The 115,343-nt window shown below is 46.4% G+C and carries 98 protein-coding genes and 1 pseudogene (2 of these 99 cut by a window edge); 86 read left to right on the top strand and 13 right to left on the bottom strand.

Translation table 11 applies throughout. The features are described from left to right. Positions 1–151 carry the start of a YdeI/OmpD-associated family protein gene (locus tag RQP52_RS12810; protein WP_315951924.1) on the bottom strand. 419 nt of this gene lie to the left of the window's left edge, so 151 of the gene's 570 nt are visible here — the first part of the coding sequence; it begins with the start codon at positions 149–151; the stop codon falls past the left edge of the window. Further along, positions 141–620, bottom strand: coding sequence for a VOC family protein (locus RQP52_RS12805; protein ID WP_315951923.1), 480 nt, complete (start codon positions 618–620; stop codon positions 141–143). Before RQP52_RS12805 ends, RQP52_RS12810 begins: the two co-directional genes overlap by 11 nt. Positions 621–720: 100 nt before the next feature. Here RQP52_RS12805 and RQP52_RS12800 point away from each other — a divergent pair, with 100 nt between their 5' ends. From RQP52_RS12800 to RQP52_RS12610, 39 genes are all read left to right on the top strand, one after another. Further along, complete coding sequence (locus RQP52_RS12800) at positions 721–1,653, top strand: helix-turn-helix transcriptional regulator (RefSeq protein WP_315951922.1); 933 nt, start codon at positions 721–723, stop codon at positions 1,651–1,653. 1 nt (position 1,654) lies between these two features. After that, positions 1,655–2,260 carry a pentapeptide repeat-containing protein gene (locus RQP52_RS12795; protein ID WP_315951921.1) on the top strand — a complete coding sequence of 202 codons (606 nt, stop codon included), beginning with the start codon at positions 1,655–1,657 and terminating at the stop codon, positions 2,258–2,260. A gap of 141 nt (positions 2,261–2,401) precedes the next feature. Continuing rightward, entirely contained in the window at positions 2,402–3,499 is a 1,098-nt protein-coding gene (locus tag RQP52_RS12790; RefSeq protein WP_315951920.1) for a sugar ABC transporter substrate-binding protein, read from the top strand. 103 nt (positions 3,500–3,602) lie between these two features. After that, complete coding sequence (locus tag RQP52_RS12785) at positions 3,603–5,081, top strand: sugar ABC transporter ATP-binding protein (RefSeq protein WP_315951919.1); 1,479 nt, start codon at positions 3,603–3,605, stop codon at positions 5,079–5,081. Between the two features lies 1 nt (position 5,082). Next, positions 5,083–6,069 carry an ABC transporter permease gene (locus tag RQP52_RS12780; protein WP_315951918.1) on the top strand — a complete coding sequence of 329 codons (987 nt, stop codon included), beginning with the start codon at positions 5,083–5,085 and terminating at the stop codon, positions 6,067–6,069. Between the two features lie 404 nt (positions 6,070–6,473). Then, complete coding sequence (locus RQP52_RS12775) at positions 6,474–7,079, top strand: TetR/AcrR family transcriptional regulator (protein ID WP_315951917.1); 606 nt, start codon at positions 6,474–6,476, stop codon at positions 7,077–7,079. Between the two features lie 187 nt (positions 7,080–7,266). Beyond that, positions 7,267–8,724, top strand: coding sequence for a 4-hydroxyphenylacetate 3-hydroxylase family protein (locus RQP52_RS12770; RefSeq protein WP_315951916.1), 1,458 nt, complete (start codon positions 7,267–7,269; stop codon positions 8,722–8,724). A gap of 97 nt (positions 8,725–8,821) precedes the next feature. Then, positions 8,822–9,979 (top strand): FMNH2-dependent alkanesulfonate monooxygenase, encoded by a 1,158-nt coding sequence (gene ssuD, locus RQP52_RS12765; RefSeq protein ID WP_315951915.1) that lies wholly within the window; start codon positions 8,822–8,824, stop codon positions 9,977–9,979. Between the two features lie 43 nt (positions 9,980–10,022). After that, the gene (locus RQP52_RS12760; RefSeq protein ID WP_315951914.1) at positions 10,023–11,306 is read left to right on the top strand and encodes an acyl-CoA dehydrogenase family protein; all 1,284 of its coding nucleotides are present in this window, start codon (positions 10,023–10,025) and stop codon (positions 11,304–11,306) included. Positions 11,307–11,353: 47 nt separating this feature from the next. After that, positions 11,354–12,247, top strand: coding sequence for a MetQ/NlpA family ABC transporter substrate-binding protein (locus RQP52_RS12755; RefSeq protein WP_315951913.1), 894 nt, complete (start codon positions 11,354–11,356; stop codon positions 12,245–12,247). 18 nt (positions 12,248–12,265) lie between these two features. Further along, positions 12,266–13,036, top strand: a complete 771-nt coding sequence (locus RQP52_RS12750) for a methionine ABC transporter ATP-binding protein (RefSeq protein WP_315951912.1) — start codon at positions 12,266–12,268, stop codon at positions 13,034–13,036. Further along, positions 13,029–13,694: a methionine ABC transporter permease gene (locus tag RQP52_RS12745; protein WP_315951911.1), complete on the top strand. Its 666-nt coding sequence runs from the start codon at positions 13,029–13,031 to the stop codon at positions 13,692–13,694. Before RQP52_RS12750 ends, RQP52_RS12745 begins: the two co-directional genes overlap by 8 nt. Positions 13,695–13,712: 18 nt before the next feature. Continuing rightward, positions 13,713–15,092: an LLM class flavin-dependent oxidoreductase gene (locus RQP52_RS12740; protein WP_315951910.1), complete on the top strand. Its 1,380-nt coding sequence runs from the start codon at positions 13,713–13,715 to the stop codon at positions 15,090–15,092. A gap of 13 nt (positions 15,093–15,105) precedes the next feature. Further along, complete coding sequence (locus RQP52_RS12735) at positions 15,106–17,337, top strand: SfnB family sulfur acquisition oxidoreductase (RefSeq protein ID WP_315951909.1); 2,232 nt, start codon at positions 15,106–15,108, stop codon at positions 17,335–17,337. Between the two features lie 31 nt (positions 17,338–17,368). Then, positions 17,369–18,754 carry an LLM class flavin-dependent oxidoreductase gene (locus RQP52_RS12730; RefSeq protein WP_315951908.1) on the top strand — a complete coding sequence of 462 codons (1,386 nt, stop codon included), beginning with the start codon at positions 17,369–17,371 and terminating at the stop codon, positions 18,752–18,754. A 24-nt stretch (positions 18,755–18,778) separates the two neighbouring features. Continuing rightward, positions 18,779–19,756: an aldo/keto reductase gene (locus tag RQP52_RS12725; protein WP_315951907.1), complete on the top strand. Its 978-nt coding sequence runs from the start codon at positions 18,779–18,781 to the stop codon at positions 19,754–19,756. A 153-nt stretch (positions 19,757–19,909) separates the two neighbouring features. Beyond that, on the top strand, positions 19,910–20,203 hold the full coding sequence (locus tag RQP52_RS12720; protein WP_127454868.1) for a DUF2325 domain-containing protein: 294 nt from the start codon (positions 19,910–19,912) through the stop codon (positions 20,201–20,203). Positions 20,204–20,307: 104 nt separating this feature from the next. After that, positions 20,308–20,493: a hypothetical protein gene (locus tag RQP52_RS12715; protein WP_315951906.1), complete on the top strand. Its 186-nt coding sequence runs from the start codon at positions 20,308–20,310 to the stop codon at positions 20,491–20,493. 121 nt (positions 20,494–20,614) lie between these two features. Continuing rightward, the gene (locus RQP52_RS12710; RefSeq protein ID WP_315951904.1) at positions 20,615–21,532 is read left to right on the top strand and encodes an ArsR/SmtB family transcription factor; all 918 of its coding nucleotides are present in this window, start codon (positions 20,615–20,617) and stop codon (positions 21,530–21,532) included. Positions 21,533–21,728: 196 nt separating this feature from the next. Then, positions 21,729–23,468: an ABC transporter substrate-binding protein gene (locus RQP52_RS12705; protein WP_315951902.1), complete on the top strand. Its 1,740-nt coding sequence runs from the start codon at positions 21,729–21,731 to the stop codon at positions 23,466–23,468. Then, a complete protein-coding gene (locus RQP52_RS12700) occupies positions 23,465–24,418 on the top strand; it encodes an ABC transporter permease (protein WP_315951901.1) in 954 nt (317 codons plus the stop codon). Before RQP52_RS12705 ends, RQP52_RS12700 begins: the two co-directional genes overlap by 4 nt. Before the next feature lie 15 nt (positions 24,419–24,433). Beyond that, complete coding sequence (gene opp4C, locus RQP52_RS12695; RefSeq protein ID WP_315951899.1) at positions 24,434–25,306, top strand: oligopeptide ABC transporter permease; 873 nt, start codon at positions 24,434–24,436, stop codon at positions 25,304–25,306. A 14-nt stretch (positions 25,307–25,320) separates the two neighbouring features. Beyond that, positions 25,321–26,304: an ABC transporter ATP-binding protein gene (locus RQP52_RS12690; RefSeq protein WP_315951897.1), complete on the top strand. Its 984-nt coding sequence runs from the start codon at positions 25,321–25,323 to the stop codon at positions 26,302–26,304. Beyond that, positions 26,297–27,262 carry an ABC transporter ATP-binding protein gene (locus tag RQP52_RS12685; protein ID WP_315951895.1) on the top strand — a complete coding sequence of 322 codons (966 nt, stop codon included), beginning with the start codon at positions 26,297–26,299 and terminating at the stop codon, positions 27,260–27,262. Before RQP52_RS12690 ends, RQP52_RS12685 begins: the two co-directional genes overlap by 8 nt. 36 nt (positions 27,263–27,298) lie before the next feature. Then, the gene (locus RQP52_RS12680) at positions 27,299–27,751 is read left to right on the top strand and encodes a hypothetical protein (RefSeq protein ID WP_315951893.1); all 453 of its coding nucleotides are present in this window, start codon (positions 27,299–27,301) and stop codon (positions 27,749–27,751) included. 178 nt (positions 27,752–27,929) lie between these two features. After that, complete coding sequence (locus RQP52_RS12675; protein ID WP_315951891.1) at positions 27,930–28,487, top strand: helix-turn-helix domain-containing protein; 558 nt, start codon at positions 27,930–27,932, stop codon at positions 28,485–28,487. 316 nt (positions 28,488–28,803) lie between these two features. Then, positions 28,804–29,784 carry a Gfo/Idh/MocA family protein gene (locus RQP52_RS12670; RefSeq protein WP_315951890.1) on the top strand — a complete coding sequence of 327 codons (981 nt, stop codon included), beginning with the start codon at positions 28,804–28,806 and terminating at the stop codon, positions 29,782–29,784. Continuing rightward, positions 29,781–30,743 (top strand): ABC transporter permease, encoded by a 963-nt coding sequence (locus RQP52_RS12665; RefSeq protein WP_315951889.1) that lies wholly within the window; start codon positions 29,781–29,783, stop codon positions 30,741–30,743. Before RQP52_RS12670 ends, RQP52_RS12665 begins: the two co-directional genes overlap by 4 nt. After that, positions 30,743–31,624: a carbohydrate ABC transporter permease gene (locus RQP52_RS12660; protein ID WP_315951888.1), complete on the top strand. Its 882-nt coding sequence runs from the start codon at positions 30,743–30,745 to the stop codon at positions 31,622–31,624. The genes RQP52_RS12665 and RQP52_RS12660 overlap by 1 nt, the downstream gene beginning before the upstream one ends. Before the next feature lie 34 nt (positions 31,625–31,658). Continuing rightward, positions 31,659–33,173 (top strand): extracellular solute-binding protein, encoded by a 1,515-nt coding sequence (locus tag RQP52_RS12655; protein ID WP_315951887.1) that lies wholly within the window; start codon positions 31,659–31,661, stop codon positions 33,171–33,173. Between the two features lie 23 nt (positions 33,174–33,196). After that, positions 33,197–33,559 (top strand): cupin domain-containing protein, encoded by a 363-nt coding sequence (locus tag RQP52_RS12650; RefSeq protein WP_161410719.1) that lies wholly within the window; start codon positions 33,197–33,199, stop codon positions 33,557–33,559. A gap of 22 nt (positions 33,560–33,581) precedes the next feature. Continuing rightward, complete coding sequence (locus RQP52_RS12645) at positions 33,582–34,343, top strand: sulfite exporter TauE/SafE family protein (RefSeq protein WP_315951886.1); 762 nt, start codon at positions 33,582–33,584, stop codon at positions 34,341–34,343. 32 nt (positions 34,344–34,375) lie between these two features. Next, positions 34,376–35,128, top strand: coding sequence for a sugar phosphate isomerase/epimerase family protein (locus RQP52_RS12640; RefSeq protein ID WP_315951884.1), 753 nt, complete (start codon positions 34,376–34,378; stop codon positions 35,126–35,128). A 27-nt stretch (positions 35,129–35,155) separates the two neighbouring features. Then, entirely contained in the window at positions 35,156–36,385 is a 1,230-nt protein-coding gene (locus RQP52_RS12635) for a Tm-1-like ATP-binding domain-containing protein (RefSeq protein WP_315951882.1), read from the top strand. 7 nt (positions 36,386–36,392) lie between these two features. After that, complete coding sequence (locus RQP52_RS12630) at positions 36,393–37,220, top strand: phosphoenolpyruvate hydrolase family protein (protein WP_315951881.1); 828 nt, start codon at positions 36,393–36,395, stop codon at positions 37,218–37,220. A 241-nt stretch (positions 37,221–37,461) separates the two neighbouring features. Further along, positions 37,462–38,112 (top strand): GntR family transcriptional regulator, encoded by a 651-nt coding sequence (locus tag RQP52_RS12625; RefSeq protein ID WP_315951880.1) that lies wholly within the window; start codon positions 37,462–37,464, stop codon positions 38,110–38,112. 93 nt (positions 38,113–38,205) lie between these two features. After that, positions 38,206–39,486 (top strand): cytosine permease, encoded by a 1,281-nt coding sequence (locus RQP52_RS12620; RefSeq protein WP_315951878.1) that lies wholly within the window; start codon positions 38,206–38,208, stop codon positions 39,484–39,486. Positions 39,487–39,600: 114 nt separating this feature from the next. After that, positions 39,601–41,082 carry an amidase gene (locus RQP52_RS12615; protein ID WP_315951876.1) on the top strand — a complete coding sequence of 494 codons (1,482 nt, stop codon included), beginning with the start codon at positions 39,601–39,603 and terminating at the stop codon, positions 41,080–41,082. Continuing rightward, positions 41,079–41,801, top strand: a complete 723-nt coding sequence (locus RQP52_RS12610) for a 5-oxoprolinase subunit PxpA (RefSeq protein ID WP_315951874.1) — start codon at positions 41,079–41,081, stop codon at positions 41,799–41,801. Before RQP52_RS12615 ends, RQP52_RS12610 begins: the two co-directional genes overlap by 4 nt. A gap of 86 nt (positions 41,802–41,887) precedes the next feature. Here the strand turns inward: RQP52_RS12610 and RQP52_RS12605 are convergent, their stop codons facing one another. Continuing rightward, on the bottom strand, positions 41,888–43,798 hold the full coding sequence (locus tag RQP52_RS12605) for an endonuclease MutS2 (protein ID WP_315951872.1): 1,911 nt from the start codon (positions 43,796–43,798) through the stop codon (positions 41,888–41,890). 435 nt (positions 43,799–44,233) lie between these two features. Between RQP52_RS12605 and RQP52_RS12600 the strand changes: the two genes are divergently transcribed. From RQP52_RS12600 to RQP52_RS12540, 13 genes are all read left to right on the top strand, one after another. Then, positions 44,234–46,549 (top strand): AraC family transcriptional regulator, encoded by a 2,316-nt coding sequence (locus tag RQP52_RS12600; RefSeq protein ID WP_315951871.1) that lies wholly within the window; start codon positions 44,234–44,236, stop codon positions 46,547–46,549. 187 nt (positions 46,550–46,736) lie between these two features. Further along, on the top strand, positions 46,737–47,696 hold the full coding sequence (locus tag RQP52_RS12595) for an ABC transporter permease (RefSeq protein WP_315951869.1): 960 nt from the start codon (positions 46,737–46,739) through the stop codon (positions 47,694–47,696). A gap of 25 nt (positions 47,697–47,721) precedes the next feature. Beyond that, complete coding sequence (locus tag RQP52_RS12590) at positions 47,722–48,603, top strand: carbohydrate ABC transporter permease (RefSeq protein ID WP_315951867.1); 882 nt, start codon at positions 47,722–47,724, stop codon at positions 48,601–48,603. 64 nt (positions 48,604–48,667) lie between these two features. Further along, the gene (locus RQP52_RS12585; RefSeq protein ID WP_315951865.1) at positions 48,668–49,810 is read left to right on the top strand and encodes an enolase C-terminal domain-like protein; all 1,143 of its coding nucleotides are present in this window, start codon (positions 48,668–48,670) and stop codon (positions 49,808–49,810) included. A 53-nt stretch (positions 49,811–49,863) separates the two neighbouring features. Continuing rightward, a complete protein-coding gene (locus tag RQP52_RS12580; protein WP_315951864.1) occupies positions 49,864–51,387 on the top strand; it encodes an extracellular solute-binding protein in 1,524 nt (507 codons plus the stop codon). Positions 51,388–51,487: 100 nt separating this feature from the next. Next, complete coding sequence (locus tag RQP52_RS12575; protein ID WP_315951863.1) at positions 51,488–52,339, top strand: aldo/keto reductase; 852 nt, start codon at positions 51,488–51,490, stop codon at positions 52,337–52,339. Positions 52,340–52,463: 124 nt separating this feature from the next. Beyond that, entirely contained in the window at positions 52,464–53,708 is a 1,245-nt protein-coding gene (locus tag RQP52_RS12570; RefSeq protein ID WP_315951862.1) for an MFS transporter, read from the top strand. A 641-nt stretch (positions 53,709–54,349) separates the two neighbouring features. Further along, a complete protein-coding gene (locus tag RQP52_RS12565; RefSeq protein ID WP_315951861.1) occupies positions 54,350–55,663 on the top strand; it encodes an ABC transporter substrate-binding protein in 1,314 nt (437 codons plus the stop codon). A gap of 95 nt (positions 55,664–55,758) precedes the next feature. Then, complete coding sequence (locus tag RQP52_RS12560) at positions 55,759–56,679, top strand: carbohydrate ABC transporter permease (protein ID WP_315951860.1); 921 nt, start codon at positions 55,759–55,761, stop codon at positions 56,677–56,679. An 11-nt stretch (positions 56,680–56,690) separates the two neighbouring features. Next, positions 56,691–57,509, top strand: a complete 819-nt coding sequence (locus RQP52_RS12555; protein WP_315951859.1) for a carbohydrate ABC transporter permease — start codon at positions 56,691–56,693, stop codon at positions 57,507–57,509. 18 nt (positions 57,510–57,527) lie between these two features. Next, positions 57,528–59,351, top strand: a complete 1,824-nt coding sequence (locus tag RQP52_RS12550; protein ID WP_315951858.1) for a sensor histidine kinase — start codon at positions 57,528–57,530, stop codon at positions 59,349–59,351. Positions 59,352–59,361: 10 nt separating this feature from the next. Beyond that, positions 59,362–60,927, top strand: coding sequence for a response regulator (locus RQP52_RS12545; protein WP_315951856.1), 1,566 nt, complete (start codon positions 59,362–59,364; stop codon positions 60,925–60,927). A 26-nt stretch (positions 60,928–60,953) separates the two neighbouring features. Beyond that, on the top strand, positions 60,954–62,249 hold the full coding sequence (locus tag RQP52_RS12540) for an ABC transporter substrate-binding protein (protein WP_315951854.1): 1,296 nt from the start codon (positions 60,954–60,956) through the stop codon (positions 62,247–62,249). 38 nt (positions 62,250–62,287) lie between these two features. Here RQP52_RS12540 and RQP52_RS12535 read toward each other — a convergent pair whose 3' ends face one another. Further along, complete coding sequence (locus tag RQP52_RS12535; RefSeq protein ID WP_127454815.1) at positions 62,288–62,953, bottom strand: MgtC/SapB family protein; 666 nt, start codon at positions 62,951–62,953, stop codon at positions 62,288–62,290. Between the two features lie 179 nt (positions 62,954–63,132). Here RQP52_RS12535 and RQP52_RS12530 point away from each other — a divergent pair, with 179 nt between their 5' ends. Together RQP52_RS12530 and RQP52_RS12525 are read left to right on the top strand one after the other, a co-directional pair. Further along, positions 63,133–63,798 carry an isoprenylcysteine carboxylmethyltransferase family protein gene (locus RQP52_RS12530; RefSeq protein ID WP_315951852.1) on the top strand — a complete coding sequence of 222 codons (666 nt, stop codon included), beginning with the start codon at positions 63,133–63,135 and terminating at the stop codon, positions 63,796–63,798. Positions 63,799–64,043: 245 nt separating this feature from the next. Next, entirely contained in the window at positions 64,044–64,613 is a 570-nt protein-coding gene (locus RQP52_RS12525) for a YdcF family protein (RefSeq protein ID WP_315951851.1), read from the top strand. Between the two features lie 273 nt (positions 64,614–64,886). Here RQP52_RS12525 and RQP52_RS12520 read toward each other — a convergent pair whose 3' ends face one another. After that, complete coding sequence (locus tag RQP52_RS12520; protein ID WP_315951850.1) at positions 64,887–65,756, bottom strand: AraC family transcriptional regulator; 870 nt, start codon at positions 65,754–65,756, stop codon at positions 64,887–64,889. Between the two features lie 114 nt (positions 65,757–65,870). On the opposite strand from RQP52_RS12520, the gene RQP52_RS12515 reads away from it, so the two are divergent. Then, positions 65,871–67,394 carry a glycoside hydrolase family 31 protein gene (locus tag RQP52_RS12515; protein WP_315951848.1) on the top strand — a complete coding sequence of 508 codons (1,524 nt, stop codon included), beginning with the start codon at positions 65,871–65,873 and terminating at the stop codon, positions 67,392–67,394. Positions 67,395–67,446: 52 nt separating this feature from the next. On the opposite strand, the gene RQP52_RS12510 is transcribed toward RQP52_RS12515, so the two are convergent. From RQP52_RS12510 to RQP52_RS12500, 3 genes are all read right to left on the bottom strand, one after another. Further along, complete coding sequence (locus tag RQP52_RS12510) at positions 67,447–67,890, bottom strand: SGNH/GDSL hydrolase family protein (RefSeq protein ID WP_315951847.1); 444 nt, start codon at positions 67,888–67,890, stop codon at positions 67,447–67,449. Positions 67,891–67,974: 84 nt separating this feature from the next. Continuing rightward, complete coding sequence (locus RQP52_RS12505; protein ID WP_315951845.1) at positions 67,975–69,534, bottom strand: acyltransferase family protein; 1,560 nt, start codon at positions 69,532–69,534, stop codon at positions 67,975–67,977. A 358-nt stretch (positions 69,535–69,892) separates the two neighbouring features. Beyond that, the gene (locus RQP52_RS12500) at positions 69,893–70,369 is read right to left on the bottom strand and encodes a glutathione peroxidase (protein WP_315951843.1); all 477 of its coding nucleotides are present in this window, start codon (positions 70,367–70,369) and stop codon (positions 69,893–69,895) included. 201 nt (positions 70,370–70,570) lie between these two features. On the opposite strand from RQP52_RS12500, the gene RQP52_RS12495 reads away from it, so the two are divergent. Beyond that, complete coding sequence (locus RQP52_RS12495; protein ID WP_315951841.1) at positions 70,571–71,056, top strand: MarR family winged helix-turn-helix transcriptional regulator; 486 nt, start codon at positions 70,571–70,573, stop codon at positions 71,054–71,056. 116 nt (positions 71,057–71,172) lie between these two features. On the opposite strand, the gene cyoE is transcribed toward RQP52_RS12495, so the two are convergent. Beyond that, on the bottom strand, positions 71,173–72,093 hold the full coding sequence (gene cyoE / locus RQP52_RS12490; RefSeq protein WP_315951839.1) for a heme o synthase: 921 nt from the start codon (positions 72,091–72,093) through the stop codon (positions 71,173–71,175). Between the two features lie 87 nt (positions 72,094–72,180). Between cyoE and RQP52_RS12485 the strand changes: the two genes are divergently transcribed. From RQP52_RS12485 to RQP52_RS12370, 24 genes and pseudogenes are all read left to right on the top strand, one after another. Further along, the gene (locus tag RQP52_RS12485; protein WP_315951838.1) at positions 72,181–72,318 is read left to right on the top strand and encodes a hypothetical protein; all 138 of its coding nucleotides are present in this window, start codon (positions 72,181–72,183) and stop codon (positions 72,316–72,318) included. 144 nt (positions 72,319–72,462) lie between these two features. Further along, on the top strand, positions 72,463–73,998 hold the full coding sequence (locus tag RQP52_RS12480) for an extracellular solute-binding protein (RefSeq protein WP_315951837.1): 1,536 nt from the start codon (positions 72,463–72,465) through the stop codon (positions 73,996–73,998). Between the two features lie 125 nt (positions 73,999–74,123). Beyond that, on the top strand, positions 74,124–76,442 hold the full coding sequence (locus RQP52_RS12475) for a helix-turn-helix domain-containing protein (protein WP_315951835.1): 2,319 nt from the start codon (positions 74,124–74,126) through the stop codon (positions 76,440–76,442). A gap of 33 nt (positions 76,443–76,475) precedes the next feature. After that, positions 76,476–77,561 carry a mandelate racemase/muconate lactonizing enzyme family protein gene (locus RQP52_RS12470; RefSeq protein WP_315951833.1) on the top strand — a complete coding sequence of 362 codons (1,086 nt, stop codon included), beginning with the start codon at positions 76,476–76,478 and terminating at the stop codon, positions 77,559–77,561. Between the two features lie 18 nt (positions 77,562–77,579). After that, positions 77,580–78,533 carry an ABC transporter permease gene (locus RQP52_RS12465; protein ID WP_315951831.1) on the top strand — a complete coding sequence of 318 codons (954 nt, stop codon included), beginning with the start codon at positions 77,580–77,582 and terminating at the stop codon, positions 78,531–78,533. A gap of 12 nt (positions 78,534–78,545) precedes the next feature. Continuing rightward, positions 78,546–79,421, top strand: a complete 876-nt coding sequence (locus tag RQP52_RS12460) for a carbohydrate ABC transporter permease (protein ID WP_315951830.1) — start codon at positions 78,546–78,548, stop codon at positions 79,419–79,421. A 164-nt stretch (positions 79,422–79,585) separates the two neighbouring features. After that, the gene (locus tag RQP52_RS12455; protein WP_315951829.1) at positions 79,586–80,332 is read left to right on the top strand and encodes an IclR family transcriptional regulator; all 747 of its coding nucleotides are present in this window, start codon (positions 79,586–79,588) and stop codon (positions 80,330–80,332) included. Positions 80,333–80,502: 170 nt separating this feature from the next. Continuing rightward, positions 80,503–81,270, top strand: a complete 768-nt coding sequence (locus tag RQP52_RS12450; RefSeq protein ID WP_315951827.1) for a fumarylacetoacetate hydrolase family protein — start codon at positions 80,503–80,505, stop codon at positions 81,268–81,270. Between the two features lie 26 nt (positions 81,271–81,296). After that, positions 81,297–83,480: a malate synthase G gene (locus tag RQP52_RS12445; RefSeq protein WP_315951825.1), complete on the top strand. Its 2,184-nt coding sequence runs from the start codon at positions 81,297–81,299 to the stop codon at positions 83,478–83,480. Positions 83,481–83,773: 293 nt separating this feature from the next. Next, positions 83,774–84,985 (top strand): annotated as a pseudogene (locus RQP52_RS12440) (NAD(P)-dependent malic enzyme); the annotation flags it as partial. A gap of 460 nt (positions 84,986–85,445) precedes the next feature. Further along, positions 85,446–87,557 carry a hypothetical protein gene (locus tag RQP52_RS12435; RefSeq protein ID WP_315951822.1) on the top strand — a complete coding sequence of 704 codons (2,112 nt, stop codon included), beginning with the start codon at positions 85,446–85,448 and terminating at the stop codon, positions 87,555–87,557. 156 nt (positions 87,558–87,713) lie between these two features. Beyond that, a complete protein-coding gene (locus RQP52_RS12430) occupies positions 87,714–89,858 on the top strand; it encodes a beta-galactosidase trimerization domain-containing protein (RefSeq protein ID WP_315951820.1) in 2,145 nt (714 codons plus the stop codon). 16 nt (positions 89,859–89,874) lie between these two features. Beyond that, positions 89,875–91,065: an iron-containing alcohol dehydrogenase gene (locus RQP52_RS12425; RefSeq protein WP_315952237.1), complete on the top strand. Its 1,191-nt coding sequence runs from the start codon at positions 89,875–89,877 to the stop codon at positions 91,063–91,065. Then, positions 91,062–92,513 carry a CoA-acylating methylmalonate-semialdehyde dehydrogenase gene (locus RQP52_RS12420; RefSeq protein ID WP_315951818.1) on the top strand — a complete coding sequence of 484 codons (1,452 nt, stop codon included), beginning with the start codon at positions 91,062–91,064 and terminating at the stop codon, positions 92,511–92,513. The genes RQP52_RS12425 and RQP52_RS12420 overlap by 4 nt, the downstream gene beginning before the upstream one ends. 208 nt (positions 92,514–92,721) lie before the next feature. Then, a complete protein-coding gene (locus RQP52_RS12415; RefSeq protein ID WP_315951817.1) occupies positions 92,722–94,284 on the top strand; it encodes a type 2 periplasmic-binding domain-containing protein in 1,563 nt (520 codons plus the stop codon). 153 nt (positions 94,285–94,437) lie between these two features. Continuing rightward, the gene (locus RQP52_RS12410) at positions 94,438–96,339 is read left to right on the top strand and encodes a hypothetical protein (protein WP_315951815.1); all 1,902 of its coding nucleotides are present in this window, start codon (positions 94,438–94,440) and stop codon (positions 96,337–96,339) included. 69 nt (positions 96,340–96,408) lie between these two features. After that, positions 96,409–96,765: a helix-turn-helix domain-containing protein gene (locus tag RQP52_RS12405; protein WP_315951813.1), complete on the top strand. Its 357-nt coding sequence runs from the start codon at positions 96,409–96,411 to the stop codon at positions 96,763–96,765. A 566-nt stretch (positions 96,766–97,331) separates the two neighbouring features. Beyond that, complete coding sequence (locus RQP52_RS12400; RefSeq protein ID WP_379172534.1) at positions 97,332–98,249, top strand: ABC transporter permease; 918 nt, start codon at positions 97,332–97,334, stop codon at positions 98,247–98,249. Between the two features lie 34 nt (positions 98,250–98,283). Next, the gene (locus RQP52_RS12395) at positions 98,284–99,165 is read left to right on the top strand and encodes a carbohydrate ABC transporter permease (RefSeq protein ID WP_315951811.1); all 882 of its coding nucleotides are present in this window, start codon (positions 98,284–98,286) and stop codon (positions 99,163–99,165) included. A gap of 50 nt (positions 99,166–99,215) precedes the next feature. Continuing rightward, positions 99,216–100,100: an NAD(P)-dependent oxidoreductase gene (locus tag RQP52_RS12390; protein WP_315951809.1), complete on the top strand. Its 885-nt coding sequence runs from the start codon at positions 99,216–99,218 to the stop codon at positions 100,098–100,100. Between the two features lie 36 nt (positions 100,101–100,136). Further along, positions 100,137–102,221, top strand: a complete 2,085-nt coding sequence (locus tag RQP52_RS12385) for a hypothetical protein (RefSeq protein WP_315951808.1) — start codon at positions 100,137–100,139, stop codon at positions 102,219–102,221. Positions 102,222–102,235: 14 nt separating this feature from the next. Continuing rightward, a complete protein-coding gene (locus RQP52_RS12380; RefSeq protein ID WP_315951807.1) occupies positions 102,236–102,589 on the top strand; it encodes a CidA/LrgA family protein in 354 nt (117 codons plus the stop codon). Beyond that, positions 102,582–103,271: an LrgB family protein gene (locus RQP52_RS12375; RefSeq protein WP_315951805.1), complete on the top strand. Its 690-nt coding sequence runs from the start codon at positions 102,582–102,584 to the stop codon at positions 103,269–103,271. Before RQP52_RS12380 ends, RQP52_RS12375 begins: the two co-directional genes overlap by 8 nt. Before the next feature lie 57 nt (positions 103,272–103,328). Beyond that, positions 103,329–104,132, top strand: coding sequence for a sulfatase-like hydrolase/transferase (locus RQP52_RS12370; RefSeq protein WP_315951803.1), 804 nt, complete (start codon positions 103,329–103,331; stop codon positions 104,130–104,132). Positions 104,133–104,201: 69 nt separating this feature from the next. Here RQP52_RS12370 and RQP52_RS12365 read toward each other — a convergent pair whose 3' ends face one another. The 3 genes from RQP52_RS12365 to RQP52_RS12355 all read right to left on the bottom strand — a co-directional run bounded on the left by RQP52_RS12365 (position 104,202) and on the right by RQP52_RS12355 (position 106,825). Beyond that, positions 104,202–105,101, bottom strand: a complete 900-nt coding sequence (locus RQP52_RS12365; RefSeq protein WP_315951802.1) for a glycosyltransferase — start codon at positions 105,099–105,101, stop codon at positions 104,202–104,204. Then, on the bottom strand, positions 105,088–106,182 hold the full coding sequence (locus RQP52_RS12360) for a polysaccharide pyruvyl transferase family protein (RefSeq protein WP_315951800.1): 1,095 nt from the start codon (positions 106,180–106,182) through the stop codon (positions 105,088–105,090). The genes RQP52_RS12365 and RQP52_RS12360 overlap by 14 nt, the downstream gene beginning before the upstream one ends. Positions 106,183–106,312: 130 nt before the next feature. Next, entirely contained in the window at positions 106,313–106,825 is a 513-nt protein-coding gene (locus RQP52_RS12355; protein WP_315951798.1) for a hypothetical protein, read from the bottom strand. A 220-nt stretch (positions 106,826–107,045) separates the two neighbouring features. On the opposite strand from RQP52_RS12355, the gene RQP52_RS12350 reads away from it, so the two are divergent. The 3 genes from RQP52_RS12350 to RQP52_RS12340 all read left to right on the top strand — a co-directional run bounded on the left by RQP52_RS12350 (position 107,046) and on the right by RQP52_RS12340 (position 110,362). Continuing rightward, complete coding sequence (locus tag RQP52_RS12350; protein WP_315951796.1) at positions 107,046–107,753, top strand: glycosyltransferase family 2 protein; 708 nt, start codon at positions 107,046–107,048, stop codon at positions 107,751–107,753. 38 nt (positions 107,754–107,791) lie between these two features. Next, complete coding sequence (locus RQP52_RS12345) at positions 107,792–108,868, top strand: polysaccharide pyruvyl transferase family protein (protein WP_315951795.1); 1,077 nt, start codon at positions 107,792–107,794, stop codon at positions 108,866–108,868. A 207-nt stretch (positions 108,869–109,075) separates the two neighbouring features. Next, on the top strand, positions 109,076–110,362 hold the full coding sequence (locus RQP52_RS12340; protein WP_315951794.1) for a glycosyltransferase: 1,287 nt from the start codon (positions 109,076–109,078) through the stop codon (positions 110,360–110,362). 78 nt (positions 110,363–110,440) lie between these two features. Here the strand turns inward: RQP52_RS12340 and RQP52_RS12335 are convergent, their stop codons facing one another. Then, positions 110,441–110,758: a hypothetical protein gene (locus RQP52_RS12335; RefSeq protein ID WP_315951793.1), complete on the bottom strand. Its 318-nt coding sequence runs from the start codon at positions 110,756–110,758 to the stop codon at positions 110,441–110,443. Positions 110,759–110,862: 104 nt separating this feature from the next. On the opposite strand from RQP52_RS12335, the gene RQP52_RS12330 reads away from it, so the two are divergent. The 3 genes from RQP52_RS12330 to RQP52_RS12320 form a co-directional block, all read left to right on the top strand. After that, on the top strand, positions 110,863–111,165 hold the full coding sequence (locus RQP52_RS12330; RefSeq protein WP_315951791.1) for a hypothetical protein: 303 nt from the start codon (positions 110,863–110,865) through the stop codon (positions 111,163–111,165). Positions 111,166–111,355: 190 nt separating this feature from the next. Continuing rightward, positions 111,356–112,720 carry a (R)-1-hydroxy-2-aminoethylphosphonate ammonia-lyase gene (gene pbfA / locus RQP52_RS12325; protein ID WP_315951789.1) on the top strand — a complete coding sequence of 455 codons (1,365 nt, stop codon included), beginning with the start codon at positions 111,356–111,358 and terminating at the stop codon, positions 112,718–112,720. Between the two features lie 135 nt (positions 112,721–112,855). Continuing rightward, positions 112,856–115,343, top strand: partial view of an AAA family ATPase gene (locus tag RQP52_RS12320; RefSeq protein WP_315952236.1) — the 5' portion only. 1,985 nt of this gene lie beyond the right edge of the window; 2,488 of the gene's 4,473 nt are visible here — the first part of the coding sequence; its start codon is at positions 112,856–112,858; the stop codon falls past the right edge of the window.

Raw genomic sequence — 115,343 nt, 5'->3', positions numbered from 1 at the left:
CTTCCTCGACCGCGTCCAAATATAACAACACATCGGTGGTGGGCGTCATACTAACCAAGACCCAGCAACACTTTTCCGTCTTGCAATTGTTCTGCAGCCATATTCTGAAATCTGCTCTCGATTTTACTGGAATAAAATTTTCAATTTCCACTGAATGACCGTTTGTTGGAAATAACTTTATCGAGGAACTTATCTGCGTCACTATTAAATTTCCAACCAACACCAAACTTATCAACCAGCATTCCGAAGCAGGAAGACCAAGGCATTTCTGATAACGGCATGATAACATAACCACCTACAGACAAATTAGCAAAGTAATTTTCTAGTAGCTGCGTGTCATCGATAACGATACTAATCAGTAAATTATTGCCTTTAACCAACTCGCCCGTTACACGCTTCATCGAAGGCAGAATATCCGACATCATGATTTTCCCGCCTGCAAATTCGATGGAAGACTCCATAATCATAGTTAATTCATTTTCTGGCAATGGATAGTTTGGGTCTTGCGGGAAATCGCTAAATCTTACTTTTTTTACCTCCTTTGCGTGTAAAGCCTTTGAATAAAATTCAATGGCTTGTTCTGCGATCCCATCAAAGTTTAAATATGTAATAGCTGCCATAAAACCATACCTCCTTCTTGTGATAAATGAAGTATACTGGATAAGAGGTGACATACGTATGTCACCATTTAAAATAAAGTACAAAAATAGAGGGGGATATATGGAGAAGGTTGAAAGACTATTATCTATCATCATGATATTGCTGAAAAAAGATATCGTTTCAACTAAAATATTTGCACAATTATTTAACGTTTCCAAAAGAACGATTCTTCGAGATATGGAAACACTGAGTTTATCAAACATTCCGATCTATTCGGTCAATGGAATTCATGGCGGATATGGCATTATGGATGAATACAAGGTTGATAAACGTCTTCTAAGCAACTCAGACTTGGAGAATATATTGACTGCTCTCGGTGGATTGGGACAAATCCTAGTGAGCGAAGATGTTGAAGTGACCATAAAAAAAATAGAAGCCATGGTTAGTCCATCGTCTACGAAAGGTTCAATCCAACTGTCCTTTTATGAATGGGAGGGGCGGTCTGAGATTCTTCAAACCTTGAAGATATGCCAAGAATCGATATGGAAGAGAAGGTTGGTATCCTTTGATTATATAGATAAAAATGGCACCACTACGAATAGAGTTGTCGAGCCGTATCAGCTTCATTTTAGTGAATCGAGTTGGTATCTGAAAGGTTTCTGTTTGCATCGTCAGAGTTATAGAACTTTTAAATTATCGAGGATCGATCATCTTCTTATGGATGAAAACACCTTTACCCCTAGAGATTATGTATTGGAACAAGAACATGAAGCAAGTTATCAGCCGGCACTAGTCGCTATTAAGGCGTTGATTTCGCCGAGCATAAAAGATAAACTTCTTGAAAGGTACGGTCGAAAGAGCATTGAAACCTGTAGTTCTGAATACTTCTTGGCCACCATCTATGTTCCTCAAAATAGTATTGGCTTTCAATTTTTAGCGAGCTTCGGGACAAATCTGGAAATCGTAGAGCCGAAATCCTACGTTAAAGAGTTTCGAGATTATTTGAATACAATGGTAGAGAAGTATACGTTAAAAGATTCAAAGGAGGAGTAACATGTTTGAGCATATCAATCAAACTTATGAAGGAATAAACTTTAGCAATCAAGATTTGAGGTATGGGGAGCTAATCAGCTGCACTTTTCATCGTTGCATATTTGCTAACGGATCGTTAGAAGAGATTACAACGAGGAACTGCCGTTTCGTTGAATGTAATTTTCGGGGTGCTTCCTTAAATAGCTCCATTCATAAGGAATCCGCGTTTGAGAATTGTAACTTTACCGAAGCCAATTTATTTGTCTCGAAGTTTGAAACATGCAAAATGACAGGTTCAGATTTCTCCAGTGCCCAATTAGATGGAATCACCATCTTCCAAGGAGATTGGTCTTATACGAATTTAAGAAGTGCCAGATTGGTTAAGCAAGATTTACGTGGAATTAAATTTTTAGAATCAGATTTAACGGAAGCTAATTTAGAAAAAGCCGACTTAAGAAATTGTGATCTTACGAGAACATTGTTAGCTAGAGCAAAATTACAGGGAGCTGACGTAAGGGGAGCTAAAATGGATGGAGTGGATTTCAAAAGCATCACGCTCAAGGGATTACGAATGGATACAGAGCAAGCCGTGTTGTTCACAATCTCGCATGGAGCCAAAGTGAATTGAATTGGACAAAATTTCAATCAAAACTATTGACGAGATAACCTACCGATGCTAATATAAATTAATTCCTACTGGATAACTTGGTATATTTTATCCGACAAATGATAGGGGAAATAGAGAACAGCAAGGATCGGGAGGGTAATCATGAAAAAAACAAGATTGATCAGTTTATTTGTTATTTTAGCTGTGTTCGGAAGTTTGCTTGCAGCCTGCGGACAAAAAGAGAGCAGCGGTGCGGCAGCAAGCCCGGCGGCAAGCGCGAAAGCAACGGAAGCGGCGAAAGGTGCTGCCGATTTAAGCGGAAAGAAAATTGCACTTATTATGCAATTCAATACAGGCACGTTCTCATCTCAATATGTTGAAGGTGTGAAAGAGCAAGTGGAAAAACTAGGCGGGAAAGTTACGGTATTTGTTGCCGATACGGATCTTGCCAAAATGGCTTCGAATCTGGATGCAGCCATTAACCAGAAATTCGATGGTATTTTGATCGACCACGGAACAGCTGAAGCACTTGAGGCTGGTGTGAAAAAAGCTGTCGAGAAGAAAATTCCGGTTGTTAGCTTCGACTCTATTCTCACTGTGCCAGGTGTTACTTCCCTAGAGCAAGGCGACCAAAAAATGGCCGAAGCAACTTTGGAGCAGTTGGCTAAAGATGCAGGCGGCAAAGGAAATATCGTGAAAGTATGGGTTGCCGGTTTCGCCCCAATGGAGCGCAGACAAGAAGCTTACCAAGCTTTCCAGAAGAAATACCCGGATATTAAAGAAGTAGCGGCATTCGGAACGGCCAAGGATCCTGCTTTGGATACCCAAACACAAATGGAAGCGATTCTTAAAAAGTACCCGAACAAAGGCGATATTACAGCGGTATGGGCAGCTTGGGATGAGTTTGCCAAAGGTGCTACCCGTGCGATTCAACAAGCAGGCCGTACGGAAATTAAAGTATACGGTATCGACCTTAGCGATGAAGATTTGCAGCTTCTGCAAGATCCGAAAAGCCCTTGGGTAGCGTCTGCTGCTGTAGATCCAAAAGATATCGGACGCGTTCAAGTCCGTTACTTGTACCAAAAGCTGCATGGCGATCAAACGCCTGAGAAAGTTGTTTTGGATCCTGTGTATGTCTCCAGAGAGCAATTGCCAAAAGATAAACAAGTGAATACAACGCAGCTTAGCGAATTTGTAAAAGGCTGGGGCGGAAGCCAACAAGGCTACACGGATTGGTTGAAAGCAGCAGAAAAAAAATAATCGGAACAACGAGGGTCCCATCGCCAAATCTGCGATGGGACTTTCAGATTGCTAAGAGAGGTGAAGGCGGATGTCGAGGAAGGATAGCGCAGCTTTATTGCAAATGAGTGGCATCTCCAAATCGTTTGCCGGCGTAAAGGCGCTGCAGGAGGTTGATTTTGACCTGCATGCTGGTGAAATTCATGCCTTGTTAGGTGCGAATGGAGCTGGGAAGAGCACATTGATGAAAGTTTTGTCCGGTGCATACACGTACGACATCGGTCAAATTGCCATAGGCGGTCAAACGCAATCGATTCAAACGCCCAAGGAAGCGATGGCTCAAGGCATCTATTGCGTCTATCAAGAAGTGGATACAGCGCTGGTTCCTGAGCTTACTGTCACCGAGAACGTGATGATGGATCGAATGGTTCATGGCGGCGCTTGGGTTAGTTGGCGCAAGCTGCATAGCGAAGCTGAAGCGATTCTTGCCAAGATCGGCGCAACGTTCTCGGTACGGCGCAAAGTGGATGAGCTGAGTATTTCGCAGAAGCAGCTTGTTTTGATTGCCAGAGCGATGGCGCACAAAGCGAAGATCATGATCTTCGATGAGCCGACAGCCCCTCTCAGTCTGGAGGAATCAGAGCGGCTATTTCAGATTATGGATAGCCTGAAGCAGGAGGGGGTGGGGATTATCTTCATCTCCCACCGTTTGCAGGAAGTGTTCCGGGTGTCCGACCGGATCACGATCATGCGCGACGGCCGCCAGGTGCTCACGCAGGCGGCCGCTGCCATGGACATCGCCGGCGTGATCGAGGCGATGCTGGGCAAGACCTTCACCGAGGAGTTTCCCAAAGCCAATGTGCCCATTGGCGAAACGCTCCTCGAGGTGAAGGGACTGCGCCGCGGCACGAAGGTGCGCGGCGTCAGCTTTGCCCTCCGCCGAGGTGAAATCCTCGGCGTCGTGGGGTTGGTCGGCGCCGGCAAGACGGAGCTGAGCCGGCTGATCTTCGGCGCCGATGCCGCGGACGGCGGCGAGGTGTGGCTTAGCGGCCGCAAGCTCTCGCTGCGCCAGCCAGGGGATGCCGTGCGCGCCGGCATCGCGCTTGTGCCCGAGGAGCGCCGCAAGCAGGGCGTCCTCGTAGAGGAGACCGTGAAGCGTAATCTGTCGCTGCCGATCTTGCGCAAGCTGAGCTCGCTGGGCTTCGTGCGGCAGCGCGAGGAAAGAGAACACGCCACGAAGATGGTGGCGCAGCTCGGCGTGCAGCCGAACGATCCGAACCGCGTCGTCAAACATTTGAGCGGAGGCAACCAGCAGAAGGTTGCCGTAGGCAAATGGCTGCCGACGAATGCCGACGTCTATATGTTTGACGAGCCGACCAAAGGTGTTGACGTTGGCGCAAAAAGCGATATTTTCCGCCTCATCGGGCAGTTGGCGGCAGAAGGCAAAGGCATTATTTATTTATCTTGCGAGCTAAATGAAATTATAGGAATTGCTGATCGCATTATAGTGATGAGTTATGGTTCTGTTGTGAAGGAGCTCACCCGAGAGGAAGCGACGCAGGATCTCATTTTAACGTATGCGAGTGCGGGGGAGGCCGAATAACATGAAAGAAAAAAGCTTGGATTTTTCCTTTAAATATGGCGCGTTATTCATTATTGCTTTGGTCATCGTCGTCTTTTCGATTATTAATGAAAATTTCATGACCTACGATAATATTGCCGATATTTTGCGTTCCATTTCCATTGTCATGTTCGTTGCTATTGGGGTGACGTTATCGCAAATTGTAGACGGCTTTGATTTGTCCGTAGGCTCGACGGTTTCGTTGGCGACGGTAGGTTCAGCGGCGTTGATGGTGTGGTACCAACAGCCTTTGATTATTGTCATTATTGTTCCGCTTATCATTGGAGCCGTTATCGGACTTTTGAATGCACTCTTGATTGTAAAGATTCGGATTCCGGATCTACTCGCAACTTTGGCTGTGATGTACATCATCGGCGGCGTTCAAAAGACCTATACGAAAGGCTTCTCCATCTATAACAATATGCGTTTCCAAGATGGGACCGTAGCTAAAGGGAAGTTCACGCCTGAGTTTCTATGGATTGGTCAAGGCAAGCTGCTCGGTGTTCCTGTGCCGGTTATTCTCATGCTGGTGGCTGTAATCGCCGTTCATATATTTTTGACGTATACACGTTGGGGCCGGCAATTGTACATGACAGGCGGAAATCGTGAAGCTGCCCGTTTATCAGGTATTTCCGTGAATAAAATTCGTTTGGCCGCGTACGTGCTATCGGGTATCTTTGCCGCGTTCGGAGGTATCCTCTATGCTTCTCGTGTAGGTTCCGGTCAAATTGACGCGGGTGCTCCTTTGCTGATGGAAGCCGTTGCTTCCGTATTTGTGGGTTATTCCGTGCTTGGTGCCGGAAAGCCGAATGTGATCGGAACGTTTTTCGGAGCTGTTTTGATCGGGATTTTGCTGAATGGTTTGACGATGCTGAATGTTCCTTATTTTGGCTTCGACATTGTCAAAGGCGGCGTACTCGTGCTTGCTTTAGCGATTACGTTTGTTCATTTAAATCGCAAGAAAGCTTAAGAATGCTTTGGGGGGGGGGGAGCTTCGTCTACCAACGATTCCTCCCCAGTGGGAACTACAGGGTGCTATTTCTACGAAATAGCGCCTTTTTCGCGCGGAGGGGAACTGTGGGCCGTTATTTGTCCGTTTTCTTGAAGAAATCGGGTTTAGGCGGGCAAATAAGGTCCTATAGTTCCGCTGAACGCGGAAACGGACTTATTTTGCTAGAATAGCTGCCTGTAGTTCCTCAAAGGTGGACGACGAAGTCGTTTATCCCTGTTAAATTATATAATTCCAATTGATTAACTATGAATTATATTCTATGATAACATATAACAAATTCAGGAAAGGAACATAAATCCAGGAAATGTCCATTATCGGACAAAATTCGCTAAAGTGTCAACTATTTAGTTGTAAAGGGGGAGATGAGCATAACTACTCTAAGATCAGATCGCCGAGTTCATAAAACGAGACAACATATTACCCATGCATTCTTGACGCTTTGTGATAAGAGAGATTTTGAGGACATTGTCGTGAGGGATATTACAGATGCTGCGGATATTAGTCGATCCACCTTTTATACCCACTTTCAAGACAAGTACGATCTGCTTGAACAAATCATGAAAGATAAGCTTGCTGAGTTATTCCGTTTATACGAAAACAATAAAACGCAAATATTGAGATATGTACCGCATCATGAAGTCCCTGATCCCTACTTCCTGTTGCTTTTCATGCACTTGTCCGAGCAAGCACCCATTTATCGTGTGCTGCTTTTCCGTTTGCCACATTTACGGTTTGAAGATCGTATGAGTGAAACGATCCAGCACACGATAGGTCAAAGGGTTGACAATAATCGAATGGATCAGAAGCAGCCGATTCCATTGGATATTTTGCTGGTAAGCATGGCATCTTGGATTGTTGGTATGATCTTAAACTGGTTAAAACAAGGGATGATTTATTCACCCAACTATATGGCAATTCAATTAAGCAGAATAGCATCAATTGGCTTCTATCAGGCTATGAGTTTATAGGTACACAATTGAACGGATTGTGTTTGGTTTGATAAAATAAACGAGTCAAAATCATTCAATATGTCCGAAAAGCTTCATTTTATTCCTTTTTGTTTGTTGACCGGGCTGCGTAGGATGGATATGATGAAGTCAATACCTGAGTTAATTCATCGGAATTATGGAATTTCGAAAAGGTAGGAGTGAGAGCTTGAGAGGCGAAAGGTTTATAAAAAGTTTGAATGATGGCCGAACGGTATGGCTGGGTGGCAATAAAGTCACTCATCTCGACACGCATCCTGCCTTTCGCGGAACATTATCAACAATACGAAGTTTGTTTGATTCGCTTGACGACCCTGAGCTTCGAGATCAGGTAGGTTATCGAATCAAGGGCAGGGAGGCTTATGCCCACAGTTCGTTCCTTGTTCCCTATACGCCGGAGCAGCTTGCAAAGAGAAGCCAATCCTTCGCCTTTTGGTCCAAACAATGCAATGGCATGATGAGCCGGCTCTCTGACTATGCCCGTTCTTTCATAACGGGATGGTACGCTGCACGCCACGAGCTCGATCGATTAGAACCGGGTTTTGCGCAAAAAATTACAGCTTACTATGAAACGGCCAGAGACAACGATCTTTTTTTGACGACAGCCATCATTGATCCCCAAATTGACAGATCGAGCGGATTGGACGATAACAGAATCGCATCCCGTTTTCTGCATGTGGTTAGGGAGACAAGCGAAGGAATTGTAGTCAGAGGAGCTAAAATGATTGCGACTGGTGCGCCGTATACGCATGACTTTGTTATTTTCTCTTTTCTCAAATTGGAACAAGCCCATCGAGAGCATGCTCATGTCCTAATAGTGCCAGCGAATTCTGCAGGCCTTCATATCGTTTGCCGGCAATCCTATGCGAGCGATAAAGCGCATGATGCACCTCTTAGCGCAAGATATGACGAAATGGATGCCGTCTTGTTCTTCGATGATGTCTTGATTCCTTGGGAACGCGTACTCATGTATGGTGATGCTGATAAGGTCATGGCGCTTAGGGCGAATACGACGGCAAATGCACTAGCGTTTCATCAGAATGTCGTGCGCTATGTTGCGAAGCTCGAATTTATTACCGGCGTTACATTTGCTGTTGCGGAAGCGATTGGTGTAGTCGGGTTTCTCCACATTCAAGAGAAGCTTGGCGAGTTGTTGACGCAAATCGATACCATGAAGGCGCTTGTCATTGCTTCTGAAGCACAAGCCAAATATGATGAGAACGGCGTTTTGGTTCCGGAGTTGTCCTATATAAACACGGCCAGAAATATAGGAACAAAATTTTATCCACGTGCTGTTGAGATTTTACAGCAGATTGGCGGTGGCGGGTTTGTTCAAGTCCCCTCTAGTATTGAAGATTTCTATGGCACTATATCTGAGTTAATGAGCGAGTACTTCGAGGGAGCCACGGTTAGTGCTGAGAAAAAGGTGCAGTTGTTCAAGCTCGCCTGGGATTTGGTGGGAAGCCCGCTTGGTTCCAGACATGAACTGTATGAGAGATTTTACGCCGGGGATCCTGTACGAGGTTTTGCGAATCAATATTTGACTCACGATAAAGAAAGTTTAACCGCTCCGATTTGGAAACTCATTAAAGAGTCGGCAAAGCGGGGAGCTGCGAATGGAAGTTAATTGATTATACGAATTGTCAACCGGACAACCGGAGACCTTCTGCCTTATAGGGCGGATTAGGTCTCCTTTTTAATTTGATGAAAGGATGGATTGTATAATGGAAATTTTCTGGTTTATACCGACACATGGAGACGGACGATACTTGGGCACGGGAGAAGGAGCAAGAGAGGTAGATTTGGATTATGCTACCCAGATTGCCAAGGCGGCTGACACGCTTGGCTTCAGCGGCGTATTGCTGCCAACCGGAAGATCATGCGAGGATGCTTGGGTAACAGCCTCTGCGCTAATTCCGGCTACAAAGCGGTTAAAGTTTCTTATCGCCCTGAGGCCAGGTCTGATGTCACCGACTTTATCGGCAAGGATGGCGGCCACTTTTGACAGGTTGTCTCAAGGGAGATTGCTCATCAATATCGTAACTGGCGGAGATACCTCCGAAGCAAGAGGCGACGGACTGCTGCTTGATCATGATACTCGCTATGAGCTTACCGATGAGTATTTGACGATCTGGAGACAGCTTATGCAGGGGAAGCAGATCGACTTCGATGGATCTCATATCACGGTGGAAAAAGCGAAAATTATGTATCCGCCGGTTCAAACGCCTTACCCGCCACTTTATTTCGGAGGTTCATCGCCTATCGCTCAGCAAATCGCTGCGGATCATGTGGATGTATATTTAACGTGGGGTGAAACGCCTAAACAAGTCAAAGAAAAAATCGAGACGGTTCGGGAGCTAGCTGCAAAAAGCGGAAGGAAAGTTCGCTTCGGAATAAGGCTGCATGTCATTGTCCGAGAAACGGAAGAGGAGGCTTGGGCGGCTGCAGACCGTTTAATTTCGAACTTGGATGACGCGACTATTGCTAAAGCACAAGCATCCTTCGCCAAAATGGACTCCGTCGGACAAAGGCGGATGTCAGAGCTGCACGGAGGAGATCGCAGCAAGCTCGAGATCAGCCCTAATCTCTGGGCAGGTGTCGGCCTCGTCAGAGGCGGGGCAGGGACGGCATTGGTCGGCGATCCGGACACGGTGGCGGAGCGAATGTTGGAGTACCGTGAGCTGGGTATTGAAACGTTCATTATGTCCGGTTACCCTCACTTGGAAGAAGCTTACCGAGTGGAAGAGCTGCTTTTTCCCAAACTTCCACTTAGCAACAGGGAGGCGCCTAAAGAGAAATATGCGTTCGTCAGTCCATTCGGTGAAATGGTGGCAAACGATATTTTACCAAATGTGGATAATAGGTCGCTAGCATCTTCTTGAAAGCTTGAGGCTACCGAATAGATTGGGAACAAGGAGGAGTAAAATGGGAATAACCGAAGGTGTTTGGGGCAGCAGCCCGTCGGACAACTACGAGAGACTGGCAGAGCGTTTCCGACCAACCTTTCAACGAATTCGCGAAGGGGCTGTTAATCGGGAAATGAGCCGTAAACTTCTTCATGAAGAGATGGAATGGCTAAAGGAGTGCGGCTTCGGGACCGTTCGCATTTCGCAGGAGGATGGTGGGTTCGGTGTTACGCTTCCCGAATTATTTGGACTGCTGATTGAGTTGTCAGAAGCGGATTCCAACGTCACGCAAGCGCTGCGGATCCACTTCGGCTTTGTCGAGAGAATATTAAACTTGCCGGATGGAGAACGCAAGCAACGATGGTTAAAGCGGATTGCAGACGGTGCGATCGTCGGGAATGCTTTGACGGAGATCGGAGAAAACAAGGTGGGAAGCTATGCAACCACGTTGTCCGAGACGGAGGATAGACTTCGCTTAAATGGGGTTAAATATTACTCCACGGGCACGATTTATGCAGACTGGATCGTAGTTAGTGCTACGGCTGGAGAAGACGACATCGTCTCAGCTATGGTTCCAGCTGCGGCGGATGGCGTTGATATTGTCGATGATTGGGCAGGCTTCGGGCAAACGCTGACAGGCAGCGGCACGACGAAGTTCGTCAATACACCGGTCGAGAGAGAGGATGTATTCGACCGAGAAACCTACACCAAGTATGGCACCGCGTTTGCCCAAATGGTTCATCTTGCAACGCTCTCAGGCATATCCAGAGCGGCTGCGAGGGACGTTGCAAGTGCGGTTGCTGAACGGCGGAGAACGTACTCGCATGCATCAGCCGCCCGGGCAGGCGAAGATCCTCAAGTGCTACAAGTTGTGGGACGTACGCACAGTCAGGCTTATGCTGCAGGAACAATCGTGCTGAAAGCGGCCGAAGCTGTACAGCGCGCGTACGAAGCCCAGTCGTCGGAAGACGCCGGATACGCGGATAGGGCGAATCTCGAAGCAGAGGTGGAAGTAGCTCAAGCGCAGACGATTGTCGCGAGACTGACACTCGAGGCCACTGCCGCAATTTTCGATGCACTGGGTGCTTCTGCGACAGCCAGATCGAAGGCGCTTGATCGCTATTGGCGGAACGCTCGGACGATCGCTTCACATAACCCCTTAATCTATAAAGAACGTATTATAGGTGATTACGTTGTTAACGGCATGCGGCCACCATTCGCTTGGCAAACAGGAATAGGTGAAGCATCTAATACCGACCAGACAACTGGGGACAACGACGTTCGGCTGAAGCCGCCGTCCTAGTCTCTTTTTTTATATAAAATATCAGATCAAAGGAGTGGTAAAAAAAGATGAAAAAACCAGCCATACTCACCACCATGTTCGTTATCCTCGCCCTCACGTTCCTTCTTGCAGCTTGCTCGAAAACGGATAAGGCAAGCACGAACGCTGCTGCTCAGCCAGCTGCCAGCTCGAAAGCTGCAGCGACCGCTAATCCCGAAGATAAGGTGATTCATCATGTGATGAGTGATGCGGGGTTCAACGGAGAGATTGTCAAAATATTAAAAGCGGAATTAGCCAAGGACGGTTATACGCTTGACTATGTCATTGTAAACGACATTATCCAACCCAATAAAATCGTCAACGACGGCCAGGCGGATACGAATTCGTTTCAGCACGAGGCGTATTTTGATCAATTCGTGAAGGATCAGGGTCTCAAGAATATCTCGAGAGCTTTTTACACAACGTTCACCCCTTCAGGCTTGTACTCTAAAAAATATAAGTCTTTCAAAGACGTTCCCGACGGCGCAATCATCGGTATTCCTGTCGATCCCGCAAACAATGGACGCGCGCTATTCATGCTTCGTGATCTGGGACTGCTGAAATTGAAGGATGGCGTGGATGTCATCCATGCGACGCTGAAAGACATTACGGATAATCCGCATAAGTACAAATTTAAAGAAGTCGACCAATTGATGCTGCAGCGGACGCTTGACGACGTTGACGTAGGTTTCTTGTTTGCCGGAACTGCGGTTCAGATTGGTTATAAACCAAAACAGGACGCTTTGGCGTTGGAGACAGGAAAAGACTTGCCGTATAAAGGAATCGTGGCAGTGAATAACAAGCTGTTAGGCACTCCCAAAGTCAAAGCGCTGCAAAAAGCTTATGAGAGCCAGGCAATAAAAGATTTCTATAAGGAAAAATACGGAGATGCCATTGAAACATTGGAAGGTTTGAATAAATGACGAAGGGGAGGGTTTTCCATGATCACCCTGCAAAATATAAGCAAAACGTTCACCACTGCCGGGGGACCGCTGCATGCGGTATCCTCCGCTTCGCTGCAAATTGAAGAAGGCGATATTTATGGATTGATCGGGTTTAGTGGAGCGGGAAAGTCCACTCTGCTGCGTACGATCAATCTGTTGGAGCGGCCTGACGAAGGCAAGGTCATTGTTGACGGCGAGGAATTGACGAAGCTTCATCTGCGCGAGCTGCGGAAGAAAAGACTTTCGATCGGAATGATCTTTCAGCATTTCAACTTGCTTAACAATTTAAATGTGTATGACAATGTGAGCTTCCCGCTTGAAATTGCCAAGGTACCCAAAGCCGAACGGCATAAACGCATTGAGAGTTGCCTCGAAATGGTCGGTTTATCCGACAAGGCAAAGGCGTACCCAGCTAAGCTGAGCGGTGGACAGAAGCAGAGGGTCGCAATTGCCCGGGCGCTAGCCAACAACCCCAAAATTCTACTGTGTGATGAGCCGACTTCTTCGGTTGACCCGCAGACGACAGGCAGTATTTTGGCTGCATTGAAGGAAATTAACCGCAATCTGGGCATCACAATTGTCATTGTTACTCATGAGATGAACGTCGTGAAAGCAATCTGCAATAAAGTGGCGGTCATGGAGCATGGGAAAATTGTGGAGATATTTGATTTAAGTGAAAAAAATATTGTACCTCAATCCAACATCGCACAGTATTTGTTCAACAACGAGATCTCGTTGGAGAGAGAACTGGAGGCCAACTATGTTTGATAACATAGCAACTGCTTGGCCTGAACTTATTGAGGCGCTTCTGGAAACACTCTACATGCTTATTTTGACGATTCCAATTGCCGTTGCCATCGGTACACCGTTAGGGACGATCTTATTCCTGACTCGGCCCGATTCTTTTCTCAAATGGCCTAAGTTTTATCTCATTTTGAATGGATTCGTCAACCTGATTCGTTCGTTTCCTTTTTTAATCCTGATGATTGCGATTATTCCATTCACCCGGCTTGTCGTCGGTACAGCGCTTGGTACAACAGCAGCTACCGTGCCGATGATCATCAATGCGGTACCTTATTTTGCAAGATTTATCGAGCAAATTTTGCTGGAAGTCAATCGCGGTGTGGTAGAAGCAGCTGAGTCGATGGGGGCAAGCAAATTCCAGATCGTTTGGAAAGTGTTATATACGGAAGCCCGTTCCGGTATTGCAAATGCGATTACGATTGTTACCGTCAGTTTCCTCTCCTATTCTACGGTTGCGGGACTAGTCGGCGGCGGCGGCATCGGTGACTTTGCCATCCGGTATGGTTACTACCGTTATCAAACGGATGTGATGTTCGTTACAATCGTCATTATGGTGTTGTTCGTGCAGGTTTTTCAATTCACTGGCAACTATATTGTACGCAAACTGGATAAACGGTTGTAAAGAAGGGGGGAAATCAACATGCCCAAAAAAATCCACCTTAATGCCTTTGAAATGAACTGCGTCGGCCATATCGCACACGGCTTATGGCGGCATCCCGACAGCAACCGGCATCGCTACACAGATATCCGTTATTGGACGGAGTTGGCGCAATTGCTGGAACGTGGGAAGTTTGACGCCTTATTTTTAGCTGACGTAGTCGGGGTATATGATGTTTACAAGCAAGGACCGGAGACGGCAATTCGTGAAGCCGTACAAATTCCTTGCAACGATCCCTTTCTTGTTGTGCCGCCGATGGCGCTCGTTACCAAACATCTGGCCTTCGCCGTCACCTTCTCCACGACATACGAGAAGCCTTTCAGCCATGCGAGGCGGATGTCGACACTCGATCATTTAACGAAGGGCAGAATCGCTTGGAACGTAGTGACCTCGTACTTGCCGAGCGCTGCGCGTAACTTCGGGATGGATCAAATGATCAAGCATGACGACCGCTATGAAATTGCCGAAGAATATTTAGACGTTTCCTATAAACTCTGGGAAAGCAGCTGGGAAGACGATGCCGTAATTCGCGATGTCGAAAATGGCGTGTACACGGACCCGAATAAAGTGCATCATATTCATCATGAGGGGAAATATTTCAAAGTTCCCGGACCGCACTTAAGCGAACCGTCCATACAACGGACGCCGGTTATTTATCAGGCCGGCAGTTCAGCACGTGGTCGCGCATTTGCAGCGAAGCATGCGGAAGCCGTCTTTCTTGGCGGTGGGAACGTTCAAACGCTGAAACGATATGCAGCGGATATTCGTGCACAGGCCATCGCCTTCGGCCGTGATCCGAGTCATATCAAACTGATGACCGGTTTGTTGGCCATTGTAGGGCGAACGCAAGAGGAAGCGTGGAGCAAGTTTGAGAGCTTTCAAAAACTGTACAGTTTAGAAGGTGTATTGGCTCATTATGGGGGAGGAAGCGGCTATGATTTGTCCGCATACGAACCGGGAGACGTGTTAGCCTACACAGAAACGGACCATGGGCAGACTGCAGCAGCACAATTTACGAAGGACAGCCCGCGTCCGAAGACCGTCCGGGAAGTCATGGAAACCTTAGGGACGCTTGGGGGACGGGGACTGTTCGTCGTCGGGACGCCGGAAGAGGTAGCCGACAAAATGCAATTTTGGGTAGAGGAGACGGGGATCGACGGGTTTAATGTCACGCAGATTATCTCCCCGGATACATTACGCGATTTTGTGGAGCTCGTCATTCCTGAACTGCAGCGTAGAGGTTTGTTTCGGGAAGAGTATGAGGAATCGACATTAAGGGAACGTTTGTTTGGTTTTGGCGTAAACAGATTGCCGGAAGATCATCCCGGCGCCGCTTACCGTAAGCAGCCTACTTTGACCTGATAGGAGGATAAGTATGTCAATAAAAATAGATGCTCTACCGCAGCCAGCGACTGACATTCCGAATGCCATTGATCTCGCCTATGAGTTGGGAGAACTGCCATTCGATTTGCGGCGAAGAGGCATTCCGGTCTTGCGGGATGCTGGATCCGGCAGACTACGAATTAAGGCAGGGACAGCCGATGAATTGGAGCTCCGAATGGAAGTGGCATCGGTTGTTCTTCAGCGGTTAGCCATGAAAGAGGAGCTCCAGATTATCGGACTTCAGCAGCAGGATCGGCGAAGTGTCATTCTCGTGCATTCGGATTCACCGTTAAGAACGGCCGCCGATTTAAAGGGTGCGAAGCTTGGGATCGCTGCGAAAATCAACCCGGATGACAGTCTTCGAAAACGTAATGCGGCAAAGCTCGTGGATGCTGCACTGCAAAAAGTGGGAATTGCGGCAGCACGGCCGAAATGGATTGAACTTCAAAGCGAACAGGCTGCGGACGGAGTCCATCCTGGGAGGGAGCTCCGCGCTCTGCTGAGCAAGGAAGTCGATGCCGTGTATGCCGACTGGGCACTCTCCGAAGAGTCCCGACGGCTTCTGGGCATTCGTGAACTGGAAGGCTTCAGCATTCATACTCCCGTACTGACAATACTGACTGCCTCGGCGGGGGCGAATCTGATTCTAGAGCATTCCGTTGAGGTTGAACGTTTGCTCGCCCATATATCCCTAGCTTCCGATTGGGCTATCGATCATCGTACGGAAGCGCATCGGCTTGCATCCAAACAGCTCGGAATATCCGAGAATGCCATCCCTTTCATTTTTTCCGAAGACCTGCATAAGCAATTCGGAGTTAACGTTTCGGATGATAAATGGAGCAGACTTGTCAATCTCAAAAAGGAGATGCAAGATGACGGAAGTCTGCAAGGTGATTTTCCTCTAGAAGAATCGCTTGATCGGGCTATCCTTCAAAACGCACAATTGCTTGTTGATAGCGGGGAACTTGAGCGCCCACAAAGGGAATCGCTCTCGCAATTGGCTGAGCGCGATCTGCCGATTTCTTTTTTCAATGAGCGCCCAAGGGCACATTTGCTCCAAGGCGACGAGGAAGCGCTGGCGGCAGCGCGATTGTTTGCAGAGGAAATTCGCCCCGGCGCTTCGGACCGGGACCGCGGACGAAAGCTGCCTTTACGCGAAATACGGCGTTTGGCAGAATTAGGCTTGCTTGGACTTGTCGTACCGAAAGAATACGGAGGTCCGGATGTATCCACTCGAACGCTTGTGGACATCTTTAAGATCATCTCGCACGCTGACGGGTCCATCGGGCAAATTCCACAAAATCATCACTTTTTCGTAAAAACGATAGAGTTAATTGGCAGTAAGGAGCAGAAAAACTTCTTTTTCCGGGAAGTATTAAATGGTGCCCAGTTTGGTAACGGTTTAGCGGAACGCAGCAGCAGCAAAGGTGCAAGAAAGATCACGACAACAGTTCGTAAACTGGATGGCGAGGATGGCTTCGTACTAAACGGAAGTAAATATTATACGACGGGTGCACTCTATTCGCACTGGATTCCGGTTACGGCACTGAACGAAGATGAACAAAGAATGACTGCTTTCGTTCCTAGACACGCGCCTGGGGTAACGGTGCTCGATGACTGGTCGGGTATCGGCCAGCGGACAACTGCGAGCGGCAGCGTTGTGCTCAGAAATGTGAAAGTGCCGGAGAACTGCTTGCTGCCCCATTTCCAAATATTTGAAGGTCCCCAATACTTTTCTGCGTTCGGGCAAATCATGCACGCCGCCATTGATATCGGCATTGGGCGAGCAGCCTTAGAGGACGCAGCGGCGTTCGTTCGCGATTACACGCGTCCGGCGTTCGGCAGCGGCGTAACGCGAGCGAGCGAAGAGCCCGATCTGATTCGCCGCTTCGGTGAGCTAGGCATTCGTCTGCAAGCGGCGGAAGCTTTGCTGGATCGAGCTGCCGATGCGATTGACCACGCGCGCAAGGAGTTGAATGCGGAAACCGCCGGCAAGGCTGCACTGACGGTTGATTCGGCCAAATGGCTCGTTACGGAAACAGCGATCGAGATCACGAACGCGCTTTTCGAGGTTGCAGGTACTTCGTCCATGGATCGCAAACATAATTACGACCGCCATTGGCGGAATGTTCGCATTCATACTTTGCATGATCCGGCTCGATTGAAGCTGCATCATGTCGGCAAGTGGTTTCTAAACGGGGTTTATCATGAATACAAGATGTAATGGTATAATGGAAGGAGGGAAACACGGGACTATGCCCAAGCGAATCATCATGAACGCATTCGATATGAACAGTGCGATGCACAATTCACACGGTTTATGGAAACATCCGGATAGTGAAAGGCATCGCTATACGGATTTGGAATACTGGGCAGAGATGGCCAGGCTGCTTGAACGCGGCAAATTTGATGCGCTGTTTCTTGCAGATGTCGTCGGTATCTATGACGTTTATAAGGCGAGCGGGGATCCGGCTATTAGAGATGCCGTTCAAGTGCCCCTAAACGATCCGGCACTCATCGTTCCTGCGATGGCGAGTGTCACGGAGAATCTGAGTTTTGCCGTTACGGTGACGACCACTTATGAACATCCCTATGCGCATGCCAGGCGGTTCACTACACTCGATCATCTGACTAACGGGCGAATCGCGTGGAATGTCGTGACCTCCTATTTGCCCAATGCGGCTTTGAATCATGGTCTGGATAAAATGATCAAGCACGACGACCGGTATGAGGTTGCGGATGAATTCTTGGAAGTTGCCTATAAGCTTTGGGAAGGCAGTTGGGAAGACGAAGCCGTGGTGCGTGACACTGCCCGTGGTGTATACGCAGAGCCGGCAAAGGTTCACCGCATTGATCACGAAGGCCGGTTTTTTCGCGTGCCTGGACCGCATCTTAGCGAGCCTTCTTTGCAGCGTACGCCTGTTCTGTACCAGGCGGGGAGTTCTGAGAAAGGACGGGCATTCGCCGCTAAGCATGCGGAGTGCGTCTTCGTTGGCGGCAACTCGAAGGAATCGCTTAAAGCAAACATTCAAGACATACGGAACAAAGCAGAGCAATTAGGCAGGGATCCGCAAAGTATCAAAATGTTTACGGGCTTGAACGTCATCGTTGGAACGACGCGGGAAGAGGCGGAAGCAAAGCTGCGAGAATACGCCGCTTTATGGAGCCAAGAAGCGGCACTTGCGCAATTCGGCGGCTCTAGCGGCTATGATTTATCAGCCTACGATCCAGATTCCTATCTAGAGTATCGGGCAACCGATCATGGTCAGAGCCGTGCGGCTCAGTATACCAAACATGTCCAGAACCGCCTCACCGTTAAGGAGATAATGGAACGTATAGGTACTTTAGACAAGGGACAGGGCCGCTTACTCGTGGGTACACCAGAGCAAATCGCCGACGATATGCAGGAGCAAGTGGAGGAGAACGGCCTGGACGGGTTTAATCTTGCGCATTTGATTACTCCAGGGAGCCTGCGTGAGTTTGTTGATCAGGTCGTACCAGAACTACAGCGTCGTGGCGTATACCAACTGGACTACGAAGCGGGGACGCTGAGGGAGAAATTGTTTGGAGCGGGGAAACGGCTGCTCCCGGCTAGCCATCCTGCGGCGCAATACAGGAGAAACCTTGAATACACGAGATAGAACGAAGGAGGGCAAGGATATCGCATGAAGTACAAGACAGTTGGAAAAACGGGTATTCAAGTTTCGGAGCTCTGCTTCGGAACGATGTCTTTTGGCGGCAACGCCGACAAGGAAACATCCAAACAGTTGTTCTATCGCTGTTTGGACAAAGGCATTAATTTCTTTGATACCGCTGACGTATACAGCAGCGGAGTGGCTGAAGAAATATTAGGGGAACTGATCGTGGGCAAACGAGATGAACTGGTCCTTACGTCAAAGGCTGGCTTCCCGTTTGGCTCCGATCCTAACGCACGCGGAGCCTCGCGCAGACATTTGTTCTTATCTGTAGAACAAAGCTTGAAACGGCTTCAAACAGACCGCATTGAATTTTATTTCATTCATCGCTTTGATTCACTGACCTCCATTGAGGAAACCGTGCGTGCTTTGGATGACTTGCGGAAGCAAGGGAAAATCTTGTATCCTGCCGTCAGTAACTGGGCTGCTTGGCAAATTGCGAAGGCGCTTGGCATTTCGGCCAAAGAAGGCTTGGCAAGTTTTGAGCTGATTCAGCCGATGTACAATCTCGTTAAACGACAAGCAGAAGTCGAGATCCTGCCGCTGGCTGAATCCGAGAAACTTGGCGTCATCAGTTATAGCCCACTTGGCGGGGGACTGCTGACAGGGAAGTATGGTAATGGCAAGAAGCCCGCAGCCGGCAGGCTGGTGGATCAGGGCAACTATACGAAGCGTTATGGTGACGAGGCTTATTACGATATTGCAGATAGATTCGCAGCGCATTCGCGTGAGAAGGGGATTCATCCAGCTACATTAGCGGTTGCTTGGGTGCTTAGCAACCCGGCAATTACGTCGCCGATTATCGGTGCGCGCAGTGTGGAACAGTTAGAGCCCTCTCTAGCTGCGGTGGATGTGGATTTCACGAATGAATGGCGTAAAGAAGTTACCGCGTTGTCGATTGATCCTCCGATCGCAACAGATCGCAGCGAAGAGGCTTCTATCAATTAGTTTATAAGTCCTGACTTCTTAAGGAGTCAGGTTTTCTCTTTTTTGAAATAATTCCGACTAAACCCATTGACATTATTGTATAATCGGTTAGGATATTTATAACAGATAGTGGAAGCGTGGAACGAAGATTCGAATTGAATGGAGGAGTCGAACATGAAGACGGTTGCGATTATTGGCGGAAGTCAAACGAATACTTTCAAAAAAATGGGTGAGAAGCGAGGTCTAATTGTTGAGCACCATACGGGTAAAACGGGTGGAGGCTCCGTTGAAAATCATTTTAAACGAATCATTCATCAGGCGGATGTCATTATTATTTTAAAAGGCGCAATCAAACATACTTCGATGTGGGCGGTGAGAGAGCTCGCAGAAAAAATGGGCAAAAAGATTGATTACCATGATGGTTTTGGTGCAACGGGAGCGATCGAGAAGGCTTTACAGTTAAGTTGAGTTAATGATTCTTGGTATATCTTTATATCTGATTCTGACCGGAAAACCGGAAGCATGGATGCTGAATCCATGCTTTTTTTCATTCGAACGAAAGGAGCATAACAATGGGAATATTACTGGATTCCGTTAAATTTCTCAAAAAGCAAAAATCCGACTTGAAGACAAAACCAGTACATGTATACCATGTTGAGGAGTTATTTGACGAGGATCGTGGTCCGTCGATTCAATCTATTATCAATTCTGAATTTTGGTATGTGAATCATCCGAAAGGATTCATTATGGAGGAGTGAATATCTCGGAATCGCTATGAATGTACCTTTTTTGCGTCCAAACGCTATTAAGATTTTAAGTTTTGTTTTCAACTATTCGCACTTGTAGCTATAATAGGATTTAAAAAGAAATTAGGGGTGTATGACAGTGGATTACATAATTCATACAACATTTGAACCATTACATGAGCTTATCAACAGTCTACATACCTATATTTGTCGTAAATCATATAAGAAGATTGATTTAACTTCAGCCTGGGCAAAGGAAACTCGCAAGCGCTTAACACCCGAATTCGCTTCGCTGCTGGATCAAACGGAGGTCGATTCGAATTGGAAATTGACGTATCTTCTTGTTCACTTATGCCCGGATAAACAGCAGGTCAATCAATTTCTTTCCTGGTTGGAGGGTTTGAGCCCTGGTGATTTATATGAGTTGATGTCGGAGTACAGCAGTCAATTTCCGGATAATATGGCTGCTTTCAGATCAAAGACGTTATCCCTCTTCTCCCAGTGGAATGAGCTATATTTTCAGCATATGGACCCCTTAATCATCCAAAGGCTTCAAGGCGAGGCCGAAGATCGCAAAGCCTTACAGCCAACAATGGAGCCTAGTGCTTTTGTCGATAAAACGACGAATGGGTTATGCTTTAAGCCAATGAAAGGATTGGAAAAATTACTATTAATTCCACAATATCATTTTCAGCCTATTAATGTCATTTCTTCGTTTCGTCAATTAACGATCTGCAATTATGCGGCAAGAATATATTTCAATGACGAGGAGGATTTACCCCCTCATGAATACCGGATTATTCGAAGCCTAGCGGAGATGAGCCGTTTGAAAATTTTAAGATATCTGCATCAGGGGCCGCGAAGTTTTATTGAAATTGTCCGTCATCTTCAATTATCCAAAGGCATTACACACGATCACATCTCGAAGTTGCGAAGTGCAGGGCTCATTTACGCACATTTCGAAGGCGAGACATTAACGGAGTACAGTTTAAGAGAGGATGCCCTGCTGCACTTACAGAACAAACTAACTTCTTATATCAAAAACGAATAATAGAATAGAAAACATAAAGAAATCATTTTCACTTCGGCTTTCGAAGAGGAAATGATTTTTTGTAGTTTCATAAGTTTCTTCTTTGTAAGAAATATTTATTAGTTCTCTCTTTACAGAACTGCATTTCGTTTTTATAATATGATTATTAACTTATTCATATCGTTTTAGTCGGGATTAATTTGAGGAGGGTTTAATTATGAAAAAAAGCTTTATTGTCTTATCTACCTTATTAACCGCAGGTTCACTTCTTTTATCCGCTTGCTCGGCCAATCAGGGGACTACTACGCCAACTCAGGGCGGCAGCACACCTGCAGCGACAGGCGCGAACCAAACCGCTGCACCGGCAAGTTTGCTGGCTGATGAGGTCAAAGCATCGGATTTGTCCAAATTGCCAAGCAGCGCCAAACAACGTACGGATACGATTATCGTCGGCCTGACAGATCCAAGCGGTGCATTTACGCCATATTTCCATCAAAGCGGATATGACGGGAATGTTTCATCTTTGCTATACACGCCACTGGTCACAGTAGACAACAAAGGTGTTCCTACGCCTGGACTAGCGGAAAAATGGGATGTTTCCCCCGATAACTTGACTTACACGTTTCATCTTCGTAAAGACTTGAAATTCAGCGATGGTACACCGCTAACGGCAGAAGATGTTGCATTTACTTGGACTATTTTGCACGACAAAGCCTATGATGGTGATATGCAAGTTGATGTCTTACACGTGAAAGGCGGCAAAGAATATAAAGAAGGAAAAGCCAATAACATAGAGGGAATTAAAGTCATCGATCCCCAAACGATCTCTGTGACTTTAGAACAACCGAATGCAACAGCGCTTCTGACCCTCGGCTCCGATGTCCTATCTAAGGCCTACTATGGCAAGGATTATCACTTCGGTCAGCTGGATTACATTAAGAAGCTTCACGAAAAGCCAGTAGGCAATGGTCCGTACAAGCTAGAGAAATTCATGCCAGGGCAGGAAGTGCGCTTCGTGGCGAACGAGAATTATTATGGCGGCAAGCCGAAGACGGAACATTTTATTTATAAAACATCGCAAGGCGACGCTTGGCAGTTCCTTGAAACCGGCGAAGTGGACTATGCGTCTTTCAGCGCAACGAAGGAAAACGTGGATAAGCTGAAAAAAATGGGCTTTGTCAACATTATTCCCTACACGCCGAGCACATATGGCTACATACAAGTGAATTTGGAGCATGACCAGCTCAAAGACAAAAAGGTTAGACAAGCGTTTGCCTACGGGATCGATCGCCAAAGTATTTATGTCGACGCCAATCAGGGCGCAGGCCAAATTGCCAATATACCATCATCGCCGATTTCATGGTCCTATACAGAAGAGGGCATCAACCCTTATAAATTCGATATTGAAAAAGCGAAGCAACTGCTCGACGAAGCGGGCTGGAAGCCTGGCGCAGACGGAATTCGCGAGAAGGACGGCAAACAACTGTCCATTCATTTCCTCGGTTCCAAAAGTGCACAGACTGACAACTTTATTGCTGTAACGACGGAATCCTTTAAAGCGCTTGGCGTCAAGTTCCAGCCGGAGGTATTTGCCGATTTCAACGCACTTGTTTCCAAAGTGGAAGGCGGGGATTACGATATGGTTAGTTTCTCTACTTCGTTGATTACCGATCCATCCGATGGTTTACAGCCATTCGTAGATGGCGAGATTAAAGGTTATAACAATCCAAAATTCAAAGAATTATATGATAAAGGCTTGGCAACTATCGATATCGAAGCGCGCAAGAAAGTGTACAAAGAAATTTATCAATTGATGAATGACGAGTTGCCGGTCATCTTTACGAACTACAAGAAAACTGTCTATGGCTATAACGGAAGAATCGAGAATCTGTCTGTAAGTCCATTTAATGGACTCTCCACGAGCTTGCCGAACTGGTCATTAAGTAAACAACCATGAGCACTTATTTAACGAAAAGAATTGTCTACATGCTCGTCATTCTGCTAGCTGCATCCTTCCTGATTTTTAGCTTGTATGCCCTGACCCCGGGGGATTTCATTAGCGGTAATATCAAATTATCGCCAGAGCGGAAAGCGGAGCTGCGGGAAATTTATGGATTGAACAAACCTCTGCTGGAGCGTTACGGCTTATGGATGAAGAATGCGTTCCATGGCGACTTTGGATTCTCATTGGCGCAGCAGAAGCCAGTTCTCAAACTTTTTAATGAGTATATATGGAATTCGTTCTTACTAGCTATCGTCTCTACTTTCCTGACATGGTTTATTGCTGTCATTATCGGTGTTGTTGCCGCCTATAAGCAGTACTCCTGGTTTGATACGCTAGTGATGATTGTGATCTTTGCAGCTATGTCGATTCCGTCGTTTTTTATCGGACTTTATTTAATTAAAATATTGGCAGTAGACCTGAAATGGCTGCCACCGGGAGGCATGTTAACGACGGGGAGCAATGCAACCGGTTTGGCTTACCTCACTGAAGTCCTTCATCATATGCTATTGCCGGTAGCTGTCTTGACGCTGCTAGGTCTCGGCTCACTGACCCGTTATTTCCGCAGCAATATGATTGAAGTTATTAAGCAAGACTATATCCGCACGGCTCGGGCAAAAGGTTTGAAAGAAGGGAAGGTCCTGTTTACCCATGCACTTCGCAACGCGCTGCTTCCGGCCATCACACTCGTTGGCTTTGAACTGCCGGCTTTGTTCGGGGGCTCGCTAATTACGGAGAAAATATTCAATTGGCCTGGCATCGGTCAGCTTTATATTCAATCCTTTTCGTTGCGAGACTATCCGCTACTTGTGGGCTTCACGATGTTCATCGCTGTTCTCACCGTCATCGGGACGCTGATATCGGATATTCTATACCACATCGCAGATCCGCGAGTCCGGTTGTAGAGGAGGAACATCGTTATGCCAACATCATTATGGAAACAGTCTTTCAGGCGTCTATTAAGAAATAAATTAGCTGTATTCGGATTGATCGTAGTTGTCATTATGTTCTTAGCTTGTTTTGCAGGGCCTCTATTCTCTCCCTATACGAATGGCAAGATTAATATGGCGATGATGAATAAAGCCCCGAGCATGAAGCATTGGCTCGGAACCGATGGACTAGGTCGGGATGTTTTGACTCGAGTGCTGCAAGCCGGACGCATCTCGCTAACGGTGGGACTAGCATCTATGGTCCTGTCCGTAGCGATCGGTACACTGCTCGGAACAATTGCAGGTTACTACAGAGGGATAGCAGATCAAATCATTATGCGCATTTCCGATTTGCTGTTAACCATTCCCCATTTGCCTTTGTTATTCATTTTTGGAGCGCTGCTTTCGGAGTGGAAGGTGCCTACAGGCAGCCGCATGTATATTGTTATGCTAATGCTTAGTATTGTTGGCTGGCCGAGCCTTGCTCGCATGATTCGTGGCCAAATGCTTAGTCTTCGGGAAAGAGAATTCATGCAGGCGACGGTTGTTCTTGGTTTGCGTGATCGCCGCAAATTGTTTCATCACTTGCTGCCTAATTTAATTCCACTGCTCATTGTTATCGCAACACTGAACATCGGAGGAGCGATACTAAGCGAATCGGTGCTTAGTTTCTTCGGACTCGGGGTCATGCCCCCAACGCCAACCTGGGGCAATATGATTGACGCAGCGAACAACTTGATCGATTTTCAAGAGCGGCCATGGTTATGGATTCCGCCAGGTTTCTCGATTTTTATTACAGTTATAGCAATTAACATATTCGGTGATGGGTTGCGTGATGTGCTGGATCCGAAACAGAAAAGGTAGGTGACTGACATCCGATGAGAAATCTGCTTGAGATTGAACACCTACGGACTTATTTTCAGACAGAGGGCGGTGTTGTCAAAGCTGTTGACGATGTGAGCCTGTATGTAAGGCAAGGAGAAACCGTTTGTATTGTAGGAGAATCCGGAAGTGGAAAAAGTATTACCGCGTTGTCCGTTATGGGGTTAATTGAAGGACCGGCGGGCAAGATAGCGGATGGTAGGATATGTTTCCAAGGCGAGAATATCCTGAGTTATAACAAAAGTCAGCTTCGCGCGATTCGCGGCAAAGAAATTGCCATGATTTTTCAAGAACCAATGACCTCACTCAATCCAGTTTTGACCATAGGTCAACAACTGATGGAGCCACTTATCGAACATCAGAAGTTAAGCAAGAAGCAAGCCAAACAGAGAACAATAGAGTTGATCGACAAGGTCGGGATCTCACGGGCTGAGCAAATATTTGGCAGCTATCCGCACGAGTTAAGCGGCGGGATGCTGCAACGCATCATGATTGCAATTGCGATTTCCTGCGGTCCCAAATTGCTTATCGCTGATGAGCCAACAACTGCCCTTGATGTAACCATCCAAGCGCAAATTCTGGATCTGCTCAGGCTTTTCAAAGAAGAGACTCAAATGTCTATTCTACTCATTACGCATGATCTGGGTGTAGTTGCGGAGATGGCGGATTATGTCGTTGTGATGTACGCAGGCAAAGTCGTGGAAGAAGGCCAGGTTGTCCAGCTATTTGAAAATCCGCAGCATCCTTACACGCGAGGGCTATTAAAGTCGAAGCCAATTATTAATCAACGGCTGGAAGAACTATACTCAATTCCTGGTCAGGTGCCAAATCCGCTGGAGTTGAGAGAGTCGTGTTATTTTCACGACCGTTGTGAGCACTGCATGGACATCTGCCGAACCCAATCTCCTCCTTTAAAAGAAGTGGCAAAAGGGCAAAAAGCTGCCTGCTGGCTGTATGAGGAGGCGATGGAAGTTGTCTGAGCCACTATTAAGTGTACATGATTTGAAAAAATACTTTCCAATCAAATCTGGATTATTGAACCGAACTGTCGGACATGTGAAAGCAGTTGATGGCATCAGTTTAAATATTCAACCGGGGGAAACGTTCGGTCTAGTCGGCGAGTCGGGCAGTGGGAAAAGCACGGTTGGACGTACCATTCTTCGGCTGACAGAGAAGACGGCCGGGGAAGTGAAGTTCAAGGGCATTGATCTGCATAAACTGCCAAGCGATGAACTGCGACAACTGCGCCCCAAGATGCAACTCATCTTTCAAGACCCGTACAGCTCACTGAATCCTCGTGTCAGGGTTGGCGATGCAATTGGAGAAGCACTGCTTGATCATGGTCTCGTCCCGAAGGAAGAGATCAGGGATCGCGTGCTCGAAGTGCTGGAATCCTGCGGTCTTTCGAGCTATCATGTTGATCGCTTTCCGCATGAGTTCTCCGGAGGGCAGCGTCAGCGGATCGGCATTGCTCGTGCGCTTGTGCTGAAACCGGAGTTGATCATAGCCGATGAACCTGTTTCAGCCTTAGACGTATCGATTCAAGCGCAGATTATTAATTTGTTTCGTAAGCTTCAGGAGGAACGGGAGTTATCTTACCTATTCATTTCTCATGATTTAAGTGTAGTCGAGCATCTTTGCAACCGAATCGGCGTTATGTATCTTGGCTCCTTGGTGGAGACAGCTTCACGCGACGAACTGTTCCGTAATCCGCTGCATCCTTATACCAAAGCGCTGCTGTCCGCTGTTCCCATCCCGATTCCAAAACTGAAGCGGGAGAGAATCCTATTAAAGGGGGATATGCCAAACCCGGCCAATCCGCCTTCAGGTTGCAAATTCCATACAAGATGCCCTTTTGCAACTGCTGTATGTAAGGAACAAGTGCCTGCTTTCAGAGATGTGGGGGGAAAACATTTCGTTGCTTGCCATCTCGTTTAAATGATCTAATTTCAGCATGAGAAATGAGGAGGGTACATGTCCGTAGTTAAACTTCCGCAACCTTATGCGCTGCGACTGGAAATGTTACGCGCAAAGGGCTATTCGAAAACGGAAATGACAGAGATTATAGTTAGGTACAAGGAAGCGGAGCTGAAGGAGTTAGTCCATTCAGAGGTCGATTGGAAAGGATTCGTTACTTACCGCGACGAGTATATGGAAACCTTATTGTCGGCAATAAACGATGGATACCAATTCAGCTTTATAACGTTCGGAGGTATCAAAAATTTACTCGCCATCAAGTTTAATAAACTAGAGGGGGCAGACTACGATATTGTAGAGTCTTCCTTTCTAAATTTGACCCTTAGCCCTGAGCAATTCCAACTGTTTAGATTTCTTGTCCCGAACCATTGGAAAATGAGTCTTACTCCATTTGTCAGTGAAACGGGTGAAGAAATAGTTAGGGCTCACATTGAGCTTCAGCATCGTTGAAAAAGGCGAGGAAGATGTATCCTTGCATGATCCATATAAACCGGTAACTTGCCTACGAGCAGGTTGCCGGTTTTTCAGTTCGCGATGCTAAGCAGGTGAAAGACCCTAGGCTTGACTGAATAGATAAGTTTCGTTAGAATAAACTTAGTTGAATGACATTAAATTAGGGGACAACCATATGATGGATCTAGGGAATAAAATTAAAAAGCTCAGGACCGAACAAAACCGAAACTTGATGGATATTGCCAATGTTTGTGGGTTCTCCAAAAGTTTATTATCGAAAATAGAGAACGGGAAAACCATCCCGCCCATCTCAACATTAGTGAAAATTGCTGATGCCTTAGGTACAAAAGTGTCCATTCTGTTGGATGATCAGGAACAAGCGGGAACGATTTATACGAAAAAAGAAACATGTGAAGCAAGAATGACCAAAACGGATAAAGGGTACTCTTTCTTTACTTTTGCCGTTGAACGCGGAGAAAAGCTTATGCAGCCTTTTCTGTTCATATCCCGGAAGGAAGATAATGATAGCAAGAATGAATACAGCCATAATGGTGAAGAGTTTATATACATTCTGGAAGGCGAAATGAAGTACAAAGTGGGCAGCGTAGAGTATACATTGAAGCCGGGGGATAGTCTTTACTTCGATTCTATTGAGAAACATTCCTTAATGGCAATCACAGATGAAGTGAAATATGTGGCTGTGTTTACGCAATCGAAGGTAAGCGATATTTAGAAATTTTTCAGAATGTCAGGTTGATGAATTGCCAGGTTCTCCAATAAGTTGAAAGATAACAGACTATGTATTCTAAATTAGAGTATATGGTCTTTTTTTATGTCCTAAATTTTAGAAAAAATATAAAGAAAGCGATTGCAATAATTGGTATCGTGAGGTATACTGAGCTTATTCAACTAAGTTGAATTTAATACAATTTAGGTGATTTTAAGTAAATGGTGTTTAACTTAAAGGTTGTGTTGTTTCTTCACATGGAGTGGTTAGAAGGGTTAGTCATTGATTGCTGTTCAAAACCAAATCAGGAGGTTGGAACGTAATGAAAAAGTACAAAGTTGGTATTGTTGGTGCTGGTGGAGTGACCGAATTGCATTTCGTGGGGTATAAGGATCATCCGGAACGAATCGAGGTAACAGCCCTTTGTGATCCAAATCCCGAGACGTTACATGCCAAAGCGGATAAATATGGTGTGGCTCAGCGATTTACGGAGTTGAACGATTTTATCCAGCATAGTGGTGTTGATGCCGTTGTCGTGTGTACGCCTACTTCCATCCGCAAAGAAATCCTTTTCCCAATCATTGAAGCAGGAATCCCTATTTTCTGTGAAAAACCTTTTTCTGATACATTGGCTGAAGCAAAAGAGATTACAGAGAAAGCGAAGCAGCATGGCGTACCCATTTCGATTAACCAAAATTTCCGACGCCATTTTCCTTTTGAGCTGGTTAAGGGGATTGTTGCAGAGGAACGGATTGGTAAAGTAACGTCCATCTTGTTTACAAATCTCATGTTTAGACAGGACGCAGGTTGGAGGTTAGAAGAAAGCCGCCACGCATTATCCGTTATGGGAATTCACTGGTTTGACGGGTTCCGGCTAATTCTTGGATCTGAAGCCAAGTCCGTTGTTGCTCAGAACCGTTCCTCCTCCGCAATCCATTGTGCCGGGGAAACCGATAGCACGGTTCAAGTTGTATTCGAGAACGACGCGGTTGTGACTTACATTCAAAGTTTCTCTAGTGCAATAGGCAGAACGGAAATGATTGTTATTGGCGAGAAAGGGACGATCCTTGCAGCTGATGGAAAAATTCATTTGTATCGCCCTCGTGAGAAAACACCTGAGCAAACATGGGAAAACAATGTATCCAGAGAAACGGCCACGTTCGAAGGCATTAACCATTTGTTTACCTCCATTGAAACAGGCGTCGAAGCACCGAACAGTTCTCAAGATAATTTGAAAACGGTTTCTCTCCTTGATGCTGCCTATGTATCCGCTGAAGAGCAGCGCATTGTCCATTTAATATGACTACACAGTCCTCATCTTTGAAAACATCCGTTCGTGTGGATACCAATAAGAAATCTCGGCCTTTTCTTTTAGATATTAAACGAGATCGATACCTTTATTTGTTGGTTTTACCGGGTGTGCTTTTCTTTATTATTTTCAAATATCTTCCCATGTGGGGCATCGTTATTGCTTTTCAGGAATACTCGCCTTATGCGGGTGTATGGAAGAGTGAGTGGGTAGGATTGGAGCATTTTATACGCTTTTTCTCCAATCCTGATTTCTATCTTCTTTTTCGAAATACAATGGTCATTAGTTTATTAAATCTAGTATTTTTCTTTCCGCTTCCTATTGTGCTGTCCTTGCTGCTGAACGAGGTGAACAATCAATTTTTCAAAAGAATCATTCAATCGATTGTCTACCTCCCGCATTTCCTTTCATGGGTCATTATTGTAGGAATCTCATTTTTACTCCTGTCTCAGTCGAACGGCATCATAAATCTGATGATAGAATCCTTGGGCTTTCACAAATATGATTTCCTGACAAATACAGATACATTCTGGGGAATGCTCGTTGCACAAAATATTTGGAAAGAAACCGGCTGGGGAACCATTATCATTTTGGCTGCGATTACGGGAGTAGACACGCAGCTGTACGAAGCTGCCAAAATAGACGGTGCCAATAGATGGCTGCAAGCGTGGCATGTAACACTCCCGGGAATTCGAAGTGTCATCCTGGTTCTGCTTATCTTAAGACTCGGACATATTATGGACGTAGGCTTCGAGCAAGTCTTCCTGATGAATAATGGAGCTGTCGCCAAGTATGCGGATGTTTTTGAAACGTATGTATACCGGAATGGCATCCAGAGTGGGCAATTCAGTTACAGCACGGCCGTTGGTTTGTTCAAATCAGTGGTAGGTCTTGTGCTCGTTGTCTTGGCAAACAAAATGGCCAAACGGATTGGTGAGGAAGGTGTGTATTAATGAAAATAAGCCTCGCAGGGCGGCTGTTTAACGGCTTTAATACGATCTTACTAGTTGTCATTGGACTCGTCACATTGTTTCCGCTGTATTATGTTTTCGTCATTTCTTTCACCGAACCCCATGAATATTTAATGAAAAATGGGTTTGTCTTGTTTCCCCAGAACTGGTCGCTTGTATCCTACAGATATTTGTTGAATACCGATGCATTTAAAGTCGCGATGTTGAACAGCACCTTTCTTGCCACTGTCGGCACCGGATTAAGTTTAATATTCACAGCAGCAATGGCGTTCGGGATGTCTCGGAAAAGACTCAGAGGCAGAAAAATAATGATGATGATGGTTTTATTGACGATCTTGTTCAATCCGGGCATTATTCCGAACTATATTGTGGTCCGTGATTTTGGACTAATCAACAGCATTTGGTCACTTATTATTCCGGTGTTGGTTAGCGCATGGAATGTCATTCTAATGAAAAGCTTTTTTGACAGCATTCCGGTAGAGCTGGAGGATGCAGCCATGATTGATGGCTGTACGGATCTGGGTACATTTTTCCGTGTTGTGCTTCCTCTATCGGCTCCAGCTTTAGCTGCTTTCGGCTTGTTCTACGCAGTAGCTTATTGGAACACGTTCTTCAATGCTATTTTGTATATCAATGATTTCACGAAAGTGCCTTTACAGGTTGTACTGAGGAACATGTTAATTGAATCGGACACAACGACAGGCGGAGCAGCAGCGGTTGAAATGATGTCCGAGAATCAACTGCCGACCCAGACGCTTAAGATGGCGGCGGTGGTTATTGCGACGGTTCCTATTTTGGCGGTATATCCGTTTCTACAGAAGCATTTCGCCAAAGGCGTCATGCTCGGTTCAGTCAAAGGCTAACCCAAGTTTATATTATTAAGGGGGTTTAGGCGGCATGAAGATGGTTCAAAAAAAGAGCGTGCTTATCGCTATGCTATCCGCTTTAGCGGTATTGACTACAGCATGTACCGGCAATAGTTCAGAAGTTGCGGCACCGAAGCCGGGTGAAGCCGGTAAGGAGTCGGCGCCTGTAGCTCTCAATATTTTCGCTAATTTCTCGATTACTCAGCCTCCAGGGCCGGATAATCCGGTTATAAAAGAATTCGAAAAAAAGACGAATACGAAGCTTAATATTACATGGGTTTCAGATCCTGTATTTGATGACAAGTTAAATGTGCTGTTGGCTTCAGGCGACCTTCCAGACGCGATCCGACTTCCAGATTCGACCGTTCCCCAGTTTCAAACGATGGTTAAACAAGGTGCATTTTGGGACTTAACGCCCTATCTGAAAGATTACAAGAACTTGATGGATTCTCCAAAAGCTATTTGGGACAATACGAAAATTGGCGGCAAAAATTATGTCGTGCCGATTGTGCGTCCTCTGGAGGGCGGGACTACCTTTTATATACGCCGGGATTGGCTGGATAAGCTCGGTTTGAAGATGCCTACAACCTTAGATGAGTTGTACAACGTAATGAAGATCTTTAAAGAGAAGGATCCTGATGGCACGAATAACCCTGTTGGCTACACCATGCGCACAAACGATCAAATTGAATTTATTTATGCTGGAGCCAGCAGTAAGTGGAAACCTGTGAATGGTAACCTTATTGACATTACATTAGAGCCTGAAATGAGAGAAGCGCTGCTTTATAAGAAAAAACTGTATGACGAAAAGCTTATTCCAGCGGATTTCGCTGTAATGAAAAGTAATGATATTACGGATCTGGCGACAAGCGGGAAATCCGGCATAACGACGGAAACGATCGAGGCCATGTGGCGCTGGCAATTCGATCAATGGAAGAGAAATCCGAAGGTGAATTGGGAACCTATCGTTTCGTTAGAAGCGAATAAAGGACCTTTCCAGCAGCAAAATAGCGGATTCATTGGCGTTTATGCGATCCCTAAGAGTGTTCCGGAAGCAAAAATGCGTAAAATTTTATCGCTTCTCGATTTCGGCGCTTCCGAAGAAGGCCACATTCTATCCAATTATGGGATTGAAGGTACTCATTATAAAAAAGAAGACGGATTTTATGTTACCAATGAGCAAGCGGTTAAAGATAGCCTGGGGCCTGGGGCAATGGGCAAGCTGTTTATGAAGCATGACCCTTATATGTATGCCTATGCACCTGGCATGCCGAAGGAAATATTTGAAAGAAACAAAAAAATTATTGATGCCAAAGCGAAAATCAGCACACCAAGAGTGGATATTGGGCTGTACTCGGAAACGAATACAAAGCTCGGAGCCGATTATACCAAGAAGATTAATGACATGAAGACACAGGTTGTTATGGGCAAGGTAAGTATAGAGGAATGGGATAAATTTGTTGCAGGGCTAAAAACAGATGCCAACTATCAGAAGATTATCCAGGAAATGAATGCTTCCTATAAAGAGCGTCTGGCAGCTAAGTAAACCAACAAAAGGAGAATGAGCGAATGGCTACTATAACAGATTTGAGAAAACAGGATGAATCACGTGTATTGAACCAAAGTTGGGGGAAAATTCAATGGCTTTGCGGCCAGGAGATCGATCCAGCAAGTGAAATGACCTTTGGCATGGTCTATATTCATGCGGGGGATTCCAATCCAAGACACGTACACCCTAATTGTGAAGAAGTCATTTTCATTCTTTCCGGTGAGTGTGATCATACACTTGGCGATGAAACCTTCCATCTAGAGCCTGGCATGATGCTGCGTATCCCACGGAATGTACCTCATAATGCAACAACCACTAGCTGGGAGCCATGCCGCATGATTATCGCCTACTCGGCTCCTGACCGCCAGACGATAGGGGAATAATTCCTTTTAATGGAGTAAATCTATGTTTGCACTCAGCTATTTGCAAATCATGATCCTTATTTTGGCCGGTATATTTGTCGGATTCGCTAAAACCGGTATTTCGACCATGGGCATCTTCAATGCGATGTTAGTGACCATTGTTTTTCCGGCAAAAATGTCTGTAGGCATCTTGCTGCCGATGCTGATTATAGGTGATTTCATAGCGGTTGCGTATTACCGCAAAAATGTGATAAAAAAGCATCTGATCAGCCTGATGCCTTGGGCACTTATTGGAGTAATAGGTGGTTATGTCGTACTACTAAAGGTCGATAACAATCAATTGAAGCTTCTCTTGGGTACGCTTATATGCGGATTGATCGTTCTTCAAGTCCTTAGGGATTTCATGGGAGCAAGATTTGACTCCAAGTTTCCATCTTCCATGTGGTTTATTGCAGCGATGGGTATACTTGCTGGTTTTGCAACGACAATTGGTAATGTTTCCGGCGCTATCATTGCCATCTACCTATTTGCCAAGCAAGTACCCAAACAAGAATTTATAGGCACGGGTGCATGGTTCTTTTTACTTGTGAACCTCGTGAAAGTACCCTTTTTCATCCATCTGGGAATGATAACGTCCGATTCTCTCCTTATTGGTATTTGGACCGTTCCTTTAATAGCAATTGGAGCCTATGCAGGTATTAAGCTGCTGCCTTTAATTCCTCAAGTTTACTTTCAGCGGCTTGTTCTTTTACTTGGCGCCTTTGGAGCAGTGAAGTTGCTGGTTGAAGGTATCATGATCAATTGAATCGATGAGATCTAGCTAGAAGGAGAATAGATATGACGATCAAATTAGCGTTTTCAAGACCTACCTCCTCGATGGAGGAGCAAACTTTGCTTTTTGAACAGTACAGAGCCGTTGGTTATGACGGACTTCAATTAAAGGAAGCGCAATATGCCCCTTTCTTGCTAAAACCGGAAAGTTTCATAGAAGCTTGGGGTGGTTTACCAGGCAGTAGTTCAGCTTTAATTACAGGCGGAATTTTGGATGATGCCAATATTGAGAAGCTGCGTAATGTGTTTCGTTTCGCTTCGACGGTCGGCACGGAACTTATTGTATACTGCCATGGGATTCCTAGAGCCAATGTGACCCCGGCAGACATTCGCAGATATGCGGCCGTTCTATCCGATTTGGGACTTGAGGCGCAACAGCAGGGTCTGAAGCTATCACTTCACCATCATTTTAATAATCCCGTTATGCATCGCGATGATTTTGATATCTTTTTCAATCAAATCAAAGACGACTCCGTTGGACTTACTGTGGATACGGCACATTTGGTGAAATCCGGTATCCACGATGCAGCAGAAATTATACGAAGCTTTGGACACGTCATCGATAATTTTCATCTTAAGGACTTTGATCAAGGGGAATGGAGAGTGCTAGGTCAAGGCTCTATTGACTTTGGTCCTATTTTCGAAGCGATTCATGAGATCGGCTATCAAGGATGGATTTCAGCGGATGAGGAAAGCGGTGGCAGCGTAACCGGGGGGATGAAGGATTGCTATGCATTTATGAAAACCGGATTGAACTGAAAATCAGAGCCGGAGGTGCTGGTAACGATGGGTAAAAAGGCAGTTCTTATCGGAGCCTTGGATACGAAAGGTCAAGAGTTTCTATATGTAAAAGAAAAACTGGAAGCTCACGGGGTGGAAACGTTCACGGTAGATACCGGTGTACTTGGCAATCCGTTGTTTCAACCCGATGTATCCGCCGATGAGGTTGCAAGAGCTGGCGGTTCGAGCATTGAGGAGCTAAGAAGTGGTAATGATCGGGGAACAGCTATAGCAGTTATGACCCGAGGTGCTGCTGATATCCTTATCGGTCTTGAACAACAAGGAATTGTAGGCGCAGCCTTTGGAATGGGGGGGACGGCGGGTACGACAGTGGCGGCAACTGCTCTGCAGGGATTACCCATCGGGGTTCCTAAGCTGATGGTTTCCACGGTGGCCTCCGGCAATACGAAACCCTATATAGGCGTCAAAGATGTAACCATGATGTACTCCGTCGTAGATATAGCCGGAATAAATCAGTTATCCCGTCGAATACTGAGCAATGCAGCACACGCGTTGGCAGGAATGATCAATTACATGGAGACGGAACAGGGTGTTGTAGAAGATAAGGTTACACTCGGCATGACGATGTTTGGCGTGACTACCCCCTGCGCGACACGTGTACGAGAAATTCTGGAGGAACGTGGTTACGATCTGCTTGTCTTCCATGCCACGGGAACAGGTGGATTGGCGATGGAGGAGCTAATTAAAGCGGGGTATATCAAGGGCGTTGCGGATATAACGACTACCGAGCTGGCGGATCATTTGGTTGGCGGTATATTCGATGCCGGACCAAACCGTCTGGAAGCAGCGGGAATAACGGGGATTCCGCAGGTTGTTTCGGTTGGGGCTCTGGATATGGTCAATTTCGGTCCACCGGAGACAGTACCAGCGCAATTCAAGGAGCGCATCTTTTACCAGCATAATCCAACGACAACATTGATGAGAACTACCGTAGCGGAGAACAGAGAATTGGGCCGGTTATTCGCCACTAAACTGAATGCGGGCACAGCACCGACCATTGTCGTGTTTCCTAAAGCAGGCGTTTCTCTGCTGGATATGGATTCCAAGCCTTTTGAAGGTAAGGAAGAACGTCAGGCGTTGTATGAAGGAATAAAAGAGCATCTCAGATCAAACATTCCGATGATTGATATGGAACAAGATATTAACGATCCAGCAGTAGCTGATGTAATTGCGGATAATTTACTTACATTGTTAGAACGAAATAAGAGAGGGTAAGAAAACAATGGCGATGCAAAGACAGGAAATAGTAAACAGATTGCGGTGGCAAATTGAACAGGGCCGTTTCATTGTAGGAGCAGGAGCGGGAACGGGGTTGTCGGCGAAATGTGCGGAAGAGGGCGGCGTCGATCTGATTATTATTTATAATTCCGGGCGTTATCGGATGGCAGGCCGAGGATCATTAGCAGGATTAATGCCATATGGGGATGCCAATCAAATTGTTATGGAGATGGGTGGCGAGGTTCTGCCTATTGTCAAGAATACTCCTGTATTGGCCGGGGTATGTGGGACAGATCCCTTCCGTTTGATGGATGTATATCTGAAGCAGTTGAAAGAAATGGGTTTCTCGGGTGTGCAAAACTTTCCTACCGTAGGTTTAATCGACGGCACCTTCAGGCAAAACCTGGAGGAAACGGGGATGGGCTATGATCTGGAGGTCGAGATGATCCGTAAAGCTCATGCCTTGGATTTATTGACTACCCCTTATGTCTTTGGTGAGGATGATGCGATTCAAATGGCGAAGGCTGGTGCTGACGTGCTTGTCGCTCATGTCGGGCTAACGACGAAGGGCAGCATCGGAGCCAAGACGGCGCTTTCGCTTGATGAATCAGCGGATCTCATTCAACGTATTTATGAGGCCGGTAAGTCTATTAATCCGGATATATTGGTCATTTGTCACGGTGGTCCGATTTCTGAACCGGCGGATGTTGAGTATGTGCTAGGTAAAACAAACGGGATCGCGGGTTTCTTCGGAGCCTCCAGCGTGGAGCGGTTGCCTACCGAGATTGCTATTACCGAGCAGGTTAAAAGATTTAAGAGCTTGAGTAAGTGATAAATGGAGGGCCGCCCCTGCTTGGGGGTGGCCCTTAATCCATTTTAAAAGAACATATTATAGATTCGGTTTTAATAAATTCCTCACTTGTACTGCCGCAAGTTTAGGCGATTCAGGTTATTTAATGAGAGATTTTACCGAATAGCCATCTTAATTAGTATTGACGTTTTGTCTTTGCCTTGTCATAATAATCTTAATTAAATAAGTGTGATCACATATCACAAATCACGGAGGTAAGGGAATGAGTGATATAATCAAAGTGCCATCAGTGAATAACGAAGTGTACGACCGGTTAAAACAACGCATTACTCTTGGGGTGATCCCGCCTGGGAAGAAAATATCGATTCGCACGATAGCGGAATTGTTTGGCGTCAGCACCATGCCTGTGCGAGAAGCGCTGCGTATGCTGCAGGCGGAAGGTTTTATTACATTCGAAAGGCGCAGCGTGACCGTCAACAAACTGTCGGTAGAGGAAGTGAAGCAAATGTTCACCATTCGCAAACACCTTGAAATGCTCGCCGCGGAGTGGTCCATTGAACACGTAACCAATACTGATTTGGGGGTCTTGGAAGACATCCTGGAATCGATGGCCAATCCAAACATGGACGTGACGGAATGGAGGAAGTTGAATAAGCTCTTTCACTTACGATTTTATGAATGTTCGAAGTCCTCGCATGTGCTCGAGCTGATTAAGAATGTTTGGGATAAAGTGGAACCTTACATGACAATTTATTCTTCTTCCGTAGACGATTTTCAAGAAGCGCATATTCAGCACCGCGAGATTTTGGATTTGATTCAGCAGCGCAATCTCCCTTTGCTTCTCGAGAAGATCGCCGATCATCTGATTTATACTTGCGATGTGGTTTTAAAAGCTCTCTCCAATAAAAAGTAAATTCATTAAGGAGGTGAATGCCATGACATGAGGTGTAGGGCGATTAGGCTCGAAGAAAAGAGTACAGTTGAAAAATAGTGGAGGTGTATTCAAATGAGTCATGCATCAATTGATAATGAGCTTTTTGAGAGCGAGTACGAACATACACCCGTCCCAGAGGATAAACGAAAGTCTTTGATATCCGTTATGTCCGTATGGGTTGGATTTCCAATGATTATTACCGGTGCTGTCACCGGCGCCACGCTCGTACACGGGTTGGGCTTCATGCGTGGCATACTAGCAATGGTTCTTGGTAATGCCTTGCTATTTGCGTATGTTGGACTCCTCAGCATGCTTGGGGCGAAGGACGGGTATAATTTCTCCTTACAAGCTTCAAAGACCTTCGGGCGAAAAGGGTACATGGTTTCTTCCGCGCTCTTGTCTACGCTCGTCATAGGGTGGTTTGCTGTGCAGACGGGCTTAACCGGCGTTAGTATGGGGAGTGCTTTTGGCGTGAATCAAGTGCTCATCGTGGTGATTGCGGGTGTACTGTACTTGTTGTTGACTCTGTTAGGTATCAAGGCATTGTCTATGATAGGAATTATATCCGTACCTCTGTTTCTCGTATTAGGGTTGTACTCTGCAGTGGAGGCTGTCGGGAACGGGCATGCCGTTATGGCTTATACCGGTAATCCTGATTCCCCGTTGGCGTTCTGGGTCGGTGTCACACTTGTATTCGCCTTATTCGCGGACTCGGGCACGATGACGTCGGATTTTACCCGCTGGGCAAAAAATCGTAATCACGCTTTAATCGCGACATTTGCTGCTTTCCCTATTTCAAATTTGATTGCAATGATCGTGGGAGGTGTTATTGCTGCAGCGACACTAAGCGGCTCAGGTGACGTATTCAGTGTCATCGTTGCGAAGGGCGGCTTTTTAACTTGGATTGCGGTGCTGTTTCTTTTCGTTAATCTAGGTACGGTCTGCTCACACTGCTTGTACAATGGAGCCGTCGGTTGGTCGCACATTACGGGGACCAAGATGCGCACGATGACAATCTTACTCGGTATTATTGGAATTCTGGTTGCAGCGCTTGGTATTTGGGGCTATTTCATCAACTGGCTGAATCTCCTAGGTGTGATCGTGCCGCCGATCGGTACGATTATCATTATGGACCAGTTGGTAACGCGTAAAGCGTCGACTGCCATCGACGGCAATATTCGGTACCAGCCTTTCCTTGCTTGGGGAATCGGTTCAGCTGCCGCTCTTTTCGCCAATTATCAGTTTCCTAGTGTATCCACAGCGATCTGTGGAATCATCATATCCGCTATTGCTTATTGGATGATTTCTAAGAAGTCATCCGTCGTTGCTCCCAAGACGGTAGCAGCAAAATAGTAACGGAATCAGCAGCGAGAGAAGCGTCTGCCAACGCGTCTCTCCGACCAAGCCAGGGAGATTCATTGCTGACATTGTAGCATATTTGCATAGACAGAAAAAGGAGTTGATCGTATGCGTACTTTTACATATATGGAAGCTACCGTGGAGTCGTTCCACGAAGCTTTGAAGGCAAAGATCGTTACCGGAGCAGATTTGGTACGATGGTATCTAGATAGAATTGATTCTTATAATAATCAGGGCCCTAGTATACAAGCGATCGTAACTGTCAATCCCTCCGCGATGGAGGAAGCGAAGGCGCTGGATACTTATTTCGTCGAAACGGGCGAGTTCAAAGGCCCGCTGCACGGGGTGCCAGTGCTTGTGAAAGACCAAGCCGAGACGGCTGGCATCCGCACAACATTCGGTTCCATAGCATTCGCGGATTACGTACCGGAACAAGACGCATCGCTGATCAAGCGGCTCCGCCAAGCAGGGGCGATCATTCTTGCGAAGACGAGTATGTGTGATTTCGCAGCAGGGTGGTTCTCCTTTTCCTCAATGACAGATCACACGAAAAATCCGTACGATCTTGATCGTGAATCCGGCGGTTCAAGCGCGGGTACGAGCGCCGGTATCTCTTCGAATTTTGGACTGATTGGTGTCGGTGAAGATACAGGTGGATCAATTCGATTACCGTCTTCTTTTAATAATTTATTCGGCCTTCGCGTCACGACTGGTTTGATCAGCCGTAACGGTTTTTCTCCGCTTGTACATTTTCAAGACACGGCAGGTCCGATTACACGTACAGTTAAAGACGCTGCAAAGCTAATGGACGTGCTCGTCGGCTTTGATCGGAACGATGTTTTTACAGCCGCTACCTCTCAAACCGCGCATGCGGGGCAGTACGAGTCCATGCTCGAAGGAGCCAGCATGAAGAAGTACCGAATAGGCGTACTCTCCAGTGCATTCGGTCCGGAAAGTGATATGGATTGTGCTCCTGTGAATGACCGGATTCTCTCGACTGTTAGCTGGCTGAAGGAGCAAGGCGTCGAGGTCGTGGAAGAGATCGAACTTCCTGATATTGATCAATGGATTGCTGAAACATCGTTATACACCTTGCAGTCGAAGAAAGACATCAACAATTTCTTGCAGAAGCGTCCAAGCGTTCCACTCAAGAGCTTCAAGGAAATATACGAAACTAATGCATTTCACCCAATGAACGACTTGTTCCACGACATTAACGCCGGACCAGAGGAGCCGGAGAGTGACGAGAACTATTACCGCTCGCGGGTACGCCAAGAGGAATTTCGGCGCGCCATCGTTCACCTGATGCTGGACAATGAAGTGGACTTCCTGCTTTATCCGACCGTTCAAGTACTGCCGCCGAAGCGCGAGGAGTTGTACGCTCAGAAGTGGAGTTGTCTAACATTCCCGACTAATACGGTCATCGCTTCACAATCTGGCCTTCCGGCTATGTCGGTTCCCTCAGGATTCGCCGGTCATCTCCCCGTAGGCTTTGAATTAGTCGGAAAGCCTTACGCAGAAGCCGATCTCTTGCGGTTCGCTTACGATTACGAACAGCAGGCATCCCCAAGGAGAGAACCAGGGCTGTGAGGACTGCAATAGATTTAAATTGTGATATGGGGGAAAGCTTTGGCGTCTACAGGTATGGGGCTGATGAAGAGATGATGCCGCTCATCACTTCTGCCAATATTGCCTGCGGTTTTCATGGCGGGGACCCTCGCATCATGCGGGAGACTGTGGCCCTCGCCAAAAAGTACGGTGTGCGTGTAGGCGCCCACATCGGACTGCCAGATCGTGGAGGTTTTGGTCGCAGGTATATTCAAATGTCACCGAATGAAGTGTATGATCTCTCGTTGTATCAGCTTGGGGCGCTCGACGCATTCCTTCGTGCGGAAAAAATGACGATGGCACATGTGAAGCTTCACGGAGCTCTTTATATGATGGCATCCGACGATCTAGCGCTTTCCGACGCATTCACTGAAGCCGTTTACGCCTTTGACCCTTCGCTTAGTATATTTACCCTGCCTGGCTGCAATACTTCGAGGAGTGCGGCGCGCCTCGGTATTCGATTCATTCATGAATACTTCGCCGATCGTCCATATTCGGATGGCAAGGTGAAGATGTTCGGATGGACGCTCGATGAGATTGGTTCGCCTGCGGACATCGCATCGCGCGTGGCTCAGCTGTTAGAGAATCCGGACTTTGCTGACATTGGAACGGTCTGTGTACACAGTGACACCGCTGGCGCTCCAGCTATTATGAAAGCGATCCGCGACCGGGTGCTGCCTGTGTTGAATCATGAAGAATGACTATATGTAGTGTATTTCGTTGTTATCGAAGAAAAGGCAGCCGATCTAGTAATCGGTTGCCTTTTCTCTGCTAATACAATTTCCGGTTACTCATTCTCCTTATACTCTATCGTTAGCCCCTCAACATGACGTTTACTCATCTGCTTTCGCTTCTTTCGGGCGTCTTTCGATTCAAATACGATGTCCATATCGTAGTCTCCTTCCGGATATAGCTTGCTGCGCTCGATATAAAGAGACATTCTCTTGCGGTGGATGCGCACTTTCTCCTTCTGAATTAATACCGTAATGTTTCCGCGATGATCCGGCTCGCTGCACACAATGCCTGTACGGCGCAGCGAGTGCACCCAGACGCAGTCGCCGATAACGAAATTCGGCACCTGCGTTCGCTTTTTTTTTTCTTTCAACGGAACGTTTACAGGCATTTCTCCTGTAAACGCCGCAGCTATTGCAGGCGCTTCGGGCGAGAGCTGCGTTGCCTCGTAGGTGATCTGCTTCGATCTCTCGATGAGCGCAGGCGGCATACCGAGCTTTTGCGCGATATAAAAGGCATAGGAGGAGCCGGACTGACCAATTGTTAGCTTGTAAAGGGGCTCAAGCGTTTCCGCATTGAATTCCATACGCGCATTCTCGAAGCCGGGGGCAGCGTCGGCAAATTTCTTAATCTCGTTAAAATGCGTCGTCGCCATGACCGTGGCCCCGCGGCGGTACAGTTCCTCCAGCACAGCGATCGATAGGCCAATTCCTTCGCCAGGGTCGGTACCTGAGGCAAGCTCGTCGAGAAGGACGAGCGACGAGGGTCCAGCCTCTTTGAGAATGCCGATCACGTTCTTGACGTGCGATGAGAAGGTGCTGAGCGAATTTTCAAGACTTTGTCCGTCTCCGATATCGACCATAACGGATCTGTATACAGCAAATTCGCTTCCTTCACCTACCGGAACGAGCAGTCCCGACTGCACCATGAGTGTCAGCAGACCGACGGTTTTCAGCGAAACGGTTTTACCTCCCGTATTAGGGCCTGTAATAACAAGCGCGCGGTACTCGTCGCCGATGCGGATATTAAGCGGCACAGAATGCCCGCCGAGCAGCGGATGACGGCCGTCCAGCATGGAGAGCAGGCCGCGATCGTTTAGCTTGACCGTTCGCCCGTTGATTGTTTTCGCGTATTTGGCTTTTGCGAACATAAAGTCGTAATGGCCAATCGTTTCCAAATTGATTGAAATTTCATACTTACTATTCTCGATCAGGTCCGTTAGATCGCTGAGCACCCTCGTTACCTCCGCAGACTCCTCAGCCTGCAGGTGCAAATGTTCGATATGCAGGTCAGCGATATCGGCCGGCTCAATAAATACAGTCTGACCGCTTGCCGACTCGTCCAGCGCCGCACCGCCAACTTGTTTGCGGTATTCCTTTTTCACGGACAACACGTACCGGCCTCCTCTTGTCGAGATGACGCTATCCTGCAAATAGCTGCGGTATTTGGACAAAGCGGTATCCAGCTTCTTACGAATGCGGTCGTCGAGTATATTCATCTTTTTGCGGATACGAGACAAGGCAGCACTTGCCTCGTTATCGACTTGACCGTTGCGGATACAGCGCCGAATCTCGGCCAACAGTTCATGCAATTCGTATAAGGATAGCGCATAGGAAGCGATGCGCGGACTGACGGATTCCTTCTTTTTCATAAAGTTCTTAAGCTGCTGTGAGCTTTCGATGAATCTGGCGATGTGCAGAAAGTCCTGCGGTGTAAAAATAAATCCTTTCCCGAAAGTGCCTATAAGCGGCTCAATGCCTTCGAGCGACGGGATCGGCACACTGGCCCCGTGGGCAATGACACTTAGCGCTTCTTCGGTCTCTTGAAGCAGGGTTGCGACGAGGGCCATCTCGATGACTGGTTCCATGTTCTGAATGTGGGCGCGCCCCAAATAACTCATGGCAAAGTCGGCCAAACGCTGTTTAACGCGGTCGTATTCCAAACGTTGATAAGTGGACTTGTTCAAATGAATGCCTCCTTTTGGGTACAAAAAAAAGCGGACTGGAAACAACAATCGTTTCCATTCCGCTTAGGGAGAAACTGATGTTCTTAACAGCATCACATGCAACCTGCCCGTAGAGCACGCCAAAACAAACCTGTCCAATTGAACGGTTTACTCGCGTAGCCAAACAAAACGGGTTGCACTATGAAATTACTGGTTAAGAACGACCTCAGACATTAAAATCTCTCCTTTTTACATCTATGCAGCTAATATACCCTTATCTTATGCGAGTCCAGTCAGAAAATCGCGGGATAAAATAGCTTAAATCAAACTTTCCATAAGAAGCTCGCATGGAATAAAAAAGGAAATAGTGGAGGAATATCAACAAAAGTGACGAATTAATTGTTCAATACAACCAAAATAGGCGATGGGTGTGAAGGTGAACGGATGAATAAGCAAATGAGTAAAAGCAGGGGAACTATATTTTGGAAAAATTTAGGCATTGTACTATTGATTACGTGCATTCCAATTGCTTTTATAGGCGTCATTATTTACTATATCGGAACAGATCGGATCGAAACCGAAGTGAATAAGGCTCATCAGAATCAGCTCCATTCCTCTATCCAGCAATTGAATGACTATATGGCCAATCTGGAGCATTCCGTTGTGCGGCTTGCTTTCGACCGGAGTTTGGACGAGACCCTGAAGGAGTTGGATTTCGTTCAGGATTTTCAAAAAACAAACGAACTTATGAAATCGTTTTCACTTATCACGGAGTCGAATTCCCTTATTAACAGTGTAAGCCTGTACTTACGTGATTCAGATAAGATCATCGGTGATGAGGCCGGGTTTGAATCTGTGCGAACTGATGAGGATCGCGAACTATTGAATGCTTTGCTTGATCAAGAGCGAACGATCTATTGGGATTATTCCTTGAAAAAAATAAATATGCCGGAAACGATAAATAAAGCAATCATTATTAAGCTGCCAGGCGGACAAATGTATGGTTCCTTCGGGATGTTCATTATTTACTTGGATCAAAATAAATTAAACACAATGGTTCAGAAACTCGTTTCAGGCGAAGGAGTCGCTTTTCTTTTTAATGAAAATGGAGATTACTTAACGACTCCGCCAAGACAAGAAGACAGTCAAGAGTTACTGACGCTGGAGGACGCATTAAAAAGTCAAATATCTGTAGAAAATGCCAATGAGAATATGTTCAAATTCGATTGGAATCACAAAAAATATAACGTATCGTATGGGAAAATTTCGAAGTTAGGCAGTGAATGGACGGTTGTCTCTGCCACGCCTGTATCGCAAATCATTGCGCCTGTAACAGCCTTGTCCACTCTGATTGTCTGGATTAGTATGTTTGGATTGATCATCGGGTTGATGCTTTCCTGGTTTGCTTCCAATAAAATATATGACCCTATTTACCGGTTAAAGTCTCTTTTTGAAAATTCCAGAACGAACCGGTTCAACGAAAAAAACGAAATTACGTATATCGAGCATCAATGGAGGCTGCAGCTTCAAGCAGAGCAAGAGCTTTCTATCCAAATTAAACAGTCCATTCCTGCGCTGAGAGAGAGCTTTTTACTGCAATTTTTGCAAGGAAATTTGTACTCACACACGGAACCCGAGCTTATTCAGAAGTTGAAACAGCTTGATTGGGATGTTGAATCGGAAAGATTTGCCATAATGGTCGCACAGTTTCATGGTATTTCGGAATTAGGAGGAAAATTTTCAGAGCGGGATGCTCAACTCGTTACCTTCGCGGCTTCTAATATCATCAAAGAGCTATGCATGGAGATATCGGATATGGTTCATATCATTAACTTCCAGGATTTATCCATTGGTGTACTTTTCGTTCTGGATCCTGCCAAATCGAATGAAGCGATTAAAGCAAACTTCAATAAACTTGCCCATGACTACATCGTGGCGGTCAATAATGTCTTGCACATGAAAGTTACGATTGTAACAAGTAAAATATCCGATTCGATAAAGGACATACCCAAGATTCTGGAGCAGACAAGAAAAGCTCTCCGGTTTCGTGACCACCATACGTCCAATCAAATGTTGGATATGAATCAGTTCATGCTGACGAATACAAGCCAGAATCAGTTCCCTTTTGAGCTGGAAAGAGAGATTGTGCATACCGTCAGTATGGGGCTTGAAGAGGAAGCCATGCGGCTCATCAAGCAATTCATGCTTGAACTGCAAAGCAATCACAGCGCTGAATTCATGGTTCACCAAGGCATGATGAAACTGCTCGGAACGATCCATAATGCGATGATCAAGCACGAAGTGGACCTTTTCGCCCTATATGGAGGGGTTCATCTCTATGAGCAGCTTATGCAGTTGTCCGAGCCGGATCAAATCCTGGAGTGGTTCCAATACAAGCTGATCAGACCCTTTGTTAAAGCGTTAACGATAACCTACGATAGCAATTTAAGGGAAATGATCGATAATCTGCTTTTGCAAATGCAGAAGGACATCTTACTCGATGTTTCGCTTGAGATGTACGCGGATCAGCTGCAGATGAGCCCTTCAAAGCTAAGCAAGGTGTTCAGGCAAATCAACGGAATCAATTTTATCGATACGATGGTTCGGATGAGAATTGAGAAATGCAAGGAGCTGTTAGTGACAACGGATATGAAAATCAACGATATCGCGGAGCAATTGCACTATCAACCGTCCTACCTGATCCGAATGTTTAAAAAGAGTGAGTGCATCACTCCCCGGCAGTATCGGGAAAAGCACACGCAATCGCTGTAGTAAAATATCCACTTTAAGCGGCCCTTCTTAGTATTTGAGGGGCTTTTTTGCTCATTTCAAAAAAAGACGATAGCCGGAAATTTTTCGAGACATAGTAAAAATTTATTATTATTGCGCTAAGTAGGCCAGTGCTTTAAATTTAGGCCATCAGTTGATGAACACTAGCATTGTAGGGGAGGATTGGTACATGGGTATCCAAGTGACGAAGGTAAATCACCAGCAAACTATTCAAAGAAAAGCAAAAACTTCACTGTGGTCCGAATTCAAACGTGACAAGTATTTGTATCTACTCGTTCTTCCAGGCATCCTGTATTTTCTTATTTTCAAATATTACCCGATGTGGGGGCTGGTTATAGCCTTTCAGGATTATTCACCCTATATGGGAGTTTTTAAAAGCACTTGGGTAGGCTTTGAAAATTTTGTTCGCTTCTTTACAAATCCCAGTTTCTTTCTATTGTTTCGTAATACCATGATGATTAGCTTGTTGAGCCTGGTCTTTTTCTTTCCACTTCCTATTTTATTGTCGCTTTGCATGAATGAGGTGACCAACAAATATTTTAAACGCGTAATTCAATCCATTGTCTACTTACCGCATTTTCTTTCGTGGGTCATTATCGCAGGGATTACCTTTTTATTGCTTTCGCAATCTAATGGGATTGTGAATATGCTGCTCGAACATGCGGGTTTTCCCAAAATGGATTTTTTGACGAATGAAAATTATTTCTGGGGGCTGCTTACCGGCCAAAACATTTGGAAAGACACAGGCTGGGGAACGATTATTTTCCTCGCAGCGATGACAGGCATTGACACGCAGCTTTATGAAGCGGCGAAGATCGATGGTGCCAGCCGGATCAGACAAATGTGGCACATCACCTTACCGGGTATCCGTAACATTATCATTATCCTATTAATTTTGCGTTTGGGGCAAATCATGGATGTTGGTTTTGAACAGGTGTTTCTGATGAGCAATGGCGCAGTAGCAAACGTTGCCGACGTCTTCGAAACGTATGTATATCGAAATGGAATTCAACAAGGACAATTCAGCTATACAACGGCAGCCGGTTTGTTTAAATCCGTGATTGGACTTGTGCTTGTTATCGGGGCTAATTGGCTGGCCAAACGCTTCGGTGAAGAGGGTGTGTATTAAACGAAAACGCCGAGGAGGGAAGGCAATGAGAGAAAGCTTTGGAGACCGATTATTTGGGATGGCAAATGTTCTGCTGCTTGTTGTAATTGGCATTATTACGTTATTCCCCTTGTATTACGTATTCGTCGTTTCCTTTACGGAACCTAGTGAATACATAGAGAAATACGGCTTTGTCCTGTTCCCGAGCAAATGGAGTGTGGGGGCTTATGAATATTTGCTTTCTACTTCCGCCTTCATTCGTGCAACCGGGGTCAGTGCTTTTCTGGCTACTGTGGGAACCCTGTTAAGCCTTATGATAACAGCCGCTTTCTCATTTGGACTGTCCCGCAAAAGACTGCGCGGAAGGAAAGCCATGATGATCATGGTGATGTTTACAATCCTTTTTAATCCGGGAATTATCCCTGTTTATTTATTGGTCCGTGATCTGGGGCTCATAAACAGTGTGTGGGCATTGATTGTCCCTGTTTTGACCAGCGGCTGGTATGTGATCTTGATGAAAAGCTTCTTTGACAGCATTCCTGTCGAGCTGGAAGAGGCTGCAATGATTGATGGTTGCAATGACCTAAGCATCTTTTTCCGAATTATTTTACCGCTTTCTGTCGCATCGCTCGCCGCATTCGGGCTGTTTTATGCAGTGGCCTACTGGAATACGTTCTTTAGTGCCGTGTTGTACATTAATGATTTTACAAAGGTGCCATTACAAATTGTTCTGCGCAACATGCTCATTGATTCCGATACTTCGGTCGGCGGAGCATTGGCGGTAGAGATGGCTTCGGATAAGCAGCTGCCTACTCAAACGATCAAGATGGCCGCAGTTGTCGTGTCTACGCTTCCCATTCTGATGGTTTACCCGTTTTTACAAAAGCATTTTACCAAAGGTGTTATGTTAGGCTCTGTGAAAGGATAATCACTACGGATTATTCCGGTAGGCTTGTTAAACAAATAAATATAACTAAAGGAGACTAACGTGTATGAATAACTTTTCTGACTTGGAGAAAAATTGGCGGATTGAGAAAATCGAGCAAGTGATGATGAAAGGTGAACGTAGAAGGTTGGCTGGCTGCAATGCAAGGCTTGGCGTACACGGTAAAGAAGTAAGCTTTCCTCTGGTGCGAATTACGATTGGAGGCATCACGGGTTACAGCTGGTCCCGTATCTCTCGTGAAGCTGCTGAAGCCATGATCGGAGCTACAGTTAGTGAAATATTTTGCGAAGAACAATGGATCAAAGACCGGTTCCAAAGCATTCAATTCCCACTGTTTGATTGGCTTGCAAAGGTAAGAGAAGTGCCTGTGTATAAACTAGTGAGTCAAAAAGAGTGGACCTCCCCATTAACGGTTCCCTGCTATGACACATCCTTGTACTTTGATGATCTGCATCTGAGTTCAGAACAGGACGCGGTCGCGCTGCTCCAGGAAGAAGCCATGCAAGGCTATAACGAAGGATTTCGCGGTTTCAAAATCAAAGTAGGCCGTGGCGCCATGCATATGGATTTAATGGAAGGCACCAAAAGAGATATTGCAATTGTGAACGGGATTAGAGATGTGGTCGGTCCACAATGTAACATTTCTATTGATGCGAACAATGGGTACAATTTGAACCTAACCAAACATGTGCTGAAAGAAACGGCACAGTCTAACCTGTTGTGGATAGAGGAAGCTTTTCACGAAGATGATAGGCTCTACCGTAATCTGAAGGAGTGGCTGCGCGAGGAGAAATTGAATGTGCTGATCACAGACGGTGAAGGGTTAGCGGCCGAACCGATTGTGGAATGGGCGGAACAGGGCCTGATCGACGCGATTCAATACGATTTGAAGGACTATGGCATTGTGAACTGGTTGAAATTAGCGAAAAGATTGGCTAAAAAGGGAGTAAAAGCAGCACCACATAATTACGGTGGCTTCTATGGTAACTTTGCTTCCGCTCAGGTATATCCAGCCATTGAAGGATTTATGTTTGTTGAATGGGATGAGGCGCAGATTCCAGGGATCGACACTTCCGGTTACAGCATTAAGGATGGTAAAATTACCGTTCCTTCTACTCCGGGCTTTGGCTTGCATATTGACGATGCTTATTATAAAAAACAAGTTAGTGAACGTGGCTGGACAGTATAATTCAGGCAAGGTGAACCGGTCTGTCAACTAATTTTATGGGAGATGAGTTAAATATGAAAAAGCTTCTCGTTTTATCTACGTTAGTTGTATCCTTTTCTCTTACAGTAGCCTGTTCCTCTGCACCTTCTTCGGCTCCAGCGAAAGATGGAGGGACGACTGCGAAAGTAGAGACCAAAGCGCCAGCGAAGCCTACCGAAATTAAAGTCATGACAGACTTTACAATTACTCAGCCGCCGGGTGCAGATAATCCGGTTTTGAAAGAATTTGAGAAAAGAACGAATACGAAGCTGACGGTTCAATGGATTCCGGGGAGTGATTACGCGGACCGCGTCAATGTGGCATTGGCTGCAGGCGATATCGCAGATTTGATCAAAATTCCGGATATCACGACTGCTTTATTCCGGCAAATGGTCAAGCAGGGAGCCTTCTGGGATTTGACCCCGTATATCAAAGATTATCCGAACCTGGTGTCCATTAATCCAAAAACGTGGAGCAATACCAAAATTGATGGCAAAAGTTATGCCATTCCTGCAGGACGGCCTTTGGATGGAGGCGGATTTTTCGATATTCGTAAAGATTGGCTGGATAAGCTTGGACTGAAGATGCCAACCAATATGGATGAGCTTTATACGGTAATGAAAGCGTTTAAGGAGAATGCGCCGGATGGCAAAAAGGATACAATCGGTTTTACGATGCGGGGATCAGCAACCATTGACGAAGTATTCCTGGGGACAGTTGGCATGTGGAAAGCGGTAGACGGTAAGCTGGTTAATATGTATCTTGAACCGGAAATGAGAGAATCACTAGTCTACCAGCGCAAGCTGTACCAAGAAGGATTAATTCCGCAGGACTTCCCTGTTCTGAAAGAAAATCAATACTGGGAACTCGCCACTAGTGGTAGAGCCGGAATTACGAATGAGACGCCAGAGGCGTTGTTCAGATACACAATGGACCAATGGAAGAAAGATCCGAAGGTAGAATGGACGCCAATGGTCTCTTTAGCTCCCAAAGCGGGAGGCAAACCTTATGTGCCCCAAGGAACAGGGATGAACGGTGTACTTGCTATACCGAAATCGGTTTCGGAAGAAAAGATGAAGGCCATTTTAAACTTCGTGAATTACGGTTCCGGTGGCGAAGGGTTGGATTTAACCTTGTACGGCATTAAAGATGTTCATTATACGCTTACGGATGGTTTAAAAGTATCGAATGATAAAGCGGTGGCAGACAGTGTAGGAACAGCAACATGGGGGAAAATGTTCAGTACGCCGGTCGTTGATTTGTGGCAGTATGCGGCTGGCATGCCCAAAGAGGTTTATCAAAGAAATATGAAAATTACGGAAGAAAGAGCTAAGGTTTCCGTTGGCAATCCGGCGATTGGTCTTGTATCCGAGACGGATATTAAGCTGGGTGCTGACTACAAGAAAAAAATCGCCGACATGAAAACGCAAGTTATCATCGGGAAAATTGCATTGGAAGATTGGGATAAATATATTGATTCTCTTAAGAAGGATCCAAACTACCAAAAAATTACAGAAGAGTTCAATGCCGAGTACAAAAAACGTCTAGCTCAAAATTAAAACGAACCGATTGAATATTTGCTTGAGGTAAGGGTATCCTTGCCTCTTTGTTTTTTTAACTGACGTTGGGACTACACCTTGAATAAGGAGTGTAAAAACTATGGAATATGTAGCGTTCGGAAAAACAAATGTAATGGTAAGTCGGATCGGTTTTGGTGGCGCTCCAGCGGGATTGAGGAATTACTTAGGGCCGTACAATCCGGATCTACCGGAAAACAATAACCACATTATTGCAGCCATCGATGCCGCACTTGAAGCAGGGATTAATTATTTCGATACGGCACCGGGATACGGAAACGGAAAAAGCGAAGCGTTGATGGGATACGCTTTGAAGGGCAGCCGTAACGCTGTTTTTCTGGCAAGCAAGGCTAAAATATGCCATCCCGATGATCTGAGACGATCGCTGGAACAGAGTTTGCAGCGCCTGCAGACCGACCGATTGGACTTTTTTCAGCTTCACGGTACCAGTTACAAGGATCAAGATGTACAGCAAGTTTTGCACGGCGGGATATTGGAGCAAATGCTGCAATTCAAAGCGGAGGGCTTGGTTCGCTTTATTGGCTTTACGAGTGAAGATACGAACAGAGCTGTTTATGATTTCATCCAATGCGGGCAATTTGATATCATGCAGATTTGTTATAATGTATTGATGCAGCATCCGTATGATCCGAACAGACCCTTTGGCAGTATACTTGAAGCAGAGAAAGCTGGCCTGGGTATTGCGGTTATGCGGGCGTTTACTTCGGGGGTTTTTCAACGTTGGATGGCGATGGTCCACCCGGAAAACCATTTCGATTATACCGAGGCATTAATCCAGTTTGTGCTTTCTAATCCGCATGTAGATGTCGCTCTGATCGGTATGCGAAATGCCGAGGAAGTCCGGAAAAATGCAGCAATTTGCGATCATCTTTCGGGAAGGGTCGATATTAGGCAAATGTTTACTTACTATTAATGGAGTGAGATTGGGGAAATGAGGGCCGGGACTCCGTTGGGGTTCCGGTTTTTTATTTTACATGTTGAACCATATGCCACTGGCATGTAAGATAGGTTCATACAGCAAGAGGAAGGGAACAGCTATGTGGTCGTATACAGTCGGTTTATTCCGTGATTTATCCCCTGGCGTCAAACGATTTATTGCCACTGAAAGCTTATTTGGCATCGGCGCTGGCATCTTCAACTTGATTTTAAACTTACACCTGCTGGATCTCGGCTTCTCCAAAGAGGACGTCGGGCGCATCACCTCGCTGGGAGCGTTGACCGTGGGACTGACCAGTCTCCCGGCAGGCATCGTCGTCAAATACATAGGCCGTAAAACGATGCTCGTTATCGGCATGCTGCTGGCTTTTTTGGCGTTGATCATCTTTGGATTCGGCACCAGTGTCGGCATGATTACCACAGCACAGCTCACTTGGTCGCTAAGTATTAGCGCCATTGTGAATTCGGAAATCCAACTGATTTTTCAATATTGCCGCACGAAAAAAGAAGAGACCAGCGCTTACTCGCTGCTGTTTGCAATCTTTACCTTATGCACCGGCATTGGCACATGGTTGGGAGGCTATCTCCCGTTGTGGCTGCCAGGGCACAGCACGTTGTACCAATACGCCTTTTTCGTGGCTGGCGGCTGTTTGGGGCTTTCCGGTATTCTTAGGGGCTTGCTGCTTCCGTCTACGAATGACCGAGCTGTTGCAACCGAGAAGTCAGGGACTTCCACAGCTCCTTCTTCAGTCAGGCACAAGAAGGCGCACGCCTACTCGCTTATGTTCTTGCTTGCGCTGCTTATCTTTAATTCAGGCTTCACCTTTGGTCTGTTGAGCCCATTTCTCAACGTCATATTGAAGTTTAGATTTGGGATGGAGGACGGCAGTATCTCCGGGCTGCTAGCTCTCTCCGGTGTGTTCTTTTTTGTCGGCTCGCTTCTCGTTCCGTACCTATTGGAGCGCATGGGCAGCCGCAATGCCTTCGTATTCCTGTTTCTGTACAATATCGTAGTAGTAGGGCTGATGGCACTTACTATGCCTAGCTCCGTCTTTGCTGTGCTGCTAATGATTCGAGGCACTGGCTTTACGATGCTGAACAACATGATGGACAGCGAATGCATGTCCGCCGTTGCCGAGGAAGACCGCAATGTGTTTGCAGGGATGAGGACGGTTTCACGGAGTATCGGCAATACGATTGCGTCGTATTGGGCGGGGTATATTTTGGCCGGCAATCATTACGCCTTGCCATTTTTGTTAACGGCCGTAGCGCTGCTGGCAGGGTTTGCTGTGTATGCGTGGTTCGTGCAGGGCAAGCTGGCTCAGAGACTGCAAGGGCAGATGTGAGTGGAGGTTAGTAAATCTAAAGATGATCCCTTTTTGTACAGGGGTCATCTTTTTTTATGTTCGTAGGTGGAGCAACTGGAAGGATGAGCATAAGAAGGCTTATGTTGCATTTTATACAATATAACGGCGTGCTTTGACCGTAAATCCGGTCTTTCGTTGCACAATATACAACCATTTGCTGCGAAAAGGTGAGATATAAGCGGTTTAGCGCATGAATGGTTGTACTAAGTACAATATAGAGGCGATCTGACCCCCAATTAGAGTCAAATGGTTGCACAAAACACAACATAGAAAGCTGCTGCAGCCATAACTCAGTGAGTGAATGATGATAGGTGATAAACGATGCTTCGGGATGAGCAGACGAAGCGAGATCTGAGCAATAGAGGTGTAGTCTGACCGTGATTGCGGTCTTTTTTATTCAACGCCCAACCTATATTCGTACCGTAAATTTGAACACCCACCGTAAGATCGTCTACTTCCTACCATCTGCATGCGCTTACAATCTTAAATTTGTTCCCCAATGATCATCTTTTTATCGGTTCAGGCCAGGGCATTAACCCTGTAAAGTAATAACCAAGGGAGCCACGTGTGAAAAGGCTTTCGAACTTCATCCATCATTCAGAGAGAGGGTTGTACGTACCATGAAAAAGAAATTAACAAGTATGCTGATGGCCAGTGTCGCACTTACCTTAGTCGTCTCCGGTTGTTCGAGCACAAAAGAAAGCGCTGCCAGTAACGCGGCATCGACAGCAGCTGCTACAGAGAAAGCAGCTGCGGGCAAACCGGCAAGCCCGGTCGAAATCACATTTTGGAATATGTTCGGCGGTGGAGAGGGCGACTTCGTCGACCAAATTATCAAAGGTTATAACGAATCCCAGAAAGAAGTCACCGTGAAGCAGCTTCGCCTTGAGTCGAATGAATATTACGCGAAGCTTAGCACAGCGCTATCTTCCTCCAAAGGACCGGACGTGGCCGTCGCGCACGTGGATCGCATTTCACCGTTTGTGAAAGCGAAGCAAATTGTCCCGGTGGATCAGTTAGCCAGCAAGGTCGGTTTTGATTTAAAACAAATTTCCGACTCGAATATCAAAAGCGTCTCCTACGATGGCAAGCCCTATGCGATTCCTCTAGACACGCATTTTCATATGTTCTATTACAATAAAGATTTGCTGAAAAAAGCGGAACTGCTGAACGATGATGGCACGCCTAAGCTCGGCGATTTATCACCGGAGGGCTTCAAGAAGACACTCGCACAAATACATGCGAAAGTGCCGGACGTGCAAGCACTTGCCGTAAATACGCCGTATTTCCAAGAGCCATTCTTGAACCTCTACTATGAAGCTGGCGGCGACTTGCTGAACGCAGAAGCGAACAAAGCGGCAATTAATAACGATAAAGCGCTCAATGTCTTGAAGTTCTACATGGATCTTTACAACAACAAATATACGGATCTTAATGATAAAACCCCGTGGGATTCGTTCCACAACGGCAAAGCGGCCTTTTGGTTCGGCGGCGTGTGGGAAGCGGGGCTACTGCTCGGAGAAAAATCGCCAAATATCGGCGCTATGCCGCTCCCGGCCATTTTTGGAAGCCAAACGCATTGGGGAAGCTCTCACTTGCTCGTAGTTCCGAGTTACGTAGCACCTGAGAAACAAGAAGCGGCAGCGAAATTTATGAAGTACTTCTCCGAAGTTGGCGGCAAAACTTGGGGGCAAGCAGGCCACGTGCCGGCGAACAGCGCTGTAACCACAAGCGATGAATACAAAAAGCTGCCTTACCGCAATTACTTCATCGAGGCACAAAAAACGGTGAAATTCGCACCGAAAACCGATAAATACACGACGATCATCACGACAGTTTCGGAATCGCTTCAAAACATTATTTTCAGTAAGCAAACCCCTGAAGACGGGCTGAAAACGTTGGAGAAGCAGATTAACGACATTTTATCCAACTAGCCTGAGTAGGCCAACCGGTGAGGCTGCGTCAAGCAATGCGGCTTCATCCGGTTTTTAATATGGAGCACTGAGCAAAGATCGAAGGAGTATACCCTATGGAGACTAAAGTGAGAGAGAACGAAGGGACAGTTGTCCTTCGAAAAACCTACGCATGGCCTTTTCTCAATGACTGGAAAGCGATTTTGTACCTGATACCGTTCCTCATTCCATTTACCATCTTCTATCTCTGGCCGGTATGTCGAGGGGCGTGGATGAGCCTGCACGTATGGAACATTCAAGGCATGCAAAAGTATGTTGGTTTCGCTAATTACAAAAAGATTTTCACCGATTCGGATTTTTATCTGTATATGTGGCACTCGGTTTACTTCGTTTTGATTTGTACGCCGGCTGTTATTGTACTAGGGCTGGTATTGGCTCTGCTGATCAATCAAAAAATCCTATTCCGAACCACGATTCGTTCGATTTTTTTCTTGCCGTATGTGCTTTCGGTTTCTGTTATCAGCTTTATTTGGCTGCGTATGTTCGACTCCAAGAACGGACCGATCCATGCTTTTTTAAAGATTATTGGCATCCCTGGAGAAATTCACTGGTTAACGGATAAAAATTTTGCTTGGTGGGCAATTACGATTACGACCAATTGGTGGACAGTTGGGTTCGTCATGGTCTTGTTTTTAGCAGGATTACAAGAAATTCCCACAGATCATTATGAAGCTGCGAAAATAGATGGCGCAGGCGCCTGGAAGCAATTTTGGCATATTACGCTCCCGGGTTTGTCTAGAGTCATGAAAATACAGGTGTTTTATCAGGTTATTGCGTGTCTGAAACTATTCGGGCAAGTTCAAATCATGACAGGCGGCGGTCCGGGGGATTCGACGAATACGATGATCAGATACATTTATGTGACAGGGTTTAAAAAGGATATGTTCGGTCTTGCGTCCGCTCAGTCCATTGTCTTTTGTCTCATGATGCTGCTCATTGCCCTGATTCAATTTAAACTGACAGATCGTCAAGACTAACGGAGGTCCCAATGTCAATAAAACGAATTACGCTGAATGCCGTCGCCGTCGTTCTTGCCCTGTTGTTTATTTTTCCCCTCATATGGATGCTTCTGGTGTCATTAAAGCCCAATGGCGTCAATGTCTATACCTTAAGCGATTGGATAAAATGGTCTGATTTGACCTTCGCTAATTATGCCAAAGTGATGAAGGATTCCCAGATCCTGAGATGGACCTGGAATTCGGCAGTGATTGGTGTAATAACCACCGTGGTCTCCTTATTATTCAGCTCGCTGGCAGCTTTCTCTTTTTCCAAATTGCCTTTTAAATCCAAAGGCTTATTCTATCTGCTCATAGTTTCAGGACTGCTCATCCCGACGGAGGCCATCCTGATTCCGCTATATGAGACAACGTTGCATTTGAAACTAATCGATAATATCTGGGCGATTATTCTTCCTGGTTTGACGAATCCCCTTGGGATTCTGTTGCTGAAGCAGTTTATGGACGGTGTGCCTAAAGACTATATTGAAGCAGCGCAAATTGACGGCTGCAGGAGTGTCAATCTGTGGCTGCGCATCTGTTTGCCCCTTACCAAATCGGCAATGGTTTCCGTCGGCATATTTTATTTCATCTTGTCCTGGAACAACTTCTTATGGCCTTACCTATCCATTACCTCTCAAGAGAACATGATCCTTTCGGCAGGACTTCCAACGTTTTTGTCGAATAATATAATGTCCCTGAATATGATTATGGCGGCAAGCTCAATTGCAGCAATTCCAACCATCGTGGTGTTTATTCTGTTACAGAAACACATTGTTCAAGGCGTGGCGATGTCAGGGATTAAAGGATAGATAGAAGGGATTTCCATCATGGCGAAACGACCTGAAAAGAAAAACAAAAGGATACTCATATGGACAAGCAGCATACGCTATAAATGGATGCTGCTTTTATTTCTGTTCTCATTGACGCCTCTGGTTGCAATGGGATTTATTTCTTATTCCATCTCGAAATCAACAATCAACAATAAAGTCACTGAATATTCCGAGCAGCTGCTGAAGCAAACTGCTGATAATATCGATACACGGCTTGGCATTTATAAAGACATGATGATGCAAGTTGTAAACAATAATGAAATCGTTTCCATGCTGCGCACGCTCGATCGGGTGGACAACGGACAATATGATTTGGACAGCTTATCGTTAACGACGAAGCTATCGACCATTATAGCGATTAATCAAGATTTTCAATCGATCTCCTTCCTAACGAAAACGCACTATATAAAGGGCATTTACCGCTGGAGCGACCGTTCCGCCGGCATCGTAACGCCGTTTCTCAAGACCCTTGAGGATGGCAGCAACTTCCGATGGTTCCCGACCCGTTTTGGCACTTATGTCGACAGTTTGAATTCACAGAGCGTCCATGTGTTCTCATTGGCTAAGCAAATTTATAAAACCTCTGACGACAGCCCTGTTGGTATCATCGCCGTGCTCGATATTCGCGAGGATGTACTCAAGGAAATCGTCAGCAAAGTGACGAAGAGCTCTTCCGATCTCCAGAGTTTCATTATTGATGGCAGCGGTCAAATTATTTCCTATCCCGACAACCAATTTTTAGGGAAAAATGTTCGGGAAGTACTGGGGGAGCAGGGCTCAAACCAATTGCTGCAGTCTTCCGACGAAACCCATGGTTTTCCACTCAAGCATGCAGGGCAGAAATGGATCGTAAATTACAAAAAGCTGCATACCAACGACTGGATGGTCGTAAATGTCATCTCGGAGTCTGCGTTGTACAAAGACTCTAACCGCATGCTGCAAATCATCATCGTGATTGCGCTGATTTGTATCGGTTTTTCGATTTTGACAGCGATGTTTCTGGCCAATTCGATTTCGAAACCGATTTTGAAAATGATCCGTTTGATGCGTCAGGTGATGTCGGGGGATTTGACTGTTCGCTTCAAGGCCAAACGGCGTAATGACGAGTTCGATATTTGGGGCGAAAATTTCAATTACATGGTGACCCGGCTTGACGAGCTGCTTAAAGCGGTCTATGAGGAGCAAAACCATAAGCGTGCAGCGGAGCTGAAAGCGCTGCAGGCGCAGATCAATCCTCACTTTTTGTACAATACACTAGACATAATTAAATGGACGGCTCTCCTGCAGAAGGCGAACAATGCCGCCGAGATGGTCAGCTTGCTTTCGCGGCTCCTGCGGATCTCTCTAGGCAAGGGCGAAGAAACAGTCACGGTCGAAGAAGAAATTGAGCATGTCCAATGCTATCTGGGGATTCAGAAATTCAGGTTCAATTTCGACATTCAAACGTATTTCCAAATAGACGAAGAGGTCCGAAACCTGAAGACCCCTAAGCTTATTTTGCAGCCAATTGTGGAAAATGCGATTCTCCATGCGTTCACTGACCGCGAGACCGGAGGAGAAATACATATCCGCTGCTCGCTGCATCCGGATGGAGGGATTCGTTTCCTAGTGGCAGATAACGGAAGAGGGATGGACCCGGGTCTCGTGAAGAGTTTGCAGACACCGTCCCAAGAGTCATCCGCTGATAAAATGGGGGGTATCGGGTTAGCCAATGTCGATGAGCGAATCAAGTTGATTTGCGGAAAACCGTACGGTTTAGATATTCAGAGTACCCTGGATGAAGGAACGAGCATCGGGATTTGGCTTCCCGTGATCGAGTAGGAGGAATAACATGTTTCGAGTCATCATTGTAGAAGATGAATATATTGTTAGGTTTGGCATTCGTTCGATGATCGATTGGGAGAAACTCGGCTTAACCGTAATAGGAGAGGCTTCCAACGGCCAAGAAGCCTTGGAACTTATGAGCAAGGAGATGCCGGACATCCTGATTACCGATATTAAAATGCCGCTGATGGACGGGATTGCCCTCATTTCAGAGGTTCGCAAAATAAATCCTCACATGAAAATTCTCATCCTCAGCAATATTGAGGACTTCGGGTATGCCAAGGAAGCGATTCACAACGGCGTTTCGGAGTATTTAATTAAATCGGATATGATGCCACGAGATTTTGAGCAAGCTTTGCTTAAGGTCAAGGAAGCCATAGAGATCACTTCACCAGCGGGAGTGAAACAGGAGGAATCAGCCGTGGAGCCGATATGGAAGGAGAAGCTTCTGCAGGAGCTTGCCGAGGGGGCTCAGCGAGATATTAGCAGCCTACAGAGAACCTTCGGTAGTCAAGGAAGTGCTCCCTTTTATTTGCTCCACATGGTTAAGGATGCGACGAGTGTCGCTGTTGTGGAAGAACAGTTCACTCTGCGAAAGGTATTAGATAGCGTGCTGCAAGCCCGGGAGCTTGCCTATGAGATATTCCCCGATCGGCAAGGGGAAATGAATGTGCTGCTGCTGACCGGCATGCCCCATCGGCAGGGTCAGAAGGCTGCCCGTGAAGCAGCGGAGGTTTGTTCAGCCGAACTTCATGTTAGTTATGGTCTGTGTTTTACCGTCGGAATTAGCGGAGAATTTCAAGAATTAACTGAGCTGCATACCGCGTACGAGCAAGCAAGGGCGGCAGTGAAGTTTAAAATGTTCGTCGGCAGCGGCAAAGTGATCGCCTATGGCGCGGATTATAGGCCAGGAATGAGCCCAACAGGAGAGCCGATAAAAATAAGTACTATCCATATTCATTCGATGGTGTACGCCTTTCAGACAAAGGAGTTACAGACCTATCTGGAAGAACTGTTCGAGCAGTTGGACGCACGCAAAGATTATGATATGGTGCAAATTATTTCTCTAGAGCTTTTGATTATGCTGACGACGTTATGGTCCGATGTATCTAGCGATCAGATGAGTATCATGCAGTTAAAAAAGCAATATTTTGACGAGTTATCCAAACTGGAAACACTAGATCAGAGCAAAACCTGGTTTATGGGAGCTTATCAAGAGCTGCTTCAGCATATGATTCAGATTTATAACAGCGACCGAAACAGCATCATCAAAGCTACGCAGTATATCCAGCAGTATTATCAGCAGGAAATTTCGCTTCAATCGATCTCGAACCTTGTCCATTTGAGCAAAAATTATTTTGCCAATTTGTTTAAAAAGGAGATGGGCGAAAGCTTCTTGGAATATTTGACACGCATTCGCATTGAAAAAGCGAAATCTTTACTCACAGGGGAGCTGAAAACGGCTGATATCGGACATCTGGTAGGTATTGCCGATCCGAAATATTTTTCTAAAGTGTTCAAAAAAAATGTCGGGGTTTCTCCATCGGAGTACAGGACTCGCGCGAAGAGATGAGATGTCATGTCAGATAGGGGGCTATCATGCTAAATCATAGTAACAAGGAGCGGTTCTTGCGTGCTTTGTGCATTGGGGGGATCGCCCTGGCTTTCACGGGATGTTCCAATACGCCGCAATTGGCGAAGGAGAAATCGATGGCACAAGGGGACATACCTCCCGTCGAAATCTCCTTTTGGAATCCATTTGGGGGCGGCGAAGGCGATTATGTCGAGCAGATCATTCGGAGCTTTAACACTTCGCAGAAATCGGTTTTTGTAAAGCAGCTTAGGCTGGAATCCAATGAGTATTATGTAAAACTGAGCACGGCACTTTCTTCAGGAAAAGGACCTGACGTCGCCGTGGCGCACGTTGATCGCATTTCTCCTTTTATCAAAGCAAAACAAATTCTAGCGTTGGATGCTTTAGCTAACGAAAGCGGTTTCCATTTTGACGAAATTGAGAGTTTTAACGTACAAAGCGTAAGCTTTAACGGGAAGCCATATGCGATCCCGCTGGATACGCACTTTCATGTGCTTTACTACAATAAAGAGATTCTGAAACAAGCAGATTTGCTGAATGAGGATGAGACCCTTAAGCTCGGTAAAACATCGCCCGAAAGCTTTATTCAGATGTTGACGCAAATTCAGGCGAAAGTGCCCGGGGTTCAGCCCATTGCGGTGAATACACCTTACTTTCAGGAACCTTTTCTGAACTTGTATTATGAGGCTGGCGGTGATCTGCTTACGCCTGATCTTTCCAAAGCCGCGATACATAATGACAAAGCTTTGCAAGTGTTGAAGTTTTATCAGCTGCTGTATGCGAAACGTCTGGCTGATTTGAACGACAAAACGCCATGGGATTCCTTCCACAACGGGAAAGCAGCGCTATGGTTCGGCGGTGTTTGGGAAGCTGGGCATCACTTGAGCGAAAAATCGCTGCGGGTCGGCGTTGCGCCGCTTCCGCAAATATTCGGCAGCCCGGTCCATTGGGGCAGTTCTCATACTTTGGTCGTACCGAGTTACGTGTCCAAAGAGAAACAGAAAGCGGCGATGGCCTTCATGACCTATTTTTCAGAAGTAGGCAGCACCCTCTGGGGGCAAGCAGGGCATGTTCCCGCCAATCGGGCTGTCGTGCAAAGTCAGGCCTATCAGCAGATGCCTTATCGGGATATCTTTATTGAAGCTCAGCGTCAAGTTAAATTTGCGCCGAAAACGGATAAATACGCGACGATCTTCACAACGTTGTCGGAGGATCTGCAAAGCATTATTTTGGGCGGATTGGACCCGGAGGAAGGTTTGATTTCGTTAGAGAAGAAGATAAACGATATTCTTGCGAACTAATAAAGAGGCCGGGACCCGCAGGGGTTCCGGTCTCTGCATTACTGGACTTCAACTGCATTAACGAAGGAGATGTTGTGAAAGAGGGAAATCATTTGTTCAAAATCTAATTCCGCAGGCAGCTTAATCGTGAGATCCAAAAGAATTTCGGAGGTTCCCCTTAATTTCTCACTTTGAAAATTTACGATCCTGATATTTTTTTCTTTCAGTGTTTTTTGCATATTTTCTAAAGAACCTGCTTCGTCGATAATACGTATAATCAGGTGTTCTGATTTAGGCGCAGCTAGCCAAGTGAATCGTCTGTGTAACACGATTTGAGCAATAAGAATTAATACGGTAACCCCGATTCCCAAAACATATAAGCCGGATCCAATCGCCATCCCGATGCCTGCTGTTGCCCAAATTCCTGCTGCTGTGGTAAGGCCTTTGACCGTATGACGCTGCATAAAGATCATGCCTGCTCCTAAAAAACCTACACCACTTACAACCTGGGCTGCTATTCTTGATGGATCGAGTGCTATGCCAGTTTGTCCTAGTTCATCATAAAAGCCATATTTTGAAACTAACATCATCAAAGAAGCACCAATAGCAACAACAAAATGAGTTCTAATCCCGGCTTCTTTCATTCTGTTTTTACGCTCATATCCAATGAATAGTCCGCAAATTCCGGCAATCATCACTTGAAGTAAATATTCGAATCCCATCATGTAGATCCCATCCTTTTCACGAAAATATTGAAAGCGCTTTATCGGAAATTTTACCCTACTGCGTAGAAAAGATCAATTTCTCATTGTTCCATAGAGAGAATAGTATGCAAATAAAGGGAAATAAACCCAATAATCGAATATCTATTTAAACACGATTTGAGAACTTTGGAGGTGCTGTGGTGTTAAAGAAAAACGTTTATATGAGAACGATCTTGTTTGCAATCGTTTTTTTTGTATTTTTATTTTTACCCGCGGGGTCTTTACATTTCTCTGAAGCGTGGATTTATTTTGCAATCTTTTTTGGATCAACGATGTACATCAATCGTTATTTCTTGAAAAGAGATCCTGAGCTCATAGAACGAAGAGTTAATGCTAAAGAAGTAGAAAAGGAACAAAAAATTTTCCAATCCATTTCTGGCGCCATATTTTTTATTGGATTGTTAGTTCTTCCAGGTTTAGATTATAGATTTAGTTGGTCAGATGTTCCTTTCTATCTTGTATTCGTCGCGGATTTCTTCGTCTTGTTAGGTTTTATCATTGTTTTTTTAGTTTTTAAAGAGAATTCATTTACATCTGCCATAATTGAAGTAAGTGAGAATCAGCAAGTGATATCAACAGGCCCTTATGCCTTGGTGCGACATCCGATGTATACAGGGGCAATATCCATTATCCTGTTCACGCCTCTTGCATTAGGTTCAATTTGGGCATTGATTCCCTCAATTTTTATTATTATTTTCATTGTTCTGAGACTGTTAAATGAAGAAAAAATATTGTTAAAGGAGTTACCAGGGTATGAGGATTACTGTAAGAAGATCCGTTATCATTTAATTCCACTTATTTGGTAATGGAGGTGCCGTTCCGGCACTGGATTTTAATTTTGAGAGCGCAAAACTAGCTGCTGATAGTTCAAGTATCAGGTTGAATTATCCTGGCTACCTTATACACTTTTTCTCATTCTTTTTGATTGGGATTATCATTGATTTTGTTATTCGGTTACTAAGGCTTAAAAAAGCTGTTCAATTATAAAAGAGTGAAATTGATTATGACATTCTATTACGGATATGATGATACTCATGTTTAGGAGGATTTTATGCCTTTCCCATTCGACTGCATTAGTGATTTTATGTTTTTCGAAACGGAGCTTGCTCAATCAGATGTTATTTTAATACCAGGTTCTAGCCATCCTCAGCTAATGGAAAGAGCTGCAATGTTATATCATCAAGGCATCGCTCCATGTATTCTACCTTCAGGTGGAGCCACTCCGCATGTTGAAACAACTGAATGGGAATACCTGAGAAATGTTGGATTGTCACTAGGTGTACCTTCGGAGTCAATATTAAAAGAAGATCAAGCAACTAATACCTTTGAAAATGCACGTTTATCACTGGAAGTATTACAACAACAAGGAATTCACCCCAAACGCGTTGTTCTAGCCTGCAAAAATTATCACGCTCGAAGAGCGCTTTTAACGTATCAATTTGTTTTTCCAAAAGAGACTGTTTTTTATGTAAGCCCAGTAATCGACAAAACAGGGACTTCAAAAGATAACTGGTTTAAAGAAGAAGAAAAGATAAAGTTCGTAATGAATGAGCTTGAGAAGGTAGGGAAATATTTCAGATCCGCCATACACGAATTGGGATCGAATAGCTTGTTTGGCTAACAAGGAACGAGAGTTTACTATCTGGCAACCGGATCTTAATGGATCGGTTGCCTTTTCTCGGCGAAAGCAGAATTGTTCAAACGTGGCAAGAATTAGAGACGGAGTCAGAAGCAACATAAACTACATGAAGATCCTTGAAACCAAACAAAAGGTGAACGATAGTGTAGAAAACAACTAATATACGGCTGCTAATATAGATCGGCAACTGTGTTAAGCTATCAGTACCGTGCGAAGACTTTAGGCAGTTAGTTTAAGTATACATACTTCCTCTAATCACTCCAAATAAATAGCATCATACGGAAACTCCAGCTTCTTCATCCGATATTCCTTTGGCGTCATATGCATGTATTGGCGGAAGATTTTACCGAAGTAGCTGGGGCTGTCAAAGCCGCATGTTTGGCCAATGTCCTGAACAGGCAGGTCAGTGGTTCGGAGAAGGGCGATGGCGGCTTCCACTCTCCGATCCCTTAAATAGGCCAGAGGCGAGGATTGCTCAGACCGCTGAAACAGCCTGCATAGGTAATGTTTATTGATTCCGCAATGCTCGGAGATCATATCCAAAGTGAGCGGATCTGCAAAATGATCTCTCATGTATTTTTTTGCTGTTTGAATGAGCGTGCTCGTGCTTGCGCTAACGTCTTTTGTCATTTCTCGGCTGGATTGCACGAGTGTGAGCATCCATTCATATACACCGAGGGACAGTTGATATTTGTCGGTTACCTTTTCTTCAGCGACCATGCGCATCAATTTCCAAAGCCCCTGAATGAGGGAGCTGTCCGAATCTCTCTGGATGACAGGCCCCTCCATCGCTATCACGTAATCCCAAATCCGATTCGCCTCTTCTCCCCGCAAATTTAGCCAGATGATCTCCCATGGTTCCTTTTGATCTCCGTAGAAGTATTTATGGCTGCTAGGCACCTTCACTAAAAAACCTGTTCCTTTCGTCAAAGGAAAGCGTTGCTGTTCATACTCAAGATAACCTTGTCCACTCATCGTATATTGAAAAATGACATGCCCGCAGTCGGGGCGCTCTTCTCCGATAAAGCTGTAATCAGGGGTATTGATCATTTGCCATCCAATAGAATCGAGCGTGAGGATGGAGGTATCATCGTTTCGAAATCCATATACAGCGGGCTTGAGCATTAGGAATCTCCTTAAGAAAAGTCAATTTTGTTATATTATAAGTCATTACATTAAGATTGTCCCCTCAATACTTCCGGAGATACAATGATTATAAAGAGAGGGAGTGAAGGTTGGATGGTTAATAATGAACTAGTCATTGAATTATTGCCTGACGAGTATTGGTGGGGAGGCCGGGTTGCGGACGGGAGAAGTATGCCGTATGGCACATCGTTATTTCGTGTTGACTTGGCAGCTAGCAGCGGAGCCAATCAGGCCTGCCCATTGCTTGTATCCAGTAAAGGGCGATACGTTTGGAGCGAGGAGCCGTTCGCTTTTCAGATCGATCATAAGGAGTTAAGGGTAATCGGCGAGTTTGCCTTACTGAAAGTGGAAAAGGGGAACGAGACTTTAGCCGGAGCATTCCGTCATGCGGCCCGTACGTTCTTCCCGGCAGTTCCAGCATTGCCGGAAGAGCTGCTGTTTACTGCACCGCAGTACAACCTGTGGATCGAATTGCTCTATCATCCGACGCAAGAGAAGGTATTGCAATATGCAAGAGATGTACTCGCAAATGGCATGCCGCCCGGCGTCATCATGATTGATGACAATTGGCACGAACCTTACGGAACCTGGACGTTTCATCCAGGACGTTTTCCTCAGCCTAAGCAGATGGTTGATGAGCTGCATGCCTGGGGATTTAAGGTTATGCTTTGGGTTTGTCCGTTTATTAGCCCGGACTCCAGCACATTCCGTAAACTGGAACCAGCGGGTATTCTTTTAAAAGATGGTGAGGGGAAGACGGCGATTCGCAAATGGTGGAACGGATACAGCGCCGTACTGGACTGCACGAATCCCCAAGCCGTTGCGTGGATTCATGAGCAGCTTGATTCCCTGCAGTCCCAATTCGGAATTGATGGCTTTAAGCTGGATGCTGGCGATTTAGAGTTCTATGAATCGGATGATTTGAGTTATGAGATTACGACACGTAACGGTCATAGTGAAGCATGGGCGAAGGTCGGACTGAAATATCCGCTCAATGAGTATCGCGCTTGCTGGAAGCTTGCGGGGCAGCCATTGATCCAAAGGCTGAAAGACAAGCAGCACAGATGGGAGGACAATGGGCTTGATTGCTTAATTCCGGATGGTTTGGCACAAGGACTTCTCGGCTATGCGTATACGTGCCCGGATATGATCGGCGGAGGCGAGTTTACGAGCTTTTCAGTTGACCAATTGGATTCGGAACTATTTGTTCGTTCCGCCCAATGCTCGGCCTTATTTCCGATGATGCAGTTCTCAGCAGCACCTTGGCGGGTTTTGGATGATGAGCATCTGCGCTATTGCATAGAAGCAGCTCAACTTCATGCCGCCTTTGGAGAAGAAATCCTTGATCTGGCTAAGCATGCCTCACGGACTGGGGAGCCAATCCTGCGTCATATGGCCTATGAATTTCCCGGAGAGGGAATGGAAATGATTCAAGATCAATTTATGCTGGGACATTCACTCTTAGTTGCTCCTGTAGTCGTCCGAGGGGCACGATCCCGCCAAGTCATTTTTCCGACGGGCATATGGGTTGGAGATGACGGTACAACCGTGTCAGGTCCTGCAAAGTTGGAGATTGAGGTGCCGCTGGACAGGTTGCCTTTTTATAGAAAACAGTGACGATAAAAGCCAGGAATCCTTGATCTAACAAGGGCTCCCGGCTTTTTATGTATCATATCTTTTTTATAGAAGTAACAGAATCAAGAATAAAGTTGGAGTAAGCTTCAGCACCTTTTGTCGTCAAGTGAACGCCATCGCTGGCGAACCAGTCCGGCTTGTCTTCACTAAATGAATGCCAGTCGAGAAGTTTGACATTGGCATATTTTTTGCTTGCATCCGCTAACGTATCATTTACTGTATCTTGCCATTTTCGGGGTACACGTGTATTCATGAGAACAATTTTCCGCTCTTCTCCAATCGTCTCGAGAAGCTTCTCAAGCTGATCTGATGTAAAAGGTCCGTTCGTTCCGAGGTGAATGACAACAATTTGACCCAGTTTCTTATCGGCCTTGAATTGCTTAATAATGTCCGTGGCCTGCGACAGTTGTCGACTGATTTTCGCGTCTACGACAATCCCTTCAAGCATTTTCTCTAAAACCGGGGCTGCGCCCAACATAACGGAATCCCCGACAGCAGTAACCCTCTGGCTTAACGGCACCAGTTTATAAGCGCCGGATGAGTTCGTCGGGGTGGCAGGCTTCTACTCACTCTGTGTGATCCTGTCCTGATTTTTTGCATCAGGGACAAGGGGGGTCAGAGCAGCTGAACTTTCCGATACAGGTGTTGGCGTTGGGACAAGAACCGTCTGTTCCGGTGCATGGTTACCTTCAGGAGAAGCTGTCGGGACAGGGCTTGCCGAAACAATAGGGACATTATTGCCTTTAGGAGAAGGCGTTGGAACAGCATTCGGTACATCATGTTTTGTATCAACGATTGGAGAAGCTGTCGGGACACCGTTTGTTTCATCCGGTAATTGATCGGAAGGCGAAGAAATCGCATTAGCGTTCGTTGGGCTTTGGGAATTGAATGCTACTTCTGTGCTGCTCTGATTAAACATACAGGAAACGAAGATGAGTACGAGAATGACAACCGGTACGAGTCGAACAAAGAACCTAAATTGCAGCAGAGTTGCACGCCCCTCCGACCGAAAGCCGAGAATTTTGGCCCAAATGCGCCAATTGCCGCTTCGGAACGGGGTTTCGATGAAGCTGTAGGATAAAGCGGCAAATCCGATACTAAGGATTAACTGGATCATTTGAAGAAAATAGCTTGCATCCGTATTAGGGCTAGTCGAACTCGTTAATACGATCACAGGATAGTGCCAAAGATAAATGGAGTAAGAACGAACACCAATCCAGCGTAGAGGTTTCCAACCGAGAATTTTGCTAACAAGGCCAGAGGGACTTGCTGCCGCTGCAATAACGAAAGAGGTTGCGAAAGAAAGGACAAGCATACCGCAGGTGTACAGCGATTGATCATATTCTCCGGTCTGAAGAAACATGTAGATGACAATCAAAATTCCAATGATCCCCATCCCATTTATCCATGAACGATTTTTGCGTAAGTTAGGGTCAATAAGTTTTCGGCTTGGGCATATAAAAGCAAGGGCTGCACCGATCAAAAGCCCGAATGCTCTCGTATCCGTCCCGTAATATACTCGGCTAGGGTCAGTACCGGGCTCATATAAAATTACCATTGCGATATAAGAAATGATGGCACCAGCGAGGGTGAGTAAAACAAACTTGCCGCGAGTCGGACTAAAGAAACGACTCAAGCCAATGATAATCAGAGGCCATAATAAGTAGAATTGCTCCTCGATGGCGAGCGACCAAAGATGTCCGAGCGGTGAAGGAGGTCCGAAGCTCTCGAAATAGGAGACTTGGTGAAAAATGTTGTACCAGTTGCTTGTATAGGTTATCGCCGACCAGATATCCCCTTGAATGGAAATCAATCTCGAATGATTTGAAATCGCCAGAAAGGCGGCGACTGTTATGATCATCGACAACATGGCGGGAAGCAATCTGCGAATGCGACGGATCCAAAACCTTTTCAGATCGATACGATTTTTACTTTTGCGCTCTTCCAACAGCATATCCGTAATTAGGTAACCGGAGAGAACAAAAAATACACTTACTCCTAAGAATCCCCCTGAGGCCCACCCCCAGTTGAGATGATACGCAATTACAGTAAGGACAGACAGTGCCCTGATCCCGTCCAATCCAGGCATATAGCGTGGATGATTTTGTTTGACTTCCTTCATGATGCTAGCTCCCCTAATGTGTCGATTCCTGAAACAAATACTTAGACTCAGATCTACCATTAGGAGTTCAAATTTTTATAAACATTTACTCGATGGAGCTTTTTTAGCACTGGAAGTTATTTTACTAGTATTGACGGTTATCGCTGCTATGATTACGAATAGACTATGATTATTTCTAAAGGTACATAAATAAACAAAAAAACCACCATGAAGGTGGTTTTTTGCTCTCCAAATTTATATGTTCGGGTTGTAAACCTTACCCGTTGTTTTATGTTGAGGGAACTATGATCCGCTATTTTGCGAAAACATGAATCCAGAGTATCAACGGCATCTTCCAAGTGGTTGACCGACGATGAAATTACAGCAGTTTCTTCAGATCTTCTACGATCGCCATAGGTTTGTCTGTGGAACCATAGCGTTTCAATACATTCCCTTCCCGGTCAACAAGAAACTTCGTGAAATTCCATTTAATTGATTCAGAACCAAGCACACCTTTGGCTTCTTTTTTCAAAAAGCTATACAGCGGATCAGCATTGGAGCCATTCACATCGATTTTGTCGAAAAGCTCAAAGGTTACGCCAAAGTTGATCTCGCAAAAACTGTGAATGTCTTCGTTGTTCCCTTTCTCGCCGCTGCCGAATTGATTGCATGGGAAGCCGAGAATTTCAAGACCATCGTCTTTATATTGCTTATAGATTTCTTGAAGCTCTTTAAATTGTGGAGTAAATGCGCACTTGCTAGCTGTATTCACGATCAGCATGACTTTGCCGCGATAATCACTGATTGATTTTTGGTTTCCTTTTGCTGTTTTTACATTGAAATTATAAATGAACATAGGTCACATTCCCTTCGATTTGAATTTTGTAAAATTTAATTTTTCAAAACCTTATGTACCAGAGTATAAACCTTAAACTACATTTCTGTCAATTGTATTGTGCTAAATATAATTTTAGTAAATTTAGGTTTGCTCTATGTAAAAGGAAGGCTTATATATTGTTTGAAATTAAATTTTGAGAAATAGGCAGGTTGAGTTACAATGTACAATATCGAAAAAACAGGGGGAATGATGATGAAAGAGGCAGCTGTAATGAAGCTAGAGGATATGCTCTGTTTCACGGCCTATGCAACTTCCCGTGAATTAACGCGCATTTATCGGCCTATTCTGGAGAAGTTTGGGCTTACGTATCCACAGTATTTAGTCATGGTGGTGTTATGGGAAAGAGGGACCAGCACGGTGACGGAGCTTGGCGACAGATTGCTGCTGGATTCGGGGACGTTAACACCACTGCTGAAGCGACTTCAAGAAGCGGATTTGGTTGTTCGCAAACGTTCTTTGGAGGATGAGCGGAAGGTGGAGGTCGGATTAACGGATAAAGGTGCACAGCTGCAAAACCAAATGCAGAGTGTATCTGTAGACATTTTTGCAGAAATTTGCGGGTCTTTTGAAAAATATTTAGAATCGTTAGGCCAGTTTAAAGAGCTGCAGGCAAAAGTAAATGAAGTTGCACGCCGATCAGACTAATAGGATGTGTAGAAAGCGAAATAAAAAGAATGGCCGGAGTTTCCTCCGGCCATTCTGGGATGCAAGTTATTCACACATAGAAATCAAAATGAGTGAAGATAATATTTAATATTAGGTTATAACAAAAGAGCACCTAACGAATAGCAGACAATCATCAACAGCAGCACTGTGATATGGTTAAGCGAGAATATGAACATCGAACGGGCCCACTTGTCCTCCGGTTTCCGCTGATATCCGTTAATGCTCATCACTAACCAGACCAGGCTTAAGATCGCATTCGCTATAGCGATATACGGATTAAAGGACCAGAACAAAAAGCTGACCAGGAATAACGCAACCAGATATACGTTCATCTGCACGTAAGTTCTGTGAATGCCCTTGACTACCGGCAGCATTGGAATGTTAGCCGCACGATATTCCTCCATGCGCCTAATTCCAATTGCGTAGAAGTGAGGCATCTGCCAGATAACCATCAACAGGAACAGCGCAATCGCATGCGGATGTAAAATATCCGGTGAGATCGCGGCCCAACCGATCAACGGAGGAATCGCTCCAGACAAGCTGCCAACCTCCGTATTGTAAATCGTTCTGCGTTTTGTCCACATGGTATACGGCACGACATATAAGAACAAACCGAGGAAGCCTACAAAAGCAGATAGCGGCGATGCCAGATACAAGGAGACTAGGCCACCGATCGCGATCCAAATCCCAAGGAACAGTCCGCTTCTGATATCAATGATGCCGGAAACCGTTGGCCTGTTTTTCGTCCGTTCCATGATGCGGTCGATGTCACGGTCGTATAAATTATTAAAAATACCTGCCGCTCCAATCACTAGAGAAGATCCGATTAGCGCTAACGTCATGTTGCCGATTTTATCCATTAGCGGTATTTGATGTACGAACAAGGCCACACTAAGCCCTGCGATCATTGCGATGAGGTTGGATTTAATAATGCCAATCTTTATGGTTTCGAAGAGTACCTTCGTGAACGAGATTGGAACTGTTTGGATGCTAACCGTATTGCTTTGGACTCGCATGTCTCTAACACACCCTTCCAAGAAAATTAACCTATAGATAGGTTACCATATAGAAGTCATTCTTGTGTCTTGCTTCTGCAAACACTCATGATTCTGTCAAAAATCTTTGTCTCTTTCGTGAATGATCCAGAAGTGGATGAGGACCGGGACCCGGGGGGTTCCGGTTTTTTGTCTTACGTCTGGCAGCCGGAATCCAGCGCTGGCTTGCGATGTGACAAAATTTGATATGCTGCCTATAAGGACAACAAGAACAAGAATTGTCACTTACTTGCAGTGGGCGATGCTCCTATAATAAAGCCTAACACGTTGTCTTGTTAGTTCCGGACACTTGAACAGCGGCGATACAGAAACATCAACAGGGAGGCTATTATGAAAATTTTTACAACAAAAAGGGTCAGCTTGACTATGCTCGCTCCGCTTTTATTAGGGGTGTTGGCAGGCTGTGGAGAGAGTAAGGAGACGCCCACGGCTACTTCAGCTGCAAAACCTGATCTGAAAGTTCAGTTTATGGTACCGTCATTTGCGGACATTCCAGACATGAACAATGAATATTGGACGAAGTTCCAAAAAGATAATAAAGTTCAACTAAACATAGATTGGATCCCTTCAGGCGACTACGATACAAAATTTGACCTGGTTTTGGCATCCGGCAACATACCAGAGGTTATTGTTGCGAACAGTATAACACGTCCAACGCTGCAAAATGCAGTGAAGCAAGGGGCATTTTGGGATTTGACGCCTCTCTTGGGTGATTTCAGCAAGTATCCAAATTTGAAGAAAAACGGATATAAAGACGTGTGGAACTATGTCCGTACGGATGGCAAAATTTTCGGTGTTCCACGAAATCGTCCGCATATTGACCTCAGTCTCAAAATGAGAAAGGACTGGCTGGATAAGTTCAACTTACCTGTGCCGACTACATTGGATGAGTACGCAGCTACCCTTAAGACAATAGTAGATGGCGACCCCGATGGGAACGGTAAGAAAGACACAGTTGGTTTGATTGGCCAAGGCAACACAGGCAATTTCTTCGCCGACAGTGATGGAAGCTTTTTGGCTGCATTTGGAGGCCTCGATCCTATTTATGGGAAAGACGGAGGTATGATTAACAAATATTTGACACCGAATTACACGGATATGGTTTCCTATTTCCACAAACTGTATACCGACGGCGTTCTGGCCAAGGACTTCTCTGTCATTAAACAAACCCAGGCGGAAGAAATCTTCACCACAGGGCGGGCAGTTTCTTATGGAAGAAATACATGGCGGGATTTCAACTTCGAACAAACGATCAAGAAAGTGCAGCCGGATGCGAATGTCATTTCTTTGCCACCGATGAAAGGTCCAGGAGGTTCCAGTGTTCAGCTGTCAGTTCCATTCTCGGGAGCCTTTTATATTTCGAAACAAGTTCCGGAGGAGAAAGCAAGACAAATCCTGGACTTCTTCGAAAGAACGACGACGCCGGAGCAAACGGACTATAACTATTATGGGATCGAAGGCGTCGATTATAAGATGGTAGATGGCCAGCAGCAGCTCACTGAACTCGGTGTAAAACAAGTGACCGCTAACGGCACAGGAGCTATTTTTCCACTGGCCTATAATAATAAAATGAAAGTTATTAACCCTGCCGCTCCCAAAGCGTATAACGATGCCAAGGAGAAATCGGTGGCCGTTTATGCAGAAGTAGGGAAAATTGATCCATTCTCTATCATTAATTCGAATACGTGGACGTCTATTTGGCCGAAGTTCCAATCGGAATGGCAGTCGATGGTCGTCAAAGCGATCGTAGGGCAGATTTCGATGGATGAGTACAAAGCTTATATTGAGAAGCTCAATGCGAATCCGGATTTTCAAACGGCCTATAAGGAATTCGCAGCAGATTACAAGGAGAAGTTTCCCAAATAAACAGCCACAGGTGAGTTCCTTTCTGCTTGCTTTTTGCAGCTCCGCTCCCTATGCTTAACACACGAACCCTCTGTGTGAATGAGTGAGTGGTATGTTAATGGGGCTTAAGAAGACGGGGAGGACTTATGGCTAACTGGAGCAGCATGTTTCTGAAAAAACTAGGCAAAAAGAGGCGAACGAACACGAGAACGTATTTCTTCAAGCTCATTTGGCTTGGCTGTATTTCCGTATGTATTCCGGTGATATTGGCAAGCGTAGCGTACTATCAATTCTCTACACATCGGATGCAGAAATACATACAGGCTGAAAGTGACTCGTCCTTGACCATTATGAAGGATCGTGCCGAAACGGTTTTACAGGAAATTGAGCAGGATTCGCTCCAGTTAGCCAATGATCCTTTTATTCAGCAAGAGTTTACGGATCCTCAGGATGAAAGCGGTATTTTGAAGCTTGATATCTTGAAAAAAATTGCTTTGGTTAAAAATTTCAATAGCTTCATTAGCGAAATTTATTTGTATAACAGCACAAACAATGAGGTCATTTCCAATGAATACGGCTCCATTGAGAAAGAATATTACAAATATAAACAAAATATTGACGAACTGCTCGCAATCAAACGTCCTACACAATGGACACAGCTGAAAGGCAAGGCAGGATACATTACCTTTTACAGAAAGCTGCCCTTGATTGGTACGGAAGGACCCAAGGGTGTCCTCGGCTTTGAGATTGAAGCTGCCAAACTGAGCACATTTATGGAAACAGATACGGTCATGTTGACCGGTGATCAAGGTTTAATGATCGTGAAGCTGAACGACCCTTTCGGGATAGAGCGAAACCCCCAAGTGAATCAGGCCGAAGAAACGGCCAGATTAAAAGGCATTGCGATGATCAAGGCATCGGATCAGAACTCGGGCATATTTGTAGCGGAGGGTATTGATGGGAAACCGGCGCAATATCACTACGTGAAAAATGTATTTTCCAGAACTTACGTATCTGTGACGCCTGAACAGGTCATTACCGATCAATTAAGCTGGATTCGTGAAATGACGGTGCTTATTGTTCTTGTATTTGTAGGTGTCGGCATTCTTCTGACGTATATTACCTCCAAGAGGGCCTATACGCCAATCGGGCAATTGATTAATCACAGCCGTTCGCTGCGTGGCCATGGTGTCGAGCCGAAGGAAGACGAGTTGGATATCATTAAGGAGTCTCTGGATTATTTAAGTAATGAGACGGAGAAATTGGAAAGCTATGTGCAAAATATGGAGCCGTCCTTGCGCGAGAAGTTTCTCTTCAAGCTGCTGAGCGGTGATTATACGGCTAATCAGACGCTGCTTCAGGATTGCTTAGCGTACGGCATTGGTGTTGGATTTACAAGTGTCGTGCTGGTTGTCGATGCGGACCATATTTATAAAGAGAAGCGCTTTTTGCCGGAAGAGAAAGGAATCGTCGCCTTTTCCTTGGCCAATGTCATGCAGGAGTTGCTGAATCAGCACAGCCTTGAAGGCTACGTGATTCCTTATCAAGGCAGAGGTGTTGCAATCCTGCAATTCAAGCCCGAGATGGAGCAGCAAACCATGAAGGAGCTGACCTCGAACTATGCCTATGCGATGATCGAGGCGTTTCATAAGTATTTGTCCTTTGAAGTTAACGTGTGCATCGGACGGTTCTACCCTTACATTGCAGACGTTCCGGTTTCCTATAAGGAAGCGATTCATGCTCTGCAATACCGGATATTTCGGGACGCTGAACCGTTATTATTTATTGATGATTTCGAGCATGGGAAAACGCAGTCACTGCTTCGGTACCCGGTAGAGCTGCAAGAAGCGATTCTTCATGCTCTTGAGCAGGAGGATTTGTCCTCAGCAATCCAGCATTTCGAGAAATTTACGGAAATCCTGCGTCATTCACAATCCTATGTATTTATATATCAAAGCTATCATATCTTCCTATCGGCTTTTATCGTGTCTCTGGAGAAACAGGGTGCGAATGTCGTCGACATTATGGAGCATAATTTTTTCGGGCAGTTAAGAAACAAGCAGACGTCGAAGGAAATGACCGATTGGTTCGAGGAGTCGTTATTTCCGGTGTATCTGTGGTTAACGAAAAATGATCGGGAAGCATCCGGTGAATCCGCGATCCAGTGGGTGTGTCAGTATATTCATAACAATTACGGAAATGATTTGTCCTTGGTGCATTGTGCCGAGAGGGTAGGTGTAAGCCCTTCCTATCTGAGCCGGCTGTTTAAGAAAAAGGTAGGAAAGAACTTTTTGGAGTATGTGGTGGAAACGAAGATTGGTCAGGCCGAGCGCCTGCTAAAAGATACGGATCAAAGCATCAGCGAAGTAGCCACCGCGATTGGATACTCCGAGCGCAACTTTATCCGCATTTTTCAACGACATGTACGGATGACACCGGGGCAATTCCGCTCCCAGTTCAGGTAGGAAGAGATTCAATGAAAAGAGGAGAACGATAGGATGAAAATTAAGCGTATTGAGACTTTTACAACCCGCCAGCTTTCCGTTGTCCGCGTCACTTCGGAAGATGGGCTGCAAGGTTATGGGCAGATCGCTCCTTACCATGCTAATATTTCTGCGCTGGTACTGCATCAGCAAGTAGCTCCGCACGCATTGGGTGCTGATTCAAATGAAATCGAAGCCTTGGCGGAAAAGGTTGTTAGGGAAGAGCATAAGTTTCCCGGTTCCTACATTTGCAGAGCAGTCGGAGGTTTGGACACGGCTTTATGGGATTTGAAGGGGAAACGGATGGGCAAAAGTGTAAGTGAATTGCTCGGAGGACAGCCTGGTAAAGTCAAAATATACGGCTCCAGCATGAAGCGCAACATTTCACCGCAGGAGGAAGCTAATCGGATATTGCGCCTCAAGGAAACGCAGGGAATCGAAGCTTTCAAAATTCGGATTGCCAACAACTTTGCGAGTGATGTGGACGTATATCCGGGCCGTTCGGAAGAGGTTGTCCGTGCTGTAAGGGCTGCCATCGGTGACCAAACGCAGCTGTATGTCGATGCGAACAGTGGATTTACGCCGGCTAAGGCGATTGAAACAGGCAAGATGCTTGCCGAATACGGGGTATGTCACTTTGAAGAACCTTGTCCTTACATGGAGCTGGAGTGGACGAAGCAAGTAGCCGACGCACTGGATATTCCGGTAACCGGCGGGGAACAGGATACGGATTTGGCGCAGTTCAAGCGGATGATACAGATGCGTGCCGTCGATATCGTTCAACCGGATATTTGCTATGTTGGAGGTTTGAGCCGCGCACTGGAAGTCGCTCGGATGGCCGAAGCAGCGGGAATGACTTGTACACCGCATGCTGCGAATTTATCGATGTTGACCGTCTTTACGCTGCATATGGTCTCAGCTATTCCGAATGCAGGGAAATACATGGAATATACGATTGAAGAGGATGCTTGGACGAATGGACTTTTTGAAGAGCCGTTGAAAGTTTCGGGCGGTGCGGTGCAGGTTCCGCAAGGACCAGGCTGGGGCATCACAGTACGGCCGGAATGGCTTGAAAAAGCCGAGTATCAAGTGAGTGAATAAACGGGCGAGGTGCTTCAGATGCAAACACAGGTACAAACAATTGTAAAAAGTACGCGCGTTCAGGAACGTTCACGGTTATGGGCGGCCATGGTGCAAAGCAAATGGATGTATGCCCTGGCTGCGCCGGGCATCCTATACTTTTTAATATTCAAATTCGCGCCCTTATGGGGGCTCTTGATTGCCTTCAAGGAATACAACCCTTTTAAAGGCCTCTGGGGGAGCGAATGGATTGGTTTTACCAATTTCACCGAGTTATTTCAGAGTGAAGTGTTCTATCTCATGTTGAGAAATACGTTTGCAATTAATATTTTCGGTATCATTTTCATGTTCCCGCTGCCGATTGTGCTTGCTTTGATGCTCAATGAAATCCGGCATGAAACGTTCAAACGAATTAATCAGTCAATCGTTTATTTACCGCATTTTTTATCATGGGTCGTTGTTGCTAGTATGACGTTCTTTATGCTCTCCACCGATGTAGGGTTAATCAATAAACTGATTTCGAATATGGGCTTCGACACGGTATCTTTTCTGTCCAATCCCAACTTTTTCTGGGGACTGCTCACCGCCCAAAGCATGTGGAAGGAAGTTGGCTGGGGGACGATTATTTTCTTGGCCGCAATGGCTGGCGTTGACCCCCAACAATATGAAGCAGCCGTCATAGACGGGGCCTCAAGAATGAAGCAGATATGGCATGTGACGCTGCCGGCTATTCGCCCGACGATCATTATCTTGCTGATTTTAAGATTAGGGCATATGGCAGATGTCGGTTTTGAACAAATCTTATTGATGAACAATCCGCTGGTAACCTCGGTTTCCCAGGTGTTCGACACGTATGCGTATACGATTGGTATCCTCGGTGGGAAAATCAGCGTCGGTGTGACGGTGGGGATGTTCAAAGGTGTTGTGGGCTTGATCCTTGTTATGCTGTCCAATTACGTGGTGAAGAAGCTGGGGCAAGAAGGGATTTATTAAGGAGGAGTACCCATGAGTTTCGTAAAAACGAAGAAGATGACATTCTTCGATTATATTAACTACTCGCTGCTGGCAATCATTTCTATAGCATGCGTATTTCCATTCATTTATGTATTCAGTGTTTCCTTTACCGATCCGGAAGTCTACGTGCCTTTGCAATTTTATCTATTCCCGGAAAAATGGTCATTGTCTGCGTACAAATACATTTTGTCAACCAATAGCTTCGTTAATGCCCTGAAAAGCACCGTATTCGTTACAGGAATAGGGACTGTGATAAGCATTCTCATCTCTTTTACATTTGCGTACGTCTTAACCAAGAAACATGTACCCGGCAGGAAATGGATGCTCGGCGGCGTTATTTTTACATTAGTGTTCAACGCAGGTATTTTGCCTAACTATTTATTAATGAAGGATATGAACCTGTTAAACTCGCACTGGTCATTAATCTTGTCGGGTCTTACGAATGCTTGGAGCTTGATTGTGATAAAAGGATTTCTGGATTCCTTGCCTCCGGAGTTGGAAGATGCCGCTCGAATTGACGGTTGCTCGGATATCGGCGTATTCTGGCGCATTGTCATTCCTTTATCCATGCCGGCGATTGCTGCTTTTGTTCTGTTCTTTGCCGTTTCGTATTGGAATACGTATTTCAATGCCCTGGTTTACTTGAGCGATGCCAAGAAATGGACCTTGCAGGTGCTGGTCAAGTCGTTGGTTATCGATTCCGATGCCAGCGGTGCAGGGTCTGTCGGCAGTGACGACAGAGTATTGCCGCAGGAAACGATTCGTATGGCCTCGATTGTGCTGGCCATGGTGCCGATTTTAATCATCTATCCCTTTTTGCAAAAGCATTTTGCCAAGGGAGTTATGCTAGGCTCCGTCAAAGGTTAACTGATTCAGGATGTGCCCATTCATTCTCCAGCTCACAGGCAGCGGGGGAAGGAATGGGCACTTTCTATTATTCTACATTGACTAGCCATTGCACGCATGGTAGCATCTAGGGATAATACGATCAATATATCGAACGATGTTTATCATATAAAGGACGTGACAAAATGGAGCAAAAGTATTCCGTCCCAGCGTTGGATCGGGCACATGCTGTACTTACCTTACTGACGGAGGAGCCCTACAAATGGAAGCTGTCCGAGTTGTCCAAGCACTTGGGGATCAGCAAGAGTACGCTGTACTCTCTACTTCAGACCATGGAGCGGCTGCAGTGGATCAATCGAGACAGAAATGAGACGTATGCTCTCGGAAGCGCGGTTGGCGATTTGGGCAGCGCTTATTTTCGCCAGTACGACCTGATTGAAGAATTCAGGCGAATGGCTGAGCCGGTTATGCGAAAGATGCAAGAATCCGTGCAGCTGGCGCGTTTGGATGGCAGCGAAGTTCTCTACCTGACAAAAGTGGAAGCACCGACACCGGTCCAGATGGTTTCGGGGCCGGGCGTTCGTATCCCGGCTCATGCGACCGGCCTTGGCAAGTCGCTTATGATCGATATGGATGCCGAGCAAGTCAGCCGGGTATTCCCTCAGGAATCGCTCCATAAGATAACCGTTCATACCATTGGTTCCCGAGAAGCATTTTTGCAAGAATTAGAAACCGTGCGCCAAAGAGGGTATTCCTTGGATATACAGGAAGGCGTGATGGGATTTTGTTGTGTGGCTGCACCGATCCGCCGTCTTGGCACCGTAGTTGCAGCAGTCAGTTGTTCAATGCCCATCCATCATTGGGAGGGAAAGAAGGAAGAAAGCATCAGTGAAATTTGCTCCTTAGCAAAGCGATTGTCAACGAATATATGAGCATAGAAGTCCCGGGTCACTTAGGTGAATCGGGATTTTTTCTATTCCATGCCGCGAAAAGAAATTGGCAAAAATCCCATTGACACAAACGTTAAACTATGGGAAGATCAATTTAAATACAAAATATAGAACGTTGTTCATAATAATGAACAAGAGAGGCGGCTTTTAGTATGAAATTAGCTCGTTTTATAGTTTCTGGTGAATCAGAGATACGCAGTGGAATCATAGAAGATTCTAACATTCATGAATTTACAGGAGACATCTTCACCTCTCGTATTCTTACTGGGAAGACATTCTCATTGAACGATGTTCAACTTAAAGCTCCTCTTACACCGAGACACATCATCGGTATCGGTAGAAATTTTGTTGGCGAAGGGGTGCCAAAACCAGAGGTGCCGGAAATGCCGATCCTGTTCTTCAAGCCATTGACCACTGTTGTCGGACCCGGAGACGCCGTGGTTCTGCCACTTGGAACGGACGATATCAAATTCGAATCGGAGCTTGCCGTCATTATCGGGAAAGAAGCGAGAAACATAGACCCGAGAAACATCCACGAAGTGATCTTCGGTTACACGGTAGCCAACGACTTGGGCGCCTTCAATTATTTCCATCCGGAGGGTCATTGGACGATTGGCAAATCATTTGATACATTTTGCCCGCTGGGTCCTGTGATTGTAACCGACTTCGATTATCACTCGGCTCGCATTCAATCTACCGTGAACGGTACCGTTAAGCAGGATGCTCTCATGGAACGGATCATTACGCCAATTGATATCATGATCGCGTACATCAGCCGGTTCATGACCCTCATGCCAGGAGATATCATTCTGACTGGAACGCCTGCCGGTGCAGATCAAGTCCGGGATGGGGATGTCGTGGATTGTTACATTGAAGGCATAGGTCACTTGCAAAATCCTGTTGTTGCTCAAAAATCATAATCCACACGTATAAAGGGGACATCCAAATGAGCGAATATGTAAACGTAGGAAATCTACAAGTTGCTGCGGTACTTTATCAGTTTATTAATTCAGAGGTACTCCCTGGCAGCGGGTTAAAAAGTGAAAAGTTCTGGGCAGATCTTAGTACGTTGATTCACGACCTTGCCCCTCATAATAAAACCTTATTAGCCAAACGGGATGAGCTGCAGAAGCTTATTCATGAATGGCACATTGAAAATAAAGGGAATTTTAACCCCGAAAATTATCAAGCCTTTTTACAAGAAATTGGTTATTTGGAACCGCAAGTCGAAGATTTTCAAATTACAACACAAGGGGTAGACGAGGAAATTGCCCATCAAGCAGGCCCTCAATTAGTTGTTCCAGTCAATAATGCCAGATATGCTTTAAATGCTGCGAACGCCCGCTGGGGAAGTCTTTACGATGCTTTATATGGAACGGATGTTATCGATGAAGAGGATGGTGCCGAGCGTACTGCTGCGTACAATGCCATTCGTGGAGATAAGGTTATTGCGTATGCCAAGGGTTTCCTGGATCAAGCAGCACCTCTGTCTAACTTCTCGCATCATGATGCTGTTCGGTACGCAATCGTGAATGGAGAATTGTCCATCTCCCTAGCCAATGGGGAAACGACAGATTTGAAGGACGCCTCTCAGCTTGTTGGCTATCAAGGACTGGCGGACGATCCTTCTGCGATCTTGCTAAAAAATAACGGGATACATGTTGAAATTCAAGTTGACCGCCAACATCCGATTGGCCAGAATGATCTGGCAGGTGTGAAAGACATCCTGATGGAAGCAGCGCTTACGACGATCATGGATTGCGAAGACTCTGTTGCTGCAGTCGATGCTGAGGATAAAGTACTGGTGTACAGGAACTGGTTGGGACTAATGAAAGGAAATCTCTCGGCTTCCGTACCGAAGGGAAATAAATTTATTACAAGGACTTTGAATCCTGACCGTATCTATACATCTCTTGCTGGTGAGGAAATTAGTTTGCCTGGTCGTTCACTTTTATTTGTCCGGAATGTAGGACATCTGATGACGATCGATGCTGTATTAGATCAGAACGGGCAGGAAGTTCCTGAAGGCATATTGGATGCTGTTGTAACGAGCCTCATTGCCAAACATGATCTTTTGAGAAATAGTGCGTATCAAAATTCGCTTAAAGGTTCTGTCTATATTGTAAAGCCAAAAATGCACGGCTCCGAGGAAGTAGCTTTTGCTAATCTTTTGTTTAATCGGACAGAAGATATGCTCGAGTTGGAGCGAAATACGATCAAAATCGGTGTGATGGACGAGGAACGCCGTACTTCCGTAAACTTGAAGGCTTGTATTCGCGAAGTGAAGGATCGCATTGTTTTTATTAACACAGGGTTCTTAGACCGAACAGGCGACGAGATGCATACCTCTATGGAAGCAGGACCTATGATCCGCAAAAATAATATGAAGTCATCCCGTTGGCTGCAAGGCTATGAGAAATCAAACGTTACCATAGGGTTAGCGTGCGGTTTGCAAGGGCGTGCCCAGATTGGCAAAGGAATGTGGGCCATGCCGGACCTGATGAAGGATATGATGACTCAAAAGATTGCTCATCTACAGGCTGGTTGCAATACGGCATGGGTGCCGTCACCAACAGCAGCGACATTACACGCACTTCATTATCATCAAATGGATGTAGTAGACATTCAGAACCAATTAAAAGAGAGCGGAAAAGATTATCTGAATGAGATATTAAATATTCCTGTGGAAGCAAAACCGCAATGGACTCCTGAAGAAATTCAACAGGAACTGGACAATAATGCTCAAGGTATTCTTGGCTATGTTGTCCGCTGGGTAGAGCAAGGCATTGGTTGCTCCAAGGTTCCGGATATCAATAACGTGGGGCTGATGGAAGACCGCGCCACCTTGCGTATTTCCAGCCAACACCTGGCTAATTGGCTTCATCACGGGATTTGCACAGAGGAGCAAATTCTTAAGACGATGCAGCGTTTAGCCAAGGTGGTAGATGAGCAAAATGCCGGAGATCCTGCCTATCGTCCAATGGCTGAGAATTTAGATCACTCTGTAGCATTTCAAGCTGCGTGCGAGCTGGTATTCAAAGGTTATGAACAACCAAGCGGTTACACAGAACCGATCTTGCATCGCAGACGTAGGGAATTCAAGGCCATGGTGCCGGCTTCAAATAGATAAAGACGTTATAGACCAGGAAAAGAAGAATTTCCTTATTACGGAGGGGGAGAAGTATAGTGAAATCTTCATCTAACAGTCTCATCTTGCGTATTGAATTGGATCAGAAGGTGACCACTTTCGGTGAAGTGGCGAATGCGGTAAGTCGTGCCGGTGGAGATATCGTCGCCATTGACGTGATTCGTTCCGATAAGCAATCGACCACGAGGGATATTACCGTCAATCTGGGAGAACAAGCCGAGGAATTGATAGCGGATAAAATTAGAATGCTGCCGGGTGTTGTCCTGCATCATATCTCGGATCCCACGTTCCTTGTACACCTAGGGGGCAAAATTGAAATCCAGCCCAAAATACCGGTGAAAAACCGGGATGATCTATCGAAGGTTTATACACCAGGTGTAGCCAAAGTCTGCATGGCAATTCATGAAAATCCTGAAAAAGCCTTTACGTTGACGATTAAACGCAACACCGTTGCTGTGATCTCCGATGGTACAGCTGTTCTAGGCTTGGGTGATATCGGCCCTGAAGCAGCTATGCCTGTGATGGAAGGAAAGGCGATGCTGTTTAAACAATTGGCAGGTGTGGATGCTGTTCCCATCTGCCTAAATACCAAAGACACGGAAGATATTATTCGAACCATTAAGAATATGGCCCCGGCCTTTGGTGGAATTAATTTGGAAGATATCAGTTCTCCGCGCTGCTTTGAGATTGAAACCCGCCTGAAGGAAGAGTTGGACATTCCTGTGTTTCACGATGACCAACACGGGACAGCGGTGGTTGTTTTAGCCGGACTTATTAATAGCCTTAGGTTAACCAAGAAGAAAATCGAGGATATTCGAATCGTTGTTGTAGGGATTGGTGCTGCAGGCGTTTCTATTGTTAAAATGTTGTTGGGAGCCGGGGCAAAGCACATCATGGCTGTAGATCGTCAGGGCATTTTGACACGTGATCACACCTACGATAATCCATTGTGGGACTGGGTATCACGAAACACCAATCAGGAGAATACGAAGGGCAGCTTATCTGATGCGATGAATGGCGCCGATGTTTTCATTGGTGTATCCGGACCGAATGTGTTGAAGCTGGAAGAGGTTCATCGCATGGCTAGCGATCCGGTCATTTTCGCCATGGCGAATCCGACCCCTGAGATCGATCCGGAAGCGGCTGCTCCTTTTGTCAGAGTGATCGCCACGGGTCGTAGCGACTTTCCGAACCAAATCAATAACGTACTTTGTTTTCCGGGTATATTTCGAGGGGCACTTGATTGCAGAGCGAGCCAGATTAACGAAGAAATGAAACTGGCTGCATCGAAGGCCATTGCTTACACGGTCACGGATGATGAGCTAAATGAACAGTATATTATTCCTTCCATTTTTAATGAGAAGGTCGTACAAGAAATTCGGGATCAAGTGGTGCAGGCTGCCATTCAAACAGGAGTTGCACGTCGAATACCGCCTGAGTTTAGAGGCTCGAAATTCGCAGAACGAAAATTAACACCCATCAGTTAAGCTTTGGTCGACCGGAATTATCCGGTTGGCCTTTTTGTTGCTATCGCTTGGGCGGTTCCTTCCTGGCCAGGGGAACTACAGGGCGCTATTTGACCCAAATAGGCTCTTTTTCACGCTGAGGGGAACTGTGGTCCTCTATTTGTCCGTTCTCTTAAAGAAAACAGGTTTAGGCGGTCAAATAAGGGCCTGTAGTTCCGCTTGAACGAGGAATGGGCTGAATTTGCTAGAATAGCGGCCTGTAGTTCCTCAAGTTTGAGGTTACGCTTTCGCTAAGTGTCTCAGTAAGGGTTAAGGACAAAAAATGATCAGGAAGACAATTATTGTCCCTGATTTTGTCCTTGAATAGGCGTGCAGGATACATCAAGAACTGTCGGTTCTATGCCTCGAAAACACTTGTTACAATCAAGCTGGAAGCAACGATAACGATAATGCCTTAATGAGGGGAAGGAGTGAGCTGAAAGTGACTACGACCGTTGTGTATCACAAGGATTCATCCATGATCCGTTTTGCAGCTTCTAAGCTGCTAGACACAATTGCAAGATTTGAGGGGACAGCTAAACCTTTGGATATAGCAGCTAACGTTATATCTACGAGCGTAATTATCATCTCCGATAGGGAGGAAGCCGCCACTCAACATGGCATAACCATAGATAACTCTGTCGCTCCAGAGGGTTTCGAACTCCGTAAGCGGGAAGGGCATGGTTCCTTCATCTGGTACATTTTGGCCGGTGATGAAGCGGGGGCTATGTACGGAACCTTGGAACTGGAAGAGCGGCTCCGGAACTATGGATCGTTGACAGCCATCCCGGAGTGCGTCATGAATGCTCGCTTTCCATTCCGTGCGGTCAAATTCAATCTTCCTTGGTCTAGCTACCGGAAGAATGCGTGTTTTGAGCTTCAAAAGGAGACGGTTCGTGATCTTGCCTTTTGGCAAAAGTTTCTCGATATGATGGCTGAGAACCGCTATAACGTTCTGACATTGTGGAATCTGCATCCGTTTCCCTACATGATTCGTCCTGTGCATTTCCCGAAGGCATGCCCTTTCAGTGAGGAAGAACTAACGGAGTGGAAACTGTACTGGACCGCTTTATTCCGGATGGCCAAAGAACGTGGAATCGAGACGTATATGGTCAATTGGAACATTTTCGTATCGGAAGCCTACCGGGAGCATTATGATCCACAAGCGATAAGCGACGAAACCTTTTATCATTATGGAGATTCTTACTCCACGGACATGATCAAACAATATACCCGGGAATGTGTCACTCAGCTGATTGAAGAGTATCCGGATCTTACTGGACTCGGCATCTCGCTGGGGGAACGAATGAACGATATGACGCCGCAAAGTCGACAGGATTGGGTCAATGACGTTTATTTTGAAGGCATGAAACAAGCCAACCGGCCGGTGAAATTCATTCATCGCGCACCGTTTTCCGTAGATCCTTCCATCACACGAAATGCGATAGAAAGCAACGGCTTCATGCCTGAACCGGTATGGGTGGAAGTGAAATTCAATTGGTCGCATGCCTACTCCTCTTCCAAGCTGCTGCTGACACACGGAGGCTCGCAGGGGATGGAGGGGTATTGGAAACCGTCGCCAACGAATTATAAAATCACCTGGATGGTCCGCAACGAGGACTTCTTCACGCTTCGCTGGGCGCAGCCGGATTTCATCCGGGAGCATATTTCAGAGAACGGGCAGGACTACGTTGGGGGCTACTATATCGGGTCGGAATGCATGATTCCCGGCATCGATTACGCCCATTTGAAGGATAGCGATCATATGGACTGGACCTATCTGTTTGAAAAAAACTGGCTCTATTACATGCTATGGGGAAGGCTGTTGTATGAACCGGATACACCCGACCGTGTATTTGAGAAAGCAATCGAACAGCGCCATCGTGCACCGATCGGAGTGCCATTATTGAAAGCGTATGCAGCTGTTTGTAAAATGCCAATGGCCCTCGCATCCATGTATTCATTCACATGGGATTTCACCTTATATGCCGAAGGCTTCATGTCCACGGACGAAGCGGAATACGATGGAGGCGCATCGTTTATTTCGTTGCAGGATCTTCTGGAGCGGAAAACGTTTAATCCACACTATCTATCGGTATCCGAATATGTGGACCAACACTTAGAAGGACATACAACGGATAGGGTTTCACCGCTTAGACTGGCAGAGACGCTAGAGGTGGATGCGAATCGCGGACTTGAATGGTTGGCGGCTATTAAAGCCGATACACCTGTACTCTGTTGCGAAAAGGCTGACATTGAAGCGTGGGCCCATTTGAATTATTATTTTGCGGATAAACTGCGGGCTGCCGTTTCTTATGAGCTGTATAAAAGAACTGGAGATGAAACCGAACGCCTTCATGCGATTCAGCTTCTGGAGGCACCGCACGCAGCTGGACATTGGGAGCGGCTGATCGCGGTAACCAAGGCGCACTACGTAGAACATCCCTTGATGCACCTTGGCAAGACACCTTTCTCATGGGAGCTATATCGTCCGCAGGTACTAGAAGATATTGCCTTTGTTTACGCCGGTAATCAGATGCCAGCGAGCAAATAACTTCTATAGCTTAAAGACAGATTATGCCTTCTTGGACAAATATTGCGCTGAACAAGAGCGGAGGCATCGTAACAAAAAGTGTCTATAGGATGCGGCACTAACTGTATCTATAATCAGATTGGGCAGAGTTCACACTACGCATATTGGGGGATGAATATGGCGAAATCGGATTGGTTGAGCAAGCGAAGCAGAGGCGTACATCTGACAATCAGGGATGTCGATTGTCTTGATTTTGACACGGAGCGTTTTGCGAAAGATTTGAACGAACTCGGTGTAAATGTGCTGTCGTTTTTTTGCGCAGGGTATGTGACGGTGCATCCTACCAACTTGTCGATCAGAAAAAGCCCTTTTTTGGGGGATCGGGATCTGACAGGGGAAATCGTGAAAGCGGTTCAATCACATGATATCCGCGCAGTGGCGGCAATGGACTTGAGTCTGATTCCGGGTAATGCTGCGTTAGAACATCCGGATTGGTGCTCCTGTGACCACGAAGGCAAGCCGTATAAAGCAAATCAGGATTTGGGCGATTTTTATATCGCATGTCCGCTAAGCGGTTATCAAAATGAATATTTAGCGGAAATTTTACGCGAAATCGTGATGCGCTACGAGGTCGACGGCATCAAATTCGGCGGCGGAAGCTATGGCTTTTCCTCTTATGGCAACGGTATTTGTCACTGTGCTCGCTGCAGAGAAGCGTTCGGAGCTTACGCCGGCAGCCAGATTCCGGTGAAAGAGGATTGGAACGATCCTGTCTGGGGAACTTTCCAACGGTGGCGGCAGCAGCGTGTCGTGGAGCGCTCCAAATTTTTGTATGACTTGGTGAAATCGCTTGATCCGAATATGCCGGTGATGTGTAACAGCGTGTGCTTTGGGGAAACGGGATGGACGACCAAAGGCGCGTTAGATATTGAAGGAATGGCGGCCTATATCGACGCGGTTCAAGTGGAAGCACAAACCCGGATCCGTGTAGAAGGGGATTCAAGCCACTGGGACTTTCTGCTTTGGCCTGCGGAGGAAGCGAACTTCCTGGACAATGTCAGCGATCATCAGCCATGGGTGCTGGCCTCCTATTTCCAAGCGTGGCCGTGGCGTAGAAATGCTGTGCCGCCGGCTGAACAAAAGGTGTATATGGCCCAGATTTATGCGAACGGGGGCAATGCCATCTTGAATTTATCCGGAGGACCGATTCATGGGCATCAGGATCAGAGAGGTTTTCCGGCGGTGAAATCGCTATATCACTTTGTAGCTGACAATCAAGATTATTACAACGATGACCGATCCGGAGCAAACGTGGCCATCGTCTACTCCCAGGATACCCTCTTTTACTACGGAAAAGAGAAGCCAAAGCTGAACTATGTCGACGCGATCAGAGGGGTTGAATTGGCGCTGTCGGATAATCACATTCCGTTCGATATCATCTCGGATGCCGTTGTGAAGAAGGGGAATCTCGGCAAATACCGGACAATCATCCTGCCTTCCGTTGCCTGCATGTCGGAAGAGACGGCAGCTGCACTAAACCAATATGCTAAGAACGGCGGCAGTGTCATCGCTACGTTTGAAACTTCCTTGTTTGATACAGATGGCAGCAAGCGGTCAGACTTTTTACTGGCAAATTTATTCGGTGCCTCCTATATAAGTACGAATTCCGTAATGGGAGAGGAGAACGGTGTATACAAACAAAGCTACTTGAATGTACAAAATTCCTCACATCCTTTACTGGATCGGCTTGGGGATACATCGGTAATACCGGCTTCAAACGCTTATTGCCGAGTCGCCGCCGACAAAGATTCGGACGTGCCGTTGACGTTGTCCGCGCCATTCCGTGTTTTCCCCGAGGGGCAGTCGTACACGCTGGAACCGGATACCGGAATGCCGATGTTGATCGCCAGGGAGCATGCAGGCGGCGGCAGAACCGTTTATTTTCCGGGACAACAGGATACGGCATTTGCACGATACGGTTATCCGGATTGGGCGCTTTTGCTGGTGAATGCGGTGTTATGGACGACAAAGGAACGTTTGCCGTTACAGGTGGAGGGTCCGGAAACGCTGTTGGCCACATTAAGAGTTCAGGAACAACGGCGTCTGGTTCATCTTGTGAACGTGAATGGCGGACGGAGAATGTTTAGACAACTCATTGCGGCCCGTGATGTGACGATTCGTTTGCCGTTAGGTGAAGATTTCGAGCCACAGCGAGCTTTCCGGTTATCCGATCATAGCCCGTTAACAATGACCAGAGAAGTGGATGCTGTTTCTGTCGTCGTGTCCAGCATTTTGGACTATGATGTCGTTGTTTTTGAATGAGGGGGTGCTAAGCATGATACATGAGATTTTGATGCCGGCGAAAATCAACATAGGATTAGGTGCTTTCTCAGAGGTGGCTTCCTATGCATCAAGTTTAGGGACCAAAGCTCTAATCGTTAGCGATCCCGTTATGGCACAAATCGGCCACGTCCAGACATGCAGAGATTATTTGGAACAAGCAGGTTTCTCCTGCGCGATCTATAGCGGTGTTGAAACAGAGCCAACTGATCGGCATGTGGATGAAGCGCTCGCCATCTGCCGGGAGGAGCAGTGCGATGTGATTGTCGCTTTGGGAGGAGGCAGCTGCATCGACGCCGCCAAGGCGACCGCTGCCATGATGACGAACACAGGATATATCGGAGACTATGTCGGCGGAGTGAAAAAGTTCGCTAATCGCCCATTGCCGTTGATTGCCATACCAACGACGGCGGGGACAGGCTCTGAGGTCACGAAAGTGACAGTCATCATTGATACCCGAAGGGATGTCAAAATGATGATCGCTCAGCCGGAGTTAGTGCCGCAAGTTGCGATCATAGATGCGCTGCTGTGTATGTCGTGTCCTCCGTCCGTCATCGCATCGTCAGGCATTGATGCTTTATGCCACGCCATCGAGGCGCATTGGTCCCGGAAGGCCAATCCACTGAGTGACGGTTGGGCTCTTCAAGCCATTGCCTTATTGATCAAACATCTGCCCGTCTGTTATGCGAAAAAAGGGGATGCGGAAGACTTCGCTCAAATCGCACTTGGCTCTATGTTGGCAGGTGCCGCATTCTCCAACGCTTCGGTGACGTTGATTCACGGCATGTCTCGACCGCTGGGAGCACTTTTTCATGTTCCCCACGGAATATCCAACGCGATGCTGCTGCCAGCTGTCCTTGAATTTACATCAGCATATGCGCAGGAACGTCTGGCTGAGATCGGGCGCGTGATGCGACCCGACCTCGCTGACAGCGGGAGAGAAAGGTTATCAGGCGCTGTCATGGAGGAGGTCCGTACATTATGCCGCCTCTTGAACATTCCGAATTTACGTGATTGGGGAATAGATCGCGAGGCGTTTGACAAGGCGATTCCACAGATGGCGGTTGACGCGATTGCCAGCGGAAGTCCCGGCAATCATCCGAGAGCTGTAACCGCAAGTGATATTGAAGCTCTATATCGATTTTGTTACGATTACGAGTTTAAAAAAGAAGAAGGAGCGGCGCGATGACAACGATTCCGGTTTTACAAAATTATATCGGGGGCAGGTGGGTTCCGTCCGACAGCTCCTCCTATGAGATCGTGCCGAACCCGGCGACAGGAGAAGCCATCGCGCGAGTCCCTCTGTCTACGCGCAGCGATTTGCATGCAGCGGTAGAGGCAGCACGCAGCAGCTTCTCCGCCTGGAGGGAGACCCCGGTACCGAAGCGTGCGCGCATTCTTTTTAAATACCAGCAGCTATTGGTAGAGCACTGGGAGGAGCTCGCTCGGCTTATTACGCAGGAGAACGGCAAAAGCTACACGGAAGCTTATGGTGAAGTGCAGCGCGGGATCGAATGCGTCGAGTTTGCAGCGGGTTCACCAACGCTGATGATGGGTTCCCAGCTGCCCGACATTGCAACCGGTATCGAATCGGGCATGTATCGGTACCCGCTTGGGGTCGTTGCGGGCATCTCGCCTTTTAACTTTCCGATGATGGTGCCATGCTGGATGTTTCCGTTAGCGATTTCATGTGGAAACACATTTATTCTGAAGCCATCGGAAAGAACTCCGCTGTTAGCGAACCGTTTGGCGGAATTATTCTCAGAGGCAGGGCTTCCGGATGGCGTGCTCAACATTGTGCACGGCTCGAAGGAGATCGTTAACGGGATGATCGAGCATCCGGATATCCAGGCTATCTCGTTCGTAGGTTCCCGACCTGTTGCGGAGTATGTGTACAAATCATCCGCCGCTCATGGCAAGAGAGTTCAAGCGCTAGCAGGAGCCAAAAATCATAGTATTGTGCTGCCTGACGCCGATCTGGAACTTACGGTCAGCAATATCTTGAGCGCAGCGTTCGGCTCAGCCGGCGAACGGTGTATGGCATGTTCCGTCGTTGTAGCTGTAGGAGACATTGCTGATCCTCTTGTTAATAAATTGCAGGAAGCAGCAAGCCGTTTGAAGATTGGCAACGGGCTCGAACGAGACGTCTTCCTCGGTCCGGTCATCCGGTCGTCCCATAAAGACCGGACGATAGACTACATTGAAGCGGGTATTCGTGAAGGAGCTTCTATAGTCGTGGATGGACGAAATGCGGCGGCAACGCAGGGGAGTGGATTTTTTCTCGGTCCGACTATTTTTGACGGGGTTCAAACCGATATGAAAATTTGGCAGGATGAAATTTTTGCACCGGTCTTAAGCATTGTTCGCGCAAGCAGCTTGAAGGAAGCGATTGAAATCGCCAATCGTTCGGAATTTGCCAATGGCGCTTGTTTGTATACGGACAGCGCGAAAGCCATCAGGCAATTTCGCGAGCAGATCGATGCGGGCATGCTGGGCATCAATGTCGGAGTGCCTGCGCCGATGGCCTTCTTTCCATTCTCGGGGTTCAAGAAATCCTTCTACGGGGATCTGCATGCCAATGGTAGAGACGGGGTTGAATTCTACACCCGCAAGAAGATGGTAACTTCGCGCTACTAAGACGCTTGCCGTCCGTGCTACAATGAGGAACAGACAGTTTATTCACGCCCGGACAAAATTTGCGGTTGGCTCCAAATAGCCGCAATAACAAGAAGTGTCGCTAACGTGCTTCCGGATCAGAAGCTAGAATAAGAAATGTAAGCGTTACCGAAATACAGAGTGCTTGCGAATGGTCACGCGATTCGAAATAACTTGAGGAGGGGTTCCGATGTCGAAACTGTATCGAAAGTGTTTCAGTATGATAATGGCTAGCATGCTTTCAGTTGGCGTCTTGGCAGGATGTGGGGATAACAGTGCACCGGCGGGAGGTACTGACAATGTGGCGAAACAGGGGGATTCAAATAAGGCGACACCAGCATCAGCGGAGCCGTTGAAACTTCAGTTCCTTGTTCCTTCTTATGCGGATGTGCCGAACATGAATGATGAGTATTGGACGGAATGGCAGAAGAAAACCAATACCCAATTGAATGTGGAATGGGTGCCATCGGGCGATTACGATACAAAATTTGACTTGGTGCTGGCGTCGGGGAATTTGCCTGAAATTATTGTATCCACTAATATGACCCGGCCTACTTTGCTTCAGGCCATCAATCAAGGAGCTTTCTGGGATTTGACGCCATTCCTCGGCGATTTCAGCAAATACCCGAACATGAAAAATAACAGCGGCCCGAACGTGTGGAACTATATGAAATTGGATGGAAAGGTATACGGCATTCCTCGCAACCGTCCACAAATCGATTTGGGCATTAAGATGCGCAAAGATTGGCTGGATAAGCTGAACCTGCCTATCCCAACAACGATTGATGAGTATGCGGCAGATCTGAAGAAGATTGTGGACAGCGACGTAGACGGCAACGGCAAGAAGGATACAATTGGCATCATCGGTCATGGCTTCTTACTGGCTGACGGTGATGATACGTATTCGGGAGCTTTTGGCGCGCTTAACCCGGTTTATGATAAAGATGGCGGATTGATCAAGAATCAATTGACTCCTAATTATACCGCAATGGTCGAATGGCTTCGCAAATTGTATGCGGACGGTATTCTGGCGAAAGAATTCTCTTCGATGAAGAAAACACAAGCGGAAGAAATGTACGCGACTGGGCGCGCCGCCTCCTATGTACGAAATATCTGGCGCGATTATACCTGGGAACAGATGAACCAGAAGACACAGCCCGACGCGAAAGTCATCACCCTCCCGCCACTTAAAGGGCCAGGCGGTGTGACGGTCAGTTTGGCGAATCCGACATTCGGCGCATTCTATATTTCCAAAAAGGTGCCGGAAGCAAAAGTGAAGCAAATTCTTGATTATTTTGAGAAAACCACGACGGCTGAGTATACGGATTTCAACTATTACGGTATCGAAGGTGTGCATAATAAAGTCGTGGATGGCCAACCACAGCTGACAGATCTGGGAGTCAAACAGGTCACTACTAATGCGAATCAGGTATTTTCGCTGGCGTTTAACAACAAGATGAAAGTACTCAATCCTTCAGCGCCGAAAGCTTACAACGATGCCAAAATGAAAGAAGTCGAAGTCTACGGACAAGTAGGAAAGCTTAATCCATTCTCGATTATCAATTCCACTACGTGGACTAACGTGTGGCCAAAGTATGAGAAGGAATGGCAGGCTATGGCAACGAAAGCGATTGTTGGCCAGATTACGATGGAAGAGTACAAGAGTTATGTAGATAAACTGAATGAAAATCAGGATTTGAAGAAAGCCTATAAGGAATTTGCAGAGAGCTACAAGCAGTATTTCGGCAAATAAGAATAAGCTGGAGGAGATCGCGGGCTAGCGCCTTAGACTCCTCTTTGCTATATGAAAGGGCTTAAATGAATAACGGCTGCCAAAGGGTTCGTCCTATGACAAAGCGAAGTATACTTAGACAGTATAAACATGCAAATGGATGTGGGGGGCAATATGATTAACTGGATAAAACACATTCGTCAGTCAGGTTCCAAACATGTCACCAGTCAGGGTAGGTATTTGTATAAGCTGATTTGGCTTGGATGCATTTCTGTTTGCATTCCTTTAATACTGGCTAGTGCAGTGTACTATCAATTTGCTATGAACCGGGCGCAAGAGCAAATCATGAACGAAAGCAATTCGTCGTTATCGAGCATGAAGGATCGTGCGGAGAGAATTTTTCAGACCATTGAGCAGGAATCGCTTCAGCTCGCAGTTGACCCTATTCTAACGGGCTTCTTTCTAGACCCGAATCAAGATAACAGCTGGCTGTGGCACCGGGATTTCCTGGATAAAATCAATCTGGTCAAAAATAGCGACAGCTTTATTGATGAAGTTTATTTTTATAATACTGTGGAAAATGTGGTGTTATCGAACCGTTATGGGGTTATCGAAAAAGAGATTTATCCCTATAAAAATGATATTGATACTATCATCGCTAGCGGAGAGCTCTCTCAGTGGGCTTACTTGCCTTCTGCGCAGAAGGACGGTTACGTGACATTTGCCCGTCGGCTTCCTAATATGGGGGACGGTCAAGCGCAAGGAATTCTCGCTTTTGAAATTGAAAAGTCTGCGATCAGTGAATTTTTGGATTCCGACACGTATTTACTGCCGATGAGACAGAATTTGTTCGTCATTCATCATAAAGTCATTCCTGGCAGTGAGGAGCTGGGCTACGATCAGGTTCTTCCTTTATTGAAAGGTTTGGACAGCATAGACGGTATCAACGATAGAAGCAGTAATACAGGCAGTTTCCTGAGCAAAGGCATCGATGGAGAACAAGCTCATTTTTTATATACCAAAAATATATACGGGCGAATTTACGTTACCATCGTACCTGAGAAAACCATTGCCGGCCAGCTGAACTGGATACGCAATGTAACCCTTCTATTTTTGTTTATTTTCATTACTTTCGGAGTCGTATTGACCTATTTCAATTCGAAGCGCGCTTATAACCCCATCGGGCAGTTGATGAAGCACAGCAAGGCACTGAGGATCGGGCAAATCCAAAATAAACAAAACGAACTCGATTATATCAAGGAATGTCTGGATTTTCTAAACATGGAAACGGAAAAGCTAGGTGGTTTTATGGCTAGTATTCAACCTACACTTAGGGAGAAATTTCTTCAGCAGTTGATTAACGGAGAATACTTAAGAAAAGAGCCGCTGCTTCGCGATTGTGAAGCCAATGGCATTACCGTACATGCGACGAATGTCACCATCATCGTGGATGCCGATAATATTGCGAGGGAGAAGCGTTTTCGGCCGGATGAAAAGGGGATCATTGCCTTTGTCATCTCCAATGTCATGCAAGAAATCATTCAGACTTATCCCAGCGTGCGCGGGTATGTGATTCCTGACAGAGGCCGGGGGGTAGCGCTGCTGCAGTTCAGGGCCGATACGGAGCAAGAAGAGATGCTTCGACTTACAGAAGAATATGCGGAATCCGTCTGCGACTCCTTGAAGGAGCACCTGTCGATGAAAGCGACGGCTGGCGTCGGCAGATTCTACTTTCACATCGAGGATGTGCCGGTTTCTTGTAAAGAAGCGGAAAGCGCGCTGCAGTATCGCATATTCAACCATACGAAGAACGTCCTGTTTATTGAGCATTTGGAAAATGAGAAAAAGCAGACGGCTTTCCGTTACCCTCGGGAATTCGAAACCGCCATTATTGACTCTTTGGATAAAGGGGAGCTGGAGCTGGCTGCGGAAGGTTTGGCCGCTTTTTCCGAAGCGATTCGCGCTTCCCAATCCTATCGTTTTATTTATCAAAGCTATCATTTACTGCTATCCACGCTCATATCCTCTTTGGAAAAGCAAGGGGCGACACTTCTCGATATCTTGGATCACGACTAGTTTGGGCAGCTTCACACCAGGCAGACGTCGCAGGAAATCGCGGATTGGTTTGCCGGGAGTTTATTTCCGATGTACATCTGGTTGACAACGAATTACCGGAATGAATCCGGTCAATCCGTTATCCAGCAGGTATGCAAGCATATTCGGGAGAACTGCGGCAGCGATTTGTCATTGGTGCAATGCGCCGAGCAAGTAGGGCTCAGCCCTTCGTATTTAAGCCGTCTTTTTAAAAAGGAGATGGGTGTCAACTTTCTTGATTTCGTTGTGGAGTGCAAGGTCGATGAGGCCAAGAGGCTGCTCACGGAAACGGATCAAAACGTAAGTGAAATCGCGATGGCCGTAGGGTATTCCGAGCGTAACCTGAATCGTATCTTTCAACGGTTTATCAAAATGTCTCCGAGTATGTTCCGGACACGTCAACGTTAATAGGTTCTGAATAGGTGAGGTTGTTCCAATAGCCATGACAATGGCGGGGGCAGCCTCTTTTGGGTACTGGGGTAAGCGAAGCTTACCCCTATATTTGTGTTGAGCGCCTCCAGCCCATGAAAATTGTTGTTTGGGCGGTTCCTCCCGGCGAAGGGAACTACAGGGCGCTATTTCATCGAAATAGGTTCTATTTCGTGCGGAGGGGAACTGTGGACCGCTATTTGTCCGTTTTCTTAAAGAAAACGAGATGAGGCGTTCAAATAACGCCCTGTAGTTCTGCTCGAACGCGGAAACGGGCTGAATTTGCTAGAATAGCGCCCTGTAGTTCCTCAAGGGTGCATCGTCGATACCGGACAGATTTTGATGCAAGGACAAATATTGACGTTCGCACAGTCTGCACAGGCTTCTCAAGAATTGTCTATAGGATGCCTAACAGTCCGGTTATATAGTAGATATTGTAATGAAAGGGTTTACATGAATCCGAACGTAGAACATCAGAACATCCAGGAATATAAAAAGAGAGGTGCAAGATGATGCCGTCGACAGCAGAGTTAACGACCAAAGGCATGGCGAAGACCCACTCCCGCAGCTGGACAAATTTGGCCCGGCACAAATATGTCTATTTACTTGCTTTACCTGGCGTGCTTTATTTCATCGTCTTTAAATTCGCTCCGATGTGGGGGCTAGTGCTGGCCTTTACCGAGTATAATCCCTATGCAGGAATCAGCGGAAGTGAATGGGTGGGGATGAAGCATTTCGTCGAGCTGTTTTCGGACCCCAACTTTTATATCATGCTGCGCAATACGTTTGCGATCAACATCTTTGGTTTAATCTTCATGTTTCCCGTTCCCATTGTGCTTTCCCTAATGCTGAATGAAGTGAGACATGAGGCGTTTAAAAGATTTAACCAATCTATCGTCTATTTGCCGCATTTCTTGTCTTGGGTTGTCGTTGTCAGTCTAACCTTCTTCATCCTGTCTTCGGATGTGGGGATCGTGAACAAAGTCATTACGGGCTGGGGGCATGAGTCGATCGCCTTCTTATCCAATCCTAATTATTTCTGGGCGCTTATTACCGCACAAAATATGTGGAAAGAAGCCGGCTGGGGAACGATTATCTTCCTGGCTGCCATGGCTGGCGTAGACCCTCAGAGGTACGAAGCAGCTGTTGTAGATGGAGCAAGCCGCTGGAGACAAATCTGGCACATAACGCTGCCTGCCATCCGGCCTACCATCATTATTTTATTGATTTTGCGTCTGGGGCATATGGCGGATGTCGGCTTCGAGCAGGTGCTTCTGATGATGAACCCACTTGTTTCTTCCGTAGGGGAAGTATTCGATACGTATGCCTACAGCATTGGCGTATTGCAAGGAAAAGTTAGCATCGGTGTGACGGTTGGGATGTTTAAAGGCGTGGTCGGTTTGGTACTGGTCTTGGTCTCCAACTATATTGTGAAGAAGCTGGGGCACGAGGGTATATATTAAGGTGATCAGGGATTGAAAAAGGGAGGATGGAACGATGAGCTTTGTTGCCAAAAAGAAACTAACCATGTTTGATTATGTGAACTATTCTCTGTTGGCCTTGATCTCGATTGTGTGTTTGTTTCCATTTATTTATGTGTTTAGCGTATCCTTCACCGATCCGAAGGTGTACATCCCGCTGAAATTTTATTTGTTTCCTGACAAGTGGTCACTGTCCGCTTATAAATATATTTTATCGACCAACAGCTTTATCCATGCGCTGAAAAGCACGGTGTTCGTCACGGTCATCGGAACGATCTTGAATCTCATTGTCTCTTTCAGCTTCGCTTATGTGTTGACCAAGAAAACACTTCCGGGAAGAAAGATCTTACTGGCAGCCGTCATTTTCACGCTGGTGTTTAATGCGGGCATATTGCCGAGCTATTTGCTCATCAAGCAGCTGGGACTGCTGAACTCGTATTGGTCGCTGATTTGGCCAACGCTTACCAGTGCGTGGAGTTTGCTTGTCATTAAAAGCTTCCTGGAGTCGCACCCGCCGGAGCTCGAGGAATCCGCACGCATTGACGGGTGCACGGAGATTGGGGTATTTCTGCGTATCATCATCCCACTGTCGATGCCGGCAATTGCCGCATTTATGCTGTTCTTTGCTGTCTCTCATTGGAACACGTACTTCAACGCACTTATCTATATCTCGGATTCCAAAAAGTGGACGCTTCAAGTGTTGATTAAATCCCTTGTCATCGATTCGGACTCCACCGGTGTCGGACAAGCGGGCGCGGGCGGAGACGACAGGATTGTGCCTCAGGAAACGATCCGCATGGCGGCTATTATGCTGGCTATGGCTCCTATCCTGCTTGTTTATCCTTTTTTGCAAAAGCATTTTGCCAAAGGTGTCATGCTGGGTTCTGTCAAAGGGTGATTGAAGGTTGATCTATACAACAATTTTAATGTCAAAGGATGGGTATGAACATGAATGAATCAGCATCAGCAGGAAAAGTCAAAATCGGTTTTATCGGTCTGGGAGTAATGGGCAAAAGCATGGCGCGAAATCTGATGAAGGCCGGATATGGCCTGTACGTATACAGCCGAACGAAAAGCAAGGCGGAAGATTTGTTGCAAGAAGGCGCAATATGGAAAGATGGGGCTGCGGACGTAGCTCGCAATGCGGATGTGACGATTACCATGGTCGAGTATCCCAGTGATGTGGAGAATATTTTCCTGGGACCTTCAGGAATTGTAACTGCTGCGAAACCTGGTTCCTATTTAATTGATATGACGACCTCAAGTCCAGCATTGGCGTTGCGGATTTACGAGGAGTCACGGCAAAGTGGACTACAATCGTTGGACGCACCAGTCTCTGGCGGAGATATTGGAGCTAGAGACGGGAAGCTATCCATTATGGTTGGCGGTGACGAAGAAGCTTTCGAAGCCGTTTTGCCTGTCTTTCAAGCGATGGGGAGCAATATCGTCTATCAAGGAGCAGCAGGCGCTGGTCAACACACAAAGATGTGCAATCAAATAGCGATAGCAGCCAATATGATGGGAGTTTCCGAAGCGTTGGTTTATGCTGAACGATCGGGTTTGAATCCTACCAGGGTGCTGAAAAGCATAGAGACCGGAGCTGCCGGGAGTTGGTCGTTAAGCAACCTTGGACCAAGGATTATTCAAGGTAATTATGAGCCGGGATTTTATGTCAAGCATATGATCAAGGACTTGGGCATTGCCTTGCAGTCAGCTGAAGATATGGGGCTTGAGGCATACGGGCTATCGCTGGCAAAGACCCTGTATGAAAGGCTGGCTGCAACAGGGGAAGAGAGCAGCGGTACGCAGGCATTGGTCAAAATATACCGTTAGAATCGCCAGAATTTCTAATGAAGCGGAGGGACGTCTATGAAACTCGTTTACGACCACCAGGATGAGATGATCCTGTTCGGCATGAATCAAATCAAGAAGAGTTTGGATGCGAGGGGACAGTTTTTCGTTGAGCAGTATAACGGCAAAGGCTTGGTACTGACGCCTGAACGGGGAATCGTCGTTCAGAAACTACGTGTACAGAAGGGCGAAACCCCCGGTGAAGAGCAGGCCTTTCGCCTGTCCCGTCAAGGGGAATTGATCCGCATTGAAGGCGCTGATTCTCGTGGACTTATGTACGGATGTCTGGAATACGCAGAACGGTTGGCACGCGGAGCGGAATTGGCGGATGGGGAAGAGATGTACCGTAAGCCAGCACTACGCTTGCGCGGCATTAAATTTAATTTGCCGTACGCACCTTTTGATTCAGGAGATCCATTCGTCTTGAATGAGGGAACGTGCATGGATATTGGCTTTTGGAAAGCTTATATCGATATGCTCGCGCTAAACCGGTACAACTGTTTAAGTTTGTGGTCCGAGCATCCCTACGACCGGATGGTTGTCTCTCCGAAATTCAGAGATGCCAATCCGTATAGCGATTCAGAAATCAATCAGAATATCCGGTTCTTCCGGGAGATGTTTCGTTATGCCGCCAACAGAGGGATCGACATTTATCTCTTTACTTGGAACATCCGTATAACCCCGGAAGTGGCGAAAGGTCTGGGGCTCCCTGAAGCTGTAGGAGATTTCGGCAATATGTACGATAATCTGATTCACCGGGTTGGATACCCGCTGAATCGCTTTCGCGGTGCATCAGAATTGATTAGAGATTACATTCGTGAAATGGTGCTTCAGCTGCTGCTCACTTATCCTGAGCTGAAAGGGTTAGGGACTTCGGCCAGCGAATGGATGGACGGCAACGGGTATGAACGTGAGAAGTGGATTGTCGAGACGTATGTGGAGGCGATCAAACAGTCGGGAAGAGACATCCCATTTATTCATCGCACCAATATGCAGAATGCGGGCAAAGAAATTAAAGAAATGGTGCAGAGCCAATTCGATTCCGACCAATTTTATATCAGCTGGAAATATTCGAATGCCCATTGCTATTCCCATCAGGAGCCTCAATTTGAGCGTCTCTGGGGTGCTTGGGAAGGCATCGACCTGGAGAAGACCAACATTCTGTACACGGTTCGCAACGACGACGTGTTCACCCATCGGTGGGGAGATCCCGAGTACGTCCGCGCTTATGTCAAGGGCATGATTAAGCCGCACGTGAAAGGCTTCTACTGGGGAGCAGACGGTTACTTGTGGGGCAGCGATTTTCAACATGTTGAGCATGGGCACAAGACATGGAAGTACGATTTTGAACGGCATATCTTCCAGTTCCAGCTCTGGGGCCGGCTGTCGTACGACCCTGAGATAAGTGACGACGTCTGGGTGCATCTATTGAAATCCCATTACGGTCCGGTTCATGCGCCTCTTTTCTTGGAAGGCTTGCGAAGCGCCTCTTCTGTCATACCGGCTGTCAACCGCTTGTTCTGGATCGATTATGACTTCCAGTGGCATGCCGAAAGCTGCTTGTCGGAGGTCAGCGGTTTCAAGACAATTCTGGATTTCGTGAACGCTGTACCTATGCCCGGGGTTGGTGTTATGTCCATAGCCGAGTATGCACAAGCAGAACGGGAAGACAACGCAGAGAGCCTGTTCGAAGAGTACCGTGAAACACCTGCTGATATCGTGAAGCTGCTGCAAGAGGCTGCCGATCAGACCGAACGTGTCGCCATCAAGCTGTCCAACGAGCTTGGTGAGTTATGCTGCAGTCATGCTGCTTGCACACTTCACGACCTTTTTGCCTACGTAGAGATGTCCAGGTACTATGCCTGTAAATTCAAAGCCTCCCTTGAGCTTAATCGCTTTAAATTAAACGAACATACCGGGCATAAGGCCGAGGCCGTTACCCTCTTGGAGCAGGCAGCTGCGCATTGGGAAAAACTCGGACATTACTGGAGCTTACATAACAAGCCTTATTTTATGGCTCGAGTCAAACGCACCTTCGGGTATCCCTATTACTTGGAAGATGTGAGAGCGGATATTGAATTGGCACGTCGATTCGAAAAATAAGAGGAGCTATTTCAATGCGTGGTTTTGCCATTTTGCTGGGATTTAACATGCTGGGAATTGCGCTGCAGCATTTCGCCTACATTCCGCTTCCCGGTAATGTTATTGGATTGATCCTGTTTACGCTGGCTCTGTTTAGCGGCATCGTCCGGTTGGAATGGGTGGAAACCAGCACGCAGTTTCTGCTGCGCCATATGCTTGCCTTTTTTGTTCCCTATATCGTGGGGATCTTGGCCGTGTGGCCGCTGCTCCAAAGCATGCTGCTCCAGATTGCGCTCAGTCTTGTGGTCAGTACGCTCGTCGGCTTGCTCGTCAGCGGCTGGGTGACGTCGGCTATGCTGAAGAAAAGGGAGGTTTCCTCAGGTGGATAATGCGTTCTTTCAACAGCCGATGTTTGGCGTTTCATTAACGCTTATCGTGTATGCAATCGCGCAAGGGCTGCACAAAAAATGGAGCAAGCTGCACCCCCTTTTCATCACATCGACGGGTATTATTGCGATATTGCTTATTTGTGGCATCCCCTATGAATCATATCGGGTTGGCGGGGATTATATTGCGTTACTGTTGGGTCCGGCTACGGTAGGTTTGGGCGTGCCGCTTTACAAGCAGACGAGGTCGATTGGCCGTAATCTGCCGGCTATTCTAGCTGGGCTTACAACCGGTTCCATCAGCGCGTTAGTATGCGCGGGTGGCATAACGTGGAGCTTAGGAGCAGCGAAAAACATTTGGGTAACGATGATCCCTAAATCGGTGACGACACCGATCTCGGTTGAAATCGTCCGCCATTTGGGCGGCATCCCCGAGCTAGGTGTTATCGTGACAACGTTGACAGGTCTGATAGGGAGCATGATTGGCCCTGAATTGTTAAGGCTGTGTGGCGTCAGGGCCGATATCGCGATCGGAACAGCCATCGGAACCGCTTCTCATGGGATCGGAACAGCCAGGCTGGTCAAAGAATCGGAGCTGCAGGGCGGTGTCAGTGGTTTCGCCATGGCGGCAACCGGGATTTTTATTTCATTGCTTGTTATTCCGTTGTATTGGATATTGCAGTAAACGAGGCTGTCTCAAAGGTCTGTAATGACCGTAGGGGCAGCTTTTTTACAAAAAGACATGTCCAAGAGCGAGGGGAACTACGAGGGGATTTACGAAAGGCAGAATCTTCAAAGATGGACGGAGGAACGCTGGGACGAGCTGAGGGCGACTTATTACGGTATGTGCTCCCGAGTGGATCATCAGTTCGGGCTGCTTCTCGATGCATTGAAGGAAGCGGGTATTTATGACGAAACAGCGGTGTTCTTCTTCTCCGATCACGGTGATTTCGCAGGAGATTACGGGATCGTGGAGAAAACGCAGAATACGTTTGAGGATACGTTAACCCGGGTACCTTTTGTTATTAAACCGCCGAAACACATTCCCATTGTACCGCGAGTCAGCGACGCTTTGGTGGAATTAATTGATTTTCCCGCTACGGTTGAGGCGTTACTTGATTTGAAACCGGAGCACACCCATTTCGGACGCTCGCTTCTGCCGCTTCTGGCCGGGGTAACGGATGAGCACCGCGATGCCGTCTTTTGCGAGGGCGGCAGAATCCATGGTGAAATTCACTGCATAGAGAAGGACAGTGTCACCCAAACGACGCCAACCGGCTTGTACTGGCCACGAGTAGGATTGCAGCAGAGTGAAGAGGCGGAACATACGAAGGCCGTCATGTGCCGCACCAAAACACATAAGTATGTAAGGCGCTTATATGAGTCGGATGAGCTTTACGACCTGAAAAGCGATCCCGGCGAAACGGTCAATCGGATAAATGATCCTTCTTTCGCCGGCGTACTCGCTGAACTGAAGGACCGGATGTTGACTTTTTATCAGGAAACGGCGAATGTAGTCCCGCACAAGACCAACCACCGTTTTTAGCAGGCTTTGATATCGTTCGAAGATGAGGGGCGTCGCTTGCCCCTTCATCTGCGATGATTTAGGGATGGATTAGGCTCTAAGTTTTTCCATCCAATTTATAATTTGCTCGGCTCGATGGTCATAGGTGTGGAATTGACGTACATAGCTTTGAGCTTTACCTGCAATAAGCTGTGCTTCTTGCAGGTTATTTAAGTAATAATCGATTTTATTCATCAAATCATTCCTCGATTGATACAACACGAAATGAGTCCTGTCCTGAAACAGCATTTCCTGTTCGGGCGCATAGTCCGTAAAAACTAAAGCCCCACAGCCCATTCCTTCAAAAATCCGCATATTGAAAGCCTTAATCGAATCAGCTGTATGATTAAAAACAATTTTGGATTTCCCGTAAAGTGAGCTCAGATCATGAAGAAAGACTTTTTTATTGAAAGAAACCGTTCGTTTGCCCTTGAGTTCCGTTTCCATATATTTCATTCTGGCCTCCCGCGTACGGTACAAGGCGCTTTGTCCACCGACAAAAGAAATGTCAAACGGCCGTTCTACCAAAGGAGTCGCTGAGTGAAAAATATGCGGATCAACGCCGAACGGGAAGAAACGAACCGGAGCCGGGAACTGATGCGCGAGATGTAGGGAATGAGCCATGAGCAGCAGATCCGGTTTATACCATCCGCACATCTCAATGTTCGCGTTTAGACGATTTTCACCGTGATGGATCCAGAACAGTTTCGGAATGGTAACGAGATGTATGTTTTTGACAAGCACTTTCGGGCGAGAGGGACTTTCAACAAAGAGTACGCCCAGATAGGAGCTCAAGTTGATCGCGGCAAAATCAACAGTTTCTTCCATTCGAACGACTCGGACGCCAATTCGGCGAAAAGCGTCTTCTAAGTATCTTCCTGGGGTGTACGGAGTTTTTCCATAGCACATTAAAATGGCGGGTTGCGGTTTTGCTATTTCATTGGCGTCCATTGCGCAGCTCCTCTCTTAACGTGTTTACAAAAAAGGCGGCGGACAGCCTTCCTGTATATTTGTTGACTTCTTTCTTCATGGTTTGAACCAAAGTAGCGTGATTCTTCTCAATGTCTTGGGATAAACGCAGGATTTCAAGGTTTACGGAAGGGTTATCGGTTGGTATGACAAAGGGCAGCATGGAGATAGAGGCTGCGAAGTCAAACATTTTGAAGCGATAACCTAATGAGATAAAGGGTACCTGCATAACGGCAGAGAAAATAGCAGCGTGAAGCTTTAAGTTAATGGTAAAGCGGCACTTTTGGATTAAAGCCATAAGTTGATAAGGATACACGGTATCCGCGAGTTTCACTTTGCCGGGTCTGTTTATTTTATTTAATAACCGTTTGCTAGCCGGGACATCTTCTGGCCATACATTGTATAAAAGAATAGAGTAGCCTTTATGGATCAATAACTTAGCGGCTGCTGCAAGCTGATCTTCGACAATGTCCTCTTTGCCTCCGAAAATTTGATTATTCGCCGTTCCCCAATTGATGCCGACAACCGCATCTTGCGGATCGAAGTATTGCGTAAATAACCCTTTAGCTCTATCGCCCGGTTGTAGTAAGAAAGCGGGATCTCCGCTAATCTGAACTTTCGATGTATTCACGCCAATGGATTGTAGAAATCGGTGGCTTAGCGGCCCTCTGACGGCTGTGTAGCGAGAATATGAAATGATTTTATTTAATTGGTTGATTATGTTTGGATCGACGATGTTCATTGGCATTTGTTTCTTGTTTAGTAAGCTATCGAGACCGGCTCTTCCGGCAATTTTATCGATTCCTGAGCCCCAAATATAGATTGATTTCTTGAGCTCTATCGCTTTGCTAAGCAAGGAAATATAGCTTGGAGCAAGCAGAGAACCGCCGCCAAGGACGATGATATCGTAGCCGGAGATATGCGCATACTCTTGCCTGCAAGCTTCCAACAAGCTCAATTCATTGGGGATGAATCGTCTGGTTTCCTGCTTGAAGATGTCCCACATGACTTCGTCTCCTGCATTTCGATACCCAATTTCACCCAAATATAATAGTTTGGCCAAGATGTGACCTCCGTTCAGAAAAAGTTGCTACAACTACATCATATTCAAGGTTTACACATATGTTATATATTCATAGAAATCAGGCTGTCGACACGTAGTCGACAGCCTGATAGGCATTCATTTGTTAATCTTAGGACTCAGCTGTAACGACAACTTCATCAATATAAGTGCCAGCAACGCCTAATTCAATTAATGAGGCAAACAAGATAAAGCGAATTCTGGCTTGCTCAGCTAGGGCAGGTTTAGGACCTGTCACTACAACGTGCGTTTCCCACTCTAGCGAAAGATCAATATCCGTACCTGGCATGTCTTCTAGTACTTCGCTGGAAATCACGGCATAGCCGCCATCTGCTCCTCGTTGCCATACGATCTGAACTTGAATATTTCCGTTTACAATCGGAGCTACTGCCAAAAGTCGACGAAGCGCATAGCTCACACGTAGGTTAACGGCATCAGCAGGGACAGGGAATGCTTGGCTTATGACTGCATTGCCGGGAAGTAGTGCGACAAGTGGACCTAATGTGCCGACAAAGCTGCCTTCGAATGCGCCTGTTAATGGATTTACTGTACCGGCTGTACCAGCTGTTTGCCATGGGTTAATGCCAGTTTCAAAGGAAAAGTTTTGAATTAAGTTTAGAGACATTTTAGTTGCACCTCCTCCTTTTTCAGACATGCCATATCATATGCTCGGTATTTACCAAACTCTTCCAACATACGTCTAAGTCTTCTAAAATGTATGTTTGCTAGGGATTCATATAACTAGATTTCCAATAATAGGTATATCCAGTCCGTCATCTGCCCCTTTCCATTTCATGATAGGGTGCATCTATTAGAAGTATAGAGATGAAGCCGGAGGATGAATGATGAGAGAAGTGATACCAGGCCGTGTAAGTATCATCGTTCCTTGCTATAATTCGGAAGCTTATGTGCAATCGTGTTTGAATAGTGTTTTTAAACAGACCTATAAGGAAATAGAGATCATTGTTGTGGATGATGGATCAACGGACTCAACTTGGAACAAGATTCATAGATGGAAGGAGATTAAAGAGCAAACGGCAAAAACATTCTCGTTTGAAGATCGTTTCTATGCCGTAAAGCTGCCGCGCAATACAGGTTATGCGGGAGCGGTCAATGTGGGCATGTATTTGGCCAAAGGCGAATTCATTGCCATGCAAGATTCAGACGATTTATCGCATTCCAGAAGGATTATGAGGCAAGTCGAATCCATGCGCGAGCATCCATCCCTTGATATGATTGGAACCTCCTATGAATATTTCCAGGATGGTCACTTCGAAAGCCGTAAACGGGAGCAATGGCTCAGCTATGGCGTTTCTAAAATAAATGCGGTCTATAAAAACGGTGGTCATTGTGTTTGTCATGGAACGATATTATTCCGTGCTGGCGTGTTCGATCAGATCGGAGGACCGATTAGGCGTGGTGTCGGTGTCGAGGATTACGATTTCATTGCACGCTGTATAGCAGCAGGTATGAAGGTAGACAATCTGAAAGAACCCCTTTATTTCTATAGAAGACATGAAAACCAACGCTCAAGGGAGTTTTTCCGAAAATAGAAATGATCTGACATAACGAGTCAGGAAGGGAGACTGGGATGCGAAAAGTTTTCTATGTAGGGTGGATTGGTTTCGGCAATATCGGAGACGACTTAATGTGGGATGTTTTTCGTGAAAGTGCTAATCTCATGATGCCCGAACAACCTGTTACGGTCGTACCCTCCATGCCAGGCGTAAGTTTACAGGATGTGGCTGATTATGATGTCGTGGTACTTGGCGGGGGTTCCCTGCTTATTCCAGGTTATGTGGATGTCTTGCATCATGCTTTGAAGCAAGGGAAGCAAGTGGCTGTATGGGGCAGTGGCGTCGATTGGATAACTAAAAAAGATATGTTAAGTCTATCAAGTGGAGATACAGGGAGGATTCAGTATCAAGCAACGCCTGAACATAGGAAAATGCTGAAGAACATAAGCCAAAATGCTATATTCTCCGGTGTGCGGGGACCGCTTACCAAAAAGCTGCTGGAATATCTTGATGTGGATGCCGATAGGTTCATCGTAAGCGGAGATCCGGGTGTATTGCTGTGTTCGGATGATTTGGAGCCGCCTATCAATACCAAAATGTGGCCTTCTAATGAGAAGGTTGTGGGGATCAACTGGGGGACTTCCTATAACCGGATTTATGGGAGTCAGGAAGAGCTTGTGGAGAATCAATTGGCGGAAGCTTGCAAGATGTGGATACAAGCGGGCTACAAGCTATATTTATATTACGTATGGAACCCTGATAGAGAGGCATTGACAAGGTTGGCGGATAAGATCGGCAGCCCGGAAGCTGTGCGGATCGCACCGAAGGTTTATTCGGCGCAAGCGTTGATGAGGATTATGAAGCGCTGCGCATTCACAGTAAATTTCAAGCTGCACGCTAATGTCATGTCAGCTGCGGCTGAAGTTCCCTTCATCGCACTTGGTTATCGGATGAAAACATTTGATTTCGTAGAATCAATCGGGCTGCACTCCTCTGTAGTTTCAACGGACGAGGAGCGGCTTGTGGAGAAATTAGAACAAACCTCATCTCACATTCTAGAGAATTGGGATCTCGATAGGCATCGCCTACAAGCTAACATTTCTGCTTATCAAACAAGCTTACGCTCTCCTTTCCTTCATGCATGGGGCTGAGAAAATGGGTTTTATGGAAATTTAAGTAATCGTTATAAGCAACCATGCCAAGATCGTCCTCATCTCATACATTATAGGAGTACAAGACAAACAGCCCCGGTGCCAGCGCACATGGAAGGAGTGAGGAATTTGCCGTTGCCGAAGAGAAAAGTAATTTCTAGCTTGCGTAAGCCAGCTAGGAAGAAACAATCTTCCCAGAATCAAAATGTGATTGTCATTAAAAATGAAAAAAGCGGTACCATTCATTTGAAGGATGTTGTCCGCTTTGAAGGTAAGCCGCAGATGGTGCAGCTTCCTGCTTCGGAAATTCGCAGAATGCAGAAACATCTGCGAGTCCTTCTGGTCATTGACCAGTTTAACGTAGGTGGGACCGAGACGCATACATTAGGTTTAGCTCGTGAGCTAATGAGAAATGGTGCGCATGTGGTCGTTGCGGCGAAGACCGGAAGAATGCTAGACGCCTTTGCTGCTCTTGGCTGTCCGGTTTATACCGTCGATTTTGTAACAGATGAGTTCAAAGAGAATACGGAGAAAAAAGCTGAAATTATCGATTATTTGAAGCTTATTATCCGTAACGAAAATATTTCCCTCCTGCATGCTCATCAGTGGCCATCAGGCGTTTTCGCCGTACAGGCAGGGAAGGAAATGAACATTCCAGTCGTGTTTACGGTGCATGGATTCGTTGATGATGCCTTAATTCCATTAGTCAAACAATGCGACACCGTGCTGGCTGTAAGCCAATCGATTGTTAAAACATTGAAGGCTAATCACGTTACCTCTATCCTGCTGCAAAATGGGATTGATGTGTCGGAGTTTTCCTCTCACAAGTCGACCAAACCTTATGTGCGTGCTTCCTGGGGAATCGACCATGACGCTCCAGTCGTCACTTATGCGGCAAGGTTGTCGTTTGAGAAAGCGGATATTTCACTTGCGATTATGGAAGCATGTCGCAGACTGATTGCAGGCGACTATCCGGAGCTCAAGCTGATTATTGTCGGTGGCGGGCATCATAAGGAGCTAGTTCAAACAGAAATGGCGCGAATTCAAGAAGAAGCCGGAGTCGATTTTATACAACTGGCTGGAGAGTCTTTGCATATGTGTGCTTATTACTCCGCAAGCGATTGCTTTATTGGCACAGGGCGTGCTGCGTTAGAGGCACTTGCCTGCGAATGTCCTACGATTGTTGCAGGAGCTACCGGATATATGGGGGTTATGAGCAAGGAACTGTATGCCAAAGCATGGGAGACTTGGTTCTGTGATCATGGAGCGAGCAAGCCTTGGACGGTAGAAGAGTTCGAGTCCGACATTAAGTCGGTATTGGAGCTGAAAGAGCGTGAGCGGGAAGATCTTGGATGGGTAGGCCGTAAATTTGTTGAGGACAAATTTAATGTGCACGACACGATCCCAGCACTCTTCGATGTTTACTTGAAGCATTTAAAAACATTACCTTCGACAGAACGAGCCGCCATTCGATCGGAAATAGATAATAGATAGCGTGTTTATGAAAAGCCACTATATCGGTGGCTTTTTTTGCTGTATAAGAAACGCTGAATAAGCGTGTCGCGCTAAGTTCTAATTGCTCGGCGTTTGGCCGTCTTGCGCCAAGTAACCGAACCGTCCTGCGTGATCGCTTCGCGCTAAGTGGCCATACCACACTGGATGCCCGCTTCGCACTAAGTGACCATGCCGCACTGCATGATTGCCTCGCACTAAGTGACTAAACCGCACTGCATGCCCGCCTCGCACCAAGTAATCAAACCTCACTGCATGCCCGCTTCGCACTAAGTGACCATACCGCGCTGCATGCCCGCCTTGCGCCAAGTAACCAAACCTCACCGCCTCGCGCCACGGCCCCTCGCTCCCAGTTCTATGTTGCACTTTGTACAGCATAGAACTGCTTAAAACCCCATTACCCCGATCTTCATTGCACAAAGTACAATAAATTCAATCAAAATAGCGTGAAAACCGCTCTACTCAGCCTTTTATGGTGTAATTTGTACAACGTAGAAGCCGGCAGTGGCCAATTTGAGGCCTCTAAGTTGCACAAAGTGCAGCATAGAGAAGGCAGTGGCCATTGTTTGTGTGTGTCTGTGCCGCGCAAATTTGCTGCGCACTACCCTGGCAAACGCGCTCGTCCTAAAGAGACGACGAAGTCGTATATCTTTACGTTCGTTGGCAGAGTAACTGGAATTTTTACAGTTAAACATGGTGCGGAGCAGGGTTTTGATGAATTATCGGGAGTATGTGCAGCTATTTCAGTCGATTCGTCCCATTTCAGACGTAACCTAAGGAATTAGCAGGATAATTTCCATCTACTGGATCGAATATAGCAGAAATGAACAATTTAGCAGCATTTTTCCCGATAACAACTAAAAACAAATAAAAACAAATTAAATACACAAAATTAAACTAGATTTAACATAATGATGACAAACACAGTGTAAGATGTCCATATAGAAACAACCAAATCCAACTAGAGGTGAACATATGCCAACCAAACAAGAGCATCAAGCATTCATGAAGACGGAAGGCGATATAAATTTAACGGAAGCAAGGAGTGAATGGTGGACAGCTCAAATTGATGAGGCAGCACGAACTTATTTGCAAGAGGATGAGGATGTCTTTTTGCACCAAACGTTATCTACACCTTGTCTGAATGTCCTTTCCTCCTGTGAAGGGATTTATGTAGAAGATAGCCAAGGACGCAGAATCATGGATTTCCATGGCAATAACGTGCATCAGCTTGGTTTTGGCCATCCTGCTGTTATTGAAGCTGTGAAACAGCAGTTGGACCAGTTATCCTTCTGTACGAGAAGATATACGAATTTGCCTGCCATTGAGCTTGCTAATAAATTAGTTGCTTTAACAGAAGGAGCCCTGCAAAGAGTTCTCTTCGCGCCAGGAGCGACATCCGCCATCGGTATGGCGCTTAAGCTTGCACGCGCAGTTACCGGTAAATACAAAACATTATCGATGTGGGGAGCGTTTCACGGAGCCTCGCTGGATGCGATATCCGTAGGCGGAGAAGGGGCGTTCCGCCGTGGCTTAGGTCCGCTGCTTCCCGGCGCTGAGCATGTGATCCCTTTTAACTCGTACCGTTGTGTGTTTGGGTGTCAGGATGAAGCGCACTCCTTATGTTTGAAGCCTATTGAGTATGTGCTTGAACAAGATGGAGAGATTGGTGCCGTAGTCATCGAAACCATTCGAAATACGGATGTGCAAATTCCACCTGTCGCTTATTATAAAAAGCTTAGAGAACTCTGCGATCGCTATGGCGCTTTGTTGATTGTCGATGAGACGGCAACGGCTTTTGGCCGAACGGGGAAAATGTTCGCTTACCAGCATTACGGGATTGAACCCGACATGATGGTGCTGGGGAAAGGTTTAGGCGGCGGTGTATTCCCGATGGCAGCTTTACTCGTGAAGGAAGAGTTGAACAAAGCACAGCAAATGTCGATCGGGCATTATACGCATGAAAAATCGCCGGTAGGAGCTGCTGCCGGGCTGGCAACCATCCGAGTCATCGAGGAAGAGAACTTGCTGGAGCATGCGGGCCGTATGGCCGATCTCATGGCGCAACGTTTGAAAAGCATGATGGAGACGTATCCGCTTATTGGAGATATCCGTCAAATCGGTTTACTTGTTGCTGTTGAGCTCGTAACCGATCGTGTGAGTAAGGAACCTGCCGTACAAGAGGCCGAGCGCGTCATGTATAGCTGCTTGGGAAGAGGGCTTAATTTCAAAGTGTCCAAGGGGAATGTTCTGACGCTTTCACCCCCTTTGATCATTACGGAAGATCAGCTCAATGAAGCCCTGGATATTCTGGAAAAGAGCATTGCCGAACTCGCATAAGTTCATCTTCATCTACATCAAGCATAGCGACTTATCGCTATGCTTTTTTGCACGTCCCTTTCATGAATAAATCTAATTGCTTTGGCAGGGGGGGAAATCATATAATTTGCTTGAAAGAACAACAACTTGGTATGGATGAGCTCAGGGGAGGCAGTAATGGTAACAAATAACAGACTGAACGTCCCTCTTCATAGATATTGGCAAGAGCAGCAAGGAGAAATGTCTGGTTTTCTGTCCCTCGCAGAAGGTATTACGGAAGCGGTTATGGTCTTGCATAACGCAGACAAGGTCCATCGCCGCTTGAGTCCGGAAACGATTTTAATTGAAGCTAACGATAGAAACCCTATGATAATCACTCTGAACAGTGAAATGTTGGAAACATCCTGGGCCTATCGTGCGCCGGAACAGTCGGGTCGACTAAAGCGGGGCACGGATGCACGCACGGATTTATATGCCCTAGGGATGATATGCTACGAGCTTCTGTTGGGAGAGCTTCCGTATCAAGCGGATGAGCCGACGGAATGGATTTATGCTCATTTGGCGAAACGCGCCCCACATCCGAGTGAGGTTAATCACCGCATACCTCAGCAGATCGGCGACATCATCATCAAGCTGATGGCCAAAGCACCTGAGGAGCGGTATCAGAGTGCCTATGGTCTTTTATATGATATTAAAAGATGTAGAAGTGAATGGGAACAAAATGGCGTTATCGGAGCTTTTGCACTGGGAAGCAAGGACTTTGCAGGCCATTTGCGAATGCCAATTTTTCTAAGCGGACGTGAAGCGGAAATGGCGGCTTTGACTGACGCTTATGCTGACAGTTTGAATGGGAAGACGGCGTTTGCTGTCGTTAGCGGAGGCGCAGGCGTCGGGAAGACGACACTTATTCGTGAATGGTACAGATCGCAGCAGCAAGAGAGAGGTTATTTTATTTCGGGAAAAGCGGATCCACTCATTAGGGAGGTCCCTTATGCACCACTGATTCAAGCCTTTCAAGAACTCATTCATCGGCTCCTTTCAGGGAGTGCGGAACAATTATTACGGTGGAAAGACAAGCTGACTGCGGCACTTGGTAATCATGCAGGCATTTTGGCAGAGATTATTCCGAACATGCACCTGATTATCGGCGAGCAGCCGGATGCTGAGATATTGCCATGGATGGAGTCTAGAAACCGGCTTCATTTTGCTTTTCAAGTGATGATTCGTACGTTTGCTGGAAAAAGATCACCTTTTATTTTGTTTCTTGATGATGCGCATTGGGCGGATGCAGCCACTATGGATTTTATTCGCAGTATTTCAGAAAGTCGGGATCTAGGTTATTTCTTATGTATACTCGCTTATCGTGACAAAGACATGCAGCCTCGACATTGGTTGAATGATCATCGGGCGGCATTTGACCATCGGCGGATTGTGCTTTCTTCCTTAACGTTACTGGAAACAGAGCTTTTTCTGTGCCAAACGTTACATTTGGAAGAGTCAAGGGGGCGGTCGCTGGCTGAAGCGATTTTCCAGAAGACGGCCGGCAATCCCCTTTATATGAAGCAATTCATACAGACTCTCTATGCCCAAAAATGGCTGCGTTTCGATACGCGTACGGAAACTTGGCTGTGGGATGCAGACGAAATCCACAAGCAGGATTCGCTTGACGATGTTTGGGACTTAATGCTGGACAAGCTCCCCAATCAAGCGGGATCTGTGCTGCGCATGGCCGCGTGTATTGGCCATTCGTTTGATTTGCACACGCTGGCTGCTATTTGCCTGCAATCTCCCGAACAAGTCATGGAACAATTGGAGCCTGCGCTGACGGAAGGATTAGTTCTTCCTGTCAGAGAACGTGAAAGGTGGCATGGACTGAACAGGACTGCGGATGCCTCGTTACTGGAATCGACAGATCCGAATATGTGGTTCGTATTTATTCACGATACGATTAGGCAGACTGCCTATGATGCCGTAACGGCCGAAGAGAAAGAGAAGATTCACGCGGGAATTGGTCGGTATCAATGGGGATTTCAATTGAATGACAAGCCGGATGACCTCATGTATACGACGTTAAATCATTTCATGCTTGGGCAAAATCAATTGACGGACCGTGAGGAAAAACGACTTGTCGCCGAAATGGCGCTACAGGCAAGCCGTAAAGCTAGAAAGTCGGCAGCATACTTGTCGGCAGCGACGTATCTTGCCTTCGGTACAGGGCTTCTGACCGACACGGATTGGGAGGAGCATCATGCGTTAACTTATGACCTGTATATGGAACGCATGCAAGCTGAGGTGTTATGCGGTCACTTGGAAACAGGGGAGCTGTTGTTCGAGCAGCTCGTGTCCCACTCGCATACTCGTTTGGAGGAGCTGCGGACTTACGCGGTGAAACTGGAGCTTGATATCAATCGCGGGAATGCCAGAGAGGCTTTCCATGCTGGTGTGCAGCTGCTGGGCAAGTTGGGCATTGAGCTTCCCAAACAGGTTGGAGCTGCTCGGCGCCAAAAGGAACTGAGCCAAACGCGCAGATTGCTGCACGAAGGCATCCCGAAAAAGCTGGATGCTGAGCGCAGCGAGGAAACGTCGCCGCTCCAATTGGCTATCCTGCAGCTGCTGCCGCTTGTGGCGCGAGCTTCCTCTTTTG

The sequence above is a fragment of the Paenibacillus violae genome (assembly GCF_032461945.1).
Classification (GTDB): Bacteria; Bacillota; Bacilli; order Paenibacillales; family NBRC-103111; genus Paenibacillus_E; species Paenibacillus_E violae.
Note: the sequence above shows the minus strand (reverse complement) of the source record. Positions and strands in the feature narration are given on the sequence as shown.

Excerpts from the sequence above, each read along its gene's own strand:
- RQP52_RS12585 (WP_315951865.1), top strand. The coding sequence starts at position 48,668 with ATGAATAACTTTTCTGACTTGGAGAAAAATTGGCGGATTGAGAAAATC.
- RQP52_RS12715 (WP_315951906.1), top strand. The coding sequence starts at position 20,308 with ATGGGAATATTACTGGATTCCGTTAAATTTCTCAAAAAGCAAAAATCC.
- RQP52_RS12495 (WP_315951841.1), top strand. The coding sequence starts at position 70,571 with ATGTACAATATCGAAAAAACAGGGGGAATGATGATGAAAGAGGCAGCT.
- ssuD (WP_315951915.1), top strand. The coding sequence starts at position 8,822 with ATGGAAATTTTCTGGTTTATACCGACACATGGAGACGGACGATACTTG.
- RQP52_RS12590 (WP_315951867.1), top strand. The coding sequence starts at position 47,722 with ATGAGAGAAAGCTTTGGAGACCGATTATTTGGGATGGCAAATGTTCTG.
- RQP52_RS12570 (WP_315951862.1), top strand. The coding sequence starts at position 52,464 with ATGTGGTCGTATACAGTCGGTTTATTCCGTGATTTATCCCCTGGCGTC.
- RQP52_RS12450 (WP_315951827.1), top strand. The coding sequence starts at position 80,503 with ATGAAATTAGCTCGTTTTATAGTTTCTGGTGAATCAGAGATACGCAGT.
- RQP52_RS12470 (WP_315951833.1), top strand. The coding sequence starts at position 76,476 with ATGAAAATTAAGCGTATTGAGACTTTTACAACCCGCCAGCTTTCCGTT.
- RQP52_RS12415 (WP_315951817.1), top strand. The coding sequence starts at position 92,722 with ATGTCGAAACTGTATCGAAAGTGTTTCAGTATGATAATGGCTAGCATG.
- RQP52_RS12620 (WP_315951878.1), top strand. The coding sequence starts at position 38,206 with ATGAGTCATGCATCAATTGATAATGAGCTTTTTGAGAGCGAGTACGAA.
- RQP52_RS12635 (WP_315951882.1), top strand. The coding sequence starts at position 35,156 with ATGGGTAAAAAGGCAGTTCTTATCGGAGCCTTGGATACGAAAGGTCAA.
- RQP52_RS12460 (WP_315951830.1), top strand. The coding sequence starts at position 78,546 with ATGAGTTTCGTAAAAACGAAGAAGATGACATTCTTCGATTATATTAAC.
- RQP52_RS12445 (WP_315951825.1), top strand. The coding sequence starts at position 81,297 with ATGAGCGAATATGTAAACGTAGGAAATCTACAAGTTGCTGCGGTACTT.
- RQP52_RS12540 (WP_315951854.1), top strand. The coding sequence starts at position 60,954 with ATGCTAAATCATAGTAACAAGGAGCGGTTCTTGCGTGCTTTGTGCATT.
- RQP52_RS12665 (WP_315951889.1), top strand. The coding sequence starts at position 29,781 with ATGACTACACAGTCCTCATCTTTGAAAACATCCGTTCGTGTGGATACC.
- RQP52_RS12475 (WP_315951835.1), top strand. The coding sequence starts at position 74,124 with ATGGCTAACTGGAGCAGCATGTTTCTGAAAAAACTAGGCAAAAAGAGG.
- RQP52_RS12630 (WP_315951881.1), top strand. The coding sequence starts at position 36,393 with ATGGCGATGCAAAGACAGGAAATAGTAAACAGATTGCGGTGGCAAATT.
- RQP52_RS12510 (WP_315951847.1), bottom strand. The coding sequence starts at position 67,890 with ATGTTGGGCGCAGCCCCGGTTTTAGAGAAAATGCTTGAAGGGATTGTC.
- RQP52_RS12430 (WP_315951820.1), top strand. The coding sequence starts at position 87,714 with ATGGCGAAATCGGATTGGTTGAGCAAGCGAAGCAGAGGCGTACATCTG.
- RQP52_RS12550 (WP_315951858.1), top strand. The coding sequence starts at position 57,528 with ATGGCGAAACGACCTGAAAAGAAAAACAAAAGGATACTCATATGGACA.
- RQP52_RS12485 (WP_315951838.1), top strand. The coding sequence starts at position 72,181 with ATGATTCTGTCAAAAATCTTTGTCTCTTTCGTGAATGATCCAGAAGTG.
- RQP52_RS12480 (WP_315951837.1), top strand. The coding sequence starts at position 72,463 with ATGAAAATTTTTACAACAAAAAGGGTCAGCTTGACTATGCTCGCTCCG.
- RQP52_RS12560 (WP_315951860.1), top strand. The coding sequence starts at position 55,759 with ATGGAGACTAAAGTGAGAGAGAACGAAGGGACAGTTGTCCTTCGAAAA.
- RQP52_RS12625 (WP_315951880.1), top strand. The coding sequence starts at position 37,462 with ATGAGTGATATAATCAAAGTGCCATCAGTGAATAACGAAGTGTACGAC.
- RQP52_RS12400 (WP_379172534.1), top strand. The coding sequence starts at position 97,332 with ATGGCGAAGACCCACTCCCGCAGCTGGACAAATTTGGCCCGGCACAAA.
- RQP52_RS12655 (WP_315951887.1), top strand. The coding sequence starts at position 31,659 with ATGAAGATGGTTCAAAAAAAGAGCGTGCTTATCGCTATGCTATCCGCT.
- RQP52_RS12675 (WP_315951891.1), top strand. The coding sequence starts at position 27,930 with ATGATGGATCTAGGGAATAAAATTAAAAAGCTCAGGACCGAACAAAAC.
- opp4C (WP_315951899.1), top strand. The coding sequence starts at position 24,434 with ATGCCAACATCATTATGGAAACAGTCTTTCAGGCGTCTATTAAGAAAT.
- RQP52_RS12595 (WP_315951869.1), top strand. The coding sequence starts at position 46,737 with ATGGGTATCCAAGTGACGAAGGTAAATCACCAGCAAACTATTCAAAGA.
- RQP52_RS12640 (WP_315951884.1), top strand. The coding sequence starts at position 34,376 with ATGACGATCAAATTAGCGTTTTCAAGACCTACCTCCTCGATGGAGGAG.
- RQP52_RS12580 (WP_315951864.1), top strand. The coding sequence starts at position 49,864 with ATGAAAAAGCTTCTCGTTTTATCTACGTTAGTTGTATCCTTTTCTCTT.
- RQP52_RS12355 (WP_315951798.1), bottom strand. The coding sequence starts at position 106,825 with ATGTCTCTAAACTTAATTCAAAACTTTTCCTTTGAAACTGGCATTAAC.
- RQP52_RS12725 (WP_315951907.1), top strand. The coding sequence starts at position 18,779 with ATGAAGTACAAGACAGTTGGAAAAACGGGTATTCAAGTTTCGGAGCTC.
- RQP52_RS12750 (WP_315951912.1), top strand. The coding sequence starts at position 12,266 with ATGATCACCCTGCAAAATATAAGCAAAACGTTCACCACTGCCGGGGGA.
- RQP52_RS12380 (WP_315951807.1), top strand. The coding sequence starts at position 102,236 with ATGCGTGGTTTTGCCATTTTGCTGGGATTTAACATGCTGGGAATTGCG.
- RQP52_RS12790 (WP_315951920.1), top strand. The coding sequence starts at position 2,402 with ATGAAAAAAACAAGATTGATCAGTTTATTTGTTATTTTAGCTGTGTTC.
- RQP52_RS12705 (WP_315951902.1), top strand. The coding sequence starts at position 21,729 with ATGAAAAAAAGCTTTATTGTCTTATCTACCTTATTAACCGCAGGTTCA.
- RQP52_RS12410 (WP_315951815.1), top strand. The coding sequence starts at position 94,438 with ATGATTAACTGGATAAAACACATTCGTCAGTCAGGTTCCAAACATGTC.
- cyoE (WP_315951839.1), bottom strand. The coding sequence starts at position 72,093 with ATGCGAGTCCAAAGCAATACGGTTAGCATCCAAACAGTTCCAATCTCG.
- pbfA (WP_315951789.1), top strand. The coding sequence starts at position 111,356 with ATGCCAACCAAACAAGAGCATCAAGCATTCATGAAGACGGAAGGCGAT.
- RQP52_RS12615 (WP_315951876.1), top strand. The coding sequence starts at position 39,601 with ATGCGTACTTTTACATATATGGAAGCTACCGTGGAGTCGTTCCACGAA.
- RQP52_RS12780 (WP_315951918.1), top strand. The coding sequence starts at position 5,083 with ATGAAAGAAAAAAGCTTGGATTTTTCCTTTAAATATGGCGCGTTATTC.
- RQP52_RS12505 (WP_315951845.1), bottom strand. The coding sequence starts at position 69,534 with ATGAAGGAAGTCAAACAAAATCATCCACGCTATATGCCTGGATTGGAC.
- RQP52_RS12800 (WP_315951922.1), top strand. The coding sequence starts at position 721 with ATGGAGAAGGTTGAAAGACTATTATCTATCATCATGATATTGCTGAAA.
- RQP52_RS12350 (WP_315951796.1), top strand. The coding sequence starts at position 107,046 with ATGAGAGAAGTGATACCAGGCCGTGTAAGTATCATCGTTCCTTGCTAT.
- RQP52_RS12760 (WP_315951914.1), top strand. The coding sequence starts at position 10,023 with ATGGGAATAACCGAAGGTGTTTGGGGCAGCAGCCCGTCGGACAACTAC.
- RQP52_RS12515 (WP_315951848.1), top strand. The coding sequence starts at position 65,871 with ATGGTTAATAATGAACTAGTCATTGAATTATTGCCTGACGAGTATTGG.
- RQP52_RS12710 (WP_315951904.1), top strand. The coding sequence starts at position 20,615 with ATGACAGTGGATTACATAATTCATACAACATTTGAACCATTACATGAG.
- RQP52_RS12345 (WP_315951795.1), top strand. The coding sequence starts at position 107,792 with ATGCGAAAAGTTTTCTATGTAGGGTGGATTGGTTTCGGCAATATCGGA.
- RQP52_RS12670 (WP_315951890.1), top strand. The coding sequence starts at position 28,804 with ATGAAAAAGTACAAAGTTGGTATTGTTGGTGCTGGTGGAGTGACCGAA.
- RQP52_RS12680 (WP_315951893.1), top strand. The coding sequence starts at position 27,299 with ATGTCCGTAGTTAAACTTCCGCAACCTTATGCGCTGCGACTGGAAATG.
- RQP52_RS12795 (WP_315951921.1), top strand. The coding sequence starts at position 1,655 with ATGTTTGAGCATATCAATCAAACTTATGAAGGAATAAACTTTAGCAAT.
- RQP52_RS12395 (WP_315951811.1), top strand. The coding sequence starts at position 98,284 with ATGAGCTTTGTTGCCAAAAAGAAACTAACCATGTTTGATTATGTGAAC.
- RQP52_RS12775 (WP_315951917.1), top strand. The coding sequence starts at position 6,474 with ATGAGCATAACTACTCTAAGATCAGATCGCCGAGTTCATAAAACGAGA.
- RQP52_RS12720 (WP_127454868.1), top strand. The coding sequence starts at position 19,910 with ATGAAGACGGTTGCGATTATTGGCGGAAGTCAAACGAATACTTTCAAA.
- RQP52_RS12690 (WP_315951897.1), top strand. The coding sequence starts at position 25,321 with ATGAGAAATCTGCTTGAGATTGAACACCTACGGACTTATTTTCAGACA.
- RQP52_RS12645 (WP_315951886.1), top strand. The coding sequence starts at position 33,582 with ATGTTTGCACTCAGCTATTTGCAAATCATGATCCTTATTTTGGCCGGT.
- RQP52_RS12455 (WP_315951829.1), top strand. The coding sequence starts at position 79,586 with ATGGAGCAAAAGTATTCCGTCCCAGCGTTGGATCGGGCACATGCTGTA.
- RQP52_RS12390 (WP_315951809.1), top strand. The coding sequence starts at position 99,216 with ATGAATGAATCAGCATCAGCAGGAAAAGTCAAAATCGGTTTTATCGGT.
- RQP52_RS12500 (WP_315951843.1), bottom strand. The coding sequence starts at position 70,369 with ATGTTCATTTATAATTTCAATGTAAAAACAGCAAAAGGAAACCAAAAA.
- RQP52_RS12740 (WP_315951910.1), top strand. The coding sequence starts at position 13,713 with ATGCCCAAAAAAATCCACCTTAATGCCTTTGAAATGAACTGCGTCGGC.
- RQP52_RS12545 (WP_315951856.1), top strand. The coding sequence starts at position 59,362 with ATGTTTCGAGTCATCATTGTAGAAGATGAATATATTGTTAGGTTTGGC.
- RQP52_RS12755 (WP_315951913.1), top strand. The coding sequence starts at position 11,354 with ATGAAAAAACCAGCCATACTCACCACCATGTTCGTTATCCTCGCCCTC.
- RQP52_RS12525 (WP_315951851.1), top strand. The coding sequence starts at position 64,044 with ATGCCTTTCCCATTCGACTGCATTAGTGATTTTATGTTTTTCGAAACG.
- RQP52_RS12385 (WP_315951808.1), top strand. The coding sequence starts at position 100,137 with ATGAAACTCGTTTACGACCACCAGGATGAGATGATCCTGTTCGGCATG.
- RQP52_RS12700 (WP_315951901.1), top strand. The coding sequence starts at position 23,465 with ATGAGCACTTATTTAACGAAAAGAATTGTCTACATGCTCGTCATTCTG.
- RQP52_RS12735 (WP_315951909.1), top strand. The coding sequence starts at position 15,106 with ATGTCAATAAAAATAGATGCTCTACCGCAGCCAGCGACTGACATTCCG.
- RQP52_RS12555 (WP_315951859.1), top strand. The coding sequence starts at position 56,691 with ATGTCAATAAAACGAATTACGCTGAATGCCGTCGCCGTCGTTCTTGCC.
- RQP52_RS12420 (WP_315951818.1), top strand. The coding sequence starts at position 91,062 with ATGACAACGATTCCGGTTTTACAAAATTATATCGGGGGCAGGTGGGTT.
- RQP52_RS12335 (WP_315951793.1), bottom strand. The coding sequence starts at position 110,758 with ATGCTGTACAAAGTGCAACATAGAACTGGGAGCGAGGGGCCGTGGCGC.
- RQP52_RS12535 (WP_127454815.1), bottom strand. The coding sequence starts at position 62,953 with ATGATGGGATTCGAATATTTACTTCAAGTGATGATTGCCGGAATTTGC.
- RQP52_RS12730 (WP_315951908.1), top strand. The coding sequence starts at position 17,369 with ATGCCCAAGCGAATCATCATGAACGCATTCGATATGAACAGTGCGATG.
- RQP52_RS12805 (WP_315951923.1), bottom strand. The coding sequence starts at position 620 with ATGGCAGCTATTACATATTTAAACTTTGATGGGATCGCAGAACAAGCC.
- RQP52_RS12565 (WP_315951861.1), top strand. The coding sequence starts at position 54,350 with ATGAAAAAGAAATTAACAAGTATGCTGATGGCCAGTGTCGCACTTACC.
- RQP52_RS12465 (WP_315951831.1), top strand. The coding sequence starts at position 77,580 with ATGCAAACACAGGTACAAACAATTGTAAAAAGTACGCGCGTTCAGGAA.
- RQP52_RS12600 (WP_315951871.1), top strand. The coding sequence starts at position 44,234 with ATGAGTAAAAGCAGGGGAACTATATTTTGGAAAAATTTAGGCATTGTA.
- RQP52_RS12745 (WP_315951911.1), top strand. The coding sequence starts at position 13,029 with ATGTTTGATAACATAGCAACTGCTTGGCCTGAACTTATTGAGGCGCTT.
- RQP52_RS12370 (WP_315951803.1), top strand. The coding sequence starts at position 103,329 with ATGTCCAAGAGCGAGGGGAACTACGAGGGGATTTACGAAAGGCAGAAT.
- RQP52_RS12575 (WP_315951863.1), top strand. The coding sequence starts at position 51,488 with ATGGAATATGTAGCGTTCGGAAAAACAAATGTAATGGTAAGTCGGATC.
- RQP52_RS12365 (WP_315951802.1), bottom strand. The coding sequence starts at position 105,101 with ATGGACGCCAATGAAATAGCAAAACCGCAACCCGCCATTTTAATGTGC.
- RQP52_RS12520 (WP_315951850.1), bottom strand. The coding sequence starts at position 65,756 with ATGCTCAAGCCCGCTGTATATGGATTTCGAAACGATGATACCTCCATC.
- RQP52_RS12785 (WP_315951919.1), top strand. The coding sequence starts at position 3,603 with ATGAGTGGCATCTCCAAATCGTTTGCCGGCGTAAAGGCGCTGCAGGAG.
- RQP52_RS12405 (WP_315951813.1), top strand. The coding sequence starts at position 96,409 with ATGTACATCTGGTTGACAACGAATTACCGGAATGAATCCGGTCAATCC.
- RQP52_RS12660 (WP_315951888.1), top strand. The coding sequence starts at position 30,743 with ATGAAAATAAGCCTCGCAGGGCGGCTGTTTAACGGCTTTAATACGATC.
- RQP52_RS12650 (WP_161410719.1), top strand. The coding sequence starts at position 33,197 with ATGGCTACTATAACAGATTTGAGAAAACAGGATGAATCACGTGTATTG.